This is a genomic window from Gilliamella sp. Pra-s60 (assembly GCF_009795755.1).
Lineage (GTDB): Bacteria > Pseudomonadota > Gammaproteobacteria > Enterobacterales > Orbaceae > Gilliamella.
In genome coordinates this window covers 1-106,134 of sequence record NZ_WTFA01000007.1, presented here as the reverse complement: position 1 = coordinate 106,134, position 106,134 = coordinate 1, and the positions used below count along the sequence as shown (strand labels likewise).

Sequence of the window (106,134 nt, the reverse complement as noted above, 5' to 3'; positions counted from 1 at the left end):
CTGGCATCTGGCCTGCCAAACCTATGCCCTAAATCTTATTGATTCGCACAGTGGTCAAAATAGAGCGCCACAGTTATTTTTATCACCGAAGTCATTTCGCGTAGCGAAATCGACGCCGTCATCGGCCATATTTTCGGCAAAATTATCGCCGATTTCCAAGCGGTTATATAAACCGCCATTACAATCCAAACTGCGATTATTGTTTAAACCGTCATTGTTATCAAAATCGGCATTATTCTTAGCGCCATTGTTGTTATTGTCATATACGCAGGATACAGAGGCATTAACGGCTTATACCTCAAGGGCTATCGAGGGGAGTGCGCCGTATTTAACGTTTGATAGAGGGCGGACAAAATTAACGAATACAGACAGTTTATTATCAATAAAGTTGCAGGATGGAACGGTATACACAAGGTCAACGAACCCATCAACGCCAACTAATCCAATCAGGTTGCTATCTTCGGGGGGTAGCCTCGATAGTATAGATATGATAGTTCCGCCCTCACGGAGTTCAATTACCATGAGTGATTTGGTTAATCAGGAGGATTGGGGGGATGATGATGGAGATGGACCAGCAACGGCATCGGGGAGTATATCGGTAACGTTTACCGATAAAAACGGTACTACGGTTAATCGCAGTGATACATTAGATATATGTAAAGCCCCTTATAAGGTAACTTTAACAAGTACGGGTGGCACATTAAGTACGCAGTATGGGGTACCAAGGAGTAGTAGTTTTAGTGGCGCTACGGTGGATTATTATATTAATCCGAATTCATCACAGCCAGTTATTTGTTCGGTCAGGCCGAATTTGTACATGGGTGGCACTGGAGTTACTGTTGATGGATACGACGACGCCCCAATCTTTGCAGGCCCAGCTAACATATGGTCTCCTACTAAGGGCTTTTTAACAGTGTTTACAAACCCATCATCTTATGACAGAAACTTTCCTACTACAGGAGCAGATGGCTTGTATTTTGATTTGGATATAGGTGGTGACGGAAGTCAGTTAAGTTGGACGGTTAACACAGGTGGTAGTATAAGAGCAACGGTGAGTCGGAGATGGCCGCGGACAGGGACATTCACAACCCCTGATGGGCGCACCTATGATGCTGATGCTTGGATTAGTGATAAATCAAAATATGTAACACGGGTAACATTGCATGGCCCTAAAGCTGATAGTGCTCAAATAAGCTCAAGTAATCCTGGTTCATTAGCACGCCCATCTTTGCCACAGACCTTTGAGTTGGTGGGAAGGGATAGTAATGGTAATGAGGTTCGGTACGGATTTGTCTTAAAGCAGTGGTTCGTAAATCGGGGTAATAAAACCGCTGAGGCTTCTACTCAAACAGCATGGTGTAATAGTTTGGGTTATCGTATGCCTAGGGTAAGGGATTTAACCAATGGGGTTTGTTATGGTAGGCATTCAGGCAATTGGTGTCAAGGCATGCTAGGTGCCAGGCCGTCGTCTAGTAATAATCTTTACAAGCGTCACATAGGTGCAGGATTTTTCACGGAGTGGGGTAATGTGAACGGCTACGCTGATACGGGCTTCACCCGTGGAGGTTACTTGACAAGCGAGGGAGCACGCGGTGGGGTCTTCACTGTCAGCATCAACGGCAGCACCGCCGACTTGAGCGTTACCGCTGGCAGCCGTTATGCTGTTTGCACCACACCTTAGTTCTTAGCGTTTAGCCCTTAATCCTTAGGGCGCGGAAGGGGGTTACGGTGCCTGAGAGGACAATATAGACAAGAATAAAGCCCCCGCGTAAGTCGGGGCGTTTCCCTTAGGGTTGCGCCGTTGTGGCAAAGCCACAATAGCGCCGCCCCTCCTAGCTGAAACCACCGCACCCAATTTATTCTATTCACAAAAACAAAAAAATGCCTGATTTTCCACCAAAAAATCGGTCAGAAAAGGTATTGATTTTATTAAAGTTTTTATAAGGCGTTTTTATCAAACAAAAACAACCTCAAAAAACAGTTAAGGTTATGTTGTTGTCTTATTCCGGCGTCAGAATGTGCCGACAACAGAGCGAGGTTAGCACGCCAAACAGGACGTTTGGCGAGTTTGTGGCGCGCTTGGAGCGCTTCCACAAACGGTGCGTTAAGACCGAGCGACGGCGGAGGGTAGCCGAAGGCCACATTCTGCAGCCAAAGCGTGGGATTGCTAAGGGAATTCGCTTTAAATTCCCTTGGCTCGGACGTGTTCACAACAGCTATTTTATTCACCCAAAGCTCAAACGTCCGAAACCACCGCACTCAATCCACTCTATCCACCCTCCCCCCAAAAAAAGCATCATTTTGATAAAAAATCAGCCAGGAAAGGTATTGATTTTATTGAAGTTTTTTTCGGTGTTTTTAGCAAAAACACCACTACACTTTTACCCACTACCTTTATAATAACCGCTTAATAATCCTATCCACCTTGATACGACTTAGTCGCTTTATCAACTTATGAACCTGACTTGGATAAAACTGGCTCGCTTGGATTTGTTGAAAATGCGTTATCAACGTAGTTTTTTGACGGATGGTGTTCAGTTCTTGGTTGAATTTGTCACTTAATTCTTGTTTTGGATCATGCACTAATATGCCGTTTTCAAGGTCAAGACGCCATGCTCGTGGATTTAGGTTGTTGCCCGTTATGAGTACCCATTTGTCATCCACCCAGATACCTTTTAGGTGATAGGTTTGCGCTTCGTCTTTCCATAATCTTATGGTCAGTTGTTCTTTATCGATAAAATTTTGTAGGCGTTCAATAAAGTGTCTTAAGTTGATTTCGTATAAATAAGGGAGTCCACCCGATATGTTAAAGGGTTGGTCAGGTGGGATGTAGAAGTCGTTGGCTTCTTTATCGCCAATAATTAATTCAACTTGACGCCCTTTGCGTAGCAGACGAATAATGTCGCGTACTAGGATATTAGGTAAATTAAAATACGGCGTGCAAAAAGTAATTTTTTGTTCGGTTATGTTGATTAAGTGATGAATGATTTTGTTGAGCGAGTTATTGCGCCCAAGCCCCATTATTGGTGCAACCGATAAGGTGTCGTTGTCGGCATTACCGTTATATTGGTAGTTGGCATCCATTAAGTGTTGGCGCAAGGTTTTGATTTCGGATTTGATTTGTTTGCGTGTTTTGTGTGTGCCAGTGTTAAGTAACTGTATAGCTTGATACGGCATAAAGTGGTCGTTGATAAATTGCACCATGCTATCGGCTAATAGCGGATTAGTAATAAAGTGATAGCGGTCGTAACGGTATTTTTCACGCTTGTGTAAGTAGACGTTATTGATGCTTGCGCCACTGTAGATGACCGTATCATCAATAATAAAGCCTTTTAAATGCAATACACCAAGCACTTCGCGACGGTTTACAGGAACACCATAAATCGGAATGTCGATCTCTGGGTGCTGTTGCTTTAGTTGGTAGTAATAGTTGGCGTTGGTGTGGGCTTTGTCTTCACCAATTCGTCCACGTTGTGCACGGTGCCAGTCAACAAATATTTTGATATCTAAGTTTGGGCGTTGTTGTTTGATTTGGTATAGTTCGTTAAGAATTTCTTTGCCAGCTTCGTCTTGTTCTAGATAGAGTGCAACTATGTAAATACGATGTTGAGCTTGTTTTATGCTTTCGAGTAAAGCCAGTCGATAGGCTTTAGGATTATATATAATTTGGTATTGATCTGCATTTTGTTGAATTTTGGCTAATTCATCAAGATGTTTTTGGTGATTGTATTTTATAAATGGTATTCGCATAATTTGTTTATCATTATAACTGACTAGTTATGTTAGGATTTTATCTAACAAAATCTGAATAAGTCAGTAAAAATAACGCTCCTTTTTATTTATATGCATTTTTACTTAGTCACTTTTGGGTAAGTGACTATTTGTTGTTTGTGTCACTTTACGCCTTTAGCTATTGTTTATGCTTTATTGTGAGTGATAATAAATGGTTTAAGATTGTTCATCAACCCATGTTTGAATTATTTTATAAGTTAGTGCTAGCACCACAGGACCAATAAATAACCCCATTATGCCAAAGCCAAGTAATCCACCAATGACGCCAAATAATATAAGTAAAAACGGTAAGTCAGCGCCTTTTTTGATTAAGTAGGCTCGCATTACACTATCTAAAGTGGTCAATATGATTGCAACAACAATTAAGATAATACCCGAGGTGGTGTTGCCCATCCAAAATTGCCAACAGATGCATCCTAGCATAACAACCACTGGGCCAATTTGTGCCACGCAACAAATAAATAAGACGAGTGTTAGTACGCCGGGTAGTGGCATTTTAGTAAATACAAAACTTAATCCGCCAATTAGGGCTAAGGTGATAGCTGTAACCACAACCCCTAGTGCTACTGCGCGGATAGATTGTCCTGCTAATGTGACGGTGGTTACGCCATATTGTTTTGATAATCGATTAGCAAGTAAGTAGACATATTTGGTGATGCTTTCGCCTTTTAAATAGAGTAATAGGCTAAAAATGATCATCACACCTGCATGAAAGATGAATATGCCAATGTTGGTGACTTGTTCAAGTAGCCAGCTTATCATGATGCCAATATAAGGTTGTATGTTTGATACTAAGTCAGAACCATCTGTTTGAATTAATGTTAACCATTTTTGGTGTAGTTCAGGACCAAAAGCAGGTACGCTTTCTAGCCAGTCAAGTGTTGGTAGTTTTTGATGAGATAGTGTTTTTGCCCATTCAATAAGGTGGTGACCGTTTTGTGCTACCGAGCTAATAATTAATATGAACGGTATAATGCAAACAAAGGCTAATATTAGTGCCATTACCAGTAGTGATAGCCAGCGTTTGTTAAATAATTTTTTTTGAATTTTTATCATTAATGGCCAAGTGGCAATAACTACCATCACCGCCCAGAAGAATCCAAATAAGAAAGCTTCAATAACACGATAGGTAATAATGATTAGTAATCCGATGATCAACAGGTTTAGAATTAGCTTAAGTAAATCAGTTGTGTTTTTTTCTGCTGGCATTTTTTTACCATATTTATTAATTTTGATGGCGTTATTATACGCATTATCAATTTAAATTAATATGATGGTGTTTATAATTAATTTTATTAATGGAGATTTTAAAAATGAAAAAATTAGTGTTATTAACATTATTAGGTGTGGCATTAACTGCATGTGCAAATTCGCCTAAAATAAAACCGACAACACAAAATGCCAATGATACGGCACCATTTCCTGCAGCTCAAGTTGGTTTTACACGTTATGCTATCCATTTACCAGCGATGGCTAATGAGAGCAACACTAAAGTTGAGGTGATTATTGGTAAAGAGATGAATGTTGATTGCAATTTTCATAATTTAGGTGGCGTGGTTAAGCAAGAAGAGCTTAAAGGCTGGGGTTACTCTTATTATGTTGTTGAAAAGGCCGTTGGTAATTTGTCAACATTAATGGCTTGTCCTGAAGGTAGCAGTAAAAGCGAGTTTGTGACAATGAATCATAATTTAGGTTTGTTTAATTATAACAGTAGCTTACCGTTAGTTTTTTATGTGCCTAATGATTTACAAGTAAAATACCGCGTTTGGCAACCTAATGGTAAAATTATGCAAGCTATAGCCGAATAATAGCGGTTAATTAATTGCTAAATAACTGTTTATTCCTTTGTGAGTGGTTAAAACGTAACCACTCAGTTAAGAAAGCTTTAATATTTGATTTTTTAAGTAGACATCTCGAAAAAAAAAGGTATTTTATCCCTCGTAATGCAAGGTTAGCTCTACTTGTTCATTTATTTTATTAATGACTTGTGATTGCCTGATTACCTCGGTTTCGCTGGGCGTTTATTATGTTGGTGATTTATCCATTAGTGATGACGTCGATAGCAAAATTTGGGGGTCCATTGTGTCTTTGCAATGGGCTTGTGTCTAACATGTAATATCCCTACAAGAGGAGAAGTGGTGAGCATGTTTACTCAACGTAAAACAATTCTTTCAATCGTGGCTGGTGTTTCACTGGCGTTATCTCAATCTGCTATTGCTAAAGATCGTGTTGTACATTTTTACAATTGGGCAGGTCAAATCGGTTCTAATACTATTTCTGATTTTGAAAAATCAACAGGCATCAAACTTGTTTATGATGTGTATGATTCAAACGAAATCCTTGAAGGTAAATTGATGGCAGGCCATTCTGGGTTTGATGTTGTTTCTCCTTCTGATAGCTTTTTAGCTAAACAAATTAAATCAGGTGTTTATTTACCGTTAGATAAAAGCAAGTTACCAAATTGGAAAAATCTTGATCCAAATTTAATGAAATTGATGGCAACGCATGATCCTGATAATAAGTATGCTATCCCTTATGTATGGATGACAACAGGTATCGGTTATAACATTGATAAAGTTAAAGAACGTTTGGGTGAAGATGCTCCAGTCGATAGCTGGGATTTAGTCTTCAAGCCTGAAAATATGGAGAAACTAAAAGATTGTGGTGTGGCATTTTTAGATGCACCAACCGAGATCTTTGCAAGTGCACTTCAATATTTAGGTAAAAATCCAAACAGTACCGATGTTAAAGATTATACTGGTGCTGCTTATGAATTGTTAGAAAAAGTGAGACCAAATATTCGTTATTTCCATTCTTCACAATATATTACTGATTTGGCAAATGGTGATATTTGTGTCATTTTAGGTTGGTCTGGCGATATTTTACAGTCACGCGATAGAGCTAACGAAGCAAAAAATGGTGTGCATATTGGTTATCAAATTCCAAAAGAGGGCGCATTAGTCTTTTTTGATACCTTCGCTATTCCAAAAGATTCAGAAAATCCTGACGAAGCACATGAGTTTTTAAATTTTGTTATGAAACCTGAAATTGCCGCGCAAGTCACTAACGATGTGAATTTTGCTAGCGCTAATAAAGAAGCAAATGACAAATTTGTAAACCCAGATGTGAAAAACGATCCAGCGGTTTATCCAAAACCAGAAGTGATGGAAAAACTATTCACTTTACAAGTTAAAGATCCTAAACTTGAGCGCGTAATTACTCGTACATGGACTAAACTTAAAACTGGTAAATAGTCGATATTGGGTATATCGAATTTAAGTGTTAATTCTAGACGGATGGGTTATTTAGCCTTTCCGTCTCGTTTTTTTTGGCTTGTTGTTATGAGGAAAATAGAGTGAATAATAAAACAACAAATCAGGTACAGCCTAAAAAAAAGATGGTAACTCCACTTTTGGAGATCAAAAATTTAACTAAAGTTTTTAACGATGATTATTATGCCGTTGATGATGTCAACTTGACTATCTATACTGGTGAAATTTTTGCTTTATTAGGTGCGTCAGGTAGTGGTAAATCTACATTGTTACGAATGCTTGCAGGCTTTGAACAGCCTACGTCGGGGCAGATTATTCTTGATGGTAAGGATTTATCTCAAGTTCCGCCTTATGATCGTCCAATTAATATGATGTTTCAATCGTATGCTTTATTTCCTCACATGACGGTTGAGCAGAATATTGCCTTTGGTTTAAAACAAGATAAATTAAATTCATTTGAAATAAAACAGCGCGTTGAAGAGATGTTAGCCCTTGTACATATGGAGCAATTTGGTAAACGTAAACCACATCAATTGTCTGGTGGTCAACGACAACGTGTTGCATTAGCTCGTAGTTTAGCTAAACGTCCAAAATTATTATTGCTTGATGAACCAATGGGTGCGCTAGATAAACAACTTCGTGATCGTATGCAACTTGAAGTGGTGAGTATTTTAGAACAAGTGGGCGCAACATGTGTAATGGTGACACATGATCAAGAAGAAGCCATGACTATGGCTGGCCGTATTGCTATTATGAATAAAGGTCAATTTGTACAAATCGGTGAACCAGAAGAGATTTATGAACATCCAAATTGCCGTTATAGTGCCGAATTTATTGGCTCGGTAAATGTCTTTGACGGTATTTTGCAAGAAACGCAAGAAGATGGTTTGATCATTAGCTGTCCTATGATTAAGCGTCCATTAAAAGTCGATTATGATTCACCTGCGGTTGAAGGCGTGCCAACACAAGTCGCGTTACGTCCAGAAAAAATTAAACTTTGCGATGAAATCCCAGAAGATGGCTATAATGTGGCAACAGGTGAAGTGGTCGAAATCGCTTACCTTGGGGATCTGTCGATTTATCACGTTAAATTACCAAGTGGGCAAATTATTATTGCGCAACTTCAAAATGAACATCGTTATCGTAAAGGTATGCCAACTTGGGGTGATATAGTTAACTTAAGTTGGGAAGTTGATAGCTGTGTTGTGCTTACTGAATAAACAAAAGAGGATATCATAATGCGATCCATTGTATTAGGATTGTTGTTAAATGCATTTGTGTTGCTCAATGTTTATTGGCGTTTTGTGACAACAGGAGCATTTGATAACTTATTTTTAGATGCGCTATTTACCGCGATGACATTAAGTTTTTTGTTGTCATGTGTGGGATTATGTTTAGCAAATTATAAGCCATCTAAATTTGCTTATCGGCTGATTATTGCTGGCAGTATATTGTTTGTTCCTGCTGGGCTTGTGGTAATTTATTTTGCTTATAAAAAGATGAAGCAACAAAGCCGAGATACTGATCTGATGACTCTTTATGGGCGTTTAATTGTTATTGCCATCCCTTATTTATGGATGCTATTGCTATTTTTATTACCATTCTTAATTGTCTTTAGGATTAGTTTTTCTGAGAAGATCTTTGCAATTCCACCTTATACTGATTTGTTTAGTTATGATGATGGATTACTAAATATTGCTTTGAACTTTAGTTATTATATTGACTTAGTTAATGACAGTATTTATTTTGCGTCTTATTTAGAATCATTAAAAATTGCGGCTATTTCAACCATATTATGTATTTTAATTGGTTATCCATTAGCATGGGCAATTTCAAAATGTAAGCAATCTACGCGTAACATTTTATTATTGTTAATTATTTTACCGTCTTGGACATCATTTTTAATTCGAGTTTATGCGTGGATTGGTATTTTAAATCAAGAAGGTTTGTTAAATCACTTTTTAATGTGGTTAGGGGTTATTGATCAGCCACTCGTGATTATAAAAACTTATTTGGCGGTTTATATCGGTATTGTGTATTCTTACTTACCGTTTGTGGTGTTACCAATTTATACTTCGTTAAGTAAAGTGGATTCGACGTTAATTGAAGCCGCATTGGACTTAGGTTGTAAGCCAATTAAAACCTTTTTCAGAATTATTGTGCCACTCACCAAAAATGGCATTATTGCGGGGGGGATGCTAGTGTTTATTCCTGCCGTTGGTGAATATGTGATACCTGAATTATTAGGACCCTCTAAAAGTATTATGATTGGTACGCAAATTTGGACTATATTCTCTCGAGATACTGATTGGCCAGCAGCATCTGCGGTTGCGACAGTTATGTTGTTAATTTTGATTGTGCCAATTTACTATTTCAATAAGTTTCAAAGCCGACAAATGGAGGGTAAATAGATGAATGATTTACCTGTTATTTTGCGATCTTCTTTGATTGTATTTATCTCATTACTATTGGGGTCGTTACTGCTATCGGTACTAATTAGTTCGGCTGGCTTAGGTTTACTTACCGATATAAGCTTATATGTTAACTGTTTAATATTTAGCTTGATTGTGACTGTGATTGTGACATTAGCACTCATTTTTCGATGTCTTAAAGGACTTATTTTATTGGTGGTATTTTCGTTTTTATATATCCCAATGATTATTTTAGTTGTTTATTCGTTTAATAGTTCTCGTTTAGTTACGGTATGGGCTGAATTTTCAACTAAATGGTACTTTGAGCTAATGCATAATGAGGAACTATTTAAAGCTGTCGGTCTAAGCTTAGCCATTGCCGCATGTGCAGCGACTTTTGCAACCGTATTAGGTACACTTGCTTCTTATGCAATTGTTCGCTTTAAACGATTTAAAGGTGCAAATCTGTTTTCATTTATGACAACAGCACCACTTGTTATGCCTGATATTATTACAGGCTTGGCATTGTTGCTTTTGTTTGTTGGTATGGGGCAGATTCTTGGATGGCCAAAAGATCGTGGTGCAATTACTATTTGGATGGCGCATACTACATTCTGTATGGCTTATGTGACCGTGGTCATTAGTGCAAGGCTCCGTGAGCTTGATAAATCAATTGAGGAAGCCGCTTTAGATTTAGGTGCTAATCCATTAAAAGTGTTTTTTATTATTACATTACCAATGATTGCACCTGCATTAATTTCTGGTTGGTTATTAGCCTTTACTTTATCTCTTGATGATGTGGTGATTGCTAATTTCGTAACAGGACCTGGCGCAATGACATTACCAAAATTGATCTTCTCTAAAGTAAAATTAGGGGTCGATCCGCAAGTTAATGCGCTTGCAACTATTATTTTATTGATCGTTGGAATTATTGGGTTTATTTCATGGTTATGGATGCGTAAAACTGAACGACGTAAAATAAGTGAAACCCGTATGCATTAATATTCTTCACTTTCTATTATTGCCGCACTGTGCGGCAATATTTCGTTTTAAAATCTCCGTGTTTTTTTTATCATTTTGTATTATAGTGTGATTTGCCAATTTTTTTGGCAAAATTCTCAGGGCGGGGTGTAAGTCCCCACCGGTGGTATAGCCCACGAGCGCTTAATTTGTCTTGTTAACTGGGCAGTTGTTTTATTGCGCAGTCAAGTGTTGATGGGTTAAGGTCAAGCAGATTTGGTGAAATTCCAAAGCCGACAGTTAAAGTCTGGATAAAAGAGAGTTGCTTATCTTTCCAATATTTGCTGAAAGGCAAAACCATGCTAGTCAAGCACAGCCCTGATTCTGGTATTTTATTTATTTATACTTAATTAAGTTGATGACTAAATAGCATCATTGTTAATGGTTATTTAAAGTTGATTAAGTAAATAATGAAATGAGCAAGTTAAAAAATATAGGTATTTACCATGAATCAGTTTAATTTAAATGAGTTTGGAACGCCCATCGAGCGTGTCAAAAAAGCGATTGCTTCTATTCAAGCCGGTCAAGGTGTACTAGTTTTAGATGACGAAGATCGTGAAAATGAAGGCGATATTATTTGGGCCGCCGAATCCATTACAAGTCAGCAAATGGCGCTGACGATCCGTTACGGTAGTGGCATTGTTTGTTTATGTTTGCCACAAAAACGTTGTGATGAGTTACATTTGCCTATGATGGTGGCAAATAATACCAGTAAAAACAATACGGCATTTACCATTTCGATTGAAGCTGCCAATGGGGTAACAACAGGGGTATCTGCTGCTGATCGTGTTACAACTATTAAGGCTGCGGTGAATGATAATGCTAAACCGTGTGATCTTAATCATCCGGGGCATGTGTTTCCTTTAGTTGCTAAAGACGGCGGTGTTTTAGTTCGTCGTGGTCATACTGAAGCGTCGATTGATTTAGTAACCTTAGCGGGTTTAAAACCAGCGGCAGTGTTGTGTGAGCTAACTAATGACGATGGCACTATGGCAAGAGCTCCTGAAGTAGTTGAATTTGCTAAAAAATATCATATGCCAGTTGTAACAATTGAAGATATTGTTGAGTATCGTAACTCGTTAACCGTATAGTCAAAAGCTATGCTTAAAATGGCCATTTGTGCTTAATGAAGTTTCCGCCGAGTAGATCGGCGGAGGTAGTGGGTATTGAGTTAACCTAGAACTTTTAGTGCACAGGTTTTTGTTATTTTGACACCGTTTTCTAATGCCGATAGATCAAATTTCATTTCGGGGTGATGCAATCCTGGTGTTAAGTCTGCACCTAATCCCCAAAATCCTGCTTTGACATTGCGTTCTCGTGGATAGTTGAAGAAGTCTTCTCCTCCAGGAGTGAAAATTGGATCTTTTAGTCCTTCTTGGCCAAGAACATCAACAATGGCTTCGGCAATAATTTGGGTAACCTCGTTATCAATTTCAGCAGCAGGAATTTCTTTTGTGACATTGATATCAACTTTGGCGCCAATAGATTCAGCACTGAGTTTTATTGCATTTAACGTTTTGGCTTTTAGTTCATCCATTGCTGGATTGGTAGGTGCTCTTAGATCCCAACAGACATATGCTTCTGATGGAATTGCATTGGTTACTCCTGCATCACAAATGCAACGTGTTGCTTTTACGCTATAGGTTAAGCTTGGCGCAAGGTGAATAGTGTTAACAGCTTGAATGGCTAGCATTGCTGCGTCAAGGGCATTGACGCCTAAGTGTGGCCGAGCTCCATGTGCAGGAATACCATGAATATTGACTTCAACTGTGGTCGATGCTGAATAGTACATGGCTGCTGCGGCAAATCCTTTTGGACATTCATCTTTTGGTCGTAAATGTAGTCCGATAATCATGTCTACATCGTCAATTGCTCCACCTTCAATCATCGCTAAAGCGCCAGAACCAAGTTCTTCAGCTGGTTGAAAGATAAGCTTTAATCGACCTTTTTTTATGTTGCCTTCTTTAATCAGTTCTTGTGCTGAAGCTAATAATATCGATGAATGTCCGTCATGACCGCAGGTGTGCATTGCGCAATGGTGCCCATCAACAATGTGTCCAAGCGCATCCATATCCGCTCTTAACGCAAGAGTTGGCCCAGGGGTACCGCTATCGTATTGAGCAACAATTCCCGTTGTGTTATTAATGTTGCGAGTTACTTGGTAACCTGCTTGTTCTAATTGTTGGGCGATATATGCTGATGTTTTGTGTTCTTCAAACCCTAATTCAGGGGTTTGGTGTAGATAGTGATAATGTTCTAGTACGTTAGACATGGTGTCTCCTTTATCAAGCAATAAATCGCATAATAATCATTGAAATGATTGCATTAAAAATACTAATTAACATTAGCAATGGCCAGTATTTTTTAGGTACATCGGCAACACCTAATAATCGTCCCATGTACTGTAATTGCGATCCCATTAAGAAAATAGCAGGTGCTAAAATCGTTATTGCTGTTGTATTGAGTGTACCTGCAGTAAATAAATTAACCGCAACGCCAGTGCCAGCAGATGCTGATAACCATGCGGTTAGTAATACGGTAATTGCTTCACCAGGTAGACCAAAAAGCCCCATTATTGGTGAACAATAAGTTCCGATTAATTGCATAATGCCTAAACGTTTAAGAATTTCGGTAATGACAAACGCCATTAATATGTTTGGCATTAAGTTATTTATGGCAATATTAAACCCTTTACGCGCACCAATGACAAATATATCTAATGGGTTATTAGTTTGTTTTTGTGTGTTACTCATTGATAAAATCCTTTTTATAAATTGAATTTAATACTAAGCGAACCAGTACGGCGCCGACAAATTTAAGTACTATCATAATGACAAGAGGAATAAAAATAGCCACAGTCATTGACGCAAATAATGCCGAACCGATCGAAAAGTAGTTGTTTATTAGTCCAGCACCAGAATACTGCCAAGCACTAATGATAATAAGATCTTTTTTCGTTATTTGTTTTTCGTCATATAGTTCTTTGGTTAATACCGCCCCAGCATCAGTACTTTGTAAGTCGGTAATTAACGCAAGTCCTGTTTTGCCTGGAACACCTAAAATTGGTTTTAATAGTGGTGTTAATAATTTGTGTGCCGCGCGAATGGTGCCATAGTGAGTAAAAATTTCTAGTACACCTAAAGCTAACATAACGGTTGGTATGAGTGATAAGGCAAAAATAAATCCAGCTCTTGCACTGTTTCCACCTTCGCCTACAAAAGTGTTTTTTTCAGGGTGTAGCATTGTGCCAAACTTACCGCTTAAGCTGGTAAAATCAAATGCACCTAGCCATTCTTTGCCGTCTACATTAAAAAATAAACCCGAAAAAAATAAAATTGCTACTATAAGTGACACATAAGCTTTTATGCCGACTTTAATTTCATTGTCTGATTTTTTTGACATGCTAATTCCTTTCCTTTTGATTTAATATGTTGATATATAACTAATTTTATTTTTAAAAAGAGCAAAAGCATCTTTTTATTTTATTTATTAAAAAACTGTCTAAAAATGCGGTTTTATTATTCTATACCGATTCTAAACTAAATTGAAAAAGGTATAACTTTTTTTATTTTTTTCTAGAAATTTGTCTGTTTTGTTTATATCTTAAAAAAAATATAGGTGAATGGGATTAGGTAGGTTAATGTGTATAGAAGATAAAATATTGAATTATAAAATTTTGTTCTTGCCATTTATAACCCTTCATTATAGAATTGTTTACTTAATTGAAAAATAAGAATAAAAGTTGTAATGATGTTCGTGGTTGTTAGGCATTGTGGTTTAATGGTTAGGAATATATAACAATTAACATCTTTTGGTGGCAAATGTTTCGTTTGCGAACCATCTATCGTTTTGCCGTTGCTTACGGGCAATAGAGCATAATCAGACATATATTTAAAAAGCAAAAAAGTTGATTACTACGGTAAAACCAAAATAGCAAAGCGAGGTAGCTATGTTTAGCGTAAATAAAGAGTGGGGATTTGTGGTGCTGACCTGCTTTTTTGAATTATGTTGGATTTTAGGATTTAGCACCGCAACAGAACTTTGGCAGTGGGTTATTATTGTATCGCTCATTATTGTCGATTTTACCTTTTTGACAAATGCTTGTAAGACGATCCCCACAGGTACAGTTTATGCTATTTTTTCTGGTGTTGGGGCGATTGGTGCAACAGTAATTGATATGTTGCTTTTTGATAAAGAAGTTAAGTTAATTCAACTCTTTTTTGTTGCGCTAATTGTTGTTGGTGTTGTTCAACTAAAACGAGCCGATAGTTAATATTATAATAAAGGACGATTTTAATCATGGGATGGCTGCTTATATTGATAGCGTCAGTTTTTGAAGTGCTTGGTGCAATTGGTCTTAAGCTATACGCTGAGAAAAAAAATCCATCGAGGCTTGTTTTGTATTGGGGGGGATTTTTTGTTTCTTTTGTGCTTTTTTACTTTTCGCTCCATTATCTTGAATTAAGTATTGTCTATCCTGTTTGGGTTGGTCTTGGTACATCGGGCGCTGTACTTGCAAATATGCTGTTATTTCATGAACCTAAAAACTTTCCACGTTTGTTTGGGCTTACCGTTATTATTATTGGCGTTGTGGGGTTACACGCAACTTTATGACCCATTTTGATTGGTTTGTTTGTCGATAAAAAAACCGGAGATAAACTCCGGCAGTAATCTTTTTGGATGAAAAAATAAATTAAATTTCTTTACCATGCTGTTTTAAGAAACTAGCAACACCGTCTGGGTTTGCTTGCATGCCTTTTTTGCCTTTTGTCCATTGTGCTGGGCACACTTCGCCGTGTTCTTCATGGAATTGGAATGCATCAACAATACGGATCATTTCGTCAATGTTACGACCGATTGGTAAATCGTTAATGGTTTCGTGACGTACAATACCTGATTTATCAATAAAGAATGATGCACGTAATGCAACACCTGCTTCAGGATGTTCAATTCCATACGCCTGCATAATTTCATGTTTAATATCTGCAACAATTGGGAATTTCACTTCGCCAATTCCGCCTTTATCTTGTGGTGTATTTCGCCATGCATTGTGTACGTATTCAGAGTCCATTGAAACACCAATTACTTCAACACCACGTTTTTTGAATTCTTCTAAACGGTGATCAAATGCGATGATTTCAGAAGGACAAACAAAAGTAAAGTCCATTGGCCAGAAAAATACAACAGCATATTTACCACTAATATATTGTGATAAATTGAAATTGTTAACAATTTCTCCAGAACCTAAAACTGCTGCTGATGTAAAGTCTGGGGCTTTGCGAGTGACTAATGTCATGCGTTTTCTCCTATATAGTATTGCAAATCATGTTGCTAGGTATTATAGCGATTTAAACTTGTTATCCAAGTCATTATAAACAATTGATATCATAAGTTTAATCTATTAACTAGCTAATTATTGTTCGGTATTATTTATTAATTTTTTAGGTTTACCTTTATTTTTTGTGTCTCTATGACGTTGTTTTACTTTCTTTTTTTTGTTTTCTTCTTTTTTGTTAGCACTTTTTAGCTTTGCTTTTTGCGATGGTTTTTTCTTTGTTGCGGGTTTTGGTGCTTTTGTTTTTGGACGCAATTGATCAATTGTTCTTAATTTGATTGGTTCTTGAATATAGCGCTCAATTTTTTGTAGTAATTCATTATCGTGAGCTTCTACCAACATTATTGCCGTACCTTTTTTACCTGCACGGGCAGTGCGGCCTATTCGATGTAGGTAAACATCGGATGTTTTTGGGGCATCAAAATTAATAACATGAGTAATATCGTCTATGTCGATTCCACGAGCAGCTACATCGGTAGCCACTAGTACATTAACCGTGTTATTGCTGATTCTTTTTATTGCTTCATTACGTTTTGCCTGTACCATTTCACCCTCTAAATAGCAGCTATGGATGCCGGCTTGATGTAGTAAGCTAACTAATTCGTGTACACGTTCACGTTTACGGACAAATACGATCGTTTTTTTAAATTCTTCTTGTTTTAATAAGTAAGTGAGCAGGGCTACTTTATGAGCTAAATCGTCAGCACGGTAATAAAATTGTAAGATTTTTTTACGTTCTTTACGCGATGGATCTGCATTAATTTCGACGGGATCGTTTAGAATACGATTAGCAAAATTGTGCAGCCCTTCACCTTCAAGTGTTGCTGAAAATAGTAAGGTTTGTTTACGCCAACGTGTTTCGGCTGATATGGTTTCGACATCTTGGGAAAATCCCATGTCTAGCATGCGATCTGCTTCGTCCAAGATAAGCATTTCAACTGCTCGGCAGTCAAAGTTCTCTTCTTTTATATATTGTAATAATCGCCCCGTTGTTGCAATAACAATATCTTGATTTTTGCTAAATATTTCGGCGTGATTCATATAAGCAACACCACCAGTAATGGTTGCAATACTTAAATGTGTTGATTCGGTTAATAATTTAGCTTGCTCGGCAATCTGCATGGCGAGTTCACGTGTTGGTGTTAAAATCAAAATACGCGGTGGACCGGGTTTTCTACGTGGAAAATCCAGTAGATGTTGTACTGCAGGAATTAAAAAAGCTAATGTTTTACCTGTGCCAGTAGGTGCGGAACCTAAAACATCTTTGCCATCTAAGGCAACGGGAATTGTTTGCAATTGGATTGCTGTTGGTGTATTTATATTTTGTGCTTGAAGATTGTGAATTAAAATATCGTCTAATTCTAAATCAGAAAAAGTCTGCGCTGTCATAGTATTCTTTTTATCTAAAATGATGAGACACATTATAGCGTCAATCGTTATAACTACAATCGTTATAACTGCAATCTTTATAATTACAACTAAAAGTGTTTTGTTTTTATCTGCTGTTTTTGGTATATCAGCCCAAAAACAAGACGCTTTGTTTAAGCAAAACTTATCATCATTAGCTATTTGTGATAATATATAGGTCTATACAAAATGATTATTTGTAATATTGTTGATGTTAAATTACTTAATGAGTTTAATCTTTAACCATTTCTTTATTTAACGCCGATTAACTAAGAACTTCATATTAAATAATACTTCTATAATCATCATCAGATAATAACTATGACTGAATATTTTTCAAATGATAGCTATAACCAACAGTTAGAAAAGAAAATCGATAATTTAAAAACATTATTATCGGATTTTTCTCTTCCCGAATTAACGGTATATTCGTCGCCAATTAGCCATTATCGTATGCGTGCTGAGTTTAGAATCTGGCATCAGGATGAAGATCTTTATCATATTATGTATGATAAAAAAACAAAAAAACGAGTGAGAATTGATGAGTTTCCTGTTGCTACGAAGCTAATTAATCAAGCTATGCAGGCTATTTTACCTTTGTTAAAGTATAATCAAGAACTTCGTCATTTATTATTTCAAATTGATTACTTTTCGACTTTAAGTGGTCAACTGTTAATTACGCTTTTGTATCATAAAAAATTAAATGAAAAATGGATTTTTGAAGCAAGAAAGTTAAAAACACAATTAGCTAAACAAGGTCTAGATGTTAATATTGTAGGGCGAGCAAGTAATCAGAAAATAACAATAGATGTCGATTATGTTGATGAAGTTTTGCCTGTAATGGATAGAAAATTTATTTACCGCCAAGTAGAAAACAGCTTTACTCAACCTAATGCTGCGGTGAATATTAAAATGTTGCAATGGGCTATTTCTGTCACTAAAAATTCATCAGGTGATTTGCTTGAATTTTATTGTGGTAATGGTAATTTTTCGATCGCATTGGCACAGAACTTTAGAAAAGTATTGGCAACGGAAATAGCCAAAGCTTCTGTTTATTCTGCTCAGCATAATATTGCGGTCAACCATATCGATAACCTTGTTATCGCACGGTTATCTGCTGAAGAGTTTACTTGTGCTATAAAAAAAGAACGCGAGTTTAATCGTTTAAAAGGAATCAATTTGGATGATTATCAGTGCGAAACTGTGCTTGTTGATCCACCTCGTGCAGGGGTTGATTTAAATACGATTAATATACTTAAATCCTATAAAAAAATTATTTATATTTCGTGTAATCCTAATACGTTGCATAACAATTTACAACTATTAACCCAAACGCATTCAATTCAACATTTTGCTATGTTTGATCAGTTCCCTTATACCGATCATATTGAAACTGGCGTTGTATTGTGTAAAAAGTAAAAAAATGTAAAATAGAGTATTATTTGTTAATAATACGGTCAGTATTTATACCTAACTACTTACAGCTCCAAGTATGTATCAACTTACATCTATTTAGAATAAAAAAAAACCCTAGATAAACTAGGGCTGCATTAAATTGCAAGGAATGGATGAAAGGAAATAAAACAATAAAACAATGAAACAGTAATGTCTAGCCTCATGAATCATTGTGTGGATACTATAGCAGGAACAATCGGACTAATTGATGACTTATTGATTACAATACGGTAATTTAATTGTCATGATGTGCTTTGTTTTTTTATATATTCTATTATTGCATTATGTAATTTTTGATAACCGCCTAAAATAATGAAGGAAATATTCAAAATGAAATTATTAGTTGTTGAAGATGAACATAAAACAGGTGAGTATCTTCGTCAAGGGTTAGTTGAGTCAGGTTTTATTGTTGATTTGACGGATAATGGTTTAGATGGTTACCATCGAGCAATGACTGAAGATTATGATTTAATTATCTTGGACGTGATGTTACCCGATATTGTGGGTTGGAAATTCATTCAATCTTTGCGCGAAGCAGGAAAGGATACTCAAATTATATTACTCACCGCTATGGGAAGTGTTGATGATAAAGTTAGGGGATTTAGCTTAGGCGCAGATGATTATTTAGTTAAACCATTTTCATTTGCTGAGTTGTTAGCAAGAATAAAATCATTATTAAGACGTAATGCACCACAAGTAAATAATTATCAATTGAGTATTGCCGATTTAGTAATGGATCTGCCTAAACGAACAGTAACCAGATCAGGAAAACGAATTGATTTAACTAATAAAGAATTTTTGTTGTTAGAATATTTTTTACGTTATCCAGGTGAGGTGTTACCTAGATCACTTATTGCCTCTCAAGTATGGGATATGAATTTTGATAGTGATACTAACGTGATTGATGTGGCTATTAGGCGATTACGTAATAAAATTGATGCAGATTTTGAACCTAAATTGATTCATACTGTACGTGGAATGGGATATAAATTGGATGCATTGGATGAAGTTGAGTAAAATTGTATCATTTCGATTGCCATTAATTGTTTGCTTACTTACTTGTGGGTTACTTTACTGTTTTAGCTATCTTATTGAGCGCTGGTTTGAAAAACTTTCTATTCATCAAAATGTATCTGAATTAAATTCTGTTGTATTTTCTATAGAGCGGGAGCTTACTTATTATTCGCAGGATGATAATCGTGATGAGTTTTTTCAAAGCCTATTGTTAATTTTAACCGGTCATCATCGGTTGTTTGTCTATATTATTGATGATTCAGGAAAAATATTATATCGCACACGAGGCCCTAATCTTGCTATTGCCTTAAAGCCTACTGATTTTGAGGAAATTATTGCTAGACATACCACTACAGTATCAAACGTGGATAACTCATCTTATCGTATTGCTGCATCAAGGATAATGACTGACCAAAACAAACAATATACTACTATTGTAGCTGTTGGTCGTGATTTGCAGATTGAATTTATCAGAAGATTAAGAAAAGGTTTAAAAATACTTATTGGTATTTCTTGTGTTTTGGCGTTAATTGGATCATTTATTTCTATCTATTTTACTCAAAAACCCATTAATCGATTAATTAAGAAGATTGAACGTATTAACTTAAAAAATCTTAACCATCGTATTTCTACTTTATCAGTTCCAGTAAAATATGTTAGTTTAGTTAGAGCGTTTAATAAGATGCTTAATCGTATGGAAGATGTTTTTCAAAGACAACGTAATTTTACGGCAGATATTGCTCATGAAATGCGTACGCCTATTACCAATTTAACAACTCAAACTCAAATTGTATTGAGCAATGCAAGAACGACTGAAGAATATAGAGAAATTTTATACTCAAATTTAGAAGAGTATGAAAGAATGTCACAGATGATATCTGATATGCTTTTTTTAGCACAAGCAGATAACCGTCAATTGATACCTAATTTAATTGATATTGATTTGCATAACATGCTGATTATGATCTGTGATTATTTTGAACCACTCGTTGATGAAAAAAATATCAAGTTTGAGCTAGAAGGTAATTGTTCTCATATTCAGGGCGATAAAATGATGTTGGGGCGGGCAATTAATAACATTTTATCTAATGCGATTCGTTATACGCCTGAAAATAAAATCATCACCATAAGTTTAAATCAAGAGTCTGAAAAGTACGTTAAAATTATTATTTCAAATCCCGGTAAAAAGATTGATAGCCACCATTTACCTCATCTTTTTGATCGCTTTTATCGCGTGGATGAATCTCGTCATCGTAATGGTAGTAATACTTCGGGTACAGGTATTGGGCTTGCAATTGTTAAGTCGATAATTGATACACACAAAGGTAATATTACAGTTGAATCAGACGAAAAATCCACTCGATTTATTATTAAATTACCAACAGCTATTTAATATCGAAGTCACTTATCAATAAATTAGCCGCTGCGTAAGCGGCTTTATGCCGTAATGCTTCGGGAACTTGTTCATTACATACTACTTCGTCAAGCACTCGCATTACTGTACCTAATGCATCATCAATATAACCTAGCTCATTACTACCAATTTGGGCATATTTTTCACGAATTAATTCACAATAGTTATTCATTTTATTTATTCCTTTTGATTAAATTGCAAGTAGAAATTCACCTACAAAAAAGCGTCCAATTTTTGATAAACCTGATTAGCATTGATGGTTCTCATGATTTTCTCTGGCGAGATAATACTGTATTGGTTTTTTCCATATCCTCCTATCAACATGGGATCGGTTTTACCAAATAGTGTAATATTGGGTCTATCTAATGCAGCGGTTAAATGACTTAGTCCAGTATCAACCGATACGACTGCTTTAGCTCCCGCAATGACCGTTGCGATGTCATTAAGTGAAAGTTTGGGTAATACTTCGACATGATTAAATCCTTGAGCAAGTCGTATTGCTCGTTGTTGTTCATGTGGGGCTCCCCAAGGTAGCTTAACTTTTAAGCCTGTCGGTTCAATAAGTTTGATTAATTGTCGCCAAGCATCCTCAGTCCAATGTTTTTCATCTCGAGTTGTGGCATGCAAAAAAACAAGATACTGTTGATTATCGCTAGGCAACGAAGACAAAAAGTGGCGGGCAATGGCATAATCGCCCATTGAATTAGGTAAATCGTATTGTAGACTTTGCGCAAATAACAGCCTAATGCGCTCAATAGCATGTATTTGTTTGGGAATATTGTGTTTTATATCATAAAACCAACTGGCAATGGGTTCTTTGATGCTTTTGCGATCTAAACCGTGTTTAATACCTCTAGCTTTACGAGTAATAAAAAATGCACTTTTAATAAGCCCTTGGGCATCAATAATTACATCATATTGTTGTTGTTGTAAGTTATTAATAAAGTCGTGTCGCTCTTGGCGAATCGTTTTGGAAAACCAATTTTTTCGCCAACGCCTTATTGCTACAGGGATAACTTTATCAACAGCAAAATGCCAGCTTGGAATTTGGGTAAAGTTTTCCTCAACTACCCAATCAAAAGTAATGTTAGGTACGCAATTTGCTGCATCAGTTAATGCGGGTAAAGTATGTAGAACATCACCCATTGAGGAGGTTTTAACAACTAATACACGCATTATTCATTACTCTTTTCACAACGCATTATAAGTTTCATCAATGTTTCAAATACGTTCTCAGGTTTAATATCGATTAAGCTTTGATGATAGCCTTGCTCTGCATCCCCTTGACGAATACGCTGATACCCAGTAATTAAACGAATAACTTCCGCTTTATTTGATAATGGTGGTGTAAAATCAGGGCTACTTGGTCCATAAAGTGCGACAAGTGGTTTATTTAATGCAGCGGCAACATGCATCAATCCTGAGTCATTAGTCACAATTGCTTTACAAGCTGCAATTAAACTTACCGCTTGTTCTAATTGAGTTTGACCAGCTAAATTTATACATTGATCGCTATGTGTCATTTTGGCAATAATCTGCTCGCCAACATGATGATCGTTTTTTGAGCCAAAAATAATGATTTTGGCATGCTGCTGAACTAGCATATCGGCAAGCGCAGCATAATGGTAATCAGGCCAACGTTTTGCAGGGCCAAACTCAGCACCTGGGCAAAAGCCAATTAATGGTTCATCTTGTGTTATTGTAAAGGTTGACAGTGCTTGAGCTATTTCGTCTTGGTTAACATTGAGTTTAGGCCATAGCAAAGGCTGTACTAAATCAGACGCTGAATGTATTTGCTCTTTAGGATAAGCTAGCGCAACATAACGCTCAACCATCAATGGAAAAGCTTGTTTATCCAGTTTACGTATATCATTTAATAATCCATAGCGCATTTCGCCTTTCCAACCTGTACGTTTAGGAATCTTTGCAAAAAATGGAATTAATGCCGATTTAAATGAATTAGGTAACACAATGGCTTGATCATAATGGCTATCACGAAGTGATTTTCCTATTTTACGGCGTTTTGATAATGCAAATTCACCATGACCTATAGGCATATCGATAGCTTGGTTTACTTCAGGCATTTTATTTAATAGCGCTCGGCACCATGCTGGTGCTATAACATCAATTTCGTTGTTAGGATCAAGTTGTTTTAATGTGCGATACAAGCTTTGCGACATCATCATATCGCCAACCCAAGATGGACCAATAATGAGTGTTTTCATTAAATTACCTTTCTTGCTTATTAAGCCATTTCATGTATTCGGTTGTACCTTCTGCGACTGTTTTAAATTCAATTGGACAACCTGTTTTTCTAAACTTAGACAGATCTGCCTGTGTAAAGCTTTGATAACGACCTTTTAAATGATCAGGGAAAGGGATGTAATCAATTTCGTCTTTTTTATGATATTTTAATGTAGCATCAGCGACAGATTGAAAGGATTCCGCACGACCTGTTCCGCAGTTATAAATGCCTGAAATATTGTTTTTCCAGAACCATAAATTGACGTCAACCACATCACCGACATAAATAAAATCACGTTTAAAGTTATCACTACCTGCAAATAACTTTGGTTTTTCGCCTTTATTAATTTGTTCATTTAAATGAAACGCAACACTAGCCATGCTACCTTTATGATTTTCTCGAGGACCATAAACATTAAAGTAACGGAATCCGCAAACTTGTGAGTTTGCCTCGGGTAAAATTCCTCTGACATATTGATCAAATAAAAACTTAGAATATCCATAAACATTTAGTGGTTTTTCATATTGTCGATCTTCGATAAAATTATCACTGCGTCCACCATAGGTAGCTGCTGATGATGCGTATAAGAATGGAATATTAAAATCTAAACAATAATGCAGTAAATCTTTAGAATAGTCATAATTATTTTCCATCATAAACTTACCATTCCATTCGGTGGTTGATGAGCAAGCGCCTTGATGGAAAATAACGTCAATATTAAGGTCTTCGTTCGAAATAATAGCAGCGATAAATTCGTCTTTATCCATATAATCGGCAATATCTAAATCAGCTAAATTAGCAAATTTAGTGCCATCAGTTAAATCATCAACGACTAAAATGTCTTTACGACCTTGATCATTTAAGCCTTTAACAATATTGCTACCAATAAATCCAGCACCACCGGTTACCACGATCATACAATTTTCCTTAACCAATAAATTTATCTGCTTATAATACCGATTTATGGCAAAGTTTTCGAGTGATCATTTAAAAAAGCATGAATGAAAGTGGGGTATTTATGAATTTATTTTATTTTCGCTGTTACTAAAATATACCTTGCTAAATGGAGATAAGGTTCTGTTTGGCAGTATTTTTGCTCCAGTTCTAATAATTGTTCAAAGTGGGTGTCTGCTTTGGATTTGTTGGTAAGATAATCGTGAAAAATGCGAATCCCCGTTTTTTGTAAAATAGTAAAATTAGCTTGAATAAGCCATTGATATACATCGTTTGGAATTCTTGGATAATCGGGCGAAAGTGTCTTTTTTTTGCGCTTAGCTAATCCAGCTTGTGTATAGCCAAAATTGCCTAATGTTACTGTTTTAAACAAAAGAGCATGATAGTTATAAAACATTAATGACAAATGCCCATCAGGCTTAAGATGTTTTTTTAATGACGTTATTAATTCAATTGGTTCAGCTACCCATTCTAATACCGCATGGCAAATAACTAAATCAAATTGTTGGTTAATTAAACTATCAAGTTGCTGAATAGAGCAACAAAGGCAATTGATAGTTAGATTTTCTGCTAGCGCTTTTTGTTTAGCTCGTTCCAGCATTTGTTCTGAAATATCACAAAGCGTTACTTGATGCCCAAGTTTAGCTAATCTACAGGCGATTTGTCCTTGTCCTCCACCTGCATCAAGTATTGTTATTGGTTTATTAGGAGGATAGGTCGCTAAGATCTTTTCTAGTTCTTGCCACACTATCGCTTCACGAATTTTACCTTTAGTCGTGCCATAAATGTTTTGAGCAAATTTGTTGCTGATATCATCAAAATTACGATCTTGTTTATTCATAGTTATTTTTGATTATTTAACTGCTTTGCTTCTGCATTTATTTGTTCTATTTTATTTGTCATTTTGTTATGGCATTGTTCCATTAAAGCTCTGGCATCTTCTTTGTTTAAGGTTTTGGTTTCGATAGGCTCTAGCATCTCAACAATAAAATGACCGTTATTTAAACGATTTAATTTGATATCATTAGTTTGAGATACACAAATTGGCACAATAGGTACGCCTGCAGCAATTGCTGCTTTAAACGCGCCAGTTTTAAAAGGTAATAATCCACGACCACGGCTACGAGTACCTTCTGGGAACATCCAAATAGAAATGTTGCGTTTTTGGATTTCATCAACCACTTGCCCAATTGTATCGTGAGCTTTTGATTTATTATTACGATCAATAAGAATATTACCTGTAAGATAGTAAAGCTGTCCAAAAAAAGGGATCCAAGCCAAACTTTTTTTACCTACAGTTACTGTTTTAGGTTGTACAACATCGGCTGCTACAACGATGTCATAATTATTCTGATGATTGGCAATATACACACAGCTACCTATTTTGCTTATATTAGGGTGAATGCGAGTATCTACTTTTACGCCAAATATCGGTTTAAAGAAAAATCCAAATAAGTGAGCGAATCTTGCTACGTTTTTTGGATTTCTTGGATTAAATAAGCAAAAAATGGTGCCCAATACACAAATAATAACACCAATTATCACAACACTAATTAGACGAAAAAGAAATACCATAATTTACCTCATAAGTTAACTTGGCGTATTATATACATAATCAACATTAATATACAGTTGTTAAATATTACTGTTTAAAAGGGTACTCATGCATAAATCGACTATTACTTGGAATGAAAATCAGATGCCTGTTTCTGTTTATTTTGGTGATGTATATTTTAATACGGAAGGGGCAATTGCTGAAACTACTTACGTATTTATTGATGGTAATGATTTATTTCAGCGTTTTGCTCAGCATCAAAAAGATACATTTTTTGTTGCTGAGACAGGTTTTGGAACGGGATTGAGTTTTTTGATTTTATGGGAAACGTTTTTAAATTTTAGGCGTCAGTATCCAAATCATAAACTTAAACATCTTACTTTTTTTAGTGTTGAAAAATATCCATTATCATTAGACGAATTAATCAAGATTCATGATAAGGTTATTTCTAAAAACTCGCCTTTATTTTTGTTAGCTAAGCGTCTTCAAACATATTTAATTGATACAACTTGTCAACTCGACAATGTTAGTTTGGTGATATGTTATGATGATATTAGCAACTACTCGAATTTTTTAGCAAAGCAAAATGTATTGATTGATACTTGGTTTTTTGATGGATTTTCGCCAGCAAAAAATCCTGATATGTGGTCAGAATGTTTATTTAAACATTGTTTTGAACTGACCGCTCCTAATGGTCGTTTTGCTACTTTTACTGCAGCAAGCTTTGTTCGTCGTCATTTAATTAATGCAGGATTTACTGTTCAAAAACGAAAAGGATTTGGTTCAAAACGTGAAATGTTAGTGGGGTATAAGTGATTTTGTTTTTTATCTATATTCATTACAGACATTTATCAAATTACGGTAAACAACACGAGCAATTCCCAGAATTAAGTAATTTTCTAGAAGTGATAAGTTAATTAATGTAACATATTAAACAATAATAACAATTTATTATTTATATTTTTATGAAAATAAAAGTAAGGTAAATAGGAGAACAAATGAAAGCTTTAAAAAACGTTTTACTTATATTAACCACGGCTATGGTTTTAACGGGGTGTGATGAAAAAAATGAGGAATATTATTTAAACAATATAGAGTCAGCCAATAAAAAAGTAGAGCAATGTAATAAGGATTTAAAAAAGGCATTTATAGCAAAGGATAAAAGTGGTATCGAAAAGGTAGAAAAAGATCCCGAATGTCGTGCTGCGATGTCTGCAATTCAAAAAGACAAAAAAATAAAGTATGAATTAGAAAAAAAACGTAAAGAGGACGAAAGGAAACAAGCAGTAGAGTCTGAAATGAGCGCTATCAGACAACAAGTTTCTGGTATGTCATGGGGTGAATCAGTTAATGAATATTTAAAGGTAGATGACTGTAAAAGTAGTTTCTCGTTTAATAAAAGCCCGAAATGTGAAGCTTGGGAAACGGTTTATAACGAAAAAGTTGATGAAGGTAAAAACGAGTTAAAACAGCTATCTTTTAATGAAATTAAAGCAAAAATGCAGTCTTTATGTAAATTAGATAAAAGAACAGGTTCTAATTGTAGTATTGCCCAAAAAGCCTTAGAAGAAAAGGCGGCTGATGAATTAGCTAATGCTGATATTCAAACCATTGAATCCAAAAAATCACTATATTGCGCAGAGGATCTGGTTTTTCTATCCGCTTGTAGCGTTAGTTGGGAAAAGGCATGGAAAAAAGAAAGTGATAAGTATGTCAAATTTTATACAGAAAATAATGCAGAATTTGTGGCTACATATAACTCATGCATAGATAGATTAGAAGCCGTTAAAGCCCAAAAATTAAACTGGAATGAGGAAAATAAATTACAAAAAGTAATAAAAGAAGGATATCCTTGTAGTCAGGTGAAGGATGCTTATTCAAAAAGAGGAATGGGATATTCTTGGTTTGATAAAAAAATTGAAGAATAATCCAATTAGTCGCGTCCTATTAGAATGGTATTGATTGTTAACAAAGAACTCGCTAAAAGCGAGTTCTTTGCGTTAATAGGTTTATAAACCTAGTCAAATCCTAAAAACCATGTCACTAGGCTAGCTTATTTTGGGATTTTAAATGGACGACAATTAAATTGTACTCAGAAGCTCAAGCGCTCTGAAATGAATCGAATCAATTTAATTGTTTTTATGACTAACAAAAAAGAACTTATTTTTGTAAAAAAACCGTCAGGAAAGGTATTGATTTTATTGAAGTTTTTATTTTGTTTTTTATGATAAAAATCAATCAATTATATACTATTGAGTAAAAGTAAATACTAATAACCTAATTTTATCGATGAGATACCTTTCTAGTCAAAATATTCGTAAAGATACGTTAATTTCCTGTTGTATTAAACATTTATCCTATTTAGATTCCACATAATAAGAAAATGGTTGCAGAATATTTTAGTTCTAATATTAAAATTCAAATTGATAAATCAGATCCAATGTTTGCGCTAAGCTTGATGTCGCATCCAAGTAAAGGTTTGGCATCAGTCTATAACGTAAAGTAAACGTTGCCAATGAATCAAAAATGCCAACACCATATTTTAGTTGTAAGTGAGGTAAGATATACCCACTAACCACGACCTTAGAGTTGTTCCCAGCGCCTTGCGTGTCAAGAGTTAGGTTTTTGATGCCAAATGCATTGCCGATATCACCAATATATTTGCCTGTTTTTGCTGTGCCAATACCAATCAGTAGTGCAGTCATCATGTCGCTATCACTTTGTTCAGCACTATCAAGCCCTTGACCTCGAATTAAGTACGATAAGGCTTCTTGTTGTGACATGGCCGGATCTGAAAACACTTCAACTTTAGGGGATTCCGACGATCCTGTAACACGAATTCCTGCCGTGATATTATTGTTTTCCATTGCTTCTGGATTGCGAATGGCTTCGATATCAAGTATTGCTTGATCTGTTGAACCTGAAAAGGTAATGACGCCTTTATGAATAATTAAGTCTTGTCCATAGGCATGGAATCGTCCTGTTGGTATTAATACTTCTCCATGCAGATCAAGTCCTTTATTAGTTTGTGTTGCAATCAAATTACCTTTAAGCGAGGCTTTTAAACCAAATGCATCGACACTTACTTTATCACCGATATCAATTTCAATATGGCTATAGATTTTCATGCCAAACTCTTGGGGTTTTATTTCTTTTCGATTGCTGTCAAGCATCACTTCGTCAGGTGATACATCAACACTTGATGCAGGCAGTGATTCAACCGTTATTTTCCCTTTAGGGATACTCACCTTTCCTAATAAGGTTATTTCATCTTGTGTGGCATTGATTTTTATATCAGGAACAATAGTCATAACAATCATTGGTGGTACTGAAACCTCCATTGCAGCACCATTAACAGTTAACGATGCTTGCCATTTATCAAAATTGTTCCAGCTAGCATTACCGTTAATATTAACGTTACCTGCACGCGTGGTTAAAACACCTTTTAATGTGGATGATTTACCATTGAAGTTAATATCAACCTTAGCGGATTTAATATCAATCGGTAATTGGTTTGATTGTATTTCGCTATGTTTCAGGTTTATATTACCTGTTAATAACGGATCATTTAATGATCCTGAAAATTTAACCATTCCATTAATGTCGCCTTTAGCATAATCTTTGCTGTCTAATAATGGATTAATAATTGCTAATGCTAAGTGATCTATCTTTAACTGACCACTTAATTTTTTTTGTTCATTTGGATCTATAATAGCAATATTACCGTTAATTTTGCCTAGTTGGTTTAAGTCAAAGTTCCAATCTAATTTAGCTTGTTGCTGATTAAACTCTGCATCAATTTTGAATAGTTTGAACGGTAGTGATAGTGCTTGCGAGGTGACCATTTGTTGAATATAAACATCATTACTTGTTACATTCGCTTTTATTGATGGTATTGTATTGTCGCTATTAAATTGGATGTTTATTTTACCATTAACGTTACCAGCAAGTGTTGTTTCACCCTCATTTAGTATTGGTAATTTAGATAGATTGATTTTTTTCAATGTGATACTGGTATCAGTATTTTTAGCTATCAATAATTGTTTATCAAGGCATATACTTGAATTTTCATTCACCCAACAGTGAGCATTAATGGCAGGTATTTGATTGTTGATATCATAAGATAAATCCAATGATTTAGTGAGCTGCCAGTTATTATTCTTGCCTAAATTGAGTCGTGCATGTGGAATTGTTCCGATCCATTTTGTGCGAGTTTTATCTAGTTGTCCTATTAATGAAGTTGTTAATGATGCTGGATTGCCATCGATTTTCATCGTTAGGGTGTGGTGGTTTTCGTTACCAGATAGTTCAATATTGGCATTTTTGATGGTTTGACTTGGCAGTTCTATTGATTGTCCAGTAAGCTTGATATCGCCACTAACTTGTTCTTTATATTCAATTTTACTAGTAAGATTAGCTTTAGCTACTTTGATTGAACCCAAAGAAAGTGAGTTAACCGATACATTGGTATTGATAATAGTATTGTTAGTTGAACCATTGAGTTTAATATCACCTACAATAGCGCCTTGCATACCATCAACTAATAACGATAATGATTCAAGATTTAGCTTAGCTAGTAAGTTGCCTTTTTCAATTGAGCCATTTAAATTGATTTGATTTTTTCCCCACCTGATTACAAAATCATCGGCAGTGGCTTTGTTTTCAGAATTAACAAATACGTTACCAGAGGCTAATAAATCAGCATGATTGACATTACCTTTTAATTGCAAATCGGATAATTTAAATTCCCATTTATCACCTTCTAATGAACCGGTTGTTTTTAGTTGACCGTTTAATCGAATTGGATAATTTGGCACTTCTTTGGTGATATCAACCTTATTGAGTTTTATGTTCGTATCCCATTGTAGTGCTTGTTGCCAATTGGCTGTTCCTGCTATGTTAATTTCACCTTGAGGTAATTTTATGATGCCATGATCAATGGTTGCATCTTGATTGGTGCCTGTACCTGCAATATCAAAGATTGTGTTGGCGAATTCTTTTCCTTTTAGATCGCCTTTTGCTGACATTTGATATTGTTGCACATTACCATTTATTGATGCCACAAAATCATTTAATTGATACTGTGCTTCTCCTTCAATTGGCCATTGGATGTGTTTACCTTCAATTTGGGTCATGATAGGTAAGTATTTTTCTATAAAATTGATGTGACCATTCATTTTGATTTGATTTAAGCCATCAAGGGTTGCGTTGGTTAACAGCTCTCCAAGCAATTTTCCTGAAAATTGTGCATTGAATTGGTTATGTTCGGTATTTGCTTTTACTAATGCCAATAGTGGCCAGTCATCACGTAATGTAATTTCACCCGACACAGAAGCATGCCCACTTGCATAAGGTGTTGTTGCATCGGTGTCTATTTTTTTTACAATAATACGACTATCAATAATATTTGTTTGAATTGCAACATTGTTAAATCGATAATCTTGTCCACCAATATGTAATAGCCAATTATTACCTGTTAAGCTTGTTACATTAATATCTAATGGAATGTTAACTTGAGGTAGTGATTCAATTAGAGGTTGATTAAATAGTTGTGTGATTTTTTCATTAAGTGCAATATTGTTGTCATCTGTTTTTTTTACGGGCACATCGATTGCTTTATTATCTGCAAAAATAGCACTTAGATCCGTTGCAACAGCAGGATAAACATAAATCTGTTTACTTGCCCATGTAGCTTTACCAGTAAAATCTGACATGCCAAATTGCATATCATCTACGGTGACGTTGACATCAGTTAGGTGAACCATTTTAAGGTCTATTGGTAACGGTGTTTTAAGCGTAAAAGGGGCTTCTGACGTAGGACTAGAATCAGGGCTGTCTGGCGTGCTTTCTATTTGCTTAGTATTAATATCAACCTTTACGCCGTTAGCATCAAACTGGCTTATGCATACTTCAGTTTTTAATAAACAAAGTCCTGCTAGCGAAAGTGAAGCATCATTAACTTGAACATTGACACCCGGTAATTCAAGCGAGAGCCCTTGTATATGCAGATCATGAAATGTGCCTTCAATTTTAGCTATCTTTAATTCAGGTAGAAATTTATTTAAAGCATAGGTGGTTAGTTTTACACCAAGGCTAGTATATATAAACAAGATAACAAAAATAATGAGAAAGACAATAACAGATAAAATGGCTATGCTTCGTTTTTTCCATTTTCGTATTCGTTTTAGTCTTTTTACTTTTTTAATTCTAACTAAATTTTTAGCCATATTATAATTCGCTTCCTAGACCAATATATAGGTGGATAGAACCCGTGTTTTTGTTTAGTGGTGTAGCTAAATCCATTTTTATGGGGCCAACAGGCGAAGCCCAACGAATGCCAACGCCTGTTCCTGTGTAAAATTTTGTCCTATCAACTTTGTCTATTGCTTCGCCAGTATCGACAAATGCGGCTCCCCACCATGAACCAGATAAATTATATTGATATTCAATTGAGCCTGTAATGAGTTTTGATGCACCTTTTAATTTGCCTTTTTTGTCTTTAGGCGAAATAGATTGATAGCTATAGCCTCGAATACTACGTTCACCACCAGCAAAAAATCGGAATGATGGTGGAACTCGGTCAAAATTACTTGCTTGTATAATGCCAAAATTACCACGAGCAATAAATCGATGTGATTTTTGGATAGAACGAATCCAAGATTGTTGTGCTTGAAAGCGAATTAAATTGATATCTGACCCTAATGAATCTCCTGCGGCTTCAATAGAGTAACGTTGTGAATCTCCCCACATTGCTAATAAATCACCATCTGAACGGATTCTAGATAAGCTAAGTGAAGGATAATACAAAAATGTTTTGAAGCTTGCATCACCTTGGGTAAAGTCATCGCGTAACATATTGAAACCTAAAGCAGTTTGCCATCCATAAAAATTATCCCAGTTGCGTAGCACTCCAAAGGTATGAGAACGTGAGTAAGTATCATTATTATCAATTTTTTTATAACCACCTTGAATCGTATAATACTGCTCAATAGGTGATTTTTTTAATGGTATTTTGTAACTCATGGTAATGATTTGTTCTGGTGAGGATAGTGATAAGTTACTTTGAAAGCTTTGTCCTCGGCTATTGAACCACGGTTTATTCCAGCCAATTTTACCATGTACACCGTTATCGGTTGAAAATCCTAAACCTAAGTCCATATTGTTTTTTTTACGTGGCGAGGTTTCAACATCAATTGGAAGTACTTTATCTTCTGTTAAATGAGGAAAATCAGGCACGACAACTACAGAATTAAACCAGTTTGTTGAGGTAAGGCGTCTATTTAATAATGATAACTTTTCAGCGGTATACTCTTCACCGTCTTTAAATGGCACAATATTAGCTAAATAATCGTCACGAATTTTGGCGTTATGAAAAGTCACTTTTCCAAGACGATAACGTTTGCCTGTAGTGTAATCAATATTCCAAAAGGCTTTATTTTCAGACGTGGAAACTGCTAATTGATGTTTAGGCATATCGGCATCAAAGTAACCTTTTTCTAGTGATAAACTTTGCAGGCTTTTTTTAAATGACTCATAAATACCATGATTTAATACATCGCCTATTTTAGGTAAGTTGTTTTTTAGTAAATAGTTAAAATCAGGATCTTGTTGTCCATCACCTGTTATATTCACATTAAGTTGCTCAACTAATGTAGGTGTACCTGGTGATATGTTAACGGTAAGAACTTTGGTATCTTGCACGTTATATTCGAAAGTGGGCGAATAATAACCTAAAGCACGTAATGCCTTTTTCACTTCACTTTCAAAATACCGCTTAAAATTAGGTGTATTTTCAACTTTATTGGGGGTAATTAATGAAATGCGTGCATCAACGTTGTCGGCTAATTCTCCTGATAATCCTTTTATGGATAATTTCATGTCAGCATAACTTGATGTTGCTGTCATTATCAAAAGTAAACCTAATGAGCAGGAAAATCGTGACACATATACCTCGTATAATATTAAGATTCGAGTAAACTTACATGACCAATATAAGGTAAATGACGATAGTGCTGTGCATAGTCAATACCATAACCTACTACAAATTCGTCGGGAATTGAAAATCCGATATATTTAACAGGCACGTCAACTTCACGCCGTGACGGTTTATCTAATAGCGTGCAAATTTCAATACTGCGTGGGTGACGCAACTTTAAAATAGCCATGACTTTACTTAGTGTATTACCTGTATCAATAATATCCTCAATGATTAATACATCTTTATCACGGATATCTTCATCTAAATCTTTTAATATTTTAACGTCACGATTACTAATTGTAGCATTGCCGTAACTTGAAGCTGTCATAAAATCAACTTCATGACCAATTGTAATGGCTCGGCTCAAATCGGCCATAAAAATAAAAGAACCACGTAAAAGCCCAACTAAAATAAGTTCGTTTTGACTATTTTGATAATCTTTACTAATTTGTTGTCCAAGCTCAATGACACGGTTTTGGATATCATCAGCAGATATCATCATTTCTAATGTATGTTTTTTCATTAATAATACTCAAATTATTTTTTCAAAAAATTAAATTAGATTCTAGCAATATTCCTTGATAAAAAGAATAAGTGAACCCATTTTTTATTAAATTAAGATAGGGGTAAACTTTCGCCTCTTATACTCAAATACCTAGTTATCTAAGATTTTTTGGCAACTATATTTTTCAGTTTTTTTTGTAAACGCCGTTTTTTAAAAAACTCACTTAAAATAGTGCTACATTCGTTAGCTAGTACTCCGCCAGTCACTTCAGCATAATGGTTGATGCCTTTCTGAGCAAGAATATTGACAAATGAACCTGCTGCGCCAGTTTTATAATCACTAGCACCATAAACAACACGTTTAATTCGACTATGGATAATAGCTCCTGCACACATAATACAAGGCTCAAGTGTGACATAAAGCGTTGTATTAATTATTCGATAGTTATTTAAATAGTTACCTGCCTGTTCAATTGCTATTATTTCGGCATGTGAGGTAGGATTATGTTTGATAATGGATTGATTAAAGCCTTCGCCCACAATTTGATTGTTCTGATCAATAATCACCGCACCGACAGGGATTTCCCCAAGTGATTCGGCGCGTTTAGCAAGCATTAAGGCATGCTTCATCCAAACTTCATCTGACATGTTGGTGTTATAGATTATTTAAATTCAAAACATCACGCATGTCATATAGCCCCGTCGGCTGTTTGGCAAGCCAAAGTGCCGCTTTCACCGCGCCATTAGCAAATGTCATGCGGCTAGATGCTTTATGACTAATTTCAACGCGCTCACCAATATCGGCAAAGATAGCAGTATGTTCTCCTACTATGTCACCGGCTCGGATAGTTGCAAAGCCAATAGCGCCATTAGGTCTTTCCCCTGTATGACCTTCACGACAGTAAACTGCACGATCTTTTAAGTTGCAATCAAGTGCATCTGCAATGGCTTCACCCATGGCTAATGCTGTACCAGACGGCGCGTCGACCTTGTGACGGTGATGGGCTTCAATAATTTCGATATCGGTATAATTGCCCATAATTTTGGTGGCTTTTTCCAATAATTTCAGCACTAAGTTAACACCGACACTGAAGTTTGCGGCAAAGACAATGGCAATATTTTTAGCGGCATCAGCAATTGCTTGTTTGCCTGCATCATCAAAACCAGTTGTGCCAATGATTATCATTTTTTTATTTTCAACACAAAAAGCTAAGTGGGCGAGTGTGCCTTCAGGTCGCGTAAAATCGATTAATACGTCAAATTGATCTTTAGCTTGCTCTAGATTATCGGTGACTTTAATGCCACAAATACCGATCCCTGCAAGCTCACCAGCATCACTACCAATTAGTGAGGAACCTGCTCGTTCAAATGCTGCGCCTAAGGTTACCCCCTTAATTTGTGAAACAGCTTGGATGAGTTGTCGTCCCATTTTGCCACCAGCACCAGCAATTGCGATACGAACCATATTTGTTGACATATAACTTTCCTTAACTTTTTGTGAATGTAGATAATAAATATTATAACGGAAAATAAATAACTTATACACGTTTGTTACTGGTAATATTTAGGATATTCTTCCTAACCAGAAAATAGCCAAGTCAAAAAAATGGACGCCAATTGCGTCCATTATAATTTATGATTTTTTAATTACTTTATAGTATTTTTAATAATTCAACATCAAAAATTAATGCGCTGTATGGTGGAATTGATGCGCCAGCACCTTGAGCACCATAAGCTAATTCTTGAGGAATATATAAACGCCATTTTGAACCTTCTGGCATAAGTTGTAACGCTTCAACCCAGCCTTTAATCACACCATTGACTGGAAATTCAGCTGGTTGTCCTCGTTCAACAGAACTATCAAATACTGTACCATCAATCAATTGCCCCGTATAATGAACTTGTACGCGATCGGTTGCTTTAGGTAATGCGCCATCACCTTGTTTGATGATTTCGTATTGTAAACCAGACTCAGTCGATTTAATGCCTTCTTTTTGGATGTTTTCTGCTAGAAAATCTTTACCTGCTTGAGCTATTTTTTCGGCTTGCTTAGCCTTTTCTTTCGTTGCTTGTTCATGAACATGACGTAAGGCATCATGTAATTCTTGTAGCGGTAGGGCAGGTTGATTACCGGATAATACATCTTCCATTGCTAATTTTAACGCATTAAGTTCTAAATTTTTTAATCCAGATTCTTTTAATTGCTGTCCAATTTGTAAGCCGATTGCATAGCTTGCTTTTTGCTCGATAGTTTCTAACTTCATTTTTTACCTTTATATAGTTGATTGGTGAGCTTTATTAATAAGGTGATCAGTTTGGAGATACATAAATAAAAGTCAAGTGATAATTCATATTATCAAACCTTATTACTATTTCATTACATAACTTCGAAAGAATTTATTAATTTGGCTAGCACTTAATTAAAAGATCAGCGATAATACGGATCATTAAATTTTAAAGAATGGATTAAGTGTAGATGTTGTTTCATAAATTTTCCGCACTTGCAATTGTAACTAGTGTTTTATTAACGGGTTGTTCTGTTGTTGATCGTTGGGTCTATAGACCTGATATCAATCAGGGTAATTATGTGACACCAGATGCTATTGAGCTATTGCAAGTTGGGCAAAGCAAAGAGCAAGTTGTGTTTATTATGGGCTCGCCAATGTTAACTTCTGTTCTTGGTGATAATGTTTGGTATTATATTTTCCGCCAACAACCTCAACATGGTGAAGTTAGTCAAAGAAGTTATGCTGTTTATTTCGATGATATGGGCATTGTGAAAGATATTAAGGCTTCAGAATTAGAAGGCTCCAAATCATTAGAAGAGATGAATAAACAAGGTATATCAGACCCAGTTGATACTAAATCTGACGACGATAATCCTGAGTCTTGATCAAAATATAAATAAAAATCCTCGTTTATTAACGAGGATTTTTATTTTTTGTATATGTAAAAAGTATTAAGATAACTATTAGTAATAACTACTGCTAAATGAAGCAATAATAGAAACAATAATTATCATATATATAATGAAAAATAGTATTGAAGCGATAAATGTTATTAAAGCATATTTCCAATAGCCATACAGGTTTTCAATAGCATCAATAATATCATTTTCTTTTTGAACACTTGCAGCTAAGCTAAATGCGTTTCCTGATTTAAAAAGTTTTACCCCAGCAATGATTTGTGGAATACCAATAATAGCAGTGATTATACCTAGACAGGTAAGAGCGCCTACAATTATAAAAATAACGCCAAAAATTTGCTGCATAATAGCAATAAAACGCATATGTTTTATTAATAATTCAGTAGGTTGAAAAGAAATTGCATTTGTTTTATTTGTATCCATTTTTATTCCTTATGTTGTTGCTCTATCTGAAAGCGGGTAATAGAATAACAGTTTTTTGATTATTGTCGAGGTGTTTTTTGCATAACTGTTTACGTTTAAATCGTTTTTCCATTGCCCCTATGCTTGATTGGACAGATAAACATTGCCGTTATTTTCATAGAATTCTAACAAAACAAACATTGCTATATACAGAAATGGTGACAACTGGTGCTATTTTATTTGGAAAAGGTGATTATTTAGATTTCAATCATGAAGAACATCCTGTTAGTTTACAACTTGGCGGTAGCGATCCCAAAGCATTGGCACAATGTGCAAAATTAGCGCAAGAACGTGGTTATGATGAAATCAACTTAAACGTAGGTTGTCCATCAGATCGAGTGCAAAATGGTATGTTTGGTGCTTGTTTAATGGGTAATGCAAATTTAGTGGCTGACTGCGTTGAGCAGATGCAAGCCCAGGTTGATATTCCTGTAACGGTAAAAACAAGAATTGGTATTGATGATTTTGATAGTTATGATTTTTTATGTCACTTCATTGAAACTGTAATGCCTTATACTAGTACGTTTATTGTGCATGCTCGTAAAGCTTGGCTATCAGGGTTAAGTCCAAAAGAAAATCGAGAAGTGCCGCCACTTGACTATGATCGTGTTTATAAACTCAAACAAGATTATCCCCATTTGATGATAGCGATTAATGGTGGTATTAAAACTATTGATGAAATCAAATATCATTTACAGCATGTTGATGGTGTGATGGTAGGTCGTGAAGCTTATCAAAATCCGCTTTTACTAACCCAAATTGATTCACAAGTTTTTGGGCTAAATACCCCAATAGTTGAACCAAAATCAGCAATTCGAGCGCTTTATCCCTATATTGAGCAACAATTAATGCAAGGGGCACAACTAAATCACATTATGCGTCACACTTTAGGGTTATTTAATGGATGCAAAGGCGCAAGACAATGGCGACGTTATTTGAGTGAGAATGCTCATAAAAAAGGTGTGGGAATAGAGGTGGTTGAGCAGGCTTTAACGTTCATCCGATAATAATTCATAAAATAATAGCAATTATTTTTACTTAAATGGCGATAATTGCGTGTAGCTAGTCTATCGTTATATACTAGCTTACTACTTTCATAATGGTTTTATTTTGTGCGTTTAAATTCAAGTCAACAAAAAGCTGTCGAATATGTTTCAGGCCCTTGCCTTGTTTTAGCGGGAGCAGGTTCTGGAAAAACTCGAGTTATTATTAACAAAATTGCCTATTTAATTCGTGTTAAAGAATACTTACCACGCCATATTGTTGCGGTTACTTTTACTAATAAAGCGGCCCGTGAAATGAAAGAACGTATAGCGCAATCACTTAGTAAACAAGAGGCGAGAGGGCTTAAAATTTCAACCTTTCATACGCTAGGGTTAGATATTGTTCGTCGAGAATACAAGCATATAGGTATTAAATCCAATTTTTCGCTATTTGATGATCATGATCAAACCGCATTACTTAAAGAGCTAACTCATCAATGGTTAGAAGGCGATAAAGACCTGATTAATCAATTACGTTCGACAATTTCTAATTGGAAAAATGATATCGTTGATTCCACTCTTGCTATGGCAAGAGCGCAAACAAATAAAGAAAAGCTATTTGCTCACTGTTATCAGCTTTATGAAAAGCAGTTAAAGGCATGCAGTATTTTGGATTTCGATGATCTTATTTTACTACCTACACTATTACTAAAAAATAATGAGGAAGTGCGTGATAAGTGGCAAAATAAAATCCGTTATTTACTGGTTGATGAATATCAAGATACTAATACAAGTCAGTACGAGTTTATTAAATTACTGGTTGGTAATCGAGCCAAATTTACGGTTGTTGGTGATGATGATCAGTCCATTTACTCATGGCGAGGAGCAAGGCCACAAAATTTAGTATTACTAAAACAAGATTTTCCCAACTTAGAGGTCATAAAACTCGAACAAAACTACCGATCTTCAGGACGAATTTTGAAAGTTGCTAATATTTTAATTGAAAATAATCCGCATATTTTTGAAAAAAAACTGTTTTCAGAACACGGTTATGGTGAGGTATTAAGGGTTATTTCGGCTGATAGTGAAGAGCAAGAAACTGAAAAAGTCGTTAATGATTTAGTGGGGCACCGATTTGCTAATAATAGTCAATATGGTCAATACGCCATATTGTATCGTGGCAACCACCAAGCACGTCTTATTGAAAAAATGTTAATGCAATATCGCATACCGTATCGAATATCAGGAGGGACTTCATTTTTTTCTCGTATAGAAATTAAAGATTTAATGGCATATTTGCGTTTATTGACCAATCCTGATGATGATAATGCATTTATCCGTATCATTAATACCCCAAAACGTGAAATTGGTCCTGCAACTGTTCAAAAACTAGGTGAATGGGCAAATCATCGTGGTGTTAGCTTATACCAAGCTAGTCACGATATGGGGTTAACTGAATTACTTTCTGGTAAACGGATGGAAACACTGCATACGTTTATCCATTGGTTTGATACACTAATTCAAAAATCACATAGCGAACCAATGGACGCAATTCATGAGCTGTTGCATGGCATTAATTATGAAAGTTGGATTTATGAAACGTCAACTTCCCCAAAATCAGGTGAAATGCGTATGCGTAATGTCGAACAGCTCGTTAGCTGGTTAAATGATATGTTGCAAGGTGATGATATTGATGAAAGTATGACGCTTGAACAAGCTGTAACAAGATTCACTTTACGTGACATGCTAGAACGTAACGAAGCAGAAGAAGAGCTAGATCAAGTGCAACTTATGACTCTACATGCCTCTAAAGGGTTAGAATTCCCTTACGTCTATTTAGTGGGTATGTCTGAAGGTTTATTACCACACCAAAACAGTATTGATGAAGATAATATTGAAGAAGAGCGTCGCCTCGCTTATGTTGGTATTACTCGCGCACAGCAAGAACTAACTTTTTCATTTAGTCGGCAACGTAAACAATTTGGTGAAACAATATATACCGAACCTAGCCGTTTTTTATTAGAACTTCCGCAAGATGATTTGGTATGGCAAGATCAACGTAACGAACTATCTCCCGAAAAGAAAATGCAACAAGGACAAAGCCGATTAGCTATGTTAAAAGCTCAAATAGCCAAGTCTAAATAAGTATTAAAAATAATTAGTTATTTAAAAATGTAGCCAAATAACTAAAATTTAAAGATAACAACATTTAATGTTATATATTAAATAAATTGTTTATAAGCTGATGATATCTATGACTTAAATTGATGATATTTTGTCAATTCAATGCAATAAACCATTAAAAATCATTGACGGATCGAAATAGCTTTATATAATACACAGCGTCTAATTAAAAAACAATTCTAGTCTCCTTAGCTCAGCTGGATAGAGCAACGGCCTTCTAAGCCGTAGGTCACAGGTTCGAATCCTGTAGGGGACGCCATTAAAATCAACAACTTAAATCAATTTCCAATGTTTTATAAAATTTAACTGCTTAAGTTACTGCTTAAGTTGGGTTTTAGCATTTATTTTGCCTTTTTATGACTGTAGGTTATTTACATGAAAGGCAAAGCTCAATTTTGAGCTTTGTAGAGATTTGTCATAGGAGGGGTAGATGGTTTTGGTGCTATTTCTGTTGCAGGACTTCGCCAGTTCTACAATAATGTTCAATTTCGTTACGAGCAAAGCCTATTAATAGACCGTCCGCTTTTCTATATTTAGGTTTTGGGAATGCGCCTTTTTGTACCCACCTCCAAATAGTGGGTTTAGTCCTATTTACCACAAGACAAACATCATCCCAAGTCATATAATGTTCATTAATATTCATGGTTCACCTTAAATATTTCGCCAAATTTGGCGTTATTCATTTGAGTTATCCCTCAATGGGGGATATTGTTTATTTATTTAACTCTGATGGTTTCTTCTCAACAATCTTCATAAATCCAACACCGAAATACTTAATATAAAGATCATTAATAAAAAATAGCATTTCGTTAGCCATACCAAGTCTTTCCTCATCCCAGCTATCAAGTGCAGTATGCACCTCGTCTGCAATAATGCCGAATGCATTAGCGGCTAAAGCAGACTGATTTAAAAGTGCACCAGCTATAAATGAGCCGAATTGATTGCGTATATCTTCATTAGAAAAGTTATTAAGTAAATTAGAATCATTTGTAACTGAAAAATCTGCATTTGGGTTATGCTTTTTTGCGAACAATATGAATTGCTGTCTTACCGCATTTGCCGCAGCTTCATTTAATTCACTGTTAATAATCATTTTAGTTAAGCTCATCTTTATGTCTCCTATTTAACATGTACGCATCAATTAAATTTAATATATAAACTTTTATATTTTTATTAGAACAGCCTCCACTCAAAACGTAATCTCTGAAATCTTGAACACTGAATGTTGGGTGCTTTTTGCTTAATCTAGCTTCAAGGTTTAATATTTTTTTATTTAGTTTGAGTAATTCACGATCAACATGGAAGCAACGGTAAAATTCACCGTAAAACTTTTTTCCTGCCTTATCCGCGTCAACTTTTGTTATTTTGTATTTTTCCATTAGTCGCTTTTACCTTGTGTTAATTGATACTCAATAGCAGAACGGAATCCTTGCGCAAACACATCAAAGATTTGTGCTGTATCGTTTTCAACATAGTTGTTTAAAGCTTTGATATTTGGGTCACGCACCAGTGAAAAATCTAGCTTATTTTTAACAACAAATTTTTCAAAACAAGTGTGAACAGTAAACATAAGATTATTCATTGGATGATTCCTCCATTTTTATAAAAGCATTTTCTATAACGCCTTTTAATATCAGTAACGCAGAACCGAATTGATTCATGGTTTCATCATCCACAGTAGTTAAATTAGCACAACGAAGCGTGTCAGCAATAGCACCGCTACCGTCATTTGCGATACTAAGCACTTCTCTTAATTCTTCTTTAGAGGCAGATGTTGATAATAAATAATTAACTGGGTTATACATGGGTTATACCTCCATATGTGATTTAATGGCTTTTATTCCATTTTCGTTGTAACGAAAGTTGGTGACTTGCTTATCTGAATGTTCAGCTTTATCTAGCACAAAGATACCGTTTTCTGCCGTCTTCAAATTGTACTTATTAGCAATTAGTCCTACTTTATGACCTGATATTCCCAGTTGTGCACCGACTTCTTTTGCTGAATAAGTTTGACCATCTAGAGTAGGATAGGGGACAACAGAACCAGCGATTGGATTAATTAACTTAGCATAGATAGCTTGTTTTGATGGCGAACTCAAATTAGATAAGTGGCCACATAATTTTTCAGCAACGTTATAAACTTCTTTTATCGCTCTCGCTTTTCTTAATTCTGGTAATCCTGAGTTGTCGATTTTTGGTGTAGGTGTAAGCTCGCCTTTTTTGTAATCCAAAAATACTTGGTTAACCGTCAACTGAAATTTTGGACTGATCCAACCGGCATAAGAAATGGCCAAAAGTTCGTGGGCGAAAGTACCTTGATTAATACCGCCTTTTGTGACAGTGATTATTTCTTGACCGAAGGCAGAATTCTGCCTTAGCTCTTCAATAAGTTCTTGAGTAGACTTTGTGGCTAACCACGCTTTAGGTCTTTTAGCATCTTTGCCCCCACTAGCTTTATGTAGCGCATTAAGATTATATCGACCTTGCTCATCGGTTGTAATTGAGATTCCAGCTATTACTGGACAAGATAAATTGTTTTTGATACTATTTTTCATGGTTTCATTCCTAAGTTGTTGGTTTGATTTTCCCCTTTGATGGCGGTCTTAGGGGATTCACTTTTTGCCTTTTTACTGATTTCCATAAGTATTTGTGGGAATACTTCATATATGCAATTGAGATCACCCGTCTCTAAAAATCGATTATGAATCTTGGTTAAAGGTTCGATAGCATTTATGCATCTATTATTTAACTGCTTTATCACATTAGGGATTTCTTTTGCTGAGAAAAGAGCATTAAATAATGGCTTTTCCCCTTCACGAATAAAAAGGGATATAAGTGGCTCATCTAAAAAATATCCTAAGCTGAAATTACTCATTTTTATTCCCACCCAACAGGCTTTGATAATTTTTCTAATTTATTTCTTATGTTTTCAATAACATCAGCAACCAACCACGCCGAGCTATTAATTTGGTTATTGGCATAATCTCCGTCTGGTTTTGTTACTGTTAGAATTAACCCGACAACGCCTTTCAACTGTAATAATTGGCAATCAATTTCTTCATGCTCATCAGCGGTTAATTGAGTACATACATTCTTGTCGTTCATTTTTTACCTCATTTTTGTCTTGGTAAGTTATCTAAAGCTTCTAATGTCTCTTCTAACCGATCTGCTATCATCCAAGCGCAAGTGTTAACGTGGTCGTTTCTATTGTCGGAATCTGGGGATGTTGTTTCATTGATTAACATTGCCACCGCTTTCATTTGAATTAACGTTTCTTCTATTTTTTCCCGTGAGTTGTGGTTTAATAAATAAATATTCATTAGTAGCCCCTATTGATGTTAAATTTTGTTATCTCACTGATAACTTACTAAAGGATCTAAAAAGATCTCTTAAAACCAATAATAACTATAGTTATAAATTTAGTCAATATTAAAGTTATAAATAGTTATATTTTTTGTAGACAGTTAAAACTATTTGATTAAAAAGTTTTAATTTTGGGATTAATATTGTGGTTATAATAAGACAGCTTGCATTAAGTTTATTTGATTTGGATGTAAGTAGAGCACAGAAAAACCGCCGAAGCGGTTCTATGTGTTTTATTTGGAACTATTATCTTTTACGTCTGAATATTCTGTGTTCAACCATGGTGCCAACTATTCTTATTTGCTGAGTTAATGTACTCATTGTTGTGTAATCAGGATTTAGCGGAATTAGCTCAAACTGAATTCTTTCATGCTCATCATATCCTAACTCTCGATATTTCTTGAACGTAGCTTCTGATTCGCCGTTCATTGCAACAACAAATTCACCGGGAATAGGTTTAATAACAGGATCTATAATGACAACATCACCTTCTTTAAATTCTGGCTCCATTGAGTCGCCTTTTATTTGTAATGCAAATGCTTTATCTGATAATTCCAAAGATGTCATAATGTATTCAAATCCTGTTGAATCTCTTAATTCACATGATTCAGTCCAAACTCCTGCTTGAACATAACTAATTAAAGGTACTTGGCGAGCCTTTAGCGCTATGGGTTCTACATTTTTTACTTCTTTCTCTTTTCCGCTTAATAGCCATGCCATATCGCATTTAAGAGCAACGGATATTTCATATAAATAGCGAGGTTTTTTTACTTCTCCACTTTCAATTGCTTGATAAGATTGTTGTTTTATTCCAACCTGCGAAGCTACTTGTTCTTGCGTTAAATTCAATTCTTCTCGTCTGGCTCTAATTCGTTGACCAAAATTATTCATTTTAAAAATCTCTTTTAGTTTTAGTCTAGTATCGATGATTGCCACCAAACACGCCCTAAAATAGTTATCTCATCTTGAAGCACTATTTCATCATCATAGCCTGAGTTGTAACTTTTAATTTTAATTTGATTGCCTGGCAATTTTTCTAAAATTTTTATTCTTAATAAACCATCATGATTGATTGCATAAATTTTCCCATCTCGGATATGTCTATCAGCCCGATCAATTGCAACTGTTGCTCCATCTCTAAAAACAGGTTCCATACTGTCTCCGTAAACGGTTAAGCAAACAGTGCAATTTTTATCAATTCCATATCTTCTCATTGTTGATTTAGATAATCTAAGCTTGCAACCGTTGTAATCTTCTATGTCGTCAGCAAATCCATTGCCAGCTGATAATCGTATATCCTTATAAAACGGCACTTCTACCTCATCATCATCAAGCGGTGTATTACTATCCCAATCGTCTATTGTTCCTAAAATTTTTGCATTAGAATTTATGTTACCTTTTTTCATTTCTCCTGAACCAGTTGTTAACCAAAACAGATCAACGTCTAACGCATTAGCTATTTCAACTAATTTTCTGGATGAGTTAGATCGTCCTGATAGTATTTTCTGAATTGCAGGCTGACTAATTCCTACTTTTTCTGCTAGTTGGTGCTGCGATAGTCCTGACATCTTGAACGCTAATTTTACACGCTCGTTAAAGTTACTTTGCTCCATTTCAGACCTTATTTAATGAATATGATTTATTGAATACATCATATAACTATAGTTATTTTAAGACAACACAAAAGTTATTGATTTGAGTTATTATTTAAGTTATATTTAGTTATTATTAAATATTAATTTTATAACTTTGAGAATATTGATGAATAAAAATAGAAGCATTCAGTTAGCAATTGAAATTCTTGGAGGGCAAAAAAAATTAGGAGAAATAACAGGAACAACTCAGCCAAATGTTTGGAAATGGCTACATAACAAGCAAAAAGTCAAAGCTGACTATGTACCGTTAATTGTTAAAGCAACAAATGGCGTAGTTAAAGCGTGTGAGTTGCGCCCTGATTTGCCAGAGTTATTTCCGCCGGAATGATTCTCATGACATCAATCTATTGCTTACCCGAAACTTATTGCAAAGATGATGAAAAGTGGATCATCGAAATGTTATCAAAGCTACCTAAGCGAGTTAGGAAAAGGGTATCTGCGTTATATACAGATGTATTTATAGCCGAATATAAAAAAGAGCCAATAGCACACAAAAAGGAGAATAAGGCTCGTAGAGAAGCCAATACAAGGCTTCGTAAATATGTAAAACGTTATTCAAGTGTAATGAGTTGTCAGGTCTGTGAGCCGCCAATAGTTATGCTGTAACGAAAATCCTCAACATGTTTTTGAGGTACTCATCAAGAGAGAGAAGCGGCTTTTGATGGGTAAGGGCGGGGGTGCTTGGTAGTTTAATAATACTACTGAGTATATATATTTTATAACTATTCCAAAGAAAGAATTATTTATATAGATCTTAATTATTATATAGGGGCATGAATGAAAGCTGAGATTATAACAATACTATCCAAGCAGTTTGATAAGACGACGGTATCGGATAAGCGGTTTTTTATGTCGGCATTGATTGCTAAGTTGAACCTAAATGGTTATGTGGTTGAGAAGGAGGCGAAGCATCCTTTCTTGGAAAATGCAAAGATCAACCTCAAGGTAAGTAAGAGCGGTAAGTCTTGCTGGATTGAGCTTGATAACAAAAGCCCTCGTATTCGCTCACTGGAGCGTATTCAGTCACTAGGTGAACATGGTGAGCAAGGTTTTATTTTGTTGAGAAATAGTTTTTTATCTCAGCACAAAACGTTAGGCATTGATGTGGTTTCAGCGAGAAGGTAATCATGCTTAATATCACTCCAAATCACGCTCAAAAAAAGGGACTTGCTGAACTTCGTCAAAACTGGAAGGAACACCGCACATTCATGGTTAGTAGCCCAACAGGGAGCGGTAAAACAGGTCTTGCCGCATTCATTACTGATGGTTTTATTAATAACAATATGCGCGTGTTATTTATTGCTCCGTACACGGTTTTGATTGAACAAACAATGGCTCGTTTTGTTCAATACGGGATTGATGAAAATCTTATTTCTGTGATTTGGCAAAAGCATGAATTATATGACCCAAGAAAACCGATTCAGATAGCCAGTGCCGATACTTTGATTCGCCGTGAACTTCCTGCTGATGTCGATCTGATTATCATTGATGAAGCTCATTTAAAACGTAAAAAGTTACTGGCATACATCAAAGAAACATCAGCAAAGGTTATCGGGTTATCAGGAACACCGTTCGCAACATTCCTAGGGCAATATTACGAAAAACTCATAAAGCCAACCAGTATGAAAGAATTAATACAACTTGGTGAGTTAAGCCCTTATGAATTCTATGCACCAACTAAGCCCAATTTAAAAGGTGTTAAATCTCATAACACAGCGATGGGGAACGATTACAACGAAGATGAGCTAGGCGAAATTATGTGCGGTGCTGATTTGGTGGGTGATTTAGTACAAAACTGGTTAGAACACGGCAATGACTTACCGACAGTTTGCTTTTGCGTCAATGTTAAGCACGCAAATTATGTCACTATCCAGTTTAAAAAATCGGGGATTAACGCTGAGGTTATGACAGCTAGTACTCCACAAGATGAGCGCAAATTAATTATTGAACGGTTTGAGTTGGGCATTACTAAAATCCTTGTCAATGTTGGTGTACTTGTTGCTGGTTTTGATAGTGATGTTCGATGTGTTATTTATGCCCGTCCAACGAAGTCAGAAATCAGATGGGTTCAGTGTATTGGTAGGGGACTTAGGACAGCAGAGGGAAAAGATAAGTGCGTTATTTTTGACCATAGCGGAACGGTTCACCGTTTAGGTTTTCCTGATGATATTGAGTATGACAAATTACCGTCAAAGGATGATGGTATGAAGGATAATAAAATACAAGAACGCCAAATTACCGAGAAAAAGCCAAAGGAATGTCCGTCTTGTAAATTTATGAAGCCTATTGGTGTTTATACATGTCCTAAATGCGGTTATGAGCCATTAGCTAATGAAGATGTTGAAACAGACGAAACCCGTAACATTCAAAAAATCAACAAAGGTAAGCGTACTGAGTATAGCCAATCAGAAAAGCAATCTTGGTGGTCTCAAATTTTGTTTTATCAGCATCAAGTAGCACAAACTAAAAATAAATCATTAAGCGATGGATGGTGCGCTCATGTTTACCGAAGCAAGTTTGGCGTGTGGCCAAGAAAGTTGAATTATTGCTTAAAAGAAATTGGTCCTGAGGTGAGAAATTTTATTTTAAGTAAACAAATTGCATACGCTAAAAGTCGTGGGGTATCAACACAAAAAATACAGCAAGACTTATCGTTAGCAACTGATGAAGTATTATTAGGCGGTCAAGCATGAGAACCGTGGACGCAATCAAGTATCACATTCCTGCTGTTTTAGCGCATTATAATTTGCCTCCAATCACTGGAGGTAAGCATTATTGTGGTGAATGTCCTATGTGCGGTAAGAAAAACAAATATCGCATGGATAACAAAGACAATAAAGGGACTTGGATTTGTAGTTGTGGTAATGGTGATATTTGGAAGTTATTGCAAACAACCCAGCAAAAAGATTTTAGAACGTTAGCGAAAGAAATCGATCTGCTGATCGGCAATTCATACACTAATAATAATCAACCTAAACCGCTAAGAAGCAATATAAATGAGCTTAGGAACAAGGTTATTAAGAAATTTAATAATCTTGAATCACTAAAAGGAACTCAGGCAGAAAAATACCTCAATAATCGCCATATTACGTTACCTGCTAATGTATGCAACATAAAGTATTCACCAAGCGAGGGAAAGGGAAATACTGCATTAAGTGCTATTTATGCATTAGCAACGGATCTTAACGGAAACCTGTGTTATCTGCATCGCACGTTATTAAATGGAGACAGTAAAGCAAACATTACCACACCCAAGAAGCTAAATAGTTTACAGGATGAAAATTATCTGACTTATGCAAAATCGGTAGCGATTCGATTATTTCCCGTTTCGTCAACGCTTGGCATTGCTGAGGGGATAGAAACAGCTTTGTCATGCTATCAAATTTATAAATGTCATACATGGTCTACTATCAATGCGGCATTTTTAGAAAAATTTATAGCACCGCTTGGCGTTAAGCATCTGATGATTTTTGCTGATACTGATTGGAATTTAACAGGACAATCAGCCGCATTTAGGTGCGCTAAGAATAACCTTTTATCAATACATAACGATGTTGAAAAGGTAACGATTAGATGGCCAGAAAAAGGTGATTTTAATGATGTGCTGATCCAGGGGCTAAAAGTTTATGAATGGGTGAGCTTAAAAGAGAAAAAAGGGGAGTAGGCGTGACTTATAAAATAACAAATGCAAAGCATAAAAAATATATCAAAGAATTCTATTCAGTCACTAAGTTTTTAGTTGCTGTCATTGTGATTGCGTTATTTTTGGGTGCGAGGTAGTGAAACGTGGTGACTAAAGCAGAATTAAAAATATTAGAAAAAGCATTTATGGCAGGATTAACAGGAACCTATTTTCAAAGCCAATCAAAGCTAGCCAAAAAATTAATTGAGGACGGTATGTTACAAGAGGTTACATCAAAGGAAATCACTTGCTTTGGGATGATGACAGTTAGGCATTTAACCTTAACTTTATTAGGTCATTTTATATATTGTGATAGTTGCGCAGAGGGGTAATTTAATGACAGCTGAAAAAATTCTACAAGGATTAACTCGCAAATCAGCGCAATCAGCTCATTCAATTCGTCGGTTAGGTCGAACAGCTAGACGTATTGGAGAAAATAAGCGTCATCAGTTTTTAAAAGATGCTGTGCATTATGACCAGAACACAGGTATTTTTACGTCTGCTTATAAAGAGGGTATCCATGTTAAAGGTGTGCATGACAAGCAAGGTCGGTTATTTATTTTTGTAAATAGCCGTAAATACGCCGCAGAACGCCTTGCGTGGTTTTTAGTTACTGGCGAATGGCCAAAACGTAAAATCCAGCACAAAAATGGCAATATTGCAGATAATCGCTTTGATAATCTAGAAGAAGCTCGAGCAATTGAAAGAAAGATACCTAAGGTAAATTTATTAGAGGGCGTGCATTATTCAGCATCAGATAATAAATGGGTTGCTATTGTTTATCGTAATCGGCAACACTACAATTTGGGACGTTATACCAGTGAAAAAGCGGCAATAAAAGCGGTTGCAAGGTTTACCAAAAATCTGAATGAAGATGCGTTAAAAAACGAGAGTGCATACAATGTATTGGCACAATTGAAGAATAAAAAGCAACTTGGTACCAGTATGTCACTGACAGCTTACCAACGCTTATTTATTGAAAATATTCTTACAGGTTGGGGAGCGTGGGCATATCAAGAGATAAAAGAAAGTAATGAGAATGTGATTGCTAAAATGATGCTATCATCCTCCGATATTAGTAATACTGCGCTAGTTGATATTATTGATAGTTTATATAGCCAAGGATATCAGGGAAAAGAGTTATTCGAAAAAGCTAGTGATATTATTGCTTCATTAAGACACCGCCACGCCGAACAATTAGCTGATGATGAAGCTTTAAAGGTGGACAAGCTTTTAATTGAAACATTCGGCAGAAACAGCCCTATTATCAAAATTGCGGTTAGCTATTATGTTTATGGTCACGCTATGTCAGATATAGCTAATTATCTCGAGAAAATAACAGATTATAGACTAACTAACTATCAAGCAAGAAATAGAGTTAATTGGTGCTTAGATTACCTTAAAACGAGATTTTATCGAGCTTATCAATTTTGGGGCGAAAAATCGTAAAAAATGCTTGAAATTATATGTGGCGCATGATATAAATGTGTTATATTCGACGCGAATAGTTGGATGTAAGCCTTGTTAGAGATAACAGGGCTTTTTTATTACCTCCTATAAAAGCCTCAATTAAGAGGCTTTTTTGTTAGAGGAATAATGACACTTTAGATAATTCTTAATTCAAGATGTTTACCTAGAGCGGATAATGCTTTGCTAATAGTATCGATTTTTGTTGCGTGCTCTAAATTCACGATACGTTGAACTTCTTGTGGTTTTACATGAATGCGTTTTGCTAATTCAACATTAGAGATATTTTGGTCAATCATTTCGTTTAATAGTAATACTTTAGCAAAAAGGCTGGCTGGCAAATCAATTAAATGTTCGCCTTTTTTTGCTTTACTAGGAAGCGGTACTTTACGATGATCTTCAAAATAAAAATCCATACTTGTTATTAAAGCATCTTTCGCCATATTTAAAGCATCCTCTAAGTCATCACCGCAGGTGATAGCTTCGGGAATATCTCTAAATGTAACAGTATAACCATTTTCATCTTTAATTAATTCTGCTGGATAAAACATAAAAACCTCATTCAAAGTAAGCCCCCTTGCGAGGGCTTTAGTTATTTTAGATTTAATTGCCTTTTGATTGCTCTCATTGTGCCATTTTTTAACTCCCTGCTTGGATGTCTTGGCATAGTTGATTGCTTTCCGTTGTAGTATAGCTTTGTGTGATTACTTCCTTGCTTTACTTCAACGCCTTGGTCAATTAACCATCTTAAAAACTCACTTTGTTTCATTATTCCTCCGTGTTGTTTTAAGATATGATTATGATAAACAAAAATGTTTACTTTGTCAATATAAAAACAAACAAAAATGTTAATTTTTTAAAGGTGTTTAATGACGGTAAGATAGCAGGATAAATATTTAATCGATATTTTAGATGCGCTAAACAGTGCGGAAAAATCAGGTTCACTGGAAATTCCGATTTTTGTATTAGAAAGCGATGAAGCAATGTTAAATTGGGTTATGTCGCTTTAATAATCAATATTACAAATGTCGGCGACATCGATGTCGTTGAACCGTAACCGTGCCTAAACCTATGTATATCACGTTTAGGTCAATCATTTTCAAGGGTCTAAAGCTCATACGGTATGAGCGGTCAACTCATAATTGAAAGGTAGCTTGGTTCGAGTCCAGCTAGACCCACCATAACAGTCCCCCTCGCACCTCTACTTATTTTGGTCAAGTAGCAGTAATTCTGCTTAATGCTGAGATTTGATACGTTTGGGGGCATCTACAGAATCGACAGCAAAGCTAGACACACACATAACTAACATTTAGCTAGTACGCTGTCACATCATTAACTAACAAGAAGAATTAATTATGGAAAGATACTCATCACCGATATCTTATTTCTGGGGTGTTTTATGCACGCTTTTAGGTGCGCTTAGCTTAAATGATATTGCCATTATTGTCGGTATTATTTTATCAATAGCGACATTTATCATTAACTGGTTGTATAAACGCCGAGATTTCCATCACAAAAAGAACCTGAGAGAGCAATACTATGAAAAACACAACAAGAATAGCGACGAGTGCGATTTGTAGTGTTTCAGTAATCATCGGGATTGTTATTGCTAATTACTCAGACGAAATCAGAACGAGCAAAGCAGGGCTTGAAATAATCGGTAATGCAGAATCATGCGTACGAGAGCCTTATTATTGCCCAGCTAATGTGTTAACGGTTGGTATTGGCTCTACGGGTAATATTCAACAAAAAGTCTATTCAGACGAGGAAATAGCCAAAAGATGGGTAGATGATATCAAAACAGCAGAAATGTGCGTTAATCGCTATGCTAATGGTTTTCATTTGCCTCAACATGTTTTTGATGCTGTTACTTCGATTACGTTTAACGTTGGGTGCACAAAGATGCGTACTTCAACGATGTATAAACATCTGAACAATGGCGATTATAAAGCGGCTTGTAATGAGTTTCCAAGGTGGAACAAGGCAGGCGGTAAAGTGCTAAACGGCTTAGTAATCAGACGAGAAAAGGAGAAAGCGTTATGTCTATCTTATGCTTCATCATCGCTTCAATAATGGCGGTTAATGATGTCAACGGTTGGGGTTGGTTTTTATTTGTATCGTTATTATTGAGTGATTCATCATGTTCAAATTGTCTAAAGTAAATATAGCGAACACGGCATTAATCATTACTGCTTTTGCCTTTACTATCTATTTCGGTTACAACAATTATCAAGAAAAAAAGCAGCTACAAAAAGATAAAGCTGAACTATCTGAGAAAATCGAACAGTTGAACCGAGATATCGCTAAAAACAATCAAATTATAGCAGATAATGAGCAAAGCAAACGTGAGCTAGAAAACCAATCACTAGAACGGCAGGAGCAAATCAATGAGCAACTCAAAAATAATGACTGTGCTAATGAGCGTGTTCCTACTTCTATTGCTGACAGCCTGTACAACAGAGCGAAAGGTTTACGTCAATCGACCGATACCAGCCAATCTATTAAGTGATTGCCTGCCAAATTTACCGCCTAAATCGATGACATTCGGCGATAGTCTAAGATATAACGAGCATTTGCTAAATGTTATTGAAAAGTGTAATACGGACAAAAGGGCAATAAATCTAATCAACAAAGGGAAATAAAATGCTTGAATTGAGAAAACGATTAAAAGAGTGCTCTAGAAAATATTATTATAGAAAGACACCATGACAAGTATGGAGCGGGGCAAAAAAAGGTTGGTTAAGGAAAAGCAATTGGAGAATTTATTTTACTCATCGGACACGCATTTTGTTAAAATGAAGGCCGATGAGTAATACGTGTCTGTCAGCTTAAAATACTGGTTAAAAGATAATCCTCATTAATGAAATGGAACAAACAGTTATCTCCTAGTTTAATGTCATTTCCCCCGATAATGAAGGTTTTGTCAGAACAAAGTTTAATTAAATGATTTATTACACCTTCAATCATTCCACTGTTATAAGTTATGTTAGGGGTAAGTCCGCCAATTATAAACAAAGGTCCACATAATACTGCCATAACATATATATTCTTATCATAAAAAAGATAGGGTTTAAAATTCCATAATAAGGATGATTTTTTCTTATCTGTTGTGTATAAATAATTAAAATATAGTTTATAGCAACTAGGACTATTTTCTTTAATAACAACATTCCGCCATTCTTCTATTGCTTTATTTACATGAGCGTCAGTATACTTCTCCAATTCGGAGAAAACGTTTTGTTTTGAAAGTTTTATATAGTGTAGTAATCGGAATAAGATCGAAGCTGAAAATTTTCTAATTAATGAAAGGTCGCTAATTTCTGGATCGTATTTTCCTGATGTGATCTTAGCAAAACAATTTTTTGCGAATTCTCCTTCAATTTTCGATAATTTTTCATTATCACACTCACTACAAAATAAGGGGCTGGTTGGAGTGTTTTGTTGATGTTTTATATTTTCTGGATCATCTAGTTTAATGAATTTTTTTATGTTTTCACCACCTTTTTTCATAATCCATTTTCTTATAAAATTAGGGTAAATGTGCCCTTTGATTAACTCTTTATTTTCACCACATAATAAACAATGTTTACTAGACATATTAACACTCCATACAAATCATAATCATGTTAAGAACCATAACTTAATTAAAAAAAAATCAATAGTTTTATAGGATTCTAATAGCAAATTAAAAGAATATCTAGTAACCAATCAACTACCATGATAAACGTATATAACAACACTAGATGGCGTAAAGCCAGATTAACCTATCTACAGCGTAATCCGTTTTGTGTAATGTGTAGGAAGCAAGGCAGATATGAACCCGCTACAGCAGTAGACCACATTATTCCTCACAAACTCGAACAAGCATTAATATCGAAAGACCCAATAAAGATAAAGAAAGCCCAGAAACTGTTTTGGGATTCATCAAACTATCAGGGCTTATGTAGTACTCATCACTCAAGCACTAAACAACGTATTGAGAATAGAGGAATAGAGATAGGATGCGATGTTAATGGTATGCCTTATGGTGGACATTGGAGTAAAGAAAAATGAAACAAATTCAATTAGCCCATTTATATAAGAATGGTGGATTTTATGGCTACGGTATTGCAGTAGATGGACAGCTTTTAACTAATCAAGTAGCTGTTAGTATCGAGACAAAACCCAATCAACCGCCTCGCATATATGTTGATTTTTACTTAGATAGTGAAGCGGTTAACAATCCGATTGATATTGAATTGGGTAAAAAAAAGCAGGGAGGGGGTAGGTAATTCCTCCAGCTAAATGCTTTGAAAACCGCCCACCCTCATTCATTTTAACGCTAACCCGATTTTTTTAGTTTTTTTAGGATTGATTATGGCCGTAAAAAAGAAAACACGCTCAGATAGCACTACGGCGGTTATCAGGGCAATGGATAATGCCGCTAAAAACACAATTGAACCTCCTGAATACGCAGGGTTAATGGCTAAAGCTCGCCCTTTTTGGGATGCTAACATCAAATCGAAATCGTTAGATTTATGGATAGATACCGACCTTATCGAATGCGCTGATTTATGTAATAACCAGTTAAGAATTCTCGAATTAAGGAAAGAGTTGTCTAAAGAGAATAAAAAAACTGGCGAAGAACGAAACTCTAACGAGATAAAACGAATTGATAAGCAGATTACTGACTTGGGTCGATTAGTGGCAGCACAAAAAAGAAATCTGCAAATACACTCTCATGCAACAAATGGCGAATCACGAGATCAAGTTAATCATAATAAAAACGAGCAAGAAGCTAGAAAATACTTGGGTAAACATGATGATGGCTTGCTTGCCACTCCAATACATTAAGGTGGAATATGACGAGAGGTGAAAAAGTAATTGCTTTTATTGAGCGATATTGCCGAGTTCCTGACGGCGAACACCTTGGCGAGCCGATGAAATTGGCGGATTTTCAAAAAAGGTTCATTTTAGAAATCTACGATAACCCACACGGCACACACTCGGCATACCTCAGCATTGCGAGAAAGAACGGCAAAACAGGTTTAATTGCTGGGCTGTTATTGGCGCACTTGGTTGGTCCCGAAGCTGTACAGAATTCGCAAATCGTAAGCGGAGCAATGAGCCGAGAGCAGGCTGCAATAGTTTTTGATTTAGCTGTTAAAATCGTGAATTTAAACCCTGAACTACAAAGAATTGTAAGGGTTGTACCAAGTGGGAAAAGACTTTATGGTTTACTTTGTAACGTTGAATATAAAGCGTTAGCCGCTGAAGGAAAAACGGCACATGGACTATCGCCAATTCTTGCTATCTTGGATGAGGTAGGGCAAATAGTTGGACCAAGAAGCGATTTTGTTGATGCAATTACAACATCGCAGGGTGCACATAAAGCACCATTACTCATTGCGATTAGCACACAAGCGGCTAACGATGCAGATTTATTTAGTGTGTGGCTTGATGATGCAAAAAACTCTAACGATCCGCATATTGTTTCCCATGTTTATTCTGCTGAAAAAAATGCTGATGTGTTGGATGAAGAAGCTTGGAAAGCAGCAAACCCAGCCCTTGGTCTGTTTCGTTCCTATGACGATTTGAAGCGGCTTGCTAATGCCGCTAATCGAATGCCGAGCGAAGAAAACAAGTTCAGAAATTTAAACTTAAATCAAAGAGTATCCGTCGTTAGTCCTTTTGTTTCCCGCAATGTTTGGGAATCTTGCTCAGCCAAGCCGACGTCAGAAGATATCATTAGCTTTGCTGGACTTGATTTATCACAAAAGAATGACTTAACCGCATTCGTTGTTATATCAAAAACAAGTGATGGGCACTGGAACGTTCACCCGTATTTTTGGGCAACAGAAGTTGGTATACATGATCGTTCAAAACGGGACAGAGTGCCTTATGACGTGTGGGCTAAACAAGGTTACTTAAGAACAACGCCACGGGCATCTATTGATTATGAGTATCTAGTTAAAGAACTAGATGAAATCATCCAAGAATATAACATTTCTGCTATCGCCTTTGACCGATATCACATTGACTTTTTAATCAAGGAATTTGAGCGAATTAATGCCAATCCACCGTTAGTTAAGTTCGGGCAAGGTTTTAAAGATATGACGCCTGCCTTGTCGATTTTAGAAGATGAGCTTTTAAATGGAACTATCAGACACGGTAACCATCCAATATTAACTATGTGTGCTGCTAATGCTGTTGTTACACGTGATGAAGCGGACAATAGGAAGTTCGATAAACACAAGGCAACAGGGCGAATAGATGGAATGCAAGCGTTAGCTATGGCTTTTGGTGTAACAAATAAAGAAGATGATAGTACGGACATATCTTCTTTTATTAATGACCCGATCATGGTGCTTTAATGAGAAATAAAAACGAAAAAGGCTTTATTAAGGCCGCATTATTAAAATGGCTTGGCGTTACGCCGGAAATGACAGTAAAAACGGCATGGTCTGATTATTCAGGAAATTCCAGAAGCGGACAAAATGTTAGCGTTGATAGTTCATTGCAGTTATCCGCGGTGTGGGCGTGTGTAAAATTGGTATCGGAAACGATATCGACGCTACCTTTAAAAATTTATGAGCGAAATAACGACGGTTCAAAACAACTTGCCATTAATCACCCAGTATATCGAATTCTTTGCAAACAACCCGCTATAGACTTAACACCAGCAAGATTTATGCAAATGATCCCCGCTAGCATTTGTTTACGGGGTAATTCATTTTCTGAAAAATTAATGTTTAAAAAAGAGCTTGTTGGTATACGTCCCTTGTTACCGCAGTACATGAAAGTCGGTAGTGATGATTCTGGAAGAATAACATATACATATTCAGATCCTGTTACTAATACAGAGAGGAATATACCACGTGATCTAATAATGCACATTCGAGGGTTTGGGTTGGATGGTGCGGTAGGGTTAACACCAATACAAGTTGGGGCAGATATTATTGGATCTGCGTTAGCAACCAACGAAGCCGCATCAAATGTATTTAAAAATGGGCTTCAAAACTCTGGTTTTATTACATCAACACTGCCGTTAAATTCAGAGCAACGCCATGCTATCCGTGAAAATGTTCAGCAGTTCGCTGGCTCTAAAAACGCAGGTAAGTTAATGGTTCTTGAGGGGGGATTCGACTATAAAGCGATCACAATCAACCCAGAAACAGCGCAATTACTGCAAAGTAGAGCTTTCGGAATTGAAGAAATATGCCGATGGTTTGGTGTTCCGCCTGTGCTAATTGGGCATATGGAAAAACAAAGTTCTTGGGCGTCAAGTGTTGAAGCTCTTTATACTCAGTTTTTGATAACAGGATTAAGACCAACTCTGGTTAATATCGAGCAAGAAATTTGGCGATGTTTGCTAGATAGTGATGATCGTTATTTTGCTGAGTTTTCTGTTGAGGGGTTGTTACGAGCTGATAGTAATGCGAGAGCCAATTATTATAAACAAGCTCTTCAAGATGGGTGGATGAACCGAAATGAGGTTCGAGCAAAAGAAAATCTACCACCAATTGATGGCGGCGAAAAATTCACAATTCAATTAAATATGACGACCTTAGATAAGGTTGGCCAACCAGAGGGATAATCATGTCTTTTCAATTCAATCCAAGCATATTGGAGAATAAACCCTGCGCGGAATATCAAATATCAAATGCAGTATTAAGTAAATGGGACCCAAGTATTCAAGCACAATCAAGTGACAACACCATTTCTATTTATGAATCTATTGGTGAAAATTTTTGGACAGGTGAAGGGATAACATCTAAACGAATTGCTGGGCTTTTAAGAACCTTCAACAACAAAGATGTAACAGTCAATATTAATTCTCCCGGTGGAGATATGTTCGAGGGCATCACTATTTACAATCTGCTTAGAGAATATAAGGGTAAAGTCACCATTAATATTGTCGGTATAGCCGCTTCTGCAGCATCTATTATAGCAATGGCTGGTGATGAAGTTAGGATCGCAAAATCAGCGTTTTTAATGATCCATAACTGTAGTGTTGTTGTTGCTGGTAATCGTAATCTTTTATCAAATACCGCAGAGCAGTTAAAGCCATTTGATGAAGCAATGGCCGGTATCTATAGTGATAAAACAGGTAAAACCACGCAAGAAATTCTCACTATGATGGATGATGAGACTTACATAAGTGGCCCATCTGCTATTGAACAAGGATTTGCAGATAGCTACTTATCAGCAGATGAAATAAAACAATCTGACAATAAAGCAAAATCAATGTTAAAGCAGCTCGACACCTTACTCGCGAAATCAGGAATGACTAGAAGTGAGCGTCGGGAGCTTTTTAATCAAATTAAGGGTACGCAAAACGCTACCGATTCAGACACGCAGAACGCTGTCATCACGGCTTTAGCCGATATTCAAAAATCGATAAACAAATTAACTGGAGAACTATAATGTCTGAAATATTAGATATGATCAAAGGGTTACAAGCGAGTATTGAAAAAGCATCCAATAAACTTGATGTAACCGCAGAAAATGCACTAAAAGAAGCTAAAGCCGCTGGAGAGCTTTCATTAGAAACCAAAAACAGTGTAGACAAGGCTTTTGTTGAGATTAACGCACTGCGTGAAGCGGAGAAAACAATAAAAGCTTCAGTCGGCGAAGTTAAACAAGAAATTGCAACAATGCCATTAACTACTGCCAAAAAAGTAGCTTTAAGCGCAGGTCAAATTGTTACATCATCTGAAAATGTAAAACTATTTGCTTCAAGTGTTGAGGGTGGCAAACGTGTTAGCATTCCGGTTCAAGCAGCCTTAACGTCAATCGATGTACCAAGCGGTGTTGTTGAACATCAACGATTATCAGGTATCGATACTTTGCCAAAACAGCGGTTATTTATTCGTGACTTGATCGCTTCCGGTAAAACTAAATCACCAGCAATTTTTTGGGTTCAGCAAACTGGATTTACGAATAATGCGGCGGTTGTACCTGAAAATACAACAAAGCCGTACAGCAATATTAGCTTCGGCACAAAAGTGACACCTGTCACAACTGTGGCACACATGTTTAAAGCATCCAAACAAATCCTTGATGACTTTGCACAATTGCAATCAACGATTGATGCCGAAATGCGCTACGGTTTGAAATATGTTGAGGAACAAGAGATTTTGTTCGGGGACGGAACAGGTGCGCATCTGCACGGTATTGTCCCGCAAGCATCTGCTTTTGCACCGTCATTTGCTCCAGAAAAACGCACACCAATTGATGACTTACGTCTCGCAATGCTTCAAGCTCAACTTGCAAGATTACCGGCTTCGGGGCATGTTTTACACTTCTCTGATTGGGCTAAAATAGAGTTAACCAAGGATTCAAATGGAGGTTACATTTTAGCAAACCCAACAGGATTAATTGGTCCTACACTTTGGGGGTTACCAGTAATTGCAACAGAGCTTGCTGCATTTGTTGGTAAATTCTTAACGGGTGCTTTCTCAACAGGGGCACAAATTTTTGACCGTGAAGACACCAATGTGGTTATTTCAACCGAAAACTCTGATGATTTTGAAAAAAATATGATTTCAATTCGTTGTGAAGAACGTTTAGCCCTTGCTGTAAAACGTCCTGAAGCATTTATTTTTGGGTCATTTGGAACTGCGATTCCATCTTAAATTCAATGCGGCAGAAATGCCGCTTTTAACGGGGGTTAACATGAAAATTAAGTTACTAAAGCCGTTGTATTTGAGCAATCGTGTCGTCCTTGACGGTGAAGTATTTGAAACGTCAGACTTACACGGACGAGAACTTATCAGTAAAGGTTATGCGCTTGTAATAAATGATAAAGATGAAGCAGACTCTGATAAAGCGGTAAAAAATTCATCTAAAAAGAAAAAGTAGGTAATTTATGATTGATTTGGTAGCAATCAAGCAGCATTGCAATATAGAGCCTGATTTCAATGAAGATGATAATTTACTTAATATTTATATGAAAATGGCCGCTCAATATGTCAGCAACGTAACCAGGAGAACTTTGTATCAATCTGCTGATAGCGATGAATACAAAAATGATCCAAGACCGTTATTAATCGATGAACTAATCACGGGTGCGATGTTACAGTTAATAGGGCATTGGTACGAGAACAGGGAAACTATTAATATTGGTAATATCACATCAGAAATACCAATCACTACAAATAGCCTGTTGCAACCCTATATAATTTATGGTGTTTGAATATGAAAGCAGGTCGATTAAGAAACCGGATAACCATTCAAAAGCAAGTTAGCCGGAAAGACGAACTAGGACAGCAAGTTAATGAATGGGTCGATGTTTGTACTGTACGAGCAGAAATTCGGGACGTGTCAGGGAAAGAGTATCAAAGCTCACAAGCTGAACAGGTGCAAACAGATTGTAAAATCCTAATTCGGTACAGAAAAGATATTACTACTGATATGCGCGTGTTATGTAACGGTATCTATTACGATATTAAAGCGGTATTAGAAGATGTAAAAAGGACAAGGCTTGAATTACCCTGCCAAAAGGGCGTACGTTATGATTAAATCAACATTATCAATAGTTGGATTTAAAGAGCTTGAAGCGGACTTTAAGTTGTTGTCAAAAGCAGAGCAACGAAAAGTTTCAAAAAAGGCTGTACGCGCTGGTGCTGTTGTTTTTCGTGACGCTGTCCGTGCAAGTGCGCCTGTTCGAACTGGACGCTTAAAACGGTCTATTTCTGTTGATACCGCAAGAGGTTCGCTAACTGCTGGCGTTAAGTTTAAAAAAATTCGAGTAATCAAAAAATCAAAAAAAGGCAAAAGCAAACAAACTTTGCCATTTTACTGGTGGATGATCGAAAACGGCACGTCAAAAATGTCAGCACGTCCTTTTGTCCGTCCTGCTTTTGATGCAAATGTAAAAAAGGCAGAAGATGCAGTATTTGAACAGTATTTAAAAGATATCGATGAGATTTTCTCAAAATGATAGAAATTAAAATCAATAATACACTAAAAACCTTGTGCGATGGTCGTGTTAGTCCATTAGTTGCACCACAAGGAACAAGCCCTCCTTACATCTGTTACACAAAAATATCAGAAGTTTATGACGATGTTATGTGTGGTCAATCATTTGTTGAGTATTGTTTTCAGATTGACATCTATGCAAAAACTTTGCTCGAAGCTGAAAATATTAGAGCACAAGCATACGAAAAATTAAAGTTACTAAAACCATTCAATATCACTAGTCGTCAAGGCTATGAAACCGAAACCGAGCTTTATCGTTCAACGTTAGAATTTTACATTCAATAATTAACCATTTAACCATTTTACGCCGCTTAATTGCGGTTTTTTTATTTTATTTTTGGAGATATTAATATGCCAGAACTTCAAGAAGTGCAAAGTAGCGAATACACAAAAACAAGGGATGTCGGTGTTTTTGTTAGTAAAGATCCATCTCTTAAATTTATCGCCTCAGCAACAGCAAAGCTTAGTCTAGAATGCACTGTAACCGATTACTCCATGACTGCGCCAGAAGGTGAGGAAATCGACGTATCGACACTTTCATCAATCACAAAAGAAACTATCAGCGGCTTGCCTGCAGAGGCAACGGTTTCAATGAATGCTAATTTTGTTATTGGTAATTCTGCACAGCAAGTATTACGTAAATCGTACGATACTGGGGATAACTACGCATTTCAAATTAAGTATGAAGACGGTAGCTCAATCGACTGGATAGCACGCGTAACAAGTTACGAGTTTAAAGGTGCAAAAAACGGCGTGGTAACTGGCTCTTTCTCATTCAAAGTTAAAGGTAAGTTCGTTTTTAATGCTCCGGCTCCACAAATTGGCGGACAGTCACTGGAGAAAAAATAATGAATTTAAAACAAATTATTACAGCAAAAAACTCAGGCTTTCGTACCAAAAAGATTCGGGTTGAAGAATGGGGCGTTGCGGTCACTATTCGTGAGCCTTTGCACACTGATTTTAACCGTTATATCAAAACAATCAAAGATATCACAGATAATGAAAAACTGACTGATCGCGAAAAAGATTTGTTAAACATTAAAGCGGAAGCAACGTTATTTGCGACTGTGCTGCTTGACGATAACGGTGATTTTGTTTTCAGTGATGATATTGATGATTTAGTAAAAAGCTACGGTCCAGTTCACACTCGATTAGTCAATGAAGCGTTTGAATTGCTTGGTTTAAAAAAAGAACCGATAAAAGAAGCTGAAAAAAAGTAGAAAGCGATCCTGAGCTGTTTTTTAAGCTTAAATTAGCATTAAGGCTCGGTAAAACTCTTTCCGAGCTTGAACAAACGCTATCAGCAAGAGAATTTTACTACTGGGTCGCATTCGACAAATTAAACCCGATTGGCGACGAACGTCACGACTGGCACGCTGCACAAATATCTTCAAGCATTTATCGCTCACAAGGTGCAAAAGTCGAGTTTGACGACTGTTTACTTAAATTCAAAGAAGAGAAGAAAGAGCCTGTCAGCATATTTGACGCGCTATCAAATTTACTTGGGAAATAACTATGGCAACATTGCGAGAATTGGCAATACGAGTTACTGCCGACTCATCATCATATCAACGAGAAATGAGCAGGGCATCACGGCTTGGTACAGATTATTATAAAACAATGGAAGACCGTTCGAAGCGGTTTGATGCATACATTGCTAGCAATAATCGCTCAGTTCAAGCAATGAATATGCAATTAACACACCTAAAATCATCAGCATTAAGTGTAGCTACAGCGTTTGCCGGTGGCTTTGCCTTTACTAGCATTGTCAATATGGCGGACGATTGGGGGCAATCAGCCGCTCGTATCAGAATGGCTATTACATCTGTCGAGGGTTCAGCTGATAATTATGAGCAGGTGCAGGGTCGCTTGCTTGAAATAAGTAATCGTAATGCTAAAGCAATTGAAGATTCACAAGAACTATACATTGCAACAGCATCATCAATGCGTGATCTTGGTTATAGCACAAATGACACGATCGACTTTATCGAAGCTATGTCAAACAGCTATACTATAAATGCGACTTCTGCAGATAAAGTATCAACAAGCATTAACGCAATCACTAAATCGATGATCACAGGGAAAGTTAGTAGTAACGACTGGAAATCGATAATGGCATCAACGCCAAATGTTGTTACCGCTCTGGCAAATTCGACAGGTAAAGCTGAAAAGATCATAAAGCAACTCGGTATGAGTGGTCAAATATCAATGCGACAGCTTGCTGATGCAATGATCAAGGTTAAAGATGAAACGGGTGAAATGGCTGACGGCATGGGTAATACTGTAAAAGACGGTTTTACTCAGATATCAAACAGTTTTAAAGCGTTAATTGGCGAACTAAATAGTAGCACAGGTGTTACTCAAAATATCGCAAGCGGCTTGAAATTCGTTGCAGATAATATTCATTTAATAACTGGTGCTGGCACAATTCTTGTTAGCATTGGTCTATCACGATATTTTAGCGGACTTTCGCTATCTGTTTTTAATGCTACAAAGACAACATTAGCAAACAGAACAGCACAAATATCTCAAGCTCAAGCACAACTAGCGACAGTTAAAAGCTTGCAATTAAAAGCGGTTGCCGAAGTGAATGCCGCAAGATTTGAAGCACAGCGTGCGGTTGGTTTAAAAGCTAATCTAATTGCGCAAAATAATTTAACAGCAGCTATTAATCGTCAAACACAAGCAAATAATGAGCTAGCTGCTGCACAAACAAAAGTAAACGCATTAACTAGTAAGTTTAATTTGTTATCGCGAGCTGGCAGTGGTTTATTAGGTCTACTCGGTGGACCCGTTGGATTGCTGACTACAGCAGTCGCTGTTGGTGCTGCATTTTTTGCAATGGGCGACGGCGCAGACAAAGCTAAAAAGCCGCTTGAAGAATTACAATTACCAGTTGATGAACTGCTTGCTAAATTTAAAGAGCTCGACAAATCAAGACAGTTAAACATAACAACTGGACTGCAAGCTGAAATTGATATTAATACAAAAGATATTGATATAAATGTTTCTGAGATTAAAGATAAATTACAAGATAGTTTATCTGAAATTATTATGGCTGCAGATTATTCTAGTGCGACTGTATATTTATCTCCAACGAATAAAAAAGCTATTGATGAATATATACAACAAATTGACGCACTAAAAAACAAAGTAAAAAATGGAGAAATAACAACATCAGAATTTGGTGAAAGTTTATATGATGCAGGGCAAAAATTAATAGCAACAGCTGGGGGCGGTAAAGAGCTTGAGCAAGTAATTGGTTCTGTAACTTCTGAATTATTACAAAACACACAAAAATTAGCAGAAAACAAAGAAAAATTAGATGCTGTCGGTAAAGTTTCTGGTGAAACAGCAACTAAAGTAAAGTTACTTGATGCGGCTGATTTTCCGAATTTAGAAAATCAACTTGGCGTACTTAGTCAGCAACTTGATGTTAACAACGTCAAAGCAGATGCTGGAGCGGAAGCAGCATATGTGCTTGCTGGTTTACAACGCGCAGCCGGAGATGCTGCTATTGAACACGCTGCTGATTTAATTGCTTTAGCAAAAGGTCAAGATCTAACTGGCAAAATGTCAGATGTGCTTGCTGAAAAGCTTAGATTATATACAAAAAATCTACGTGAAAGCTTCAAGCTACAAGAAAGTTTTAAGCCAGTAAAAACAGGCAAAATCACTGCTGATGTTTATAAAACGCAGCTTGATCGTCTCAATAGTCAAATCAACGCTTACACTGATATCACTGAGCTACAAAAAATCCGCAGGCAATTAGCGGAAGGGGAATTAAGTAAGCTAACTGATCTTCAAAAGAAAGCGTTAGAATCAAAAGCTATCGAGTTAGATAAGCTAAATGCGCAAAAAGAATATAAATCAATTATGGATTCTTTGCGCACTCCAGCGGAGCAACAACTAGATACTTACAAGCAGCATTTATCTGTCATTGAAAAAGCAAATCTGTCATTAAAAGAACGTGAAGAACTGCTGAATAAAATGTCTAAAAAAGCATCTGAATCAGCACCTTCATTTAGCTATCACAATTCTTACAACGGACTTGGTAGCGATTTACTGAATGTAGCGGAAGATGATAAAAAGCTACGCGACTGGAATGAGCAACAGCTACAAATTCAAAATGACTTATTATCACAAAAGTTAATTAGTCAGCAAGAATATGCGGATGCTGTTGTTAAGATTGAAGAAACTATGCAACAAAAGCAAAAGGATATTCAGTCTGCATATACATTAGCTGCGCTCGGTACATTCTCATCATTAACTGGCTCTATTGCTGATATGTTTAAAGAAACCGCAGGCGAATCATCTGCTGCATACAAAGTGATGTTTCTTGCTAGTAAAGCATCAGCTATTGCACAAGCAATGATTAGCACCGAAGTTGCTGCAGCTAAAGCGCTTGAACTTGGCCCAATAATGGGGATACCTGCGGCGTCGTTGGTTCGAGGATTGGGGTATGCATCGGTAGGACTTATTGCTGCACAAACTATTAGTGGAATGGCCCACAGCGGTATTGACAACATCCCCAAAGAGGGTACTTGGCTACTTGATAAAGGTGAGCGTGTAGTCGATGCTAGAACAAACGCTGATTTAAAAGGATTCTTGCAAGCAACGAATAAATCAGGCGGTAATATAACTGTTAATGTTCCAGTGAATGTCGGAAATAATGGATTAACGGAAGATGATGGAAAATCACTAGGCAGAAGTCTCAAGGAAATGATAGAAGCTAAGCTTAAGGAAGAACAACGACCAGGTGGGATATTGAATCGCCGTTGATTTGTTTGGTTAAATCACATACTATTTACCAAAAACTAACGAAGGTGGATGGTATGAAAAAAATTGTATTGAGTTTATTTTTAATTTGTTTTGCTTTAGTTGGATGTAAAACGGTAGGGGATGTGAATGCTGATGATTATTTACGTTCAAGCCCAAAAAATGTCGATAATAAAATGGTTGGTGTATGGGTTGCAGGAATGGGGCCATACTTAACCACAATTAAAATAAATTCAAACGGGACAGGCTTGTTTTGTTATTCATGGAATGGGAAAAATGTTTTATATAAGTTGATTTATGATGGAAAATCATTGATTGTTCAAAGCGGTGAAAAGCTTGATATTGATAAATTTAATTCTAGTGAAATTAACGTTACCGCTAATTACTACATGGGTAAAAAATATACGTTTTACCGCGACGATAATTATATAAAATCATCATCGTACTGCATTGCAAACGTAAAATAATTTACTCAATAAAATAATAAATTTTATAAATAAGACCGCTTTTACAGCGGTTTTTTATTGCATGGAGAAAATTATGGAAACATTTCACTGGCAAGTTGCGCCGAATATGAGTGAAAAAGCTGAACCGAAGATAAAAACCATTAAATTCGGTGACGGCTACGAGCAACGAATCAAGGATGGTATTAACAACGACTTGCGCTCATACAGTGTCACGCTAAAAGTAGCACGAGAAGATGCGCAACACATCAATGACTTTTTAACGCGTCAAGGTGGGCTTCACGCATTTAAATGGATAGAGCCGAACTCGCACAAATTAATAACAGTTAAATGCTCGTCTTGGACATCTAACGTTATGAACACTGCAACAACAATAACAGCAACATTTGAAGAGGTAGTCGCATGAGTTCACATGTACCTAATGGCACAATCAAGCTTCTCTCAAAATTTGAACAAGGTGCAATACTTGATTTATATGATGTGGATTTATCAAAAATTGCAGGAGAAAAATTAGTTTTTAGATTTCACGCAGGAGTAAATCAGCTAAGAAAAGCTATTGTTTGGCAAGGAGACACTTATGAGCCATACCCCATAAAAGTAGAAGGTTTTCAAAAAAATGGGCAGGGCACTAGTAATCGCCCGACAATGACTGTTTCTAATGCTTTCGGGCTAATAACTGGTTTAGTGAAATCATTTGATGACTTGCTCGGAGCTGTAGTAACTAGACGTCAGGTTTTAGCTGAATTTTTAGATGCTGTAAATTTTGAAGGTGGAAATAATAAAGCCGATCCGACCCAAGAAGTGGTATCGCAATATTTAGTTGAGAGATTAACTAATTTAATACCAAGCGAATCTGCCACATTTGAATTAGCATTACCTTGTGAAAGTGACGGCGTTATGTTGCCTGCTAGGGTAATCATCGCACATACATGCTGCTGGCAATATCGTAGCTCTGAATGTAGTTACACGGGTGGTGCGGTTGCTGATGAAAGAGATACTCCAACCAACGATGTTACTAAAGATAAATGTTCTGGAACGATTACGGGTTGCAAACTTCGCTTTGGTAAAAACGGCATTCTTCCTTTCGGCGGTTTTCCCGCTTCTGCTAAACTCTCTTAATTAATTATGAAAACACAAATACTTAATCATGCTAAACAATGCGGTGAAGCTGAATGCTGCGGATTTGTTATTGATAATAAAATTTATCTGCCATGCAAAAATATCTCACCTACACCCACTGAAACATTCCAAATATCCCCTGATGATTGGATAAAAACGGAAGAAAGTGGCGTTATAACTGCAATTGTTCATTCTCACCCCGACGGTTTGCCTATTTTGAGTGAGGCTGACCAGTTTTATCAGCAAAAAACTGCCGTTGATTGGTGGTTAGTCTGTGATAACAAAATTCACAAATTTAGATATATGCAACCTTTATTAGGTCGTGAATTTAAACATGGAGTAACTGACTGTTACGCGTTATTTCGTGATGCATATCATCTATGTGGTTTTGATTTTCCGAATTTTCACCGTGACGACGGCTGGTGGGACAACGGGCAAAATCTTTATCTAGATAATATGCAAGCTAATGGTTTTCATCAGGTAAGTATATCTAGTTTGCAAGATGGCGACGTTATTCTTTTTCCGCTTAACAGTAAAACCGTTAATCATGCTGCTATTTATATTGGTAATAACTTTATTCTTCATCATCTACCACGTCGTCTATCGAAAAGAGATTTATTTAGCGGATACTGGCTTAAAAACTATCATTCAATATGGAGGCACAAACAATGGCAATCATTAAACTTTACGGCAATCTTAAGCAATATGGCAATAAATACAAAATAAACGCTGACACAGCGAGTGAAGCTCTAAATTGTTTGTATTTACAAATTAAAGGACTAAAGGAAGAAATTAAAAAAGGTTTTTTTCGAGTTAGAATTAATAAAAAAGATATCACAGATAAAACGTTGCAATTTGGGCTTCATTCTCAAATTTCACATGATTCAGTAATCCACATTGTTCCAGTAGCCGCAGGCGCTAAAAATGGCGGTATTTTTAATATTATTGCAGGGGCTGCCTTGGTAGTAATCGGTGTAATAGGTAATATTTATGGCGGTTGGGGAACTCCGTTTATCGCTGCGGGTATAGGAATGATGGCTGGTGGTGTGGCTCAAATGCTAACAAAAACTCCAAAAATGAAAGATGCAGCTAATGACGAAGGTAAAAAGAGCACCTCTTTTTCTAGTCTTGGCAACACTGCCGCTCAAGGATCGCCTGTTCCTTGGGTTTTTGGGGAAATAATGGTTGGCTCAAAAGTTGAGTCGCAAGGCGTTGAAACAATGAATGTGGAGTGATAAATGGGTGACAGTTCAGGAAAAACAAAAACTCCGAGAATTGAGGCTGACAATCTAGAATCAAAACAACAATTATCTATTATTGATATTATCAGTGAGGGTCAGATTGAAGGTCCTGTGGGAGGGTTAAAAGGGGTTTTTTTAAATAAAACGCCAATCCAAGCTGATGATGGATCATATAATTTTAACGGCGTTGAAGTTGAGTGGACAGCTGGGACACAATCGCAATTACCGTTGTCGGGATTTGCTGAAACACAAAACGAAATCCCAGTTGGGTTAGAGGTTAAACAAAAAACACCAATAGTTAGAACGATAACCGATCCTTATGTCGATCGAGTACGCGTAACTGTCGGTGTTTCTGCATTATATAGCCAGACAAATAGCGGTGATATAACAAGAACATCTGTAAGCATGGCGGTGCAAATTGGAAACGGGGCAAGTTGGGTTACAAAAAAAGTTGTTGAATTAGAAAATAAAAAAACGCGTTCACAATATTTAACATCTGTAATTTTAGATGATTTACCTTCTGTGCCGTTTAATATTCGCGTTATTCGCCTGACTCCAGACAGTAAGTCAGATTTATTAGTAAATAACACTGTTTGGTCATCTTATACAGAGATTTATGACGTAAAATTATCATACCCAAATACGGCGCTCGTCGGTTTAAGATTTGATTCATCGCAATTTAATGGTGTGCCAACTCGCACATATTTGATTAGAGGGATCAGATGTAAAATTCCTAATAATTATGACCCTATTTCTCGTACATACAACGGAATTTGGTTGGGCGAGTTTAAAACGGGGTGGACAAATAATCCTGCGTGGGCATTTTATGACATTATAACCAGTAATCGCTATGGTATGGCGCAACGATTTGGTAAGATTTCAATTGATAAATTCATGCTCTATTCAATTGCTCAATATTGTGATGAGCTTGTTGATGATGGTTTTGGCGGAAAAGAGCCTAGATTCACATGCAATTGTTGCATAACAGAAAGATCACAAGCGTATGATTTGATAAATAACCTTTGTTCGATCTTTAGAGCTATGCCAGTGTGGGATGGAACACAGCTAACGACTATTATTGATAGACCAAGCGATACTGTTGCTATTTATACCAATGCAAATGTTGTTGATGGTAGATTCAGTTATTCATCTGCAGCAATGAAAGATAGACATACAGCAGTTCGAGTTAAATATATTGACCCAGCTTACGGATGGGAGCCTGTAACAGAATACGTTGCAGATGATGAGGCTATCAAACGATTTGGTCTCAATGTTTTAGATGTTGAAGCGTTCGGCTGTACATCACGCGGGCAGGCTCACAGAACAGGCAAGTGGATTATAACTACAGAAAAATATGAGCGCCAAACAGTAACGTTTTCAGTGGGTAGAGAAGGGCTGCAACATTTACCGGGAGATGTGATTGAAATTCTAGATAATGAATATGTTATGTCGCAATCTGGAGGGCGAATTCTCGCAGTAGTCGATAACATTGTGACGTTAGATCGTGATGTTGAAATTGAAAAAAATAGCTACATAACATATCAAAACATCAATGCAAAACTAATAAAAGTTAAGGTTGTATCACAAAAGACACCGAATACTTTAGTTTTAGAGCAAACAGTTAATGCAGATCAGTGGTCAACTTGGATTTTAACAAATGTTAACGTATCATCACGCTTATTTAAAGCGATCGCTATTAGTGAAAATGACGACGGTACATATTCTATAACAGCAATAGAGCATGAACCTAAAAAAGAAACTATTGTCGATAAAGGCGCTGTTTTTACACCCAACAACGCTCAATCTATTGGTTGGGGAATTCCGCCAATTGAAGGTCTTGCTGTTTCAATTACCCCCGATAGTGACGAATATCAAGCAGTGCTTTCATGGACAACACCAAGAACGATGAATCATCTTGAATTTCAAGTTACGATTTTGCGCAACGGTAATTTAGTCTCACGACAAAATGTGCCAGAAATGAGCGTGACGATGAGTAATCTTGACGAGGGTAAATATACTGCGTCCGTACGTGGAATATCGACAGAGGACGGCAGGTTGGGCGATGAGTCTACAGTAGCATTTACTATTGCAGTACCGGAGACCCCAACTCAATTGGTTTTTTCCTCTTCAAGTAATACTGTAACAATCAAACCGATTATGCCGTCAAGTGTTGGTCTAGGCACAACATTCGAGTATTACAAAGGCTCTACACTTGATGAGGTTAAAGCTATGACTAATTATCTAGGCAGAACATCAAATAAACTAATTGATGCTGATGTACAAGCGTCTACAACTTATTATTACGGTGTAATTGCGGTTAACGCGGCTGGTCGTTCGGGAATGTGTACAGGTTCAGCAACAACAGCAGATGATACAGTTGGTACTGCAGGTGGCATTTTTAGAATAAAAACCGCTGATGGGATTTTCCCCGAAAACAATGATAAAGCTACACAGCTTTTTCATGATGTTCTTGGAATGTGGCCATCACGAGATACTGTGCTAATTGTTTACGCTGAGGATGGTGATAGGCATGTAACTAAAACTGAGGCAAAAATGTATGACGGTGCGAAGTGGGTATCACCAGCATTATTTTTAGATGGCAATCTCATTGCCACAGGTACTATCAGTGGTGATAGATTGGTTGCATATACTGAAATCAAAGCACCAACCATTCGAGGTGGTAGCATTAATATTAATGACAGATTTATTGTAGCAGAGGATGGCTCGGCAACAATTAAATATTTGAACGGTAACGCAGGAACTATAATGAAAGATGGAACAATAAAAATCTTTGATGAAACAGGTGCTTTAGTCGTTCAAATAGGTAATCTGGAGGTTTAAATGTCATTTGGCATTAAAGTTTTTACAAAAACAGGGCCTGCATACCATTTAGATGGAAACTGTACATCTATGTTTATATCCGGTGCGTTGGGATCTGATGTTTACCCAGAAACAGGGCTTTATGTACCAGAAGGGTATGATTATTATGCGCATCTTTCTCATGCTTGCGGCTTTGCAGATGAATTTGATGAAACTGATGCAAATGTCATTGTTGCATCAATAGATCCGATTGCGTATTTAGATGAGAGTAGGCAGTTGTGTTTTAGAAATGGAAAAAATGCAAAAGGATGGTCGTCACAATTCCCGTCAGCGGTTAATCTGAATACCAGACAACAACTTGTTTTATTGACGTGGCCAAAACCAGCACACGCTAATGGACATGGTATTTTGTTCAATGGTGTTAACTCTTTTTTTCAAATTAATCAAAATACTAACTTTAGTAATGTGATATGGAAGGGCGATATTGAAATTACTAACAGCGGTTGGCGAATTCAAAATATAAATCCGTCGTTAACTCATCATAATTCATTTGTATTTTTCTATTGTGAAGATCCAACAATCTCGATTGGCAGAAGTTGGCAACTAGGTGATCGGGACGATATAGTTTATATTCCATACGATCATAATGGAAATGTAAGCAATAGAATAATAAAAGCTAAAGCTGTGGTATTTGGAGTAAGCTCTATTAAGACATCAAAATATGGATTGAGAATATACAAAAATAAACGTGTTGTATATGATTCATGCAATGAAGTGTTGCTCAATCCTGTTTTTGTTCGCTTTGACCAACAAGAAATCGGGCAGATGAAATCAATAAGCGGAATAAGAAGACCGATGTGCGCAAGAGTGTCGGTGGGCGCTCAATATATCATACAGAGCCATGGTGGATGGTTTTGCGATATTGGTATCAGGTCTAACGGGTATCAGTTGTCAACAACTGTGCAAAAAGCATTTAACGTGTGGAAATTAGAAACAGAGCTATCCTTTAATTCGTTTATATCAGAGCAACCCGTTATGATTTTAGATGCTGAAAATTATTTTAAATTTTAAAAAATGGAGATAGAGCAATGATAAAAAAAACGACATTACTATTTATATTGTTATTTTCTAGCAATTCGTATTCTGAAAATATAAATTGCAACGCAATTTATAAGGAGAATGCATTAGGCGGAAGGTTAAAAACATACGAAATTATAAATGTTAAAAAGATCAGTGAAAATCATTACAATCTGAAACTTAAAGCACGTGGATCAATCAGGCAAAAATTAGATAATTTTCCGACTGATAAAACTCACACATTAGTTGATGTTAAATGTGCAAATTCAGAAAAAGAAAAGAAATTAAAAGAACTACTCAAACTATAAATTAAGTTTTTAAATAAGACCGCTCATGTAGCGGTTTTTTATTATCAGGAGAAATTAAAATTATGGCAAAAATTTCGGGAGTTTTAACCGACGGTGCAGGTAATGTTATCAACAACTGCACTATCGAGTTATACGCAAAAAAAACAACAAGCAAAGTATTAACACAAACACAAGCATTTCAAGTGGCAAGCAACGGCAGTTATATGATGAACGTGTTGCCATGTGACTATGAAGTAAAACTAATTATAAATGGATTTCCACCAAAAAAAATTGGTACTATCCAAGTGTTTTCTGACTCGGCAGATGGCTCGTTAAATGATTTTTTACTGAATCCGTCCGAAAGTGAAATTACGCCAGCAATATTACAGCAAGTCATTGACGCTAGAAATGAAACAAACAAATCCGCAAATAGGGCTGCAGAATCAGAGAAGAAAATCAAAATTTCAGAAAATAATGCTGTAGACGCATCAAAATTAGCCAAAACTAGCGCTGACAATGCAAAAGCAAGCGAAACTAATGCAAAAAATATAGCAAATTCAGTTGAAAACTTGGTCGCTAATGCAAGCAACTCAGCGCAATCAGCAAGTGAATCAGCAACAATAGCAAATAATGCGATCGCATCAGCAAAATCGTATTCAGATTCGGCAAAATCATATGCAGATAGTGCTAGCTCATCAGCAACAGCATCTCGTAACTCAGCTCAGCAATCTAGTAATAGCGCAAATGCTGCTAAAGCTTCGGAAGACAACGCTAAAACTTCTGAGCAATCTGCTAAAAAATCAGCAGATGATGCTAAAAATGCGGTGCTATCAATTGATACTACAGTTTTCATAAAAAAATCTGGTGAAGCCAATCAGTCAATAGACGGGGAGTTAGATGTAAAATTTCTAACTGAACAAGGACAACGCGTTTACTCGCCAAATAATAAACCGACGGCTGATGATATTGGTACTGTTCCAGCCATTAAAGAGGTTGTTAACGACTCACCTATTTACATGGTAGGTGCCCATGTTGACGTTGCTAAATTAACGGTTGGAGGAAAATCAGTTATTACTGATGTATCTAATATTCAGGATCAAATCAATCAGTTGGATAATAGAATATATATCGTAGAGTCATATGCAAATGGAAATAGTTGGTACAACGTGTATTCAAACGGATTCATTGAACAATCAGGCGTTATTCCAATTAACACAAACGATGTGCGGCTAGTCATTTCGACAGTAATTAACTTGTTAAAGCCGATGCGTACTCAAAACTACGGTGTCAGCATTGATTTTTACTCGGATGGAGGTCCGTGGGGTTGGGTTAGATTTGCATGCGGAGAGATGTATAATCACAATTTTTGGTTAAAATCGTACACAGAAGCAAATCCGGGGATAACATTGATTAGGTGGACAGTAAGAGGTTATTAACATGACATACACAAATGAAGAATACGCAGAAATGGCTATGAAAGCTAACGAAGAGGGCAAGGAGTTGAAAATTATAAAAGGCAAGCTAATACTTGTTGACCCTGAACCTATTCAGTTATCCGATGAGCAAATTATAGCGCAAAACCAAGCTTTAAAAATCGCATTAATCAATGAAGCAAACGAAAAAATAGCACTACTTCAAGATATCATTGATTTAGATATGCAAGAATCTGACGAAGAAGCGCAGTTAAAACAATGGAAAAAGTACCGCATTTTATTAACTCGTGTTGATGCGTCTGATATCAATGCTGTATTTCCTGAAAAACCACAATAAAATCAAAACACGCTATCAACCTTCAACTTACAATACTCAACAGCGTCTTCTAGCATCACAAAATCGGCGATATCATATTGTGATTTCAGCGTTTGATAGAACACGTAATTGTGATCTTCTTCGCTGTTGATAATGTAACATTCGCCCGTAATTTCATTTTCGTAATCTTCGGGCGTCATTCTTATGTAAATTGGTAGTGTGTAGTTTATTGTTATCATGGTGCTAGATAGAGTTAATCTTTGCTTCCCATGCCGATATCAATTCTTGCTTCTCTTTCCAATAATCATACCGGTCATAATGTTTACTTGATACTCCCGGCATTTTATGATTTTGTAAACGATCTCGCATTTCCGAACTAACACCCATTGCGCCAGCTAAGGTTTTAAATGTACGACGGATATCTCTCGGAGTAAATGCTTGCATATTTTTCTTTTTACAATACTTTCGTATTTGTTTGCCAAATTCAGATGTTTCTAAATGACCGGATTTTGTATTGGCTGGAAAAATAAAACCATTTTGATCCTTAATTTTCTTAAGGATGTTAATAATCGTTTCACATAATGGTACCGCATGGAAATTTTTCATCTTTGAAAGTTCAGGTGGGATAGTTAATTCTTTATTATCAAAATCTACATTATCCCATGTATTAGCAATAAGTTCCCAAGGTCGTTGTCCTGCAGTATAGATACATAATAAAGTTAAAATTCTAAAATCGGGATGTATTATGGATTCTTCTAATGGCTTATTGCAATCATCAATTAATTCTTTTAGTTCAGCCCAAGACAAAAATCTATCTCCAGCTTTTTCTACTCCTTGCTGTTTAGGTACAACGGTAACAGGGTTCAAATCTAACCCATAGATGGCGGAATTTCGGATGTTAGCCGGATCGTTATCAGCTTTTAAACCATAGTTAAATGCGGCATGTACCGCAGCACGAATTTTATTAGCTCCAGCCAATGCGCCTCTGTTTATCACCTCAGATAACATTAATTTAATGTCTGTTGATGTTATATCTTTAGCTGCTTTATCTCCGTCAATAAATTTACTATCTAAAACTTGATTGAGTCTGTTTTCTGTTGTACCCCAAGAACGCTTACCTGTTGACTTCATATTGTTAACATAATCGGTAAATAATTGCGATAGCGTGGCTAGGTTTGATTCTTTCTTATTCAGATTGCTGAGTATTTCTTGGCTCTTGTTAATCGCTTCGGCAAGCATAATAATAGGATAATCGCCAAGATTAACAAACTTCGCTTTTTTATTTTCATAGTATCGGAAAACAAATACTTTACGGCCAGAAGGAAAAACTCTTATCCCGATACGTCCTGTATTTTTGGTTTCAGTGTCATGCCAAGAGTAGTAGTCTTTCTCTCTCGGTTTAAGTCCTTTGATTTTGCTGTCTGTTAATATCATAATTTAAAATCTACTGCTTAAGTTAACTGCTTAAGTTGGGTTGTAATAGAATGCATTATTTGTGATATATTTGCAATTACGTGTAACTCTTTTAAAAATGTAATTAAATGATTTTTAATAAAAATAAAATAAAAATAAATTAAATTTAAAAAAATTAAATTTTAAAGATTTGGACTTCTAAGCCGTAGGTCACAGGTTCGAATCCTGTAGGGGACGCCATTAAAACCTAAGATAATAAACCGTTTACAAACTACAACCTCTAACCTCCAAGTTCAAAGTTTAATTATTTTTATTTTGATTTTGTGACACAAATTGTGACTGCATTTGAAAAATGACTTAAATGTTCAGCGTTTAAGTGAGCATATTTTTTTACCATTTCCAACGTTTCCCCCTAATTTTTGTAATGTCAAAAGATGTTTTTCTCTTTGAACGTATTAGCTCGCCCAAGTGTGGCGAAAATGATGAAAATGAAATATGTTACAAAAGAAGTTAACTACTAGATTAAATAAATATTATTTCAAATAAAAATATAAAAGAATATAAAATAACTACGTTTAGCCTTTATAAGAAACCGCATTTTAGCGGTTTTTTATTGCTAATTTAGTTGTAATAAATAAAAATATTCAGTAAATATATTGATTTTATTTTGTTTTTTTTATTGAAGGTTTAAAAGGTAATATTTTTAGTTTATCTGTTCCGTTATTTACAATCCTCTCTATAACAACTAAACTACTCAACGTTCTCAACGGGGTGCCCAGAAGGGCTGAGAATGTTAGATTGACTAACGTAACCCGTCGAACCTGAACTGGATCATGCCAGCGGAGGGATTTGAGTTATTGCACCTACTCAAACCTTTTGTCTTTTATTTGCTATTTTGGAGGCAAAATGTTTTTTAAGAAAATTCTATTACCTTTGGGATTGTTTGTGCTTTTTATGAACAACAGTGCTAACGCTAATGACGAACGGCCTACTTTGACCGTTTATAGTTATAATTCATTTCTTTCAGAGTGGGGGCCCGGGCAAGAGATTAAAAAAGGGTTTGAAGCCCAATGTGACTGTCAGCTTGATATTGTAACATTAGGCGATGGAGTATCTATTTTGAATCGGATTCGCCTTGAAGGTGATAAAACTAATGCCGATGTTATTTTAGGGTTAGATAATAACCTTTTAGAGCAAGCGAAGATGGCTAATATTATTGTCCCTCACCAAATCAGCAAACCAGACAATTTGAATATTGATTGGTGGGATAGTGATTTTATACCTTATGATTTTGGTTATTTTGCTTTTATTTATGATCAACAAAAGATCACCAATCCTCCACATAGTATGCATGAGCTAGTAGAAAATAAAGCGAATTGGAGAATTATTTATCAAGACCCTAGAACAAGTACCCCAGGCTTAGGCTTTTTATTTTGGGTGAAAAATATCTATGGTGATGATGCTGTATCAGCATGGAAAAAAATAGCTAAAAATACTGTCACAGTCACTAAGGGTTGGAGCGAATCTTATGGGTTATTTTTAAAAGGTGAAGCCGATTTTGTACTTAGCTATAGCACTTCGCCTGTTGCACATATTATGAATAATAATGAACATCGCTATGTTGCAGCAATTTTTGATGAAGGACATTATCGTCAAGTTGAAGTGGCAGGTATTACTAAATATAATCATCAACCTGAATTAGCACGTGCTTTTTTACAATATTTATTAACACCAGATGTACAACGCCAATTTGCAGAAAAAAATATCATGTATCCGATTGTTAATACAGAATTACCTGAAGCCTTTGCACAAATTAAACCTATCAATAAAGCGCTTGAGTTTGATATTAAGCAAGTTGAAAGTCAACAAAAAGCATGGGTGCGTGAATGGAAATCCACGATTAGTCAATAGCTTTATTTAGTTTAATGTTGAAATTAAGAACGTTACTTCCCGGTATTAGCGCTGCAAGCTTGATCTTAATTGTATTAGGTGCAGTGCTGTTTGCACTTTGCATAGATGCAATTAAATCCAATAATCTAACTGTTTATTTTGATAGCTATTTATTGCATGTCATTTGGGTAACGACATATCAGGCAACGCTATCGACATTGTTATCTGTTTTATTAGCAATATTGATGGCAAAGGCTTTATCAATGGTTAATTTTTGGGGTAAGGGAATATTATTGCGCATTATGCCTATTACCTTTATTTTGCCTACACTGGTTGTGATTACTGGGTTATTATCTATTTATGGACAACATGGTTTATTAGCATCAATTTTTGATTATTTTGGGATGCCATTTTTGGACTCAATCTATGGTTTAAAGGGCATTTTACTGGCGCATGTATTTCTCAATTTTCCATATGCTTGTTGTTTATTTTATCAAACGTTAAATAGTGTACCGAACGAACAAAAACAATTGGCTGCTCAATTGAATTTTTCAAGTTTTTTTTATTTTAAACTGATTGAATGGCCATTGTTACGTCGACAGTTACTTCCAATGGCAACACTTATTTTTATGCTTTGCTTTTCTAGCTTTTCTATCCCATTGGCCCTTGGGGGAGGGCCAAAATATAGCACACTTGAAGTTGCTATTTATCAAGCTATTCGTGATTTTGATTTAGTTGAGGCTGTGATTTTGGCATGTTTTCAGTTGGTTTATTGTGCCATTTTTATGTGCTTGATGCAAAAAATTAATCATAGCCAAAAAATTAACGTGCGTTATTTTAGAACACACTACCGTTTACCTGTTTCGTGGAATTTGGCGTTATTGTGTATGGTAATTGTTATTATTGGTGGATTATTTATTTTACTACCAATAGTTATTATATTAGTTGAGGGTATTTGTTCTTTTAAGTGGGTATTTTTAACGATGGATTTTCAACGTGCTATCATGTTTTCATTGTTAATTGCCTTTGGTTCTGCCATTATTGCTATGTTGCTTGCGTTATTGTTGCTTTATACAAATAGCCGTTTGTTGATTAATCAGCAAACACGTTGGAGTAATCGGTTAATGTTAGTCGGTTCGCTGATTTTAGTTATTCCAAGCATGGTATTAGCATCGGGTTTATTTTTATTGTTGTTTCCTTTTGCTTATAGCTCTGTTTTTGTTTGTGGGTTAATGATGTTGTGTAATGGTTTAATGGCATTACCTTTTATATTAAAAAATCTTGCCATGCCTATGTATGATGTCACATCACGTTACTGGCAATTAAGCCAATCACTTAATATTAATGGATTTTTGCATTTTTATTTAATTGAATATAAAGCACTAAAAAAATTAATTGTCCAGAGTTTTGCTTTTGCAGCAATATTGTCACTGGGGGATTTTGGTATTATTGCGTTGTTTGGTGGTCAATCTGTCACTACGTTACCCTATTATTTGTATGAGCAGATATCACATTATCATTATCAAGAAAGTACCGTAACGGCTGCTTTATTGTTAATATTATCTTTTAGTTTATTGATAGTGATAGATTATGATAGAACTGAATAAAATTAATTATCATTATGATAATTTTAAAATGCATTTTGATATCAAAATTGCATCTAAAGATAAGGTGCTGATTGTGGGGCCTAGTGGTGCGGGTAAAAGTACACTGTTAAGTTTGATTGCGGGATTTATTTTACCTAATTCTGGTAATATTTTACTTAATCATCAAAACATGACTAATACTTTACCAGGTAAACGTCCTGTTTCAATTTTATTCCAGCATAATAATTTATTTAGTCATTTAACTATTGAACAAAATATAGGTCTAGGTATTAGACCTTGTTTAAAACTCAATGAGTCTGAACGGAAAACCATCGATGATATGTTAGCAAAAGTCAGCTTAATGGGATTTAATAACCGCTATCCTGATCAGTTATCTGGTGGGCAATGTCAACGTGTTGCTTTAGCTCGCTGTCTAATTCAACGGCGTCCTATTTTATTGTTAGATGAACCGTTTTCTGCACTCGATCAAGCCTTACGATTTGAAATGTTAGCACTAGTTAATCAAATTTGTGATGAGTTTAATTTAACATTAATGATGGTATCGCATCATATAGGTGATTTTCTAGGTTATTTTTCACGTTGTTTGGTGGTTGATAATGGGCAGATTGTCTTTAATGGTTTGCCAAAGCAATTAAAACAATCTGAAAATAATCATATTGCCAAAATGTTGGGTTTTAATTTCAATAAAGAGTAGTTGCTAGAGCCTAAATAAAGGCTTTTTGCTATTTGTTTGTCTATTATTTTTATAAATTGACTTCCAATTATTTAGTTTGTTGTTAATTTAAATTCATACAGTTATATCTTAAGGTTTTATTAATCTATTTTGTGTAGATTGTTGTGAATGATTAATAACTATATTTATTCAATCTCTATGCAAAACACTAAAGCAAATCGTTCATTTAGTTGGTCAGCACTTATCTTTGATATTTTATTTTTTACTTATTTTTCTAGTGCATTGCAACTGTATATTTTCTTTTCTGGTCATTCTAATATCATTGGGTTGCGTGATTCTATTATTTATAGTCTGATTTGGCTTATTCCTATTTTGATTTTTCCTAATTATACACGAAAAATTGCGACTGTTTTTGGTGGGATTGTGGGAATTTTGTCTTTAATTCCTGTTGGTTATTTTACTATTTATCGGCAGGAGTTTTCGCAAAGTGTGTTTTTTATCATGGCCGAATCAAACTTTACGGAATCTAGTGAGTTTATTCAACAATATTTGAGCTTTAAATTAGTTGCAGTTCTGATTATTTATAGCTTGGTTGGTGTTTATCTTTGGACTAAAGTAAAACCAGTTTATGTCAAAAAACATACTAAATGGATTATATCACTATTAATTGTGATTTATGCCATTATGCCGGTGTTTATTAGTGTTACAATCAAAAAATCTTCTGTTAGAAAAGCGGGATCTCATTTGTTAACCCGTATGGAAACAACCGTACCATGGCAACTTCTTAATAGTTATTTGGCTTATCGGACACAACTATCTAATATGGAAGACATTTTAAACCATTTGCAAACGTTACCACCGTTAGAAAACTTAACAGATGCTAACGGCAATACTCCAAGAACATTAGTGCTCGTAATCGGTGAGTCAACAACACGTAATCGAATGGGGATTTATGGCTATGAACGGGATACCACACCACAAATTGAGCAGTTCAAAAAAGATAATCCAGATTTTGTGGTATTTAATGATGTGATTTCATCAAGACCTTACACCATTGAAATTTTGCAACAGGCGTTAACTTTTGCTGATGAGCAACATCCTGATTTATACTTAAAAACACCTTCTTTAATGCATTTAATGAAACAGGCGGGTTATAAGACGTTTTGGATCACCAATCAACAGACAATGACGCGACGTAATACGATGTTAACGATGTTTTCTCAGCAAACTGATGAACAATTTTATATGAATAATGATCGTAATCAAAGCGCAAGACGATATGATGAGTCTGTATTTGAACCATTTAAAAAAGTATTAACTGATCCAAGTGAAAAGAAATTTATTGTTATTCACTTGCTCGGAACGCATATGAAATACGAATTTCGTTATCCAAAAGATGGTGAGCATGATCGTTTTAAAGATAAAACGGGCATTTCATTTAATATCGATAACGATAAAGTGGGTATCTACAATACCTACGATAACGCAATAAGTTATAACGATTACGTTACAACAACGCTTTTTAATATTTTTAAAAATAGCCAAGAAAATGGGTTTATATTGTATTTTTCAGATCATGGCGAAGATGTTTATCAAACACCACCGCACAATATTTTGGGGCGGAACGAAAAAGCACCAACACGCACTATGTATACTATACCATTTATGCTTTGGCAATCACCAACATGGGCAAAAACGCATCCAAATAATTATCAAAATTATGTGGATCGCAAATTTAGTACACAAGATTTGATTCACACTTGGTCTGATTTAGCAGGATTAAGTTATAACTTATATGTTCCTGAAAAAAGTGTTGTTAATCCTAATTTTCATCAATCAATACGTTGGATTGGTGATCCTTATGATAAAAATGGTTTAATTGATTTTGATAAATTGGATAAGTAACTGCTACAGGTTATTTACACAACGGTTTAAACTGTGGTATTGTATATTTATACAGTATATGTTTTTAGATGTTGTGAACCAATTTATGCGAAAAATCATTCATGTTGATATGGATTGTTTTTATGCCGCTGTTGAAATGAGGGATAATCCCCGTTATCGTAATATGCCTATTGCGGTAGGAGGGGATCCTCGTAAACGTGGAGTGGTTGCTACCGCTAATTATTTAGCTCGCCAATACGGTATACATAGTGCTATGTCAATGGCACAGGCTATAAAACAGTGTCCTAATCTTAAAATAATACCCGGTAGGCATGCTGTTTATAAAGAGGTGTCAAAACAGATTCATCAAATCTTTAAACGGTATACTAACTCTATTGAGGCGCTATCGCTTGATGAGGCCTATCTTGATGTGACTGATTGCAAACTTTGTCATGGCTCTGCTACCCTGATTGCTCAAGACATTCGCCAAGCTATTTTTAATGAACTTGAATTAACAGCATCAGCTGGCGTTGCGCCACTTAAATTTCTTGCCAAAGTGGCTTCTGATATGAACAAGCCTAATGGTCAATATGTGATAACACCGGATAAAGTTGATAGCTTTATTGAGAAGCTTCCTTTAAAAAAAATTCCTGGAGTGGGTAAAGTTACAGAAAAGAAGTTAGCACAGTTGGGATTATTTGTATGTAAAGATGTCGTTAATTACGATATCACAAAACTATTTTATCAATTTGGTAAATTTGGGCGAATATTGCATGAACGATGCCAAGGCATTGATGATCGTGAAGTTTGTAGTGATAGACAACGTAAATCAGTTGGGGTAGAGCGTACTTTAACTGATGATATTCATACTTGGAATGCGTGTTTATTGGAGTTTGAACCATTATTTGAAGAGCTTGAAAAACGATTAGGCAAAGTGCGTGCTGATTTGTCTATAGCTCGGCAAGGTGTCAAATTTAAGTTTGATGATTTTCAACTAACAACACAAGAACATGTGTGGTCTAAATTAGATAAAGCCGATTTAATTGAGCAAGCACATAAAGTTTGGTTAGAACGGCGTAATGGTCGAGGTGTTCGGCTAATTGGGTTTCATGTGACGTTAATCGATCCTCAAGTTGAAAAGCAACTGATTTTTCCATTTTAGTTGTTGGCTCTTAAAAAAAGAGGATGTTGGCAAAGCATTGAAACATCCTCATAATACAATAATAATTAATTGATAATTATTATTATTTTAAATTTTCCCCATTGGTGCTAATGACTTTCTTATACCATTCAAATGAATCTTTTTTATAACGTTTCATGCTGCCGTTTCCTTCATTGTCACGATCAACATAAATTACACCATAACGTTTTTTCATTTCGCCGGTAGTAAATGAAACAACATCAATAATTCCCCAAGCGGTATACCCCATAACATCAACGCCATCATAATCTATAGCTGTTTGCATAGCTTTGATATGCGCGCCTAGGTATTCAATACGCGGTTTGTCATGTACTTGATTGCCGTTTTCGAGTTCATCAATAGCCCCAAAACCGTTTTCAACAATAAATAAAGGTAATTGGTAACGATCATACAGGCGATTTAATGTATAACGTAAGCCTTCTGGGTCAATTGGCCATCCCCAATCACTGCTTTTGATATAAGGGTTTTCAACGGCATTCGGTAAGGCACCGTTAACGATATTATCGCGGTTATCATTTTTTGCATCAGCTTTCACAACAGTGGACATATAATAGCTAAAACCAATATAATCAACAGTACCTTTTTTCAAACAGGCTAAGTCTTCGTCAGTAATATCAAGTTTATAGCCTTCTCGCTCAAACTCTTTTAATGCATAAGTTGGATAATAGCCACGAACATGAACATCAGGGAAGAAGAATCGTTGATGCATTGCAATTTCTGATGCCATCATATCTTCAGGATTGCATGAAAATGGATAAATTGGTACATGAGAAATCATACAACCAATTTGAAAATCAGGATTGATTTTTTTACCAGCTATTACTGCTTTAGCACTGGCTAAAAGTTCATAATGAGCAACTTGGTAAAGTACTTCTTGTCGATTTTCGCCTGGTTTGACTTGCACGCCAGAATTTGTCCAAAAGAAGATTGGATTACTGGTATCCATCTGGTTATTGATTTCATTAAACGTCATCCAATATTTTACTTTATGTTTATAACGTTCAAAGCAAGTAATGGCAAAACGCTCAAAAAATTCAACTGTTTTTCGGTTACGGAAGCCACCATAATGGCGAGCAATATGTAAAGGTATTTCAAAATGCGATAAGGTAATGACAGGCTCAATTCCATTAGCAATCAATTCATCAAAAACATTATCATAAAAACGTAGACCTTCTTCATTTGGTTCAAGCTCATCACCTTTTGGAAAAATTCGTGTCCAAGCAATCGAAGTGCGTAAACATTTAAGACCTAATTCAGCAAAAAGCTTAATATCTTCTTTATAATGATGATAAAAATCAATTGCCGTATGATTTGGATAAAATTTATCTGCCTCAATATTTTCAGTGATTTGCCTTGGTACACCATGTGCGCCTGCTGTCATGACATCAACAACGCTTGGGCCTTTACCGCCTTCGTTCCAACCGCCTTCAAATTGGTGAGCAGCTAAAGCACCGCCCCATAAAAATGGTTTTTTTGTCATTTTTGATTCCTTGTTATTGCTTAATTTTAAATATGATATCATCAATCGTTACGTCAGTTTTATCGGTTAATGAAATTAATTGGTATTGATCAGTGTTAACAATAATAATTGGCGTAATTAATGGATAACCTGCTTGTTTAATAGCATCAGGATTAAAGCTAATTAGCAAATCTCCTTTTTTCACTTTTTGATTTAATTCAATGTGATATTCAAACTCATTATTAGTTAAATTAACGGTATCAATACCGACATGAATTAATAACTCAACACCGTTATCTAATGTTAAACCAATGGCATGTTTAGAACTTTCAAACACGGCTGTGACTTCGGCATCGAAAGGTGCATAAACGTGGTTATCGGTTGGTTCAATGGCAATTCCTTCACCCATTAGCTTTTGCGCAAAAGCAGGGTCTGGCACTTCGCTTAGCGGTAACGCTTTACCTGTCATTGGGCTTGTAATTTCAATCTCATCTAGTGATATTTTGGGTGTATCGTCTTTAGTGTTAGTTATATCTTGTTTTGTTTCACCTGTGCCAAATATTTGGATTAAAATTACAGGTCCAATTAATGCAATTGCTGAACCAATTGCTACACCAAAAAACGAACTCATATTATCGGGTTTAATGGCATTGACAATGGTTAATGGGCCTGGTAGTGCCGCATAAGTATAGTAATAAGGTGTAAAGAATCCAGCAACAATACCGCCTAAAGATGCGCAGATACATCCATAAATAAATGGCTTTTTAAAGCGTAAATTTACACCATAAATAGCGGGTTCAGTGATACCAAATAAACCAGTGATAAATGCAGATAATGAAACACCTTTTATCTCTTGTGTTTTAGTTTTTATATAAAAACCTAGTACAGCACCCACTTGACCAATTACGGCAATAGTTTGGAATGCTTGGAAAGAATCTTGCCCATATTGATTGATATTTTCGGTGATGACAGGTGTTATTCCCCAATGTACACCAAAAATAACCAATACTTGCCATACAGCACCAATCAACCCACCGGCAATGTAAGGCGCAAGATTAACTACCCAATTATAACCATTGGCAATACAGTGAGCTGCGTTTGCAGTTATTGGTCCTATAGCAATGAGTGTTGATGGCACCATAACCACTAAACAGATTAAAGGCATTAAAAGAGGTTTGATAATACTATGTAATCGTGTTTCCAAAAATCGCTCTAAATACGACAGTAACCACACCAAAAAAAGTGGCGGTAGCACGGTTGAGTTATAAGGCGTTTCTGATAATACAATACCAAATAAATCGATTTCTACCCCTTCTTTGATTAATTCTGCCAATTTTGTCCAAGTGGGAGAAAGTAATGCGGCACAACAAGCCACCGCAATGTAAATATTACAACGAAAATGTTGTGAAGCGGTAATAGCAATAAAAATTGGAAGAAAGAAAAAAGGTGCCCAAGAAATAAAGTCAAAAATTTTATAAGTGCTAGTTGATTCCAATTTAGGAAAGCCTAATTTAATTAAAATTAAGATCCCTTGTAAAATCCCCGAAGCGGCTAAAACATAAACAAACGGTGCAAAAACAGCTGACATCGTCGCAATAACACGATTTAAAATATTCACTTTATCGTTATTGGTTACTTTATTATCAGTATTAATCAGTTGAGTAAAGGCGTTATAAACTTTATCAACATGTGTACCAATAACCACTTGGATTTGACCACCTTTTTCAACAACAGTAATCACGCCTGGCAATTTAGCGATATTCTCTTTTGCGTGAGCAGGTGTATGCTGGGTAACAAGACGAAGACGCGTTGCACAGCGAGAAACGGTCACAATGTTATTTTCCCCTCCTAGTTCATTTAAAATATCAACAGCTAGTTTGTTATAGTCTCTTATTTTTGATGACATTGATTTAGCTCCTTAACGTAAGTTAATGTGTTTATCTTAGTCTGAAATTTTAAATTGTTAATGACCAATTATATTGTTTGTGATCTAGATCGCTTTTTTATATGATTTAGTTTAAAACTTAATATAACTTGTATAAAATGAATATTAAATTTTTAGAGAATGAAAAAGAATTTTAAATGCTTAAATATCAATATGTTGCTGAAAAAATCAAGCAGCTTATTTATCAACAACAATTACCTAAAGGGGCGCAACTAGCTAATATTGAAGGCTTAATTAATCAATATCAGGTCAGTCGTAGTACAATTATCAAAGCGCTCAATTGCCTTGAACGGCAAGGAGTGATCTACCAAGTGCAAGGTAGTGGTATTTTTGTACGCCAACGTAAAAAAAGAGGCTATCTCAATTTTTTACAAAGTCATGGATTTACAGTTGATTTAGAAGATACTTATGGTGTATCCAAAGTTCTTAATGTTGATCTTATTAAACCAAATTCAAAGGTAAAAGATAATTTACAGTGTGATGACGGTGAAGACGTTTATTTTATTAAACGCTTGCGCTATGTTGATGGTAAATTATATGGCCTCGAGCAATCTTATTATCGAAAAAAATTAATCAATTACTTGAATAAAGAAATTGTTGAGAACTCAATTTTTAGTTACATTCAAGACAATTATAATATCAATATTGGTTTTTCTGATAAATATTTCCAAGTAATCAAACTTGATACCGAAACCGCTCAATATCTTGGTCTACAAGCGGGGGAACCCGCACTCTACGTAGAAGAGGTATTTTATACCACAGCAGGCGAACCTTTTGACTTTTCAACCATCATTTACCACTACGAAAATGCAAGATTTTGTGTACAAAATCATTCTAAGTGATTTTATCTATTAAGTTTTAATTAAGAATAGGAGCCAAATATCAGGCTCCTGTTCTTATAATTGCTAAAAAGTTAAATTTTACCACCGACACCTTTAAATTTTTCAACCAATGCGGCTATTCTTTCAAATACCCTGCGCTTTTTGATTAAATATTGCGGATTGAGTGGGCTCATTTTTGGTAGAATTTCATTTAACTCTGTGCCATTTTCAGATGCATATTCTCGTTTTAATGATGAGGTAATATAACGTTTGGTTTCAGCTTCATTTAAGTTTTCTTCTACAATTAAGGCATTTAGTTCTGCTAGCAACTCTTGCTGTGCATACAAGAAGAATGCATCAATAATTGAGGCTTTATTTGGAATAGCATCAAGATCCGTTTGTTTAATAAATTCAACAACAAGTTCTTCTTTAGCACGATTTTCTAAACTTGAACGAATTAAGCGCTGAGCATCTTCGACAATATCTTGTTTGGTTTTTTCTTGTTTATTTTGTTCATAAATTAACTCAAGAATATAATCCAAATTAATCTCTTGTGATTTTAATAGATCAATTTCGAAAACCACATCATCCCAATCAATTCTTTGATTATCTTGCTGATTGGCTTCTTTTTCTCGGCGTAGCCAATCGCGAATATCATTATAAGTTGAACGATAATTTTGTATTGCACGATCAGTAGGTAGTTTAACTGTTTGCATTTTTTGCAGATCTTCATCTGTCACATAATGCTTATTTTTAAACTCTAAAACTGCTTGCTCGTCTGTCATATCTAACTGTTGAAAAGCCTTTAATGCAACAAATTCGTCATAATTTTGCAATACGTTGTCAGCGCGCAAGTATTCGCCAAACAATTTAACAAACGCTTTTTTATCTTTTTCGGTAATGATTTCATCAGGGTGAGGAAATTTTTCTTGTAATTCTGTAACGATTGCTAAATATCCATGATGGAACTGACCTGAATTATCAGTAAACCCATGCATATATTCATCATAACTTTTTTCTAGCACTACTTCACGAGTGTTACTTTTACCAAATGTTTTAATCGCATCAATAGTTGCTTGCTCTAAGTCACGAAACGCCACAATATTACCAAAGGTTTTGGTCGCATTATAAATACGATTAGTGCGTGAAAAGGCTTGAATTAACCCATGATACCGTAAATTTTTATCAACAAATAAAGTATTAAGCGTTGGCGCATCAAAGCCAGTTAAAAACATACCAACCACAATTAATAAATCAATTTCTTTATTTTTTACTTTTAAAGATAAATCGCGATAATAGTTCTGAAACTGCTCACTGCTGACATCATAGTTTGACTTAAATTCCTGGTTATAGTCATCAATAGCCATTGCTAAAAACTCTTTGGCACTCTGATTTAAGGCATCTATTTCAAAACTTTCATCGGCAAAATTACCTTGAGCATCTTGTTCTTCATTAGCAGAATAAGAAAATATCGTGGCTATTTTTAACGGTTGGTTTACACCTTTTTGTAATTTTTTGAATGATTCATAATAGAGTTTAGCTGCGTCCACACTACTCACTGCAAACATGGCATTGAACCCTTTGTCCTTGCCCATTAAGCGGTGGGTTTTTTGTTTAAAATTATTCAAAATATATTGTGTGATTTGCTCTATACGGTTTGGGTGAAGCAGGGCTTTTTTATTTTCGGCAGCGCTGAGTTTTTCAAGATTTTGTTCTTGCTCTATTGATTTAAAATTCGGACGCACATCGTTATAATCAACTTTAAATTTTAATACTTTTTCGTCACGAATTGCATCGGTTAATACATAAGCATGTAGTTCACGTCCAAATACATCTGCTGTTGTTTGTGCTCCTTGAGCATTAATAGGCATAATTGGCGTACCAGTAAAGCCAAATTGATAATATTTTTTAAATTTACGCTTTAAGTTTTTTTGAGCTTCGCCAAATTGTGAGCGGTGAGCTTCGTCAAAAATAAATACAACGTGTTTATCATAGATCGCTAAGTCATCTTCGCTTTTGATCAAATTATTGAGTTTTTGAATGGTAGTAACAATAATTTTATTGTCTGTTTTTTCAATGTTACGCTTAAGCCCAGCGGTGCTGTTTGAACCATTCACACTATCTTTTGAAAATTTTTGATACTCTTTCATGGTTTGATAATCCAGATCTTTACGATCCACCACAAAAAAGACTTTATCGATAAATTCAAGTTCAGTGGCTAAACGAGCTGCTTTAAAACTGGTTAGTGTTTTACCTGATCCCGTTGTGTGCCAAATAAAGCCACCACTTTGAAGCGTACTCCAATTTTTGGCATGATATGCACTAGTAATTTGCCACAAAATCCGTTCGGTTGCGGCGATTTGGTAAGGACGCATAATTAATAAAGTATCATTGACATCCAAAACTGAGTAGGTAATAAGTACACTCAACAAAGTACGACTAGCAAAAAACGTTGCAGTAAAATCTTTTAAGTCTTTAATCGGTTCGTTTTTTACATTTGCCCAATTCATGGTAAAGTCGAAGCTATTTTTATCACGCTTGGTGGTATTAGCAAAGTAGCGGGTATCAGTGCCGTTTGAAATCACAAACATTTGCAAATATTTAAATAACGAATTATCTTGATTAAAGCTTTCTTTACTATAACGATGGACTTGATTAAATGCTTCGCGGATCGCAATACCCCGTTTTTTTAATTCGACTTGTATTAAAGGCAAGCCATTAACTAAAATAGTAACATCATAACGATTGGCATAACTACCCGCTTGTTGAAATTGGTGAATAACTTGTAATTTATTATTTTTAAGTGTTTTTTTATCAAGTAGATAAATATTTTGAATATGACCATCATCAAACACAAAATCATAAATATGATTGTGGTGGATTTTACGACTTTTATCAACCATCGACTCATTGGGTTTATCCAAATATTCCAAAACAAACCGCTGCCATTCCGCATCAGTAAACTGCATATTGTTAAGTGTTTGTAACTGAACGCGAATATTTGCCAACAACTTTTCGTGCGTATTTAAGTTTGGCAAATATTCATAACCCTGCCGAGTTAAGTCATGAATAAATTCGTTTTCTAATTGATTTTCGGTTTGATAAGCAGCAGCTGGCTCTTCAAGCTTGTTGTAGTTATCTAAAATAATATAACCATTGGTTTCGGCGATGGGGGTTGTATAAGTCGTCATAGTCTATTCCAAATGTTTAAAATTGTAATTTTCGAGTAAATGATTAAGTAAAAAGGCAACAATTTGCTTTTCAGGTTCGGAAGGTTCAGGGAGCATTTCATTGGATAATTTTGAATGACTTGTAAAATTGATAATTCGTGTTAAATAAGCCTGTTTATTGTCAGGTAATAATTCTGACCATTGCTGATACCCTAAAAAACAGGCGGTTTTTTCATATAAGTTACGTAATAAGGTAAAATGATATTTTTCAATTTTTTTTTCGTTAATGGCTTGTTGTAAAATATCTTTTAAATAAAGATGATAAGAAAAACAGTGATTTGAATCGCCTTTTTTCTCTTCTAATGCAAATTTACCGTCTTCAAAGCGTCTTAAAATATAGCCTTTTTTTAAATCTAATTCATTATAAAGTACATTATAAAATAGTGGGTTATGGGTCGTAATAATAAATTTAATATCAGATTTACTGGATTTGAATTCACTAGATTTGATTAATTGGGCAATATCTACCGCCAATTGGATAAGATGATTCTCGTCCAATGAACTGACGGGATCATCAATAAAAATATAGCGTAAATGGTCAAATTCATTTGTCGAGCGTTCGCTTTTTTCTGTAATATTGCGCTCTGCAATAACTAAATTAATCAGCGTGAAAAAAATACTCCAAATTAAATTGTTTTCTTCGCCTTTTGATATTTTGATATTATCAATACGTTGATCATTATTTCCTGCTAGTGAAAAAGTAATAGCAGAAAAATCCTCATTGAAATGCGGCAGTAATCTTTGATGAGTATAGGATTGAAAGTAACGAATAATATTTTGGTCTTGTCCTTGGTCTTTCAAAATCCAGTCAGTAAATGAGTTAGGTTGAATGATTAATTGATGTTCACCCTCTTGGTGTTTATCATTATCCCAAGCAAATAAATCCTCAGTAAAGGCGTTATAATAAAGGATTTTGTGCCTTGTTAAGGCTGCATTATTTTCTTTATCGTCTTTATGCTGTGATATAATTAAATTCTTAAAGGTTTGAGATAAACGTGTTTTACCTGTACCGTTAAAGGCATAGATTAATTGGATTTTTTTATTGTTTTTATCCAGCTTTTCAGCAATATTCCTTAATGTGGTATTCATCTTTTTATAACTCTACCTTATGATTCTTGCACTTTTGGAAAGTCTAATAATAAATTCCGATAATATTCATATTGTTTTTGACGTAATTCAATCTCACGCGGTAAACTTTCAGTGATTGAATTAGTGAGCGCATCGAATTTATCTAGGATTTTTACAATGCGATTCTGTATCTTGTAAGATGGAATTGGAATGATAAATTTATCAGTATCAGGTGTCGCAATCTGCGGCATTTGCATTTTACTACCAATATTTTGAAAATATAATTCTTTAGTTTTTAAAAAATAGTAAACATATTTGATATTAATCTGTTCATTTTGGGAGTGATATGACCACATTTCATTTTTATGGGAAAATGGTTTATCGTAATATTCAAATTCAATGATACCGCGGGATTTTACAATAATAGACGGTTCTTGATTGATATCTTTTTCAGGTATATCTTCAAAATTGACTAAAGCAAATGTTTTACCACCAGCAAAGATCTTTAATGGTGCATTATTTTTATGAATTTCTTTCATTTTAGATGCAGTGATTTTGGTGCCTTTAGTTCTATGAAGAATTTCTCCTAAAGGCTTCCACTCAACCTCATCATCCTTTTTAAAAGTTAATAATTTATCTCGATAATAGTTGTATTGTTTTTTCCGTGCAGCGAGCTCTGCAGTAAGCTCTGTTATTAGCTCTGCTGTTAGGGCAGTAAATGTGTCTAGGATACGGGCAATTTCGGTTTGAACGTATAAAGGAGGGATGGGGATTTGGAATTTTTCCATTTGTTTCTTCGAAACCGATGGAATACTTCCCTTTTGTTGACTACCAATCAAATTTTTTTCATTTTCTTTTAAAAAATAATAAACAAATATCCAATTCAATTTATAATAATCTTTTATTCCTATAGAATAACAACTATTGCCAGCCCAATAAGGTTTAGAAATACGATTAACAAATCCAGCATTTGCTCCTCTAGCACTTACAATTATTTTATGTCCTCTATTATTGAAGTTATTATAATAACCTGTAGGTGAAATTCCTCCATTGTATACTGGATATTTAGCTGATTCAGCTTGGTTGTTTTGATGTATAAATTCACCAATTGTAATTTTAGCCACTTCCCCCAGCGTCTTCCACTCAACCTCAACACCTTTTAATAACTCAGTTATATTATTACGCATAATCATCCCTCAATCTCCGCCACAATTGCATCGATTTGAGAGCGTAAGCTATCAATTTTAGCCACAGTATCTTTTATTTCGGCATTAAGTTGATTGATATCAATCACTTCACGGGTATCTTCGGCTTCAACATACGAACTGACTGATAGATTATAGTCATTGTCAGCAATGGTTTGGTTATCAACTGATTTAGCGAAATATTGGATATCTTGTTTGCTATCAAATACCTGCATAATAGTTTTGATATGCTCATCAGTTAGGATATTATTATTGGTCTCTTTTTTAAACAGTTTGCTGGCATCAATAAATTGTGTGGTTTTGACGGTTTTATTTTTGGCAAGCACTAAAATATTAACCGCAATTGATGTGCCATAAAATAAGTTTGGTGCGAGCGAGATTACAGTTTCGACAAAATCATTATCGACCAAATATTTGCGAATTTTTTGTTCCGCACCACTACGATAAAATATCCCCGGAAAGGTAACAATTGCCGCTCGCCCACACTCGGACAAATAACTTAGTGCATGCATAATAAAGGCAAAATCGGCTTTCGATTTTGGCGCAAGCACACCAGCAGGAGCATAGCGGTCATCGTTAATTAAGGTTGGATCATCACTACCAATCCATTTAATTGAATAAGGCGGATTAGACACAATGGCATCAAATGGCTTTTCATCACCAAAATGAGGGTTAATTAGCGTGTCACCTAGTGCGATTTCGAATTTATTATAATTGATATTATGTAAAAACATATTCATACGGGCAAGGTTATAGGTAGTATGGTTGATTTCTTGACCGAAGAATCCATCCTCAATAATATGATCTTCAAACTGCTTTTTTGCCTGTAATAACAAAGAACCAGAACCTGCTGCTGGATCATAGATTTTATTTACAGTCTTTTGGTTATGTAAAGCGAGTTGTGAGATTAATTTTGACACATTCGGCGGTGTAAAAAATTCGCCTCCTGATTTACCCGCATTCGAAGCATAATTAGAGATCAAATACTCATAAGCATCACCAAACAGATCGATTTGATTATCTTTAAAATCACCAAAATCAAGTTCGGCCACACCATTAAGTACTGCAGCTAATCGTTTATTTTTATCGGCAACGTTATTTCCTAATCGATTACTGGTGGTATCAAAATCGGCAAATAATCCTTTAATATCGCTTTCTGAAGGGTAGCCAATAGCTGAGCTTTCAATGGCATTAAAAATATTAGCTAAGTCAGTATTTAAACTGGGATTGGTGTTTGCTTCCGCTACAATTTTACAAAATAATTGGCTAGGATAAATAAAATAACCTTTAGTTTTTATTGCGTCTTTTTTTATTTCATCGGTAATAACATCATCAGGTAATGTACTGTAATCGATACTGTCATCGTCAGCTTGAATATAATTGGCAAAATTCTCACTAATAAAGCGGTAAAACAGAGAGCCAAGCACATACTGCTTAAAATCCCACCCATCAACAGCACCTCTTACCTCGTCGGCAATTTTCCATATTTGGCGTTGTAGCTGATCGCGTTGTTGACTACTGTTGCTTGATTGGGAATCAATTAAACTCATATTTTTTATCTTCCTGTATGAAATGGAGTATATCTAGTCAATGTAAATTAACTTTATGTGTCAACATTAGTTTTACATTATTTTAAATGCGATAAACAAATAATAAATATTTATTTTTTATTGTATTCAAATAGACAGGTATTTTAACCAAAAGTAAATTATAAAAGTAGAGTTTTATAGCCTAAAAAACAAAAAGCACCTTTCGATGCTTTTTTATCGAGCAGAAGTATACAACAAAAAAGTATACCAAATAGGAGAGGGTTTATTTTATTCCATACTCATTACGATATGCTTCAACAAGTCCCACTTGATCTTTGCGAGTTGGATCTTTGTAAAGATATTGGATCAAATCATCTAACGTAATAATTGAAATAACATCACAGTGATAAGTTTGTTTAATTTCTTGAATGGCTGAAAGTTCACCACGACCTTTTTCTTGGCGATCAAGGCAGATCAATACGCCTGCAAGTTTAGATTTATTGTCTTCTAAGATCCGCATAGATTCACGAATTGCGGTACCGGCGGTAATTACATCATCAACTAACATGACGCGCTGTTCATAAATAGAGCTACCAACTAAGTTACCACCCTCACCGTGATCTTTGGCTTCTTTGCGGTTAAAGCAATAAGGCACATCAACATTGTGGTGTTCAGAAAGGGCAACCACGGTTGATGAAACGATTGGAATACCTTTATAAGCAGGACCAAAAATTACATCATACTCTAAATGAGCATCCATCAATGCGGCAGCATAAAAACGGCCTAACAATGCAAGATCTTTTCCTGTATTAAATAAACCTGCATTAAAAAAGTAAGGGCTTTTTCTACCTGATTTTAGAGTAAATTCACCAAATTTTAAGGCTTGTCTATTTAATGCAAATTCAATAAATTCACTTTTGTATGATTTCATTGATTTTCTCCAATTAATCTTTTAAGGCTTGTTTTTGAGCATCAATAATGGTCGCTATCCCATTTTTTGCTAATGCTAATAATTGTAATAACTCTTCATGGCTAAATGGCTCGCCTTCTGCAGTGCCTTGTATTTCAATGATTCGTCCATCATCGGTCATAATAACATTCATATCGGTTTCGGCGTTTGAATCTTCTATGTATTCCAAATCACAAAGCGCTTCCCCTTCAACAATACCAACAGAAACAGCCGCAACTAACGATTTTATTGGGTTTTGTTTGATTTTTCCATTTGCTAGCATTTGATTAATAGCATCATTTAAAGCAACGCAAGCACCAGTAATTGATGCTGTTCGAGTACCGCCATCGGCTTGAATAACATCACAATCAAGTGTAATGGTATGTTCGCCTAGTAGCTTTAAGTCAATCATTGCTCGTAATGAGCGAGCAATAAGGCGTTGAATTTCCATTGTTCGGCCTGTTTGCTTACCTTTAGCGGCTTCACGCTGTGTTCTTGAATTGGTTGCACGAGGTAACATACCGTATTCAGCTGTTACCCACCCTTGGCCTTGTCCTTTTAAAAAGCGAGGAACCCCATCTTCAACAGAGGCATTACAAAGTACTTTGGTTTCACCAAATTCAACTAATACAGAACCTTCTGCATGCTTAGTATAATGACGGGTTATTTTGATTGGGCGGACTTGTTCCGCAGATCGACCAGAAGGGCGCATGCATATCTCCAACAGTTTCTGTTTAAAATTAGTTTTGAGTTAATCATTTAGGAGGACATCAACAAGATAAGTCAATGTTTAGCCTAAGCTAAGAGCGCATTATACAGAATTTATGGTACAATGCCCAGCAAGTTTTTTACAATTTTAGGATGTTATTATGATTTCAAGTATGACTGCTTATGCAAGAAAAGAGCTAAACCAACCATGGGGGACTGCTTCTTGGGAATTACGTTCAGTTAACCAACGTTACTTAGAAACGTATATTCGTTTGCCAGAGCAATTTCGTTCACTTGAGCCTATCATTCGCGAAAGATTACGAAGCCGCCTGACTCGTGGAAAGATCGAATGTAATTTACGCTTTGAATTAGATCCTTCAACACAACATCAAGAGCTTTCATTAAATAAAGATCTAGCTAAACAAATAATTAACGCTGCAAGTTGGGTGCAAACCGAACACGACTCAGCTCAAATTAACCCTATTGATGTATTACGCTGGCCGGGTGTAATGTCGGCAAAAGAGCAAAACTTAGATACTATTTCGCAAGAAATTTTAGCGCTACTTGATACTGCGATAGATGAGTTTATTACAGTACGTGAACGCGAAGGTAAAGCGCTTTGTGATCTTATTATCAAACGATTAGAAGCGATCACAGCAGAAGTTGGCAAAATCCGTCAATGGATGCCAGAAATTCTTGAATGGCAAAAAGAGAGACTAAAAAGTAAATTAGAAGAAGCCAATATTGAGCTTGATAATTCTCGTTTTGAGCAAGAAATAGTTATGCTTGCACAACGTATTGATGTCGCTGAAGAACTTGATCGTTTAATGACACATGTCAAAGAGACATATTCTATTTTAAAGAAAAACGAAGCAGTAGGGCGCAGACTTGATTTTATGATGCAAGAGTTTAATCGAGAATCTAACACTATTGCATCTAAATCAATTAATGCTGATGTGACAGCCAGTGCGATTGAACTCAAAGTGCTTATTGAACAAATTAGAGAGCAAGTACAAAACATTGAGTAATCACCGAACTAATGAATAAAGTACTTGGTATTTTAGCTGTCATATTAGCATCTATTTTATGGGGGACAACGGGCACAGCTGCTACATTTGCGCCCTCGCTTTCTCCTTTGCTTATTGGTTCGCTAGCGATGGGCATCGGCGGAATTTTACAATGCATATTGGCGATATCTAAAATAATCAAAGAGCGTCATTTATTAATCAAACATCTTTGCCTACTTATTGTTGGTGCTATTGCTGTTATGATTTATCCTTTAGCTTTTTATAGCTCTATGCGCTTATCAGGTGTAACAATTGGAACGGTGGTTTCTATTGGGTCTGCGCCGATCCTTTCGGCCCTCATTGAATATATTAGTCGCGATTTTCGCCTAACTAAACAATGGGTAATAGGAGCTGCCTGTGGTATTTTGGGGATAATTTTACTTGCCTTTTCAGAAGATAATTCCACCACAACACAATATGAACACACCACTATAGGTATTTTATTAGGATTAATTGCTGGATTTACCTATGCCTTATATTCATGGTCTGCACGACAATTAATGTTAAAAGGCATCTCAACAAAATCGTCCATGGGAGCAACTTTTGGGTGTGGTGGTATCTTACTCATACCGGTTATGCTACTCACAGGTGCTACATTATTTGACTCACTAATCAATATTACTGTTTGCATTTATATGGCATTGATCCCCATGTTTATGGGGTATTTATGTTATGGTTATGGATTATCTAAAATATCGGCTAGCTCGGCTATTACTATCAGCTTATTAGAGCCTGTTATTGCGACTATATTAGCGATGCTAATTATTGCTGAACAAATATCTTTGATTGGGTGGGTTGGTATTATATTGGTTTTTCTATGTCTTATTTTTGTGACTCTATCAAGCGTCATAAAAATTTCAACTTCGACATAGAACGAAATTAAAAGAGCTTTGTTTTCTTTTAGTTTTACTAAAGATAGTCTAATCACTTTAGCTTATAATAATTAAAAATATATATTTAGCTCTATAATTATTTAGTAATAAGGAATATAACGTGAAAAAATTAGTTGCGTTACTTTTATTGTTCATCTGTTTTTCAAGCCCATCTTATGCTCAAAATTTTCGAGATTTGAGTTTTGACGACCTATACAAAAAAGCGGCAGAAGAAAATAATCCAGAAGCACAATTTTATCTTGGCGTTAGGTGCCTTTATGGTATTTCTGTTACAAAAGATGCACAAAAAGCAATAGAATGGTACAAAAAGGCCGCAGCACAAGGTATTGTAGAGGCCGCTTTAAATATCGGTAACTTATATTATAAAGGTGAAGAAGTAGAACAAAATTACAGCAAAGCTTTTGAATGGTATCTCAAAGTGGCTGATAAAAACGCTGAAGCTCAATATAATTTAGGTGTTTTGTACGAAAAAGGCCAAGGAGTTGAAGAAGATCTAACAAAAGCTCAAAAATGGTACCAAAAAGGGGCTGAAAATGGTAATAGTGATGCTCAATATGCCTTAGGCGATATGTATTTTGATGGTAAAAATGTTGAACAAGATTATAATTTAGCTAAAATTTGGTTTGAAAAAGCCGCCGAGCAAAATGATCCTTACGCTCAATGGAATCTTGGCGTGATATATTCTAATGGTTATGGTGTTACAAAAGATGATCAAAAAGCAAAAGAATTATTTCAAAAAGCTTGTGAAAATGGAATTGAGCATGACTTATGCAAACAAAAATAAAAATCGTTATTGCAGTAAATAAAATTGAGTCAAATAGAAAAAGGCATTTAGCCCCTTTCTATTTTAATAGCTTAAACAATAGCATTAATCACAGCAATGTCTTTTTTTGAGTGATTTAAAATACCAGTAAAGCACAATACAAGCTGTACCAGTAGATAACAGATCGGCCGTTGGTGCTGCTACCCAAACACCATTGAAACCAAAAAATAATGGCAAAATATAAAGCGCTGGTAACAAAATCAAAATCTGCCTTGAAAGGCTCAGTAAAATCGAAATTTTTGCCATACCAATACATTGGAAAAAGCTAGTAGTTACCATTTGAAAACCAACAAAAACAAAAGACAATGTAGTAAAACGTAGAGCAATGGCGGATAATGCTACAAGATCTTCTTCTGAACTAAATGCTCGCACCAACGTATCAGGAACAAAAAATCCAAGGACAAAACCGAGTGAAGTTACAACGGTTGCTACTTTAACTGCATAAAAGAACGTCTTTTTAACGCGATCATAATTTTTAGCACCATAATTATAACCAATAATAGGTTGCATACCTTGATTGATACCAATGACAATCATAATCACTAAAGTAATAAGCCGGTTAGCATTAGAATAAGCAGCAATTGAATCATCGCCAGATACGCCAGCAAGTGGTGCATAACGATTAAGTTGCCAGTTAATAAACACCACAACGATTGAAGCGGCCATTTGCATTGAAAAAGGTGACAAACCGATTGATATAACTGACTTTGCAATTGAAAAATCTAACTTAAAATTACGACGATAAAGCTTGATATTACTATTCTTATTTAAAAAATGTTGCATAACAAATACAAAGCTAATCATCATCGACAATGTTGTTGCGAATGCAGCCCCACGCATACCCCAGCCTAAACCGATAATAAAAATTGGCGCTAAAATAATATTGGCAATCACACTAACAAACATGGTGACCATTGCCTTAAATGGATAACCACTTGCACGCATCATATTATTGTAGTTAAAAGTCAGGGTTAAAAAGATACTACCAGGTAAAAAAATCTCTAAAAACTCTCTGGCATAAACATGGTTAACGGGGCTAGAACCAACAAATCGCAACACAGGATCAATAAAAATAAGCAGCATTGATAACGTAAAACCACTCAGTACTGCAGTTAGCATAAATGACGTACCAGCGACTTTTTCGGCTTTGTCGTTATCGCCACGACCTAAAAAAATCGAAATTCGACTGGCCGAACCAATCCCAACTAACATACCAATTGCTGCTGCCAAATTCATTACCGGCAAAATAAGACCGGCGGCACTTAATGCCTCGCGCCCAATCCAATGGCCAATAAAAACACCGTCAATAATATTATAAAGAGTGTTAACAATTGTCCCAATAATGGCGGGTAACGCATATTGCCAAAACAAAGCACTAATTTTTTTTTGCCTAAAATCATGATAAATATCGTGAGATTTCACCATATTTTTTTATTCCTATCGTTAGATATTGTAAAGAAGTTTCAGATAAGATATACGCTTGAGTATAAATTTGAAATTATGCCTTACTAGTCTAACAGACTTATTAATTGTTGATAGCACTTTTTTCGTGTTTTGATAAAATGAACACTATTTTTTCAAGATCTAAACAGGGATGCCTAATGAGTGTACAAATCGAAAATATCATATTGCATAAATTGGTTAGAAAAAGTGATACCGAGATCGAACTACAATTGCGTGACTCAACGCTAGGTAATGAGCAAGCCGTTATAAATCTGATTGAAGATATCAACCGAATTTATAACAATAAAAGCAAAGCATATGGGCTTTTTAATAGCGAAAGTTTGTTTGAACTATCCCTAAAAGAGTTACGCTTAGGTAACCAAGATTTTTTACATTTTAGCCAAGAATCAACCAAACAGCTACGCAATGAACTTGCTAAATACCCTTTTGCAGAAGGGGGAACAGTCGTATTTTGTCAGTACCGTTATTTAGCTGTCGAATACTTAATTATTGCTGTATTAAACAGCTGTTCAAGTATGCTAGTTAATGAAGATCTAGATATCAGCGAAACCCAACACCTTGATATTGACCATGCAGACATTATTGCTCGCATAGACATCACAGAATGGGAAACCCAAGCCGACTCAAAACGATACCTAACTTTCTTAAAAGGTCGAGTAGGGCGCAAAGTATCGGACTTTTTCATGGACTATTTAGGCGCAAGCGAAGGGTTAGATGCCAAAGCGCAAAACAAAACACTGGTTAAAGCGGTTGACGAATACTGCCAAGAAATGCAATTTGACAAACAAGACAAAACCAACGCGCGTGAAAGTGTTTACAACTACTGCCAAGCTCAACACCAAGCGGGTGAAGAAATAGAGCTAAAAAACCTAGCTAACGAATTACCAACAAGCGGTGATAACAACTTTATCGAATTTATTAAAAACAGCGAATATGACTTAGAAGACACCTTTCCCGTTGATCGTAGTGCATTGCGACAACTCAAAAAATTCTCGGGCAGTGGTGGAGGACTAACCTTAAGCTTCGATTCAGAACTACTTGGCGAACGCATTAAATGGGATCCACAAACCGACTCACTGGTAATAAAAGGTGTACCACCTAACTTACGTGATCAATTACAACGAAACAGTGGCTCAAACTAATATCAGCAGGAAATTCAAAAATGAAATATATTGGTGCGCACGTTAGCGCAGCAGGTGGGGTAGACAATGCTCCAATTAACGCCTATCAAATTGGCGCAACCGCATTTGCGCTATTTACCAAAAACCAACGGCAATGGCACGCCAAACCCCTTGAAACAGCCACTATTGATAGTTTTAAAAAACGCTGTGAAAAATATGGCTTTACCAGCAAACAAATTTTGCCACACGATAGTTACCTAATTAACTTAGGTCACCCTGATAGAGAGCAACTTGAAAAATCACGCACTGCTTTTTTAGATGAAATGCAACGATGCGAACAACTTGGACTAACATTGCTTAACTTTCACCCAGGAAGTGACTTAAAACAAATTTCTGTAGATGAATGCCTTGCACGCATTGCCGAATCAATCAATATCACGCTTGATAAAACACAAAACGTCGTTGCTGTTATTGAAAACACTGCAGGGCAGGGATCTAACTTAGGTTATAAATTTGAACATCTTGCGCAAATCATAGACCAAGTTGAAGACAAAAGCCGTGTTGGCGTCTGCATTGACACTTGCCATGCCTTTGCCGCAGGTTATGACCTCCGTACTGAAAAAGCCTGCCAAGAGACCTTTGCAGAATTTGAAAAAATCGTCGGTTTTCAATATTTGCGCGGTATGCATTTAAACGATGCCAAAAGTGAATTTGCTAGCCATGTCGATCGCCATCACAGTTTAGGCAAAGGCAATATTGGCGAAGTGGCATTTAAATATATTATGCAAGATCCAAGAATTGACGAAATTCCTCTTATCTTAGAAACCATTGATCCTGATATTTGGGCACAAGAAATAAGCTGGTTAAAGGAACAGATAAACCGAGAATAGAAAAATATTTTCTATTTTTAAATTGAAAATTCAAACTCCACGACTACAAACACCTTTAAGACTTGTTAATAGGCTTTGAAGGTGTTTATATTTAATACGCGTAACAAAATAGTGGTATATGATAATACCCAATATTATTTTGAGCGATATCATTGCAAATGTCAGTTAATTGAAAAAATTCGATGGCAACAGTGAATGTAGGTCTAGGTTTACCTGTTGCAATATTAAACAGAAATCAACTCACATTTGGCGTGATGAGTTAGTTTGATAGTACTCAAAAAATAATGTGTTAGTATTTATGTGTACTTAACATTTTTACCAATGAAAGAGTAAATGATTCCTCAAATGCTAGTAACGTGGCTTAAAGGTCAATTTCCTTATTAACCTATTTAATGTTCTAATTCATTTGCAAGCATGACAACCTCCGGCAAAATATCCAAAATCAAAGCCAATTGTTGCATAACTAACAGATCATTATTGGCTTTATCGTCATCTACTGAATTGACTGAAATTGTTTCAATATAATCAGTAACGGATCTTTTAATAGCTTGGTATTCGCTGTCGATCTTTTTATCATTTAATAGATTAATAATATAGACCGACAGATCATCAAATAGCTCGAACGTCTGTTTTGAAAGCGGTTTATCGCGGTGTGCACCTAAAGTTGAAAGATAACTAATCAATGTATGATTTAGTGTTAATAAACGAAATCCTTTATCAATAACGACAGGATTCATATGGGGTTCCTTGGTCATTAAACTAATTAATGATGATAAATCTGCATTACTATCATGTGCTGCACGCCTTGCCGAACGATACATGACATCATTAGTTTTTCCAGTCAGATATTGACGACCAATTAACGCCAAATAATGACTATCATCATGGCAGACACGATCGACAAGTTTAGGCAAATTTCTAAACTGCCAATCAGGCCAAATAAAGCTCACAGCAAACCAAGCAATAAAACAACCAATTAACGTTGCAATAATGCGTAAAACCGCAACTTCAATACTGCTTTCACCAATCAAACTAAAACTAAAAAACACCAGCAACGTAATAAATGCAGTTGCATAAGCGTATTGTGAATTCTTAAATAGAAAAAACAGCCAACCAGTAATAATAATTAATACCAACTGCTCCGGTATACTTGGGAATAAAAATGTTAACGGAATTCCCACAACAATCCCCAAAATCGTCCCTAGTACGCGTAATTTTAACCGATGTTTTGTCGTGGAATAGTTTGGTTGGCACACAAATAAGCTAGTCAAAATAATCCAATATCCATGCGACAAATCAGAAGCATAAATAATCATATATCCCACAGAAAATACCAAACACATACGAATTGCATGGCGAAATAGTGCTGACTTAACGGTCAAATTACTTTTAATTTTAACAAAAACATCATGGAAACAAGTTAACTCTTCATCAATTAACTGGTTATCTTCTTGCTCTTTTGACAGATGCTGTTCGGTATCAATATTGGCAAGTAACAAATCGATAGATAACAAATTTTGATGTAAACTTTTGATAGCCTTAACCATTAGCATATTAGAGTTACTACTAGTGTGATATTGATTAATTGCTTCTTGAAGATAAGAAAAATAGCGTGAAAATAACGGATCATGCTGATAAGTTTGATTTAATTTAATTGCTATTGCCAACTGAGCACATGCTTTAGCCTGCAAATTTAAAATACGTGCAAATCGAAATAAAATATCACTATGCTTAAAATGAACACTCAGTGCTTGATAATGTCCATGCGCTGAACTAGCTCGCTCATGAATATCTTGCGCTACAAAATAATAGCTGAGTAGTTTTCTAATATAAGCTTGACCACGATAGCTTTTTAATCGATTAAACAATGAACGCTTAGCGTTGTTGAATGCACTAATAAGTTGATTATTAGCATTATTTAATTGCAATGTTTGTTTTTTAAAACCATCCGATTCATCAGGATCGAACATAGCGGCTTTAGCATCAAGATATTGTGCTAAATGAATAAAACACTGTGATAGCGATTGTTGGGTTGTACGAATGGGTTGGATAATAGATTCAATTAATGAAACAACATTATACCAAAGCGCACCAAGCAATAAAAAACAAGGCAGCGTATAATTGTCAGTGTATAGATTATGCCCAAGCATAGTATAAGCAGCAATCAAAAGTGACCCAAAGGCAATCACGCCATAACGCTGTCCAAGCGAACCAAGCATAATAAAAATGAACGTCGAAGACACCAAACCAACAATAAAAAACACTGGCTCATCAAATAACAACTCAACCGAAAAAGTCGCAATAGCAAAACAGATTAGTGTAAGAACTAAATTAATACAGCGACTTAATAAACGGGTATCGATCTCGGTTAAACCTGCAGCCACCACGCCAAGTGTAAGCGGAATAACTAAGGATGTTTGTCCAAAATACCAAGGAACCAAGGTTGACCCAGTCAAACTAATTAACATTCGAAGACTAAAAAGAAGATTACTGCTATAAAAGACTTTGCGTAAAGCAAAAATGAATGCGTGCACGGGTATATGAACTTTAAATGAGATAATAGTTAATAGGATACTATATTGAGGAAGCTTGGGGAAGAGTGTGTCATTACTGGTAGTTTTTTGTTAAAAAATCCTAGATTACACCATGAAGTGCAATTTTTCTTAGCTCCTTCGAATAAAAGGAGGCAGGGCTTTTAAACTTATGCCGTTTTCTTGG

The 106,134-nt window shown here is 35.7% G+C and carries 108 protein-coding genes, 2 tRNA genes, 2 pseudogenes and 2 riboswitches; of the genes and pseudogenes, 66 read left to right on the top strand and 46 right to left on the bottom strand.

Translation table 11 applies throughout. The annotated features are described in order from the left end of the window. The coding region (locus GQ596_RS06860) for a hypothetical protein (RefSeq protein WP_160400935.1) at positions 1–1,681 on the top strand (1,681 nt) is incomplete at its 5' end. A gap of 713 nt (positions 1,682–2,394) precedes the next feature. Here the strand turns inward: GQ596_RS06860 and pssA are convergent. Further along, positions 2,395–3,750: a CDP-diacylglycerol--serine O-phosphatidyltransferase gene (pssA, locus tag GQ596_RS06850; protein ID WP_160400933.1), complete on the bottom strand. Its 1,356-nt coding sequence runs from the start codon at positions 3,748–3,750 to the stop codon at positions 2,395–2,397. Positions 3,751–3,948: 198 nt separating this feature from the next. Next, entirely contained in the window at positions 3,949–5,001 is a 1,053-nt protein-coding gene (gene ydiK, locus GQ596_RS06845; protein ID WP_160400932.1) for an AI-2E family transporter YdiK, read from the bottom strand. Positions 5,002–5,105: 104 nt separating this feature from the next. Between ydiK and eco the strand changes: the two genes are divergently transcribed. The 6 genes and pseudogenes from eco to ribB all read left to right on the top strand — a co-directional run bounded on the left by eco (position 5,106) and on the right by ribB (position 11,586). Beyond that, on the top strand, positions 5,106–5,600 hold the full coding sequence (gene eco / locus GQ596_RS06840; protein WP_160400931.1) for a serine protease inhibitor ecotin: 495 nt from the start codon (positions 5,106–5,108) through the stop codon (positions 5,598–5,600). A gap of 336 nt (positions 5,601–5,936) precedes the next feature. Further along, a complete protein-coding gene (locus tag GQ596_RS06835; RefSeq protein WP_160400943.1) occupies positions 5,937–7,046 on the top strand; it encodes an extracellular solute-binding protein in 1,110 nt (369 codons plus the stop codon). 101 nt (positions 7,047–7,147) lie between these two features. Continuing rightward, complete coding sequence (gene potG / locus GQ596_RS06830; protein ID WP_337189504.1) at positions 7,148–8,284, top strand: putrescine ABC transporter ATP-binding subunit PotG; 1,137 nt, start codon at positions 7,148–7,150, stop codon at positions 8,282–8,284. A gap of 306 nt (positions 8,285–8,590) precedes the next feature. Beyond that, positions 8,591–9,475, top strand: a pseudogene (locus tag GQ596_RS06825) (ABC transporter permease subunit); the annotation flags it as partial. Beyond that, positions 9,476–10,477 (top strand): ABC transporter permease subunit, encoded by a 1,002-nt coding sequence (locus GQ596_RS06820; protein WP_202112476.1) that lies wholly within the window; start codon positions 9,476–9,478, stop codon positions 10,475–10,477. Between the two features lie 108 nt (positions 10,478–10,585). After that, a riboswitch (FMN riboswitch) is annotated at positions 10,586–10,762 on the top strand. A 179-nt stretch (positions 10,763–10,941) separates the two neighbouring features. Next, on the top strand, positions 10,942–11,586 hold the full coding sequence (ribB, locus tag GQ596_RS06815) for a 3,4-dihydroxy-2-butanone-4-phosphate synthase (RefSeq protein ID WP_160400930.1): 645 nt from the start codon (positions 10,942–10,944) through the stop codon (positions 11,584–11,586). Positions 11,587–11,666: 80 nt separating this feature from the next. Here the strand turns inward: ribB and GQ596_RS06810 are convergent, their stop codons facing one another. Genes GQ596_RS06810 through GQ596_RS06800 form a run of 3 tightly spaced genes read right to left on the bottom strand, consistent with a single transcriptional unit; the run spans position 11,667 to position 13,897 of the window. Then, on the bottom strand, positions 11,667–12,767 hold the full coding sequence (locus GQ596_RS06810; RefSeq protein WP_160400929.1) for an amidohydrolase: 1,101 nt from the start codon (positions 12,765–12,767) through the stop codon (positions 11,667–11,669). A 13-nt stretch (positions 12,768–12,780) separates the two neighbouring features. After that, complete coding sequence (locus GQ596_RS06805) at positions 12,781–13,248, bottom strand: YjiG family protein (protein ID WP_160400928.1); 468 nt, start codon at positions 13,246–13,248, stop codon at positions 12,781–12,783. Continuing rightward, positions 13,241–13,897 carry a nucleoside recognition domain-containing protein gene (locus tag GQ596_RS06800; RefSeq protein ID WP_160400927.1) on the bottom strand — a complete coding sequence of 219 codons (657 nt, stop codon included), beginning with the start codon at positions 13,895–13,897 and terminating at the stop codon, positions 13,241–13,243. Before GQ596_RS06800 ends, GQ596_RS06805 begins: the two co-directional genes overlap by 8 nt. Before the next feature lie 547 nt (positions 13,898–14,444). Between GQ596_RS06800 and GQ596_RS06795 the strand changes: the two genes are divergently transcribed. Next, positions 14,445–14,768, top strand: coding sequence for a multidrug efflux SMR transporter (locus tag GQ596_RS06795; RefSeq protein ID WP_160400926.1), 324 nt, complete (start codon positions 14,445–14,447; stop codon positions 14,766–14,768). 26 nt (positions 14,769–14,794) lie between these two features. After that, positions 14,795–15,109 (top strand): multidrug efflux SMR transporter, encoded by a 315-nt coding sequence (locus GQ596_RS06790; RefSeq protein ID WP_160400925.1) that lies wholly within the window; start codon positions 14,795–14,797, stop codon positions 15,107–15,109. Between the two features lie 79 nt (positions 15,110–15,188). Here GQ596_RS06790 and GQ596_RS06785 read toward each other — a convergent pair whose 3' ends face one another. Then, a complete protein-coding gene (locus tag GQ596_RS06785; RefSeq protein WP_160400924.1) occupies positions 15,189–15,791 on the bottom strand; it encodes a peroxiredoxin C in 603 nt (200 codons plus the stop codon). A 117-nt stretch (positions 15,792–15,908) separates the two neighbouring features. Next, positions 15,909–17,219 carry an ATP-dependent RNA helicase SrmB gene (gene srmB, locus GQ596_RS06780; RefSeq protein WP_160400923.1) on the bottom strand — a complete coding sequence of 437 codons (1,311 nt, stop codon included), beginning with the start codon at positions 17,217–17,219 and terminating at the stop codon, positions 15,909–15,911. A 339-nt stretch (positions 17,220–17,558) separates the two neighbouring features. Between srmB and trmA the strand changes: the two genes are divergently transcribed. From trmA to GQ596_RS06765, 3 genes are all read left to right on the top strand, one after another. Next, entirely contained in the window at positions 17,559–18,656 is a 1,098-nt protein-coding gene (trmA, locus tag GQ596_RS06775; RefSeq protein WP_160400922.1) for a tRNA (uridine(54)-C5)-methyltransferase TrmA, read from the top strand. Between the two features lie 366 nt (positions 18,657–19,022). Then, entirely contained in the window at positions 19,023–19,709 is a 687-nt protein-coding gene (locus GQ596_RS06770; protein WP_160400921.1) for a heavy metal response regulator transcription factor, read from the top strand. After that, positions 19,696–21,099, top strand: a complete 1,404-nt coding sequence (locus tag GQ596_RS06765) for a heavy metal sensor histidine kinase (protein ID WP_160400920.1) — start codon at positions 19,696–19,698, stop codon at positions 21,097–21,099. Before GQ596_RS06770 ends, GQ596_RS06765 begins: the two co-directional genes overlap by 14 nt. On the opposite strand, the gene GQ596_RS06760 is transcribed toward GQ596_RS06765, so the two are convergent. The 6 genes from GQ596_RS06760 to GQ596_RS06735 form a co-directional block, all read right to left on the bottom strand. Then, entirely contained in the window at positions 21,092–21,292 is a 201-nt protein-coding gene (locus tag GQ596_RS06760) for a YaeP family protein (protein WP_160400919.1), read from the bottom strand. The genes GQ596_RS06765 and GQ596_RS06760 overlap by 8 nt on opposite strands. A 41-nt stretch (positions 21,293–21,333) precedes the next feature. After that, entirely contained in the window at positions 21,334–22,296 is a 963-nt protein-coding gene (gene rfaC / locus GQ596_RS06755) for a lipopolysaccharide heptosyltransferase RfaC (protein ID WP_160400918.1), read from the bottom strand. After that, entirely contained in the window at positions 22,296–23,345 is a 1,050-nt protein-coding gene (rfaF, locus tag GQ596_RS06750; RefSeq protein ID WP_160400917.1) for an ADP-heptose--LPS heptosyltransferase RfaF, read from the bottom strand. Before rfaF ends, rfaC begins: the two co-directional genes overlap by 1 nt. Positions 23,346–23,349: 4 nt before the next feature. Next, positions 23,350–24,282, bottom strand: a complete 933-nt coding sequence (rfaD, locus tag GQ596_RS06745; RefSeq protein WP_160400916.1) for an ADP-glyceromanno-heptose 6-epimerase — start codon at positions 24,280–24,282, stop codon at positions 23,350–23,352. Between the two features lie 107 nt (positions 24,283–24,389). Beyond that, positions 24,390–25,160, bottom strand: a complete 771-nt coding sequence (locus GQ596_RS06740) for a methyltransferase domain-containing protein (protein WP_160400915.1) — start codon at positions 25,158–25,160, stop codon at positions 24,390–24,392. Between the two features lie 2 nt (positions 25,161–25,162). Then, a complete protein-coding gene (locus GQ596_RS06735; protein WP_160400914.1) occupies positions 25,163–25,894 on the bottom strand; it encodes a 1-acylglycerol-3-phosphate O-acyltransferase in 732 nt (243 codons plus the stop codon). An 88-nt stretch (positions 25,895–25,982) separates the two neighbouring features. Between GQ596_RS06735 and mnmD the strand changes: the two genes are divergently transcribed. Both mnmD and GQ596_RS06725 read left to right on the top strand, forming a co-directional pair. After that, positions 25,983–26,690, top strand: a complete 708-nt coding sequence (gene mnmD / locus GQ596_RS06730) for a tRNA (5-methylaminomethyl-2-thiouridine)(34)-methyltransferase MnmD (protein ID WP_160400913.1) — start codon at positions 25,983–25,985, stop codon at positions 26,688–26,690. A 182-nt stretch (positions 26,691–26,872) separates the two neighbouring features. Continuing rightward, positions 26,873–27,802: a hypothetical protein gene (locus GQ596_RS06725; protein WP_160400912.1), complete on the top strand. Its 930-nt coding sequence runs from the start codon at positions 26,873–26,875 to the stop codon at positions 27,800–27,802. 483 nt (positions 27,803–28,285) lie between these two features. Here GQ596_RS06725 and GQ596_RS06720 read toward each other — a convergent pair whose 3' ends face one another. The 6 genes from GQ596_RS06720 to GQ596_RS06695 all read right to left on the bottom strand — a co-directional run bounded on the left by GQ596_RS06720 (position 28,286) and on the right by GQ596_RS06695 (position 36,620). Beyond that, positions 28,286–32,101 (bottom strand): translocation/assembly module TamB domain-containing protein, encoded by a 3,816-nt coding sequence (locus GQ596_RS06720; RefSeq protein ID WP_160400911.1) that lies wholly within the window; start codon positions 32,099–32,101, stop codon positions 28,286–28,288. A 1-nt stretch (position 32,102) separates the two neighbouring features. After that, a complete protein-coding gene (locus GQ596_RS06715; RefSeq protein ID WP_160400910.1) occupies positions 32,103–33,779 on the bottom strand; it encodes an autotransporter assembly complex family protein in 1,677 nt (558 codons plus the stop codon). 56 nt (positions 33,780–33,835) lie between these two features. Then, on the bottom strand, positions 33,836–34,375 hold the full coding sequence (gene hpt, locus GQ596_RS06710; protein ID WP_160400909.1) for a hypoxanthine phosphoribosyltransferase: 540 nt from the start codon (positions 34,373–34,375) through the stop codon (positions 33,836–33,838). A 140-nt stretch (positions 34,376–34,515) separates the two neighbouring features. Then, positions 34,516–35,004 carry a tRNA adenosine(34) deaminase TadA gene (gene tadA / locus GQ596_RS06705; protein WP_160400908.1) on the bottom strand — a complete coding sequence of 163 codons (489 nt, stop codon included), beginning with the start codon at positions 35,002–35,004 and terminating at the stop codon, positions 34,516–34,518. A gap of 7 nt (positions 35,005–35,011) precedes the next feature. Beyond that, on the bottom strand, positions 35,012–35,833 hold the full coding sequence (gene dapB, locus GQ596_RS06700) for a 4-hydroxy-tetrahydrodipicolinate reductase (protein ID WP_160400907.1): 822 nt from the start codon (positions 35,831–35,833) through the stop codon (positions 35,012–35,014). Between the two features lie 175 nt (positions 35,834–36,008). Next, complete coding sequence (locus tag GQ596_RS06695; RefSeq protein WP_160400906.1) at positions 36,009–36,620, bottom strand: FKBP-type peptidyl-prolyl cis-trans isomerase; 612 nt, start codon at positions 36,618–36,620, stop codon at positions 36,009–36,011. Positions 36,621–36,832: 212 nt separating this feature from the next. Between GQ596_RS06695 and bamE the strand changes: the two genes are divergently transcribed. After that, positions 36,833–37,249 carry an outer membrane protein assembly factor BamE gene (bamE, locus tag GQ596_RS06690; RefSeq protein WP_160400905.1) on the top strand — a complete coding sequence of 139 codons (417 nt, stop codon included), beginning with the start codon at positions 36,833–36,835 and terminating at the stop codon, positions 37,247–37,249. 78 nt (positions 37,250–37,327) lie between these two features. On the opposite strand, the gene GQ596_RS06685 is transcribed toward bamE, so the two are convergent. Then, entirely contained in the window at positions 37,328–37,705 is a 378-nt protein-coding gene (locus tag GQ596_RS06685; protein ID WP_160400904.1) for a DUF5362 family protein, read from the bottom strand. A gap of 119 nt (positions 37,706–37,824) precedes the next feature. Here GQ596_RS06685 and dusA point away from each other — a divergent pair, with 119 nt between their 5' ends. The 3 genes from dusA to GQ596_RS06670 all read left to right on the top strand — a co-directional run bounded on the left by dusA (position 37,825) and on the right by GQ596_RS06670 (position 41,170). Beyond that, complete coding sequence (gene dusA, locus GQ596_RS06680) at positions 37,825–38,751, top strand: tRNA dihydrouridine(20/20a) synthase DusA (protein ID WP_160400939.1); 927 nt, start codon at positions 37,825–37,827, stop codon at positions 38,749–38,751. A gap of 105 nt (positions 38,752–38,856) precedes the next feature. Next, positions 38,857–40,872 (top strand): DNA helicase Rep, encoded by a 2,016-nt coding sequence (gene rep / locus GQ596_RS06675; protein ID WP_160400903.1) that lies wholly within the window; start codon positions 38,857–38,859, stop codon positions 40,870–40,872. 221 nt (positions 40,873–41,093) lie between these two features. Beyond that, a tRNA-Arg gene (locus GQ596_RS06670) sits at positions 41,094–41,170 on the top strand. Positions 41,171–41,353: 183 nt separating this feature from the next. Here the strand turns inward: GQ596_RS06670 and GQ596_RS06665 are convergent. The 11 genes from GQ596_RS06665 to GQ596_RS06615 form a co-directional block, all read right to left on the bottom strand. Continuing rightward, positions 41,354–41,533: an AlpA family transcriptional regulator gene (locus GQ596_RS06665; protein WP_160400902.1), complete on the bottom strand. Its 180-nt coding sequence runs from the start codon at positions 41,531–41,533 to the stop codon at positions 41,354–41,356. 90 nt (positions 41,534–41,623) lie between these two features. After that, on the bottom strand, positions 41,624–42,019 hold the full coding sequence (locus tag GQ596_RS06660) for a hypothetical protein (RefSeq protein WP_160400901.1): 396 nt from the start codon (positions 42,017–42,019) through the stop codon (positions 41,624–41,626). Then, positions 42,006–42,290 carry a hypothetical protein gene (locus GQ596_RS06655; protein WP_160400900.1) on the bottom strand — a complete coding sequence of 95 codons (285 nt, stop codon included), beginning with the start codon at positions 42,288–42,290 and terminating at the stop codon, positions 42,006–42,008. Before GQ596_RS06655 ends, GQ596_RS06660 begins: the two co-directional genes overlap by 14 nt. Further along, a complete protein-coding gene (locus tag GQ596_RS06650) occupies positions 42,290–42,493 on the bottom strand; it encodes a hypothetical protein (protein WP_065590903.1) in 204 nt (67 codons plus the stop codon). The genes GQ596_RS06655 and GQ596_RS06650 overlap by 1 nt, the downstream gene beginning before the upstream one ends. Next, complete coding sequence (locus tag GQ596_RS06645) at positions 42,486–42,716, bottom strand: hypothetical protein (protein WP_160400899.1); 231 nt, start codon at positions 42,714–42,716, stop codon at positions 42,486–42,488. The genes GQ596_RS06650 and GQ596_RS06645 overlap by 8 nt, the downstream gene beginning before the upstream one ends. Before the next feature lie 3 nt (positions 42,717–42,719). Continuing rightward, positions 42,720–43,466: a KilA-N domain-containing protein gene (locus GQ596_RS06640; protein ID WP_160400898.1), complete on the bottom strand. Its 747-nt coding sequence runs from the start codon at positions 43,464–43,466 to the stop codon at positions 42,720–42,722. Next, positions 43,463–43,786, bottom strand: a complete 324-nt coding sequence (locus tag GQ596_RS06635) for a hypothetical protein (protein ID WP_160400897.1) — start codon at positions 43,784–43,786, stop codon at positions 43,463–43,465. The genes GQ596_RS06640 and GQ596_RS06635 overlap by 4 nt, the downstream gene beginning before the upstream one ends. Positions 43,787–43,788: 2 nt before the next feature. Further along, positions 43,789–44,016, bottom strand: a complete 228-nt coding sequence (locus GQ596_RS06630) for a hypothetical protein (RefSeq protein ID WP_160400896.1) — start codon at positions 44,014–44,016, stop codon at positions 43,789–43,791. An 8-nt stretch (positions 44,017–44,024) separates the two neighbouring features. Beyond that, positions 44,025–44,231, bottom strand: a complete 207-nt coding sequence (locus tag GQ596_RS06625; RefSeq protein WP_091123782.1) for a hypothetical protein — start codon at positions 44,229–44,231, stop codon at positions 44,025–44,027. A 289-nt stretch (positions 44,232–44,520) separates the two neighbouring features. Next, positions 44,521–45,165, bottom strand: coding sequence for a LexA family transcriptional regulator (locus GQ596_RS06620; RefSeq protein ID WP_160400895.1), 645 nt, complete (start codon positions 45,163–45,165; stop codon positions 44,521–44,523). Positions 45,166–45,185: 20 nt separating this feature from the next. Beyond that, complete coding sequence (locus tag GQ596_RS06615) at positions 45,186–45,887, bottom strand: helix-turn-helix transcriptional regulator (protein ID WP_202113764.1); 702 nt, start codon at positions 45,885–45,887, stop codon at positions 45,186–45,188. A gap of 148 nt (positions 45,888–46,035) precedes the next feature. Here GQ596_RS06615 and GQ596_RS06610 point away from each other — a divergent pair, with 148 nt between their 5' ends. From GQ596_RS06610 to GQ596_RS06580, 7 genes are all read left to right on the top strand, one after another. Further along, the gene (locus tag GQ596_RS06610) at positions 46,036–46,257 is read left to right on the top strand and encodes a helix-turn-helix domain-containing protein (RefSeq protein ID WP_091123774.1); all 222 of its coding nucleotides are present in this window, start codon (positions 46,036–46,038) and stop codon (positions 46,255–46,257) included. A 5-nt stretch (positions 46,258–46,262) separates the two neighbouring features. Further along, positions 46,263–46,535: a hypothetical protein gene (locus GQ596_RS06605; RefSeq protein WP_160400894.1), complete on the top strand. Its 273-nt coding sequence runs from the start codon at positions 46,263–46,265 to the stop codon at positions 46,533–46,535. A 171-nt stretch (positions 46,536–46,706) separates the two neighbouring features. Further along, a complete protein-coding gene (locus tag GQ596_RS06600; protein ID WP_160400893.1) occupies positions 46,707–47,054 on the top strand; it encodes a hypothetical protein in 348 nt (115 codons plus the stop codon). 2 nt (positions 47,055–47,056) lie between these two features. Beyond that, a complete protein-coding gene (locus GQ596_RS06595) occupies positions 47,057–48,622 on the top strand; it encodes a DEAD/DEAH box helicase (protein ID WP_160400892.1) in 1,566 nt (521 codons plus the stop codon). Beyond that, positions 48,619–49,593 carry a primase-helicase zinc-binding domain-containing protein gene (locus GQ596_RS06590; protein ID WP_160400891.1) on the top strand — a complete coding sequence of 325 codons (975 nt, stop codon included), beginning with the start codon at positions 48,619–48,621 and terminating at the stop codon, positions 49,591–49,593. The genes GQ596_RS06595 and GQ596_RS06590 overlap by 4 nt, the downstream gene beginning before the upstream one ends. 122 nt (positions 49,594–49,715) lie before the next feature. Continuing rightward, positions 49,716–49,943, top strand: coding sequence for a hypothetical protein (locus GQ596_RS06585; RefSeq protein WP_160400890.1), 228 nt, complete (start codon positions 49,716–49,718; stop codon positions 49,941–49,943). Between the two features lie 4 nt (positions 49,944–49,947). Next, the gene (locus GQ596_RS06580) at positions 49,948–51,060 is read left to right on the top strand and encodes a DUF1133 family protein (RefSeq protein WP_160400889.1); all 1,113 of its coding nucleotides are present in this window, start codon (positions 49,948–49,950) and stop codon (positions 51,058–51,060) included. A gap of 155 nt (positions 51,061–51,215) precedes the next feature. On the opposite strand, the gene GQ596_RS06575 is transcribed toward GQ596_RS06580, so the two are convergent. Both GQ596_RS06575 and GQ596_RS06570 read right to left on the bottom strand, forming a co-directional pair. Continuing rightward, positions 51,216–51,629, bottom strand: a complete 414-nt coding sequence (locus tag GQ596_RS06575) for a type II toxin-antitoxin system HicB family antitoxin (RefSeq protein WP_160400888.1) — start codon at positions 51,627–51,629, stop codon at positions 51,216–51,218. 41 nt (positions 51,630–51,670) lie between these two features. Next, entirely contained in the window at positions 51,671–51,847 is a 177-nt protein-coding gene (locus GQ596_RS06570) for a type II toxin-antitoxin system HicA family toxin (RefSeq protein WP_160400887.1), read from the bottom strand. A 334-nt stretch (positions 51,848–52,181) separates the two neighbouring features. On the opposite strand from GQ596_RS06570, the gene GQ596_RS06565 reads away from it, so the two are divergent. From GQ596_RS06565 to GQ596_RS06550, 4 genes are all read left to right on the top strand, one after another. Further along, positions 52,182–52,259, top strand: a tRNA-Met gene (locus tag GQ596_RS06565). Between the two features lie 174 nt (positions 52,260–52,433). Continuing rightward, a complete protein-coding gene (locus GQ596_RS06560; RefSeq protein ID WP_160400886.1) occupies positions 52,434–52,658 on the top strand; it encodes a phage holin family protein in 225 nt (74 codons plus the stop codon). After that, positions 52,618–53,151, top strand: a complete 534-nt coding sequence (locus tag GQ596_RS06555; RefSeq protein WP_160400885.1) for a lysozyme — start codon at positions 52,618–52,620, stop codon at positions 53,149–53,151. Before GQ596_RS06560 ends, GQ596_RS06555 begins: the two co-directional genes overlap by 41 nt. Before the next feature lie 67 nt (positions 53,152–53,218). Further along, positions 53,219–53,587, top strand: a complete 369-nt coding sequence (locus GQ596_RS06550; protein ID WP_160400884.1) for a hypothetical protein — start codon at positions 53,219–53,221, stop codon at positions 53,585–53,587. A gap of 314 nt (positions 53,588–53,901) precedes the next feature. Here GQ596_RS06550 and GQ596_RS06545 read toward each other — a convergent pair whose 3' ends face one another. Next, entirely contained in the window at positions 53,902–54,675 is a 774-nt protein-coding gene (locus GQ596_RS06545) for a hypothetical protein (RefSeq protein ID WP_160400883.1), read from the bottom strand. A 120-nt stretch (positions 54,676–54,795) separates the two neighbouring features. Between GQ596_RS06545 and GQ596_RS06540 the strand changes: the two genes are divergently transcribed. The 26 genes from GQ596_RS06540 (at position 54,796) to GQ596_RS06415 (ending at position 75,597) form a co-directional block, all read left to right on the top strand. Continuing rightward, a complete protein-coding gene (locus tag GQ596_RS06540) occupies positions 54,796–55,131 on the top strand; it encodes an HNH endonuclease signature motif containing protein (protein WP_160400882.1) in 336 nt (111 codons plus the stop codon). Beyond that, a complete protein-coding gene (locus GQ596_RS06535; protein ID WP_160400881.1) occupies positions 55,128–55,349 on the top strand; it encodes a hypothetical protein in 222 nt (73 codons plus the stop codon). Before GQ596_RS06540 ends, GQ596_RS06535 begins: the two co-directional genes overlap by 4 nt. 85 nt (positions 55,350–55,434) lie before the next feature. Further along, positions 55,435–55,911 carry a terminase gene (locus tag GQ596_RS06530; RefSeq protein ID WP_160400880.1) on the top strand — a complete coding sequence of 159 codons (477 nt, stop codon included), beginning with the start codon at positions 55,435–55,437 and terminating at the stop codon, positions 55,909–55,911. Positions 55,912–55,919: 8 nt separating this feature from the next. Continuing rightward, positions 55,920–57,431 carry a terminase TerL endonuclease subunit gene (locus tag GQ596_RS06525; RefSeq protein WP_160400879.1) on the top strand — a complete coding sequence of 504 codons (1,512 nt, stop codon included), beginning with the start codon at positions 55,920–55,922 and terminating at the stop codon, positions 57,429–57,431. Continuing rightward, positions 57,431–58,654 (top strand): phage portal protein, encoded by a 1,224-nt coding sequence (locus GQ596_RS06520; RefSeq protein WP_160400878.1) that lies wholly within the window; start codon positions 57,431–57,433, stop codon positions 58,652–58,654. Before GQ596_RS06525 ends, GQ596_RS06520 begins: the two co-directional genes overlap by 1 nt. A 2-nt stretch (positions 58,655–58,656) precedes the next feature. Beyond that, entirely contained in the window at positions 58,657–59,484 is an 828-nt protein-coding gene (locus GQ596_RS06515; RefSeq protein ID WP_160400877.1) for a head maturation protease, ClpP-related, read from the top strand. After that, on the top strand, positions 59,484–60,695 hold the full coding sequence (locus GQ596_RS06510) for a phage major capsid protein (protein ID WP_160400876.1): 1,212 nt from the start codon (positions 59,484–59,486) through the stop codon (positions 60,693–60,695). The genes GQ596_RS06515 and GQ596_RS06510 overlap by 1 nt, the downstream gene beginning before the upstream one ends. 70 nt (positions 60,696–60,765) lie before the next feature. Beyond that, positions 60,766–60,921 carry a hypothetical protein gene (locus tag GQ596_RS06505; protein WP_160400875.1) on the top strand — a complete coding sequence of 52 codons (156 nt, stop codon included), beginning with the start codon at positions 60,766–60,768 and terminating at the stop codon, positions 60,919–60,921. A 7-nt stretch (positions 60,922–60,928) separates the two neighbouring features. Further along, on the top strand, positions 60,929–61,255 hold the full coding sequence (locus GQ596_RS06500) for a head-tail connector protein (RefSeq protein ID WP_160400874.1): 327 nt from the start codon (positions 60,929–60,931) through the stop codon (positions 61,253–61,255). 2 nt (positions 61,256–61,257) lie between these two features. Beyond that, complete coding sequence (locus tag GQ596_RS06495) at positions 61,258–61,581, top strand: phage head closure protein (RefSeq protein ID WP_160400873.1); 324 nt, start codon at positions 61,258–61,260, stop codon at positions 61,579–61,581. After that, entirely contained in the window at positions 61,574–62,002 is a 429-nt protein-coding gene (locus GQ596_RS06490; RefSeq protein ID WP_160400872.1) for an HK97-gp10 family putative phage morphogenesis protein, read from the top strand. The genes GQ596_RS06495 and GQ596_RS06490 overlap by 8 nt, the downstream gene beginning before the upstream one ends. Beyond that, positions 61,999–62,325, top strand: a complete 327-nt coding sequence (locus GQ596_RS06485; RefSeq protein WP_160400871.1) for a DUF3168 domain-containing protein — start codon at positions 61,999–62,001, stop codon at positions 62,323–62,325. Before GQ596_RS06490 ends, GQ596_RS06485 begins: the two co-directional genes overlap by 4 nt. 66 nt (positions 62,326–62,391) lie before the next feature. Next, positions 62,392–62,889: a phage tail tube protein gene (locus GQ596_RS06480; RefSeq protein ID WP_160400870.1), complete on the top strand. Its 498-nt coding sequence runs from the start codon at positions 62,392–62,394 to the stop codon at positions 62,887–62,889. Then, a complete protein-coding gene (locus tag GQ596_RS06475; RefSeq protein WP_160400869.1) occupies positions 62,889–63,260 on the top strand; it encodes a phage tail assembly chaperone in 372 nt (123 codons plus the stop codon). Before GQ596_RS06480 ends, GQ596_RS06475 begins: the two co-directional genes overlap by 1 nt. Before the next feature lie 14 nt (positions 63,261–63,274). Next, positions 63,275–63,553: a DUF4035 domain-containing protein gene (locus tag GQ596_RS11260; RefSeq protein WP_160400938.1), complete on the top strand. Its 279-nt coding sequence runs from the start codon at positions 63,275–63,277 to the stop codon at positions 63,551–63,553. A gap of 2 nt (positions 63,554–63,555) precedes the next feature. Further along, entirely contained in the window at positions 63,556–66,822 is a 3,267-nt protein-coding gene (locus GQ596_RS06465; RefSeq protein ID WP_160400868.1) for a tape measure protein, read from the top strand. A 53-nt stretch (positions 66,823–66,875) separates the two neighbouring features. After that, positions 66,876–67,286 carry a J517_1871 family lipoprotein gene (locus GQ596_RS06460; RefSeq protein WP_160400867.1) on the top strand — a complete coding sequence of 137 codons (411 nt, stop codon included), beginning with the start codon at positions 66,876–66,878 and terminating at the stop codon, positions 67,284–67,286. Positions 67,287–67,359: 73 nt separating this feature from the next. Beyond that, entirely contained in the window at positions 67,360–67,689 is a 330-nt protein-coding gene (locus GQ596_RS06455; RefSeq protein ID WP_160400866.1) for a phage tail protein, read from the top strand. After that, the gene (locus GQ596_RS06450) at positions 67,686–68,402 is read left to right on the top strand and encodes a phage minor tail protein L (protein ID WP_160400865.1); all 717 of its coding nucleotides are present in this window, start codon (positions 67,686–67,688) and stop codon (positions 68,400–68,402) included. Before GQ596_RS06455 ends, GQ596_RS06450 begins: the two co-directional genes overlap by 4 nt. 6 nt (positions 68,403–68,408) lie before the next feature. Continuing rightward, positions 68,409–69,128 carry a C40 family peptidase gene (locus GQ596_RS06445; protein ID WP_202113763.1) on the top strand — a complete coding sequence of 240 codons (720 nt, stop codon included), beginning with the start codon at positions 68,409–68,411 and terminating at the stop codon, positions 69,126–69,128. Continuing rightward, positions 69,071–69,637 (top strand): tail assembly protein, encoded by a 567-nt coding sequence (locus GQ596_RS06440; RefSeq protein WP_160400864.1) that lies wholly within the window; start codon positions 69,071–69,073, stop codon positions 69,635–69,637. The genes GQ596_RS06445 and GQ596_RS06440 overlap by 58 nt, the downstream gene beginning before the upstream one ends. A gap of 3 nt (positions 69,638–69,640) precedes the next feature. After that, complete coding sequence (locus GQ596_RS06435) at positions 69,641–72,484, top strand: host specificity protein J (RefSeq protein WP_160400863.1); 2,844 nt, start codon at positions 69,641–69,643, stop codon at positions 72,482–72,484. Continuing rightward, positions 72,485–73,534, top strand: coding sequence for a hypothetical protein (locus tag GQ596_RS06430; RefSeq protein WP_160400862.1), 1,050 nt, complete (start codon positions 72,485–72,487; stop codon positions 73,532–73,534). 17 nt (positions 73,535–73,551) lie between these two features. Then, a complete protein-coding gene (locus GQ596_RS06425) occupies positions 73,552–73,848 on the top strand; it encodes a hypothetical protein (protein ID WP_160400861.1) in 297 nt (98 codons plus the stop codon). Between the two features lie 62 nt (positions 73,849–73,910). Continuing rightward, positions 73,911–75,263: a prophage tail fiber N-terminal domain-containing protein gene (locus GQ596_RS06420; protein WP_160400860.1), complete on the top strand. Its 1,353-nt coding sequence runs from the start codon at positions 73,911–73,913 to the stop codon at positions 75,261–75,263. Between the two features lies 1 nt (position 75,264). Further along, positions 75,265–75,597 (top strand): tail fiber assembly protein, encoded by a 333-nt coding sequence (locus GQ596_RS06415; RefSeq protein WP_160400859.1) that lies wholly within the window; start codon positions 75,265–75,267, stop codon positions 75,595–75,597. Positions 75,598–75,819: 222 nt separating this feature from the next. Here GQ596_RS06415 and GQ596_RS06410 read toward each other — a convergent pair whose 3' ends face one another. Together GQ596_RS06410 and GQ596_RS11255 are read right to left on the bottom strand one after the other, a co-directional pair. Next, positions 75,820–77,010, bottom strand: a complete 1,191-nt coding sequence (locus tag GQ596_RS06410; RefSeq protein WP_160400858.1) for a site-specific integrase — start codon at positions 77,008–77,010, stop codon at positions 75,820–75,822. A 289-nt stretch (positions 77,011–77,299) separates the two neighbouring features. Beyond that, positions 77,300–77,483 (bottom strand): annotated as a pseudogene (locus GQ596_RS11255) (tyrosine-type recombinase/integrase); the annotation flags it as partial. Between the two features lie 263 nt (positions 77,484–77,746). Next, a riboswitch (TPP riboswitch) is annotated at positions 77,747–77,855 on the top strand. A gap of 88 nt (positions 77,856–77,943) precedes the next feature. On the opposite strand from GQ596_RS11255, the gene thiB reads away from it, so the two are divergent. From thiB to dinB, 5 genes are all read left to right on the top strand, one after another. After that, the gene (gene thiB / locus GQ596_RS06405; protein WP_370516489.1) at positions 77,944–78,900 is read left to right on the top strand and encodes a thiamine ABC transporter substrate binding subunit; all 957 of its coding nucleotides are present in this window, start codon (positions 77,944–77,946) and stop codon (positions 78,898–78,900) included. A 14-nt stretch (positions 78,901–78,914) separates the two neighbouring features. Further along, the gene (gene thiP, locus GQ596_RS06400) at positions 78,915–80,486 is read left to right on the top strand and encodes a thiamine/thiamine pyrophosphate ABC transporter permease (RefSeq protein ID WP_160400856.1); all 1,572 of its coding nucleotides are present in this window, start codon (positions 78,915–78,917) and stop codon (positions 80,484–80,486) included. Next, positions 80,470–81,180, top strand: a complete 711-nt coding sequence (gene thiQ / locus GQ596_RS06395) for a thiamine ABC transporter ATP-binding protein ThiQ (RefSeq protein ID WP_160400855.1) — start codon at positions 80,470–80,472, stop codon at positions 81,178–81,180. Before thiP ends, thiQ begins: the two co-directional genes overlap by 17 nt. Before the next feature lie 177 nt (positions 81,181–81,357). After that, positions 81,358–83,064, top strand: coding sequence for a phosphoethanolamine transferase CptA (cptA, locus tag GQ596_RS06390; RefSeq protein ID WP_160400854.1), 1,707 nt, complete (start codon positions 81,358–81,360; stop codon positions 83,062–83,064). Between the two features lie 85 nt (positions 83,065–83,149). Then, a complete protein-coding gene (gene dinB / locus GQ596_RS06385) occupies positions 83,150–84,205 on the top strand; it encodes a DNA polymerase IV (protein ID WP_160400853.1) in 1,056 nt (351 codons plus the stop codon). A gap of 82 nt (positions 84,206–84,287) precedes the next feature. On the opposite strand, the gene GQ596_RS06380 is transcribed toward dinB, so the two are convergent. Together GQ596_RS06380 and GQ596_RS06375 are read right to left on the bottom strand one after the other, a co-directional pair. Next, positions 84,288–85,724 carry a 6-phospho-beta-glucosidase gene (locus GQ596_RS06380; RefSeq protein WP_160400852.1) on the bottom strand — a complete coding sequence of 479 codons (1,437 nt, stop codon included), beginning with the start codon at positions 85,722–85,724 and terminating at the stop codon, positions 84,288–84,290. 13 nt (positions 85,725–85,737) lie between these two features. Then, positions 85,738–87,609, bottom strand: a complete 1,872-nt coding sequence (locus tag GQ596_RS06375; protein WP_160400851.1) for a glucose PTS transporter subunit IIA — start codon at positions 87,607–87,609, stop codon at positions 85,738–85,740. A gap of 176 nt (positions 87,610–87,785) precedes the next feature. On the opposite strand from GQ596_RS06375, the gene GQ596_RS06370 reads away from it, so the two are divergent. Next, positions 87,786–88,490 (top strand): GntR family transcriptional regulator, encoded by a 705-nt coding sequence (locus tag GQ596_RS06370; protein WP_160400850.1) that lies wholly within the window; start codon positions 87,786–87,788, stop codon positions 88,488–88,490. Between the two features lie 71 nt (positions 88,491–88,561). Here the strand turns inward: GQ596_RS06370 and GQ596_RS06365 are convergent, their stop codons facing one another. The 6 genes from GQ596_RS06365 to rph all read right to left on the bottom strand — a co-directional run bounded on the left by GQ596_RS06365 (position 88,562) and on the right by rph (position 97,162). Continuing rightward, the gene (locus GQ596_RS06365; RefSeq protein WP_160400849.1) at positions 88,562–91,660 is read right to left on the bottom strand and encodes a type I restriction endonuclease subunit R; all 3,099 of its coding nucleotides are present in this window, start codon (positions 91,658–91,660) and stop codon (positions 88,562–88,564) included. Positions 91,661–91,663: 3 nt separating this feature from the next. After that, a complete protein-coding gene (locus tag GQ596_RS06360) occupies positions 91,664–92,788 on the bottom strand; it encodes an anticodon nuclease (protein WP_160400848.1) in 1,125 nt (374 codons plus the stop codon). A 17-nt stretch (positions 92,789–92,805) separates the two neighbouring features. Further along, complete coding sequence (locus GQ596_RS06355; RefSeq protein WP_202113762.1) at positions 92,806–93,954, bottom strand: restriction endonuclease subunit S; 1,149 nt, start codon at positions 93,952–93,954, stop codon at positions 92,806–92,808. 2 nt (positions 93,955–93,956) lie between these two features. Beyond that, positions 93,957–95,522 (bottom strand): type I restriction-modification system subunit M, encoded by a 1,566-nt coding sequence (locus tag GQ596_RS06350; RefSeq protein WP_160400847.1) that lies wholly within the window; start codon positions 95,520–95,522, stop codon positions 93,957–93,959. 262 nt (positions 95,523–95,784) lie between these two features. After that, positions 95,785–96,432 carry an orotate phosphoribosyltransferase gene (gene pyrE / locus GQ596_RS06345; RefSeq protein ID WP_160400846.1) on the bottom strand — a complete coding sequence of 216 codons (648 nt, stop codon included), beginning with the start codon at positions 96,430–96,432 and terminating at the stop codon, positions 95,785–95,787. A 13-nt stretch (positions 96,433–96,445) separates the two neighbouring features. Then, complete coding sequence (gene rph / locus GQ596_RS06340; RefSeq protein WP_160400845.1) at positions 96,446–97,162, bottom strand: ribonuclease PH; 717 nt, start codon at positions 97,160–97,162, stop codon at positions 96,446–96,448. 157 nt (positions 97,163–97,319) lie between these two features. On the opposite strand from rph, the gene GQ596_RS06335 reads away from it, so the two are divergent. From GQ596_RS06335 to GQ596_RS06325, 3 genes are all read left to right on the top strand, one after another. Continuing rightward, positions 97,320–98,186, top strand: coding sequence for a YicC/YloC family endoribonuclease (locus tag GQ596_RS06335; RefSeq protein ID WP_160400844.1), 867 nt, complete (start codon positions 97,320–97,322; stop codon positions 98,184–98,186). An 11-nt stretch (positions 98,187–98,197) separates the two neighbouring features. Then, complete coding sequence (locus tag GQ596_RS06330; protein ID WP_160400843.1) at positions 98,198–99,097, top strand: DMT family transporter; 900 nt, start codon at positions 98,198–98,200, stop codon at positions 99,095–99,097. A gap of 121 nt (positions 99,098–99,218) precedes the next feature. Continuing rightward, positions 99,219–99,902: a tetratricopeptide repeat protein gene (locus tag GQ596_RS06325; RefSeq protein ID WP_160400842.1), complete on the top strand. Its 684-nt coding sequence runs from the start codon at positions 99,219–99,221 to the stop codon at positions 99,900–99,902. An 84-nt stretch (positions 99,903–99,986) separates the two neighbouring features. Here the strand turns inward: GQ596_RS06325 and GQ596_RS06320 are convergent, their stop codons facing one another. Beyond that, a complete protein-coding gene (locus GQ596_RS06320) occupies positions 99,987–101,366 on the bottom strand; it encodes an MATE family efflux transporter (RefSeq protein ID WP_160400841.1) in 1,380 nt (459 codons plus the stop codon). 176 nt (positions 101,367–101,542) lie between these two features. Between GQ596_RS06320 and yejK the strand changes: the two genes are divergently transcribed. Next, positions 101,543–102,547: a nucleoid-associated protein YejK gene (gene yejK, locus GQ596_RS06315; protein ID WP_160400840.1), complete on the top strand. Its 1,005-nt coding sequence runs from the start codon at positions 101,543–101,545 to the stop codon at positions 102,545–102,547. A gap of 20 nt (positions 102,548–102,567) precedes the next feature. Further along, positions 102,568–103,416 (top strand): deoxyribonuclease IV, encoded by an 849-nt coding sequence (nfo, locus tag GQ596_RS06310; RefSeq protein WP_160400839.1) that lies wholly within the window; start codon positions 102,568–102,570, stop codon positions 103,414–103,416. Between the two features lie 389 nt (positions 103,417–103,805). On the opposite strand, the gene yccS is transcribed toward nfo, so the two are convergent. Continuing rightward, the gene (yccS, locus tag GQ596_RS06300) at positions 103,806–105,950 is read right to left on the bottom strand and encodes a YccS family putative transporter (protein WP_160400838.1); all 2,145 of its coding nucleotides are present in this window, start codon (positions 105,948–105,950) and stop codon (positions 103,806–103,808) included. Between the last annotated feature and the right edge of the window lie 184 nt (positions 105,951–106,134).

Coding starts and splice junctions, on each gene's coding strand:
- pssA (WP_160400933.1), bottom strand. CDS start 3,750: ATGCGAATACCATTTATAAAATACAATCACCAAAAACATCTTGATGAA.
- ydiK (WP_160400932.1), bottom strand. CDS start 5,001: ATGCCAGCAGAAAAAAACACAACTGATTTACTTAAGCTAATTCTAAAC.
- eco (WP_160400931.1), top strand. CDS start 5,106: ATGAAAAAATTAGTGTTATTAACATTATTAGGTGTGGCATTAACTGCA.
- GQ596_RS06835 (WP_160400943.1), top strand. CDS start 5,937: ATGTTTACTCAACGTAAAACAATTCTTTCAATCGTGGCTGGTGTTTCA.
- GQ596_RS06820 (WP_202112476.1), top strand. CDS start 9,476: ATGAATGATTTACCTGTTATTTTGCGATCTTCTTTGATTGTATTTATC.
- ribB (WP_160400930.1), top strand. CDS start 10,942: ATGAATCAGTTTAATTTAAATGAGTTTGGAACGCCCATCGAGCGTGTC.
- GQ596_RS06810 (WP_160400929.1), bottom strand. CDS start 12,767: ATGTCTAACGTACTAGAACATTATCACTATCTACACCAAACCCCTGAA.
- GQ596_RS06805 (WP_160400928.1), bottom strand. CDS start 13,248: ATGAGTAACACACAAAAACAAACTAATAACCCATTAGATATATTTGTC.
- GQ596_RS06800 (WP_160400927.1), bottom strand. CDS start 13,897: ATGTCAAAAAAATCAGACAATGAAATTAAAGTCGGCATAAAAGCTTAT.
- GQ596_RS06795 (WP_160400926.1), top strand. CDS start 14,445: ATGTTTAGCGTAAATAAAGAGTGGGGATTTGTGGTGCTGACCTGCTTT.
- GQ596_RS06790 (WP_160400925.1), top strand. CDS start 14,795: ATGGGATGGCTGCTTATATTGATAGCGTCAGTTTTTGAAGTGCTTGGT.
- GQ596_RS06785 (WP_160400924.1), bottom strand. CDS start 15,791: ATGACATTAGTCACTCGCAAAGCCCCAGACTTTACATCAGCAGCAGTT.
- srmB (WP_160400923.1), bottom strand. CDS start 17,219: ATGACAGCGCAGACTTTTTCTGATTTAGAATTAGACGATATTTTAATT.
- trmA (WP_160400922.1), top strand. CDS start 17,559: ATGACTGAATATTTTTCAAATGATAGCTATAACCAACAGTTAGAAAAG.
- GQ596_RS06770 (WP_160400921.1), top strand. CDS start 19,023: ATGAAATTATTAGTTGTTGAAGATGAACATAAAACAGGTGAGTATCTT.
- GQ596_RS06765 (WP_160400920.1), top strand. CDS start 19,696: ATGAAGTTGAGTAAAATTGTATCATTTCGATTGCCATTAATTGTTTGC.
- GQ596_RS06760 (WP_160400919.1), bottom strand. CDS start 21,292: ATGAATAACTATTGTGAATTAATTCGTGAAAAATATGCCCAAATTGGT.
- rfaC (WP_160400918.1), bottom strand. CDS start 22,296: ATGCGTGTATTAGTTGTTAAAACCTCCTCAATGGGTGATGTTCTACAT.
- rfaF (WP_160400917.1), bottom strand. CDS start 23,345: ATGAAAACACTCATTATTGGTCCATCTTGGGTTGGCGATATGATGATG.
- rfaD (WP_160400916.1), bottom strand. CDS start 24,282: ATGATCGTGGTAACCGGTGGTGCTGGATTTATTGGTAGCAATATTGTT.
- GQ596_RS06740 (WP_160400915.1), bottom strand. CDS start 25,160: ATGAATAAACAAGATCGTAATTTTGATGATATCAGCAACAAATTTGCT.
- GQ596_RS06735 (WP_160400914.1), bottom strand. CDS start 25,894: ATGGTATTTCTTTTTCGTCTAATTAGTGTTGTGATAATTGGTGTTATT.
- mnmD (WP_160400913.1), top strand. CDS start 25,983: ATGCATAAATCGACTATTACTTGGAATGAAAATCAGATGCCTGTTTCT.
- GQ596_RS06725 (WP_160400912.1), top strand. CDS start 26,873: ATGAAAGCTTTAAAAAACGTTTTACTTATATTAACCACGGCTATGGTT.
- GQ596_RS06720 (WP_160400911.1), bottom strand. CDS start 32,101: ATGGCTAAAAATTTAGTTAGAATTAAAAAAGTAAAAAGACTAAAACGA.
- GQ596_RS06715 (WP_160400910.1), bottom strand. CDS start 33,779: ATGACAGCAACATCAAGTTATGCTGACATGAAATTATCCATAAAAGGA.
- hpt (WP_160400909.1), bottom strand. CDS start 34,375: ATGAAAAAACATACATTAGAAATGATGATATCTGCTGATGATATCCAA.
- tadA (WP_160400908.1), bottom strand. CDS start 35,004: ATGTCAGATGAAGTTTGGATGAAGCATGCCTTAATGCTTGCTAAACGC.
- dapB (WP_160400907.1), bottom strand. CDS start 35,833: ATGTCAACAAATATGGTTCGTATCGCAATTGCTGGTGCTGGTGGCAAA.
- GQ596_RS06695 (WP_160400906.1), bottom strand. CDS start 36,620: ATGAAGTTAGAAACTATCGAGCAAAAAGCAAGCTATGCAATCGGCTTA.
- bamE (WP_160400905.1), top strand. CDS start 36,833: ATGTTGTTTCATAAATTTTCCGCACTTGCAATTGTAACTAGTGTTTTA.
- GQ596_RS06685 (WP_160400904.1), bottom strand. CDS start 37,705: ATGGATACAAATAAAACAAATGCAATTTCTTTTCAACCTACTGAATTA.
- dusA (WP_160400939.1), top strand. CDS start 37,825: ATGCTTGATTGGACAGATAAACATTGCCGTTATTTTCATAGAATTCTA.
- GQ596_RS06665 (WP_160400902.1), bottom strand. CDS start 41,533: ATGACTTGGGATGATGTTTGTCTTGTGGTAAATAGGACTAAACCCACT.
- GQ596_RS06660 (WP_160400901.1), bottom strand. CDS start 42,019: ATGAGCTTAACTAAAATGATTATTAACAGTGAATTAAATGAAGCTGCG.
- GQ596_RS06655 (WP_160400900.1), bottom strand. CDS start 42,290: ATGGAAAAATACAAAATAACAAAAGTTGACGCGGATAAGGCAGGAAAA.
- GQ596_RS06650 (WP_065590903.1), bottom strand. CDS start 42,493: ATGAATAATCTTATGTTTACTGTTCACACTTGTTTTGAAAAATTTGTT.
- GQ596_RS06645 (WP_160400899.1), bottom strand. CDS start 42,716: ATGTATAACCCAGTTAATTATTTATTATCAACATCTGCCTCTAAAGAA.
- GQ596_RS06640 (WP_160400898.1), bottom strand. CDS start 43,466: ATGAAAAATAGTATCAAAAACAATTTATCTTGTCCAGTAATAGCTGGA.
- GQ596_RS06635 (WP_160400897.1), bottom strand. CDS start 43,786: ATGAGTAATTTCAGCTTAGGATATTTTTTAGATGAGCCACTTATATCC.
- GQ596_RS06630 (WP_160400896.1), bottom strand. CDS start 44,016: ATGAACGACAAGAATGTATGTACTCAATTAACCGCTGATGAGCATGAA.
- GQ596_RS06625 (WP_091123782.1), bottom strand. CDS start 44,231: ATGAATATTTATTTATTAAACCACAACTCACGGGAAAAAATAGAAGAA.
- GQ596_RS06620 (WP_160400895.1), bottom strand. CDS start 45,165: ATGAATAATTTTGGTCAACGAATTAGAGCCAGACGAGAAGAATTGAAT.
- GQ596_RS06615 (WP_202113764.1), bottom strand. CDS start 45,887: ATGGAGCAAAGTAACTTTAACGAGCGTGTAAAATTAGCGTTCAAGATG.
- GQ596_RS06610 (WP_091123774.1), top strand. CDS start 46,036: ATGAATAAAAATAGAAGCATTCAGTTAGCAATTGAAATTCTTGGAGGG.
- GQ596_RS06605 (WP_160400894.1), top strand. CDS start 46,263: ATGACATCAATCTATTGCTTACCCGAAACTTATTGCAAAGATGATGAA.
- GQ596_RS06600 (WP_160400893.1), top strand. CDS start 46,707: ATGAAAGCTGAGATTATAACAATACTATCCAAGCAGTTTGATAAGACG.
- GQ596_RS06595 (WP_160400892.1), top strand. CDS start 47,057: ATGCTTAATATCACTCCAAATCACGCTCAAAAAAAGGGACTTGCTGAA.
- GQ596_RS06590 (WP_160400891.1), top strand. CDS start 48,619: ATGAGAACCGTGGACGCAATCAAGTATCACATTCCTGCTGTTTTAGCG.
- GQ596_RS06580 (WP_160400889.1), top strand. CDS start 49,948: ATGACAGCTGAAAAAATTCTACAAGGATTAACTCGCAAATCAGCGCAA.
- GQ596_RS06575 (WP_160400888.1), bottom strand. CDS start 51,629: ATGTTTTATCCAGCAGAATTAATTAAAGATGAAAATGGTTATACTGTT.
- GQ596_RS06570 (WP_160400887.1), bottom strand. CDS start 51,847: ATGAAACAAAGTGAGTTTTTAAGATGGTTAATTGACCAAGGCGTTGAA.
- GQ596_RS06560 (WP_160400886.1), top strand. CDS start 52,434: ATGGAAAGATACTCATCACCGATATCTTATTTCTGGGGTGTTTTATGC.
- GQ596_RS06555 (WP_160400885.1), top strand. CDS start 52,618: ATGAAAAACACAACAAGAATAGCGACGAGTGCGATTTGTAGTGTTTCA.
- GQ596_RS06550 (WP_160400884.1), top strand. CDS start 53,219: ATGTTCAAATTGTCTAAAGTAAATATAGCGAACACGGCATTAATCATT.
- GQ596_RS06545 (WP_160400883.1), bottom strand. CDS start 54,675: ATGTCTAGTAAACATTGTTTATTATGTGGTGAAAATAAAGAGTTAATC.
- GQ596_RS06540 (WP_160400882.1), top strand. CDS start 54,796: ATGATAAACGTATATAACAACACTAGATGGCGTAAAGCCAGATTAACC.
- GQ596_RS06535 (WP_160400881.1), top strand. CDS start 55,128: ATGAAACAAATTCAATTAGCCCATTTATATAAGAATGGTGGATTTTAT.
- GQ596_RS06530 (WP_160400880.1), top strand. CDS start 55,435: ATGGCCGTAAAAAAGAAAACACGCTCAGATAGCACTACGGCGGTTATC.
- GQ596_RS06525 (WP_160400879.1), top strand. CDS start 55,920: ATGACGAGAGGTGAAAAAGTAATTGCTTTTATTGAGCGATATTGCCGA.
- GQ596_RS06520 (WP_160400878.1), top strand. CDS start 57,431: ATGAGAAATAAAAACGAAAAAGGCTTTATTAAGGCCGCATTATTAAAA.
- GQ596_RS06515 (WP_160400877.1), top strand. CDS start 58,657: ATGTCTTTTCAATTCAATCCAAGCATATTGGAGAATAAACCCTGCGCG.
- GQ596_RS06510 (WP_160400876.1), top strand. CDS start 59,484: ATGTCTGAAATATTAGATATGATCAAAGGGTTACAAGCGAGTATTGAA.
- GQ596_RS06500 (WP_160400874.1), top strand. CDS start 60,929: ATGATTGATTTGGTAGCAATCAAGCAGCATTGCAATATAGAGCCTGAT.
- GQ596_RS06495 (WP_160400873.1), top strand. CDS start 61,258: ATGAAAGCAGGTCGATTAAGAAACCGGATAACCATTCAAAAGCAAGTT.
- GQ596_RS06490 (WP_160400872.1), top strand. CDS start 61,574: ATGATTAAATCAACATTATCAATAGTTGGATTTAAAGAGCTTGAAGCG.
- GQ596_RS06485 (WP_160400871.1), top strand. CDS start 61,999: ATGATAGAAATTAAAATCAATAATACACTAAAAACCTTGTGCGATGGT.
- GQ596_RS06480 (WP_160400870.1), top strand. CDS start 62,392: ATGCCAGAACTTCAAGAAGTGCAAAGTAGCGAATACACAAAAACAAGG.
- GQ596_RS06475 (WP_160400869.1), top strand. CDS start 62,889: ATGAATTTAAAACAAATTATTACAGCAAAAAACTCAGGCTTTCGTACC.
- GQ596_RS06465 (WP_160400868.1), top strand. CDS start 63,556: ATGGCAACATTGCGAGAATTGGCAATACGAGTTACTGCCGACTCATCA.
- GQ596_RS06460 (WP_160400867.1), top strand. CDS start 66,876: ATGAAAAAAATTGTATTGAGTTTATTTTTAATTTGTTTTGCTTTAGTT.
- GQ596_RS06455 (WP_160400866.1), top strand. CDS start 67,360: ATGGAAACATTTCACTGGCAAGTTGCGCCGAATATGAGTGAAAAAGCT.
- GQ596_RS06450 (WP_160400865.1), top strand. CDS start 67,686: ATGAGTTCACATGTACCTAATGGCACAATCAAGCTTCTCTCAAAATTT.
- GQ596_RS06445 (WP_202113763.1), top strand. CDS start 68,409: ATGAAAACACAAATACTTAATCATGCTAAACAATGCGGTGAAGCTGAA.
- GQ596_RS06440 (WP_160400864.1), top strand. CDS start 69,071: ATGGCAATCATTAAACTTTACGGCAATCTTAAGCAATATGGCAATAAA.
- GQ596_RS06435 (WP_160400863.1), top strand. CDS start 69,641: ATGGGTGACAGTTCAGGAAAAACAAAAACTCCGAGAATTGAGGCTGAC.
- GQ596_RS06430 (WP_160400862.1), top strand. CDS start 72,485: ATGTCATTTGGCATTAAAGTTTTTACAAAAACAGGGCCTGCATACCAT.
- GQ596_RS06425 (WP_160400861.1), top strand. CDS start 73,552: ATGATAAAAAAAACGACATTACTATTTATATTGTTATTTTCTAGCAAT.
- GQ596_RS06420 (WP_160400860.1), top strand. CDS start 73,911: ATGGCAAAAATTTCGGGAGTTTTAACCGACGGTGCAGGTAATGTTATC.
- GQ596_RS06415 (WP_160400859.1), top strand. CDS start 75,265: ATGACATACACAAATGAAGAATACGCAGAAATGGCTATGAAAGCTAAC.
- GQ596_RS06410 (WP_160400858.1), bottom strand. CDS start 77,010: ATGATATTAACAGACAGCAAAATCAAAGGACTTAAACCGAGAGAGAAA.
- thiB (WP_370516489.1), top strand. CDS start 77,944: ATGAACAACAGTGCTAACGCTAATGACGAACGGCCTACTTTGACCGTT.
- thiP (WP_160400856.1), top strand. CDS start 78,915: ATGTTGAAATTAAGAACGTTACTTCCCGGTATTAGCGCTGCAAGCTTG.
- thiQ (WP_160400855.1), top strand. CDS start 80,470: ATGATAGAACTGAATAAAATTAATTATCATTATGATAATTTTAAAATG.
- cptA (WP_160400854.1), top strand. CDS start 81,358: ATGCAAAACACTAAAGCAAATCGTTCATTTAGTTGGTCAGCACTTATC.
- dinB (WP_160400853.1), top strand. CDS start 83,150: ATGCGAAAAATCATTCATGTTGATATGGATTGTTTTTATGCCGCTGTT.
- GQ596_RS06380 (WP_160400852.1), bottom strand. CDS start 85,724: ATGACAAAAAAACCATTTTTATGGGGCGGTGCTTTAGCTGCTCACCAA.
- GQ596_RS06375 (WP_160400851.1), bottom strand. CDS start 87,609: ATGTCATCAAAAATAAGAGACTATAACAAACTAGCTGTTGATATTTTA.
- GQ596_RS06370 (WP_160400850.1), top strand. CDS start 87,786: ATGCTTAAATATCAATATGTTGCTGAAAAAATCAAGCAGCTTATTTAT.
- GQ596_RS06365 (WP_160400849.1), bottom strand. CDS start 91,660: ATGACGACTTATACAACCCCCATCGCCGAAACCAATGGTTATATTATT.
- GQ596_RS06360 (WP_160400848.1), bottom strand. CDS start 92,788: ATGAATACCACATTAAGGAATATTGCTGAAAAGCTGGATAAAAACAAT.
- GQ596_RS06355 (WP_202113762.1), bottom strand. CDS start 93,954: ATGCGTAATAATATAACTGAGTTATTAAAAGGTGTTGAGGTTGAGTGG.
- GQ596_RS06350 (WP_160400847.1), bottom strand. CDS start 95,522: ATGAGTTTAATTGATTCCCAATCAAGCAACAGTAGTCAACAACGCGAT.
- pyrE (WP_160400846.1), bottom strand. CDS start 96,432: ATGAAATCATACAAAAGTGAATTTATTGAATTTGCATTAAATAGACAA.
- rph (WP_160400845.1), bottom strand. CDS start 97,162: ATGCGCCCTTCTGGTCGATCTGCGGAACAAGTCCGCCCAATCAAAATA.
- GQ596_RS06335 (WP_160400844.1), top strand. CDS start 97,320: ATGATTTCAAGTATGACTGCTTATGCAAGAAAAGAGCTAAACCAACCA.
- GQ596_RS06330 (WP_160400843.1), top strand. CDS start 98,198: ATGAATAAAGTACTTGGTATTTTAGCTGTCATATTAGCATCTATTTTA.
- GQ596_RS06320 (WP_160400841.1), bottom strand. CDS start 101,366: ATGGTGAAATCTCACGATATTTATCATGATTTTAGGCAAAAAAAAATT.
- yejK (WP_160400840.1), top strand. CDS start 101,543: ATGAGTGTACAAATCGAAAATATCATATTGCATAAATTGGTTAGAAAA.
- nfo (WP_160400839.1), top strand. CDS start 102,568: ATGAAATATATTGGTGCGCACGTTAGCGCAGCAGGTGGGGTAGACAAT.